Origin of the sequence: Mesorhizobium sp. M8A.F.Ca.ET.207.01.1.1 (assembly GCF_004794715.1) — a bacterium.
Classification (GTDB): Bacteria; Pseudomonadota; Alphaproteobacteria; order Rhizobiales; family Rhizobiaceae; genus Mesorhizobium.
Genome location: NZ_SRUS01000002.1, coordinates 569482 through 684824 on the forward strand (window position 1 = coordinate 569482; position 115343 = coordinate 684824).

Annotated in this window: 103 protein-coding genes, 1 tRNA gene and 1 pseudogene (2 of these 105 only partly in view); 54 read left to right on the forward strand and 51 right to left on the reverse strand. The window is 63.7% G+C overall.

The window, feature by feature from the left end; all coding sequences use genetic code 11:
• The 9 genes from EN850_RS07610 to EN850_RS07650 form a co-directional block, all read left to right on the forward strand.
• Positions 1-668: the 3' portion of an acyl-CoA dehydrogenase gene (locus EN850_RS07610; RefSeq protein WP_127279617.1), read on the forward strand. Its footprint begins 529 nt before the window's first position; 668 of the gene's 1197 nt are visible here — the last part of the coding sequence; the start codon falls outside the window, past its left edge; its stop codon occupies positions 666-668.
• 114 nt (positions 669-782) lie between these two features.
• On the forward strand, positions 783-4142 hold the full coding sequence (locus EN850_RS07615) for a transglutaminase family protein (protein ID WP_135929268.1): 3360 nt from the start codon (positions 783-785) through the stop codon (positions 4140-4142).
• Between the two features lie 6 nt (positions 4143-4148).
• Positions 4149-6560, forward strand: coding sequence for a circularly permuted type 2 ATP-grasp protein (locus EN850_RS07620; protein WP_127869855.1), 2412 nt, complete (start codon positions 4149-4151; stop codon positions 6558-6560).
• 12 nt (positions 6561-6572) lie between these two features.
• Positions 6573-7457, forward strand: coding sequence for a transglutaminase family protein (locus tag EN850_RS07625; protein WP_127275605.1), 885 nt, complete (start codon positions 6573-6575; stop codon positions 7455-7457).
• 245 nt (positions 7458-7702) lie between these two features.
• Entirely contained in the window at positions 7703-8641 is a 939-nt protein-coding gene (locus EN850_RS07630; RefSeq protein WP_136090931.1) for a glycosyltransferase family 2 protein, read from the forward strand.
• Positions 8642-8752: 111 nt separating this feature from the next.
• Complete coding sequence (locus EN850_RS07635; RefSeq protein WP_136090932.1) at positions 8753-9844, forward strand: DNA topoisomerase IB; 1092 nt, start codon at positions 8753-8755, stop codon at positions 9842-9844.
• Positions 9845-9951: 107 nt separating this feature from the next.
• A complete protein-coding gene (locus tag EN850_RS07640) occupies positions 9952-10326 on the forward strand; it encodes a YciI family protein (protein ID WP_127275602.1) in 375 nt (124 codons plus the stop codon).
• On the forward strand, positions 10323-11597 hold the full coding sequence (locus tag EN850_RS07645) for an RNA polymerase sigma factor (RefSeq protein ID WP_127275601.1): 1275 nt from the start codon (positions 10323-10325) through the stop codon (positions 11595-11597). The genes EN850_RS07640 and EN850_RS07645 overlap by 4 nt, the downstream gene beginning before the upstream one ends.
• A 200-nt stretch (positions 11598-11797) precedes the next feature.
• Positions 11798-13312 (forward strand): aldehyde dehydrogenase family protein, encoded by a 1515-nt coding sequence (locus EN850_RS07650; protein ID WP_136090933.1) that lies wholly within the window; start codon positions 11798-11800, stop codon positions 13310-13312.
• A gap of 272 nt (positions 13313-13584) precedes the next feature.
• Here EN850_RS07650 and EN850_RS07655 read toward each other — a convergent pair whose 3' ends face one another.
• The 13 genes from EN850_RS07655 to EN850_RS07715 all read right to left on the reverse strand — a co-directional run bounded on the left by EN850_RS07655 (position 13585) and on the right by EN850_RS07715 (position 28813).
• The gene (locus EN850_RS07655; RefSeq protein WP_127275599.1) at positions 13585-14499 is read right to left on the reverse strand and encodes a hypothetical protein; all 915 of its coding nucleotides are present in this window, start codon (positions 14497-14499) and stop codon (positions 13585-13587) included.
• Between the two features lie 328 nt (positions 14500-14827).
• Entirely contained in the window at positions 14828-17536 is a 2709-nt protein-coding gene (locus EN850_RS07660) for a nitrate reductase (protein WP_136090934.1), read from the reverse strand.
• A 1-nt stretch (position 17537) separates the two neighbouring features.
• The gene (nirD, locus tag EN850_RS07665) at positions 17538-17867 is read right to left on the reverse strand and encodes a nitrite reductase small subunit NirD (RefSeq protein ID WP_127869848.1); all 330 of its coding nucleotides are present in this window, start codon (positions 17865-17867) and stop codon (positions 17538-17540) included.
• Positions 17868-17872: 5 nt separating this feature from the next.
• Positions 17873-20323 carry a nitrite reductase large subunit NirB gene (nirB, locus tag EN850_RS07670; RefSeq protein WP_127869847.1) on the reverse strand — a complete coding sequence of 817 codons (2451 nt, stop codon included), beginning with the start codon at positions 20321-20323 and terminating at the stop codon, positions 17873-17875.
• A 4-nt stretch (positions 20324-20327) separates the two neighbouring features.
• On the reverse strand, positions 20328-21125 hold the full coding sequence (locus tag EN850_RS07675; RefSeq protein WP_127869846.1) for an ABC transporter ATP-binding protein: 798 nt from the start codon (positions 21123-21125) through the stop codon (positions 20328-20330).
• 10 nt (positions 21126-21135) lie between these two features.
• The gene (gene ntrB / locus EN850_RS07680; protein WP_127275594.1) at positions 21136-22026 is read right to left on the reverse strand and encodes a nitrate ABC transporter permease; all 891 of its coding nucleotides are present in this window, start codon (positions 22024-22026) and stop codon (positions 21136-21138) included.
• A gap of 67 nt (positions 22027-22093) precedes the next feature.
• Positions 22094-23410 carry a CmpA/NrtA family ABC transporter substrate-binding protein gene (locus EN850_RS07685; RefSeq protein WP_135881275.1) on the reverse strand — a complete coding sequence of 439 codons (1317 nt, stop codon included), beginning with the start codon at positions 23408-23410 and terminating at the stop codon, positions 22094-22096.
• Between the two features lie 351 nt (positions 23411-23761).
• Positions 23762-25000 (reverse strand): CmpA/NrtA family ABC transporter substrate-binding protein, encoded by a 1239-nt coding sequence (locus EN850_RS07690; RefSeq protein WP_189591022.1) that lies wholly within the window; start codon positions 24998-25000, stop codon positions 23762-23764.
• A 2-nt stretch (positions 25001-25002) separates the two neighbouring features.
• On the reverse strand, positions 25003-25602 hold the full coding sequence (locus tag EN850_RS07695) for an ANTAR domain-containing response regulator (protein ID WP_135915077.1): 600 nt from the start codon (positions 25600-25602) through the stop codon (positions 25003-25005).
• Positions 25603-25745: 143 nt separating this feature from the next.
• Positions 25746-26066, reverse strand: a complete 321-nt coding sequence (locus tag EN850_RS07700; protein WP_127275590.1) for a hypothetical protein — start codon at positions 26064-26066, stop codon at positions 25746-25748.
• Positions 26067-26174: 108 nt separating this feature from the next.
• A complete protein-coding gene (locus tag EN850_RS07705; RefSeq protein WP_127275589.1) occupies positions 26175-26975 on the reverse strand; it encodes an endonuclease/exonuclease/phosphatase family protein in 801 nt (266 codons plus the stop codon).
• Between the two features lie 121 nt (positions 26976-27096).
• Entirely contained in the window at positions 27097-28560 is a 1464-nt protein-coding gene (locus EN850_RS07710) for a phosphatidylserine/phosphatidylglycerophosphate/cardiolipin synthase family protein (RefSeq protein ID WP_135881273.1), read from the reverse strand.
• Positions 28561-28660: 100 nt separating this feature from the next.
• The gene (locus tag EN850_RS07715; protein ID WP_246689160.1) at positions 28661-28813 is read right to left on the reverse strand and encodes a hypothetical protein; all 153 of its coding nucleotides are present in this window, start codon (positions 28811-28813) and stop codon (positions 28661-28663) included.
• A gap of 54 nt (positions 28814-28867) precedes the next feature.
• On the opposite strand from EN850_RS07715, the gene EN850_RS07720 reads away from it, so the two are divergent.
• The 11 genes from EN850_RS07720 to EN850_RS07770 all read left to right on the forward strand — a co-directional run bounded on the left by EN850_RS07720 (position 28868) and on the right by EN850_RS07770 (position 40889).
• Positions 28868-29674 (forward strand): SDR family oxidoreductase, encoded by an 807-nt coding sequence (locus tag EN850_RS07720; RefSeq protein ID WP_135929262.1) that lies wholly within the window; start codon positions 28868-28870, stop codon positions 29672-29674.
• An 11-nt stretch (positions 29675-29685) separates the two neighbouring features.
• Positions 29686-30633 carry a 3-hydroxyacyl-CoA dehydrogenase gene (locus tag EN850_RS07725; protein WP_136090936.1) on the forward strand — a complete coding sequence of 316 codons (948 nt, stop codon included), beginning with the start codon at positions 29686-29688 and terminating at the stop codon, positions 30631-30633.
• On the forward strand, positions 30630-31592 hold the full coding sequence (locus EN850_RS07730) for a 3-keto-5-aminohexanoate cleavage protein (RefSeq protein WP_127869839.1): 963 nt from the start codon (positions 30630-30632) through the stop codon (positions 31590-31592). Before EN850_RS07725 ends, EN850_RS07730 begins: the two co-directional genes overlap by 4 nt.
• A 392-nt stretch (positions 31593-31984) precedes the next feature.
• A complete protein-coding gene (locus tag EN850_RS07735) occupies positions 31985-32179 on the forward strand; it encodes a hypothetical protein (RefSeq protein ID WP_127280931.1) in 195 nt (64 codons plus the stop codon).
• A 345-nt stretch (positions 32180-32524) separates the two neighbouring features.
• Positions 32525-33478, forward strand: a complete 954-nt coding sequence (locus EN850_RS36280; protein WP_189591023.1) for a hypothetical protein — start codon at positions 32525-32527, stop codon at positions 33476-33478.
• On the forward strand, positions 33465-33878 hold the full coding sequence (locus tag EN850_RS07745) for an AraC family transcriptional regulator (RefSeq protein ID WP_246689161.1): 414 nt from the start codon (positions 33465-33467) through the stop codon (positions 33876-33878). The genes EN850_RS36280 and EN850_RS07745 overlap by 14 nt, the downstream gene beginning before the upstream one ends.
• A gap of 210 nt (positions 33879-34088) precedes the next feature.
• On the forward strand, positions 34089-38417 hold the full coding sequence (locus EN850_RS07750) for a YadA-like family protein (protein ID WP_136090938.1): 4329 nt from the start codon (positions 34089-34091) through the stop codon (positions 38415-38417).
• A 91-nt stretch (positions 38418-38508) separates the two neighbouring features.
• On the forward strand, positions 38509-39057 hold the full coding sequence (locus EN850_RS07755) for an invasion associated locus B family protein (RefSeq protein ID WP_127869835.1): 549 nt from the start codon (positions 38509-38511) through the stop codon (positions 39055-39057).
• A 13-nt stretch (positions 39058-39070) separates the two neighbouring features.
• Positions 39071-39763, forward strand: a complete 693-nt coding sequence (locus tag EN850_RS07760) for a hypothetical protein (RefSeq protein WP_136090939.1) — start codon at positions 39071-39073, stop codon at positions 39761-39763.
• 46 nt (positions 39764-39809) lie between these two features.
• A complete protein-coding gene (locus tag EN850_RS07765) occupies positions 39810-40271 on the forward strand; it encodes a DUF4189 domain-containing protein (protein WP_027144313.1) in 462 nt (153 codons plus the stop codon).
• A 69-nt stretch (positions 40272-40340) separates the two neighbouring features.
• On the forward strand, positions 40341-40889 hold the full coding sequence (locus tag EN850_RS07770) for an invasion associated locus B family protein (RefSeq protein WP_136090940.1): 549 nt from the start codon (positions 40341-40343) through the stop codon (positions 40887-40889).
• Positions 40890-40948: 59 nt separating this feature from the next.
• Here the strand turns inward: EN850_RS07770 and EN850_RS07775 are convergent, their stop codons facing one another.
• Positions 40949-42505, reverse strand: a complete 1557-nt coding sequence (locus EN850_RS07775; protein ID WP_136090941.1) for a GMC family oxidoreductase — start codon at positions 42503-42505, stop codon at positions 40949-40951.
• 145 nt (positions 42506-42650) lie between these two features.
• Positions 42651-43427 carry a GntR family transcriptional regulator gene (locus tag EN850_RS07780; RefSeq protein WP_246689162.1) on the reverse strand — a complete coding sequence of 259 codons (777 nt, stop codon included), beginning with the start codon at positions 43425-43427 and terminating at the stop codon, positions 42651-42653.
• 64 nt (positions 43428-43491) lie between these two features.
• On the opposite strand from EN850_RS07780, the gene EN850_RS07785 reads away from it, so the two are divergent.
• From EN850_RS07785 to EN850_RS07830, 10 genes are all read left to right on the forward strand, one after another.
• Entirely contained in the window at positions 43492-44328 is an 837-nt protein-coding gene (locus EN850_RS07785; RefSeq protein WP_136090942.1) for an alpha/beta hydrolase, read from the forward strand.
• 44 nt (positions 44329-44372) lie between these two features.
• A complete protein-coding gene (locus tag EN850_RS07790) occupies positions 44373-45512 on the forward strand; it encodes an NAD(P)/FAD-dependent oxidoreductase (protein WP_136090943.1) in 1140 nt (379 codons plus the stop codon).
• Positions 45513-45580: 68 nt separating this feature from the next.
• Positions 45581-46171 carry an amino acid synthesis family protein gene (locus EN850_RS07795; protein ID WP_136090944.1) on the forward strand — a complete coding sequence of 197 codons (591 nt, stop codon included), beginning with the start codon at positions 45581-45583 and terminating at the stop codon, positions 46169-46171.
• A 30-nt stretch (positions 46172-46201) separates the two neighbouring features.
• Positions 46202-46660, forward strand: a complete 459-nt coding sequence (locus EN850_RS07800) for a YbhB/YbcL family Raf kinase inhibitor-like protein (protein WP_127275690.1) — start codon at positions 46202-46204, stop codon at positions 46658-46660.
• A gap of 36 nt (positions 46661-46696) precedes the next feature.
• Complete coding sequence (locus tag EN850_RS07805; protein WP_246689163.1) at positions 46697-47452, forward strand: class II aldolase/adducin family protein; 756 nt, start codon at positions 46697-46699, stop codon at positions 47450-47452.
• 101 nt (positions 47453-47553) lie between these two features.
• The gene (locus EN850_RS07810; protein WP_136090945.1) at positions 47554-49191 is read left to right on the forward strand and encodes a choline dehydrogenase; all 1638 of its coding nucleotides are present in this window, start codon (positions 47554-47556) and stop codon (positions 49189-49191) included.
• On the forward strand, positions 49191-50120 hold the full coding sequence (gene fhmpcd1 / locus EN850_RS07815; RefSeq protein WP_136091009.1) for a 5-formyl-3-hydroxy-2-methylpyridine 4-carboxylate 5-dehydrogenase: 930 nt from the start codon (positions 49191-49193) through the stop codon (positions 50118-50120). Before EN850_RS07810 ends, fhmpcd1 begins: the two co-directional genes overlap by 1 nt.
• Positions 50121-50181: 61 nt before the next feature.
• Positions 50182-51012, forward strand: coding sequence for an ABC transporter ATP-binding protein (locus EN850_RS07820; RefSeq protein WP_135865500.1), 831 nt, complete (start codon positions 50182-50184; stop codon positions 51010-51012).
• Entirely contained in the window at positions 51009-51824 is an 816-nt protein-coding gene (locus tag EN850_RS07825) for an ABC transporter permease (RefSeq protein WP_135918931.1), read from the forward strand. Before EN850_RS07820 ends, EN850_RS07825 begins: the two co-directional genes overlap by 4 nt.
• A gap of 38 nt (positions 51825-51862) precedes the next feature.
• Positions 51863-52873: an ABC transporter substrate-binding protein gene (locus EN850_RS07830; protein ID WP_136090946.1), complete on the forward strand. Its 1011-nt coding sequence runs from the start codon at positions 51863-51865 to the stop codon at positions 52871-52873.
• Between the two features lie 35 nt (positions 52874-52908).
• Here EN850_RS07830 and EN850_RS07835 read toward each other — a convergent pair whose 3' ends face one another.
• The gene (locus EN850_RS07835; protein WP_135865494.1) at positions 52909-53334 is read right to left on the reverse strand and encodes a hypothetical protein; all 426 of its coding nucleotides are present in this window, start codon (positions 53332-53334) and stop codon (positions 52909-52911) included.
• A gap of 100 nt (positions 53335-53434) precedes the next feature.
• Between EN850_RS07835 and EN850_RS07840 the strand changes: the two genes are divergently transcribed.
• The 7 genes from EN850_RS07840 (at position 53435) to EN850_RS07870 (ending at position 60984) form a co-directional block, all read left to right on the forward strand.
• Entirely contained in the window at positions 53435-54463 is a 1029-nt protein-coding gene (locus tag EN850_RS07840; protein ID WP_127869825.1) for a BMP family protein, read from the forward strand.
• 77 nt (positions 54464-54540) lie between these two features.
• On the forward strand, positions 54541-56109 hold the full coding sequence (locus EN850_RS07845; RefSeq protein ID WP_136090947.1) for an ABC transporter ATP-binding protein: 1569 nt from the start codon (positions 54541-54543) through the stop codon (positions 56107-56109).
• Positions 56106-57203: an ABC transporter permease gene (locus tag EN850_RS07850; protein ID WP_127869823.1), complete on the forward strand. Its 1098-nt coding sequence runs from the start codon at positions 56106-56108 to the stop codon at positions 57201-57203. Before EN850_RS07845 ends, EN850_RS07850 begins: the two co-directional genes overlap by 4 nt.
• 1 nt (position 57204) lies before the next feature.
• On the forward strand, positions 57205-58140 hold the full coding sequence (locus EN850_RS07855; protein WP_127869822.1) for an ABC transporter permease: 936 nt from the start codon (positions 57205-57207) through the stop codon (positions 58138-58140).
• Between the two features lie 48 nt (positions 58141-58188).
• A complete protein-coding gene (locus tag EN850_RS07860; protein ID WP_127275679.1) occupies positions 58189-58995 on the forward strand; it encodes a 4-pyridoxolactonase in 807 nt (268 codons plus the stop codon).
• A gap of 26 nt (positions 58996-59021) precedes the next feature.
• On the forward strand, positions 59022-60200 hold the full coding sequence (locus EN850_RS07865; protein ID WP_136090948.1) for an alanine--glyoxylate aminotransferase family protein: 1179 nt from the start codon (positions 59022-59024) through the stop codon (positions 60198-60200).
• A gap of 37 nt (positions 60201-60237) precedes the next feature.
• Positions 60238-60984: an SDR family NAD(P)-dependent oxidoreductase gene (locus EN850_RS07870; RefSeq protein WP_136090949.1), complete on the forward strand. Its 747-nt coding sequence runs from the start codon at positions 60238-60240 to the stop codon at positions 60982-60984.
• Positions 60985-61187: 203 nt separating this feature from the next.
• Here EN850_RS07870 and EN850_RS07875 read toward each other — a convergent pair whose 3' ends face one another.
• A complete protein-coding gene (locus EN850_RS07875; RefSeq protein ID WP_136090950.1) occupies positions 61188-62498 on the reverse strand; it encodes an Nramp family divalent metal transporter in 1311 nt (436 codons plus the stop codon).
• 652 nt (positions 62499-63150) lie between these two features.
• Here EN850_RS07875 and EN850_RS07885 point away from each other — a divergent pair.
• On the forward strand, positions 63151-65196 hold the full coding sequence (locus tag EN850_RS07885) for a flotillin family protein (protein WP_135865479.1): 2046 nt from the start codon (positions 63151-63153) through the stop codon (positions 65194-65196).
• A 187-nt stretch (positions 65197-65383) separates the two neighbouring features.
• Here EN850_RS07885 and EN850_RS07890 read toward each other — a convergent pair.
• Positions 65384-65460, reverse strand: a tRNA-Met gene (locus tag EN850_RS07890).
• Between the two features lie 239 nt (positions 65461-65699).
• Here EN850_RS07890 and EN850_RS07895 point away from each other — a divergent pair.
• Entirely contained in the window at positions 65700-66659 is a 960-nt protein-coding gene (locus EN850_RS07895) for a Gfo/Idh/MocA family oxidoreductase (protein ID WP_127869816.1), read from the forward strand.
• A gap of 93 nt (positions 66660-66752) precedes the next feature.
• On the opposite strand, the gene mnmA is transcribed toward EN850_RS07895, so the two are convergent.
• Entirely contained in the window at positions 66753-67943 is a 1191-nt protein-coding gene (gene mnmA, locus EN850_RS07900) for a tRNA 2-thiouridine(34) synthase MnmA (RefSeq protein ID WP_136090951.1), read from the reverse strand.
• Between the two features lie 289 nt (positions 67944-68232).
• Between mnmA and EN850_RS07905 the strand changes: the two genes are divergently transcribed.
• Complete coding sequence (locus EN850_RS07905) at positions 68233-68508, forward strand: DUF1153 domain-containing protein (RefSeq protein WP_006203587.1); 276 nt, start codon at positions 68233-68235, stop codon at positions 68506-68508.
• 70 nt (positions 68509-68578) lie between these two features.
• Here the strand turns inward: EN850_RS07905 and EN850_RS07910 are convergent, their stop codons facing one another.
• On the reverse strand, positions 68579-69505 hold the full coding sequence (locus EN850_RS07910; protein ID WP_136090952.1) for an NADP-dependent oxidoreductase: 927 nt from the start codon (positions 69503-69505) through the stop codon (positions 68579-68581).
• A gap of 88 nt (positions 69506-69593) precedes the next feature.
• Here EN850_RS07910 and EN850_RS07915 point away from each other — a divergent pair, with 88 nt between their 5' ends.
• The gene (locus tag EN850_RS07915; protein WP_127870022.1) at positions 69594-69992 is read left to right on the forward strand and encodes a helix-turn-helix domain-containing protein; all 399 of its coding nucleotides are present in this window, start codon (positions 69594-69596) and stop codon (positions 69990-69992) included.
• Between the two features lie 109 nt (positions 69993-70101).
• Here EN850_RS07915 and EN850_RS07920 read toward each other — a convergent pair whose 3' ends face one another.
• Positions 70102-70479 (reverse strand): flagellar export protein FliJ, encoded by a 378-nt coding sequence (locus EN850_RS07920; protein WP_027146385.1) that lies wholly within the window; start codon positions 70477-70479, stop codon positions 70102-70104.
• A 451-nt stretch (positions 70480-70930) separates the two neighbouring features.
• Between EN850_RS07920 and ctrA the strand changes: the two genes are divergently transcribed.
• The gene (gene ctrA, locus EN850_RS07925; RefSeq protein ID WP_006203583.1) at positions 70931-71626 is read left to right on the forward strand and encodes a cell cycle two-component system response regulator CtrA; all 696 of its coding nucleotides are present in this window, start codon (positions 70931-70933) and stop codon (positions 71624-71626) included.
• Positions 71627-71753: 127 nt separating this feature from the next.
• Here ctrA and EN850_RS07930 read toward each other — a convergent pair whose 3' ends face one another.
• Together EN850_RS07930 and EN850_RS07935 are read right to left on the reverse strand one after the other, a co-directional pair.
• Positions 71754-72122, reverse strand: a complete 369-nt coding sequence (locus EN850_RS07930) for a response regulator (RefSeq protein WP_127869813.1) — start codon at positions 72120-72122, stop codon at positions 71754-71756.
• 247 nt (positions 72123-72369) lie between these two features.
• Complete coding sequence (locus EN850_RS07935) at positions 72370-72999, reverse strand: histidine phosphotransferase family protein (RefSeq protein WP_127279334.1); 630 nt, start codon at positions 72997-72999, stop codon at positions 72370-72372.
• Between the two features lie 387 nt (positions 73000-73386).
• On the opposite strand from EN850_RS07935, the gene EN850_RS07940 reads away from it, so the two are divergent.
• Positions 73387-73923 carry an EipA family protein gene (locus tag EN850_RS07940; protein WP_245458768.1) on the forward strand — a complete coding sequence of 179 codons (537 nt, stop codon included), beginning with the start codon at positions 73387-73389 and terminating at the stop codon, positions 73921-73923.
• Between the two features lie 156 nt (positions 73924-74079).
• Positions 74080-75234: a hypothetical protein gene (locus tag EN850_RS07945; protein WP_136090953.1), complete on the forward strand. Its 1155-nt coding sequence runs from the start codon at positions 74080-74082 to the stop codon at positions 75232-75234.
• 50 nt (positions 75235-75284) lie between these two features.
• Here EN850_RS07945 and EN850_RS07950 read toward each other — a convergent pair whose 3' ends face one another.
• The 5 genes from EN850_RS07950 to EN850_RS07970 all read right to left on the reverse strand — a co-directional run bounded on the left by EN850_RS07950 (position 75285) and on the right by EN850_RS07970 (position 78968).
• Positions 75285-76079, reverse strand: a complete 795-nt coding sequence (locus EN850_RS07950) for an RNA methyltransferase (RefSeq protein WP_127280946.1) — start codon at positions 76077-76079, stop codon at positions 75285-75287.
• 101 nt (positions 76080-76180) lie between these two features.
• On the reverse strand, positions 76181-76525 hold the full coding sequence (locus EN850_RS07955; RefSeq protein ID WP_127280947.1) for a metalloregulator ArsR/SmtB family transcription factor: 345 nt from the start codon (positions 76523-76525) through the stop codon (positions 76181-76183).
• A gap of 164 nt (positions 76526-76689) precedes the next feature.
• A complete protein-coding gene (locus EN850_RS07960; RefSeq protein ID WP_136090954.1) occupies positions 76690-77460 on the reverse strand; it encodes a HugZ family protein in 771 nt (256 codons plus the stop codon).
• Between the two features lie 76 nt (positions 77461-77536).
• The gene (locus EN850_RS07965; RefSeq protein ID WP_136090955.1) at positions 77537-78298 is read right to left on the reverse strand and encodes a 3-hydroxyacyl-CoA dehydrogenase; all 762 of its coding nucleotides are present in this window, start codon (positions 78296-78298) and stop codon (positions 77537-77539) included.
• A gap of 145 nt (positions 78299-78443) precedes the next feature.
• Positions 78444-78968 (reverse strand): N-acetyltransferase, encoded by a 525-nt coding sequence (locus EN850_RS07970; protein ID WP_127280713.1) that lies wholly within the window; start codon positions 78966-78968, stop codon positions 78444-78446.
• Positions 78969-79235: 267 nt separating this feature from the next.
• Here EN850_RS07970 and EN850_RS07975 point away from each other — a divergent pair, with 267 nt between their 5' ends.
• Positions 79236-80228 carry a glutathione S-transferase family protein gene (locus EN850_RS07975; RefSeq protein ID WP_136090956.1) on the forward strand — a complete coding sequence of 331 codons (993 nt, stop codon included), beginning with the start codon at positions 79236-79238 and terminating at the stop codon, positions 80226-80228.
• A 1-nt stretch (position 80229) separates the two neighbouring features.
• Here the strand turns inward: EN850_RS07975 and EN850_RS07980 are convergent, their stop codons facing one another.
• Complete coding sequence (locus EN850_RS07980) at positions 80230-80727, reverse strand: NUDIX domain-containing protein (protein ID WP_135865459.1); 498 nt, start codon at positions 80725-80727, stop codon at positions 80230-80232.
• 53 nt (positions 80728-80780) lie between these two features.
• On the opposite strand from EN850_RS07980, the gene EN850_RS07985 reads away from it, so the two are divergent.
• On the forward strand, positions 80781-81710 hold the full coding sequence (locus EN850_RS07985) for a metallophosphoesterase (protein WP_135915263.1): 930 nt from the start codon (positions 80781-80783) through the stop codon (positions 81708-81710).
• Here EN850_RS07985 and EN850_RS07990 read toward each other — a convergent pair.
• The 4 genes from EN850_RS07990 to leuA all read right to left on the reverse strand — a co-directional run bounded on the left by EN850_RS07990 (position 81694) and on the right by leuA (position 87198).
• Positions 81694-82308 carry a hypothetical protein gene (locus EN850_RS07990; RefSeq protein WP_127280843.1) on the reverse strand — a complete coding sequence of 205 codons (615 nt, stop codon included), beginning with the start codon at positions 82306-82308 and terminating at the stop codon, positions 81694-81696. The genes EN850_RS07985 and EN850_RS07990 overlap by 17 nt on opposite strands.
• 119 nt (positions 82309-82427) lie before the next feature.
• Complete coding sequence (locus EN850_RS07995) at positions 82428-83213, reverse strand: alpha/beta fold hydrolase (protein WP_136090957.1); 786 nt, start codon at positions 83211-83213, stop codon at positions 82428-82430.
• 223 nt (positions 83214-83436) lie between these two features.
• Positions 83437-85203 carry a hypothetical protein gene (locus EN850_RS08000; protein WP_136090958.1) on the reverse strand — a complete coding sequence of 589 codons (1767 nt, stop codon included), beginning with the start codon at positions 85201-85203 and terminating at the stop codon, positions 83437-83439.
• Positions 85204-85458: 255 nt separating this feature from the next.
• Complete coding sequence (leuA, locus tag EN850_RS08005; protein ID WP_127869802.1) at positions 85459-87198, reverse strand: 2-isopropylmalate synthase; 1740 nt, start codon at positions 87196-87198, stop codon at positions 85459-85461.
• A 400-nt stretch (positions 87199-87598) separates the two neighbouring features.
• Here leuA and EN850_RS08015 point away from each other — a divergent pair, with 400 nt between their 5' ends.
• Together EN850_RS08015 and EN850_RS08020 are read left to right on the forward strand one after the other, a co-directional pair.
• The gene (locus EN850_RS08015; RefSeq protein ID WP_136090959.1) at positions 87599-88765 is read left to right on the forward strand and encodes an ATP-grasp domain-containing protein; all 1167 of its coding nucleotides are present in this window, start codon (positions 87599-87601) and stop codon (positions 88763-88765) included.
• A gap of 4 nt (positions 88766-88769) precedes the next feature.
• The gene (locus tag EN850_RS08020; RefSeq protein WP_127278818.1) at positions 88770-89546 is read left to right on the forward strand and encodes an alpha/beta hydrolase-fold protein; all 777 of its coding nucleotides are present in this window, start codon (positions 88770-88772) and stop codon (positions 89544-89546) included.
• Positions 89547-89782: 236 nt separating this feature from the next.
• Here the strand turns inward: EN850_RS08020 and EN850_RS08025 are convergent.
• A pseudogene (locus EN850_RS08025) lies at positions 89783-91316 on the reverse strand (MFS transporter).
• 145 nt (positions 91317-91461) lie between these two features.
• Between EN850_RS08025 and EN850_RS08030 the strand changes: the two are divergent.
• Positions 91462-92349 (forward strand): LysR family transcriptional regulator, encoded by an 888-nt coding sequence (locus tag EN850_RS08030; RefSeq protein ID WP_136090960.1) that lies wholly within the window; start codon positions 91462-91464, stop codon positions 92347-92349.
• Positions 92350-92369: 20 nt separating this feature from the next.
• Here EN850_RS08030 and EN850_RS08035 read toward each other — a convergent pair whose 3' ends face one another.
• From EN850_RS08035 to EN850_RS08050, 4 genes are all read right to left on the reverse strand, one after another.
• Positions 92370-93473, reverse strand: a complete 1104-nt coding sequence (locus EN850_RS08035; RefSeq protein ID WP_136090961.1) for an AbrB family transcriptional regulator — start codon at positions 93471-93473, stop codon at positions 92370-92372.
• A gap of 68 nt (positions 93474-93541) precedes the next feature.
• A complete protein-coding gene (locus EN850_RS08040) occupies positions 93542-93850 on the reverse strand; it encodes a putative quinol monooxygenase (RefSeq protein WP_023770344.1) in 309 nt (102 codons plus the stop codon).
• A 58-nt stretch (positions 93851-93908) separates the two neighbouring features.
• Positions 93909-94694 (reverse strand): SDR family oxidoreductase, encoded by a 786-nt coding sequence (locus EN850_RS08045; RefSeq protein ID WP_127869797.1) that lies wholly within the window; start codon positions 94692-94694, stop codon positions 93909-93911.
• Between the two features lie 70 nt (positions 94695-94764).
• The gene (locus EN850_RS08050) at positions 94765-95202 is read right to left on the reverse strand and encodes a DsrE family protein (RefSeq protein ID WP_136090962.1); all 438 of its coding nucleotides are present in this window, start codon (positions 95200-95202) and stop codon (positions 94765-94767) included.
• 105 nt (positions 95203-95307) lie between these two features.
• Here EN850_RS08050 and EN850_RS08055 point away from each other — a divergent pair, with 105 nt between their 5' ends.
• The 3 genes from EN850_RS08055 to EN850_RS08065 all read left to right on the forward strand — a co-directional run bounded on the left by EN850_RS08055 (position 95308) and on the right by EN850_RS08065 (position 97100).
• Positions 95308-96405: a hypothetical protein gene (locus EN850_RS08055; RefSeq protein ID WP_136090963.1), complete on the forward strand. Its 1098-nt coding sequence runs from the start codon at positions 95308-95310 to the stop codon at positions 96403-96405.
• A 66-nt stretch (positions 96406-96471) separates the two neighbouring features.
• Positions 96472-96717, forward strand: coding sequence for a type II toxin-antitoxin system VapB family antitoxin (vapB, locus tag EN850_RS08060; protein ID WP_127278955.1), 246 nt, complete (start codon positions 96472-96474; stop codon positions 96715-96717).
• The gene (locus tag EN850_RS08065; protein WP_127278956.1) at positions 96714-97100 is read left to right on the forward strand and encodes a type II toxin-antitoxin system VapC family toxin; all 387 of its coding nucleotides are present in this window, start codon (positions 96714-96716) and stop codon (positions 97098-97100) included. The genes vapB and EN850_RS08065 overlap by 4 nt, the downstream gene beginning before the upstream one ends.
• Before the next feature lie 6 nt (positions 97101-97106).
• Here EN850_RS08065 and EN850_RS08070 read toward each other — a convergent pair whose 3' ends face one another.
• The 7 genes from EN850_RS08070 to EN850_RS08100 form a co-directional block, all read right to left on the reverse strand.
• Positions 97107-98054: a cation diffusion facilitator family transporter gene (locus EN850_RS08070; RefSeq protein WP_135915170.1), complete on the reverse strand. Its 948-nt coding sequence runs from the start codon at positions 98052-98054 to the stop codon at positions 97107-97109.
• A gap of 5 nt (positions 98055-98059) precedes the next feature.
• Positions 98060-100249 (reverse strand): anthranilate synthase, encoded by a 2190-nt coding sequence (locus EN850_RS08075; protein ID WP_136090964.1) that lies wholly within the window; start codon positions 100247-100249, stop codon positions 98060-98062.
• A 221-nt stretch (positions 100250-100470) separates the two neighbouring features.
• Positions 100471-101526, reverse strand: a complete 1056-nt coding sequence (locus EN850_RS08080; protein WP_135929227.1) for a succinylglutamate desuccinylase/aspartoacylase family protein — start codon at positions 101524-101526, stop codon at positions 100471-100473.
• A gap of 152 nt (positions 101527-101678) precedes the next feature.
• Complete coding sequence (locus EN850_RS08085; protein WP_127280711.1) at positions 101679-102857, reverse strand: MFS transporter; 1179 nt, start codon at positions 102855-102857, stop codon at positions 101679-101681.
• 114 nt (positions 102858-102971) lie between these two features.
• On the reverse strand, positions 102972-104348 hold the full coding sequence (locus EN850_RS08090; protein WP_135865866.1) for an FAD-containing oxidoreductase: 1377 nt from the start codon (positions 104346-104348) through the stop codon (positions 102972-102974).
• 11 nt (positions 104349-104359) lie between these two features.
• Positions 104360-104821 carry a DUF4126 domain-containing protein gene (locus EN850_RS08095; protein WP_135865441.1) on the reverse strand — a complete coding sequence of 154 codons (462 nt, stop codon included), beginning with the start codon at positions 104819-104821 and terminating at the stop codon, positions 104360-104362.
• A 151-nt stretch (positions 104822-104972) separates the two neighbouring features.
• On the reverse strand, positions 104973-105620 hold the full coding sequence (locus EN850_RS08100) for a glutathione S-transferase family protein (protein WP_136090965.1): 648 nt from the start codon (positions 105618-105620) through the stop codon (positions 104973-104975).
• A 272-nt stretch (positions 105621-105892) separates the two neighbouring features.
• On the opposite strand from EN850_RS08100, the gene EN850_RS08105 reads away from it, so the two are divergent.
• Positions 105893-106450 carry a sugar O-acetyltransferase gene (locus tag EN850_RS08105; protein WP_136090966.1) on the forward strand — a complete coding sequence of 186 codons (558 nt, stop codon included), beginning with the start codon at positions 105893-105895 and terminating at the stop codon, positions 106448-106450.
• Between the two features lie 18 nt (positions 106451-106468).
• Here the strand turns inward: EN850_RS08105 and EN850_RS08110 are convergent, their stop codons facing one another.
• On the reverse strand, positions 106469-107458 hold the full coding sequence (locus EN850_RS08110; RefSeq protein WP_136090967.1) for a helix-turn-helix domain-containing protein: 990 nt from the start codon (positions 107456-107458) through the stop codon (positions 106469-106471).
• Positions 107459-107585: 127 nt separating this feature from the next.
• Between EN850_RS08110 and EN850_RS08115 the strand changes: the two genes are divergently transcribed.
• Complete coding sequence (locus EN850_RS08115) at positions 107586-108230, forward strand: cysteine hydrolase family protein (RefSeq protein ID WP_135929222.1); 645 nt, start codon at positions 107586-107588, stop codon at positions 108228-108230.
• Positions 108231-108296: 66 nt separating this feature from the next.
• Here EN850_RS08115 and EN850_RS08120 read toward each other — a convergent pair whose 3' ends face one another.
• The 5 genes from EN850_RS08120 to EN850_RS08140 all read right to left on the reverse strand — a co-directional run.
• Positions 108297-109976, reverse strand: a complete 1680-nt coding sequence (locus EN850_RS08120; RefSeq protein ID WP_127869788.1) for a formate--tetrahydrofolate ligase — start codon at positions 109974-109976, stop codon at positions 108297-108299.
• A 366-nt stretch (positions 109977-110342) separates the two neighbouring features.
• The gene (locus EN850_RS08125) at positions 110343-111467 is read right to left on the reverse strand and encodes a DUF2333 family protein (protein WP_127279963.1); all 1125 of its coding nucleotides are present in this window, start codon (positions 111465-111467) and stop codon (positions 110343-110345) included.
• 102 nt (positions 111468-111569) lie between these two features.
• Positions 111570-112871, reverse strand: a complete 1302-nt coding sequence (locus tag EN850_RS08130; RefSeq protein WP_135929221.1) for a DUF6638 family protein — start codon at positions 112869-112871, stop codon at positions 111570-111572.
• Positions 112872-112980: 109 nt separating this feature from the next.
• On the reverse strand, positions 112981-113397 hold the full coding sequence (locus EN850_RS08135; protein WP_135881460.1) for a DUF559 domain-containing protein: 417 nt from the start codon (positions 113395-113397) through the stop codon (positions 112981-112983).
• A 116-nt stretch (positions 113398-113513) separates the two neighbouring features.
• Positions 113514-115343, reverse strand: the 3' portion of a protein-coding gene (locus EN850_RS08140; protein WP_135867504.1) for an ATP-binding protein. Its footprint extends 81 nt past the window's final position; the window shows 1830 of its 1911 coding nt (coding positions 82-1911); the start codon falls outside the window, past its right edge; the stop codon is at positions 113514-113516.

The window sequence follows — 115343 nt, forward strand, 5'->3', positions numbered from 1 at the left end:
TCGCCGACGTGTTCGTCGTCTGGGCGAAGGTGAAGGGCGAGAACGGCAAGGACGAGATCCGCGGTTTCGTGCTGGAAAAGGGCATGAAGGGGCTTTCGGCCCCCAAGATCGGCGGCAAGCTCTCGCTGCGCGCTTCGATCACCGGCGAAGTGGTGATGGAAGGCGTCGAGGTCGGCGAGGACGCGCTGCTGCCCAATGCCAAGGGCCTCGGCGGACCGTTCGGTTGCCTCAACCGGGCCCGCTTCGGCATTTCCTGGGGCTCGATGGGAGCGGCGGAAGATTGCTGGCATCGCGCTCGCCAGTATGGCCTGGACCGCAAGCAGTTCGGCAAGCCGCTGGCCGGCACCCAGCTTTACCAGAAGAAGCTCGCCGACATGCAAACCGAGATCGCGCTTGGGCTGCAGGCATCCTTGCGCGTCGGGCGGCTGCTCGACGAGGGCAAGATGGCGCCGGAGATGATCTCGATCGTCAAGCGCAACAATTGCGGCAAGGCGCTCGATATCGCCCGCCAGGCCCGCGACATGCATGGCGGCAACGGCATCCAGATCGGCTACCACGTCATGCGCCACGCGCAGAACCTCGAGACCGTCAACACCTATGAGGGCACGCATGACGTGCATGCGCTGATCCTTGGACGGGCGCAGACGGGGATACAGGCGTTCTTTTGAGCGACTTTAAGCCGGCAACGGGTTCTTTAGTTTAGGTGCGCCGCAACATCCGCTTGGAGAATGGCGGCCAGATGTGGCAGGGTTCGGCCAGCTAAACGCCGATCCCGGGGCCCCATGGCAATTCTGGCAGCCGTCTACCACCTGACCCACTACAAATATGACCGGCCGGTGGTGCTCGGCCCTCAAATCATCAGGCTTCAGCCTGCACCGCATTCCCGCACCAAGGTGTTGAGCCATTCGCTGAAGGTCGAACCGGCGAACCATTTCGTCAATCTGCAACAGGATCCCTACGGCAATTTCCTCGCCCGGTTCGTCTTTCCCGAGCCGGTGACGGAGCTGAAGATCGAGGTCGACCTCGTCGCCGACATGACCGTCTACAATCCGTTCGACTTCTTCGTCGAACCGTCGGCAGAGGCGTTCCCGTTCGATTATCCCGAGGAAATCAGGGAGGATCTGGCCATCTACCGGACACCGGAGCCGGCGGGGCCGCTTCTCTCGGCTTTCCTGGAATCCGTCGACCGCAGCGCGCCCAACACGGTCAATTTCCTCGTCGACCTCAATGCAAGGCTGCAGCGCGAGATCGCCTATATCGTGCGCATGGAGACCGGCGTCTTCTCACCGGAGGAAACGCTGGCCGCGGGCAAGGGTTCGTGCCGCGATTCAAGCTGGCTGCTGGTGCAGATCCTGCGCAATCTCGGCATCGCCGCGCGCTTCGTCTCGGGCTACCTGATCCAACTCAAGCCCGACCTTGTCGCGCTGGATGGGCCCGCAGGTACATCGGTCGATTTCACCGACCTGCATGCCTGGTGCGAGGTCTATCTTCCCGGCGCCGGCTGGATCGGCTTCGACCCGACCTCCGGCCTGCTCACCGGCGAGAGCCATGTGCCGCTGGCCGCGACACCGCATTTCCGCAATGCGGCACCGATTTCGGGCATGGCGAGCTTTGCCAATGTCGAGTTCGGCTTCGACATGCGGGTCGATCGCATCGCCGAACATCCGCGCATCACCAAGCCGTTCTCGGATGAAAGCTGGCAGGCGCTGGACGCGCTCGGCAACAAGGTCGATGCCGCGCTCGCGGCCGGGGATGTGCGGCTGACGATGGGCGGCGAGCCGACCTTCGTGTCGATCGACGATTTCGAATCCGCCGAGTGGAACACGGCCGCCGTCGGGCCGACCAAGCGCGAAAAGGCCGACGCGCTGATCCGCCGGCTGCGCGAGCGCTTCGCGCCGGGAGGCTTTCTGCACTACGGCCAGGGCAAATGGTATCCCGGTGAAAGCCTGCCGCGCTGGACGTTTTCGCTCTACTGGCGCGCCGATGGCGAGCCGGTATGGAGCGACCCGTCGCTGATCGCGCGGGAGAAAAGCTCGGCCGATATCGGGCCGAAACAGGCCGAAAGCCTGCTGACGGCGATCGCCGGCGAGCTCGGCATCGACACCTCCATGGTCAGCGAAGCCTATGAGGACCCAGCCGAATGGCTGCTCAAGGAAGGCAAGCTGCCCGAGAATGTCGACCCGTCCAACTCCAAGCTGGAAGACCCGGAAGAGCGCAGCCGCATGGCGAAGGTGTTCGAGCGCGGGCTGACCAAGCCGTCCGGCTATGTGCTGCCGGTTCAGCGCTGGAACAGCCAGGCGTCCGGCCAGCGCTGGCGGTCGGAAAAATGGACGACGCGGCGCGGCCGGTTGTTCCTGGTGCCCGGCGATTCGCCGGTCGGCTATCGTCTGCCATTGGGAACGCTGCCCTATGTGCCGCCGGCGCAATTTCCCTACATCGTGCCTGTCGATCCGTCGCTGCCGCGTGGGCCGCTCCCCGTGCGGGAAGCGATCTTGCCGACGGCCGCTCCGGCCGAACTGGAAGGCGCCGACGAAATGGCCCGCCGCCAGCAGGCGGTATCCTTCACCGCTGTCAGTGGCCAGCAGGACCGCGTCGAGCAGGAGATCACCGAAATCGGCGGGGCGGTGCGCACGGCACTTTCGGTCGAACCGCGTGACGGAAGGCTGTGCGTTTTCATGCCGCCGGTCGAGGCGCTGGAAGACTATCTCGAACTCGTGGCCGCTGCCGAGAACGCTGCAAAGGCGATAGGCCTTCCCGTGCATATCGAGGGCTACGGCCCGCCGCACGATCCGCGCCTCAACGTCATCCGCGTGGCACCCGATCCCGGCGTCATCGAGGTCAACATCCATCCCGCCTCGAACTGGCAGGATTGCGTGGCGACCACGACGGCGATCTACGAGGAGGCGCGGCAGACGCGGCTGGGCGCCGACAAGTTCATGATCGACGGCCGCCACACCGGCACTGGCGGCGGCAACCATGTCGTGGTCGGCGGCGCCACGCCCAACGACAGCCCGTTCCTGCGCCGGCCCGATCTGTTGAAAAGCCTGGTGCTGCAATGGCAGCGGCGTCCCTCGCTGTCCTATCTCTTCTCCGGCCTGTTCATCGGCCCGACCAGCCAGGCGCCGCGCTTCGACGAGGCCCGACACGATTCGCTCTATGAGCTCGAGATCGCGATGGCGCAGGTGCCGCATCCCGACCAGGGTAATCCACCTCTGCCATGGCTGGTCGACCGCCTGTTCCGCAATCTGTTGACCGACGTCACCGGCAATACGCATCGCTCGGAAATCTGTATCGACAAGCTGTTTTCCCCCGATGGCCCAACTGGCCGGCTTGGCCTTGTCGAATTCCGTGGATTCGAGATGCCACCCAATGCGCGCATGTCTCTGGCGCAGCAGTTGCTGGTCAGGGCAATCATCGCACGCGCCTGGAAGAACCCGCTCGACGGGCGCTTCGTGCGCTGGGGCACCTCGCTGCATGACCGCTTCATGCTGCCGCACTATGTCTGGGCGGATTTTCTCGAGGTGCTCGACGACCTCAAGCTCAACGGCTTCGAGTTTCGGCCCGAATGGTTCGACGCCCAGCTCGAATTCCGCTTTCCCTTCTGCGGCGAAGTCCAGCATGCCGGCATCAAGCTGGAGCTCAGGCAGGCGCTGGAGCCGTGGCATGTGATGGGCGAGCAGGGCGCGATCGGCGGCACGGTGCGTTTCGTCGATTCCTCGGTCGAACGGCTGCAGGTCAAGACCGAAGGTCTCAATCCGGAGCGCCACGCGATCGTCTGCAACGGCCGCATCGTGCCGATGAAGGTTACCGACGACAGGGAGGTCGCGGTGGCGGGCGTGCGCTTCAAGGCCTGGCAGCCGGCCTCGGGGCTGCATCCCGCGCTGCCGGTCAACACACCGCTGGTGTTCGACATCTATGATCGCTGGTCCGGCAGGGCGGTTGGCGGCTGCGTCTACCATGTCGCGCATCCCGGTGGGCGCAACTACGACACGTTTCCGGTCAACGGCAACGAGGCGGAGGCACGGCGGCTCGCCCGCTTCGAACCACGCGGCCATACGCCGTCCGGCTATGTGTTGCGCGAGGAACAGCCGGCGGAAGATTTCCCGATGACCCTTGACCTCAGGCGTCCACCAAGACTGTGATCTGACATGGCAAAGGGGAATCACAAAAGGGTACGCGGCAAGCCGCAGGCCCACAGCCTGCTGGAGCACTACCAGCCGATCGATGGCGTCGTCGACGAGATGGTTGACGCTTCGGGCAATCCCCGTCCGGTCTGGAAGCATTTTGTCGAGGCGCTGGACGAACTCGGGGCCGAAAAGCTCGGTCAGCGCTTCGCCCGCGCCGACCAGTATCTGCGTGATGCCGGTGTTTACTACCGCGTCTATGACAAGGCGGGCGCCAACGAGCGCGAATGGCCGCTGGCGCATATTCCCGTGCTCATCGAGGACAGCGAGTGGCAGGCGATCAGCGCCGGCCTGGTGCAGCGCGCCGACCTGTTCGAGGAAATTGTCGCCGATATCCATGGGCAGAACCGGCTGATCGACAAAGGCATCCTGCCGGCAGGGCTGATCGCGGCGAGCCCCGAATATTTGCGACCCGTGGTTGGCACCACGCCGGCGGGGGGGCATTTCCTGCACTTCTGCGCCTTCGAACTCGGCCGGGGCCCTGACGGCCGCTGGTGGGTGCTGGGCGACCGCACCCAGGCGCCTTCAGGCGCCGGTTTCGCGCTGGAGAACCGCGTCGCCACCACGCGCGCCTTGTCCGACATCTATGGCGAGATGCATGTGCACCGGCTCGCCGGCTTCTTCCGTCGCTTCCGCGATGCGCTGATCGGCATGGCAAAGGAGAGCGACGGCCGCGTCGCCATCCTGACGCCGGGCCCCCTCAACGAAACCTACTACGAACACGCCTATATCGCCCGCTACCTCGGCATCATGCTGCTCGAAGGCGAGGATCTGACCGTTTCCGGCGGCAGGCTGATGGTGCGCACCGTGTCCGGCCTGATGCCGATCAGCGTGCTGTGGCGGCGGCTCGACGCCGCCTTCGCCGATCCGCTCGAACTGCGCCCGGATTCGCAGATCGGCACGCCGGGCCTGGTCGAAGCGATCCGGCAAGGCACGGTGTCCACCGTCAATGCGCTTGGCTCTGGCCTGATGGAGACGCGTGCGCTGCTTGCCTTCCTGCCCAAGATCGCGCGCGAATTGTGGGGCGAGGAGCTGCTTTTGCCCAGTGTGGCGACATGGTGGTGCGGGCAGGAGACGGAGCGCGCCCATGTGCTCGCCAATATCGATCGCATGGTGGTCGGCCCGGCGCTGTCGACAAGACTTGCCTTTGAGGATGACGGACAGACAAAGCTCGGCTCGGCGCTGTCGGTCGGGGAACGGGCGGAGCTGGTGGCGCGCATCGAACGCGATGGCGAGGCCTTCGTTGGCCAGGAAGCGGTGACGCTTTCGACGACGCCCGTCTATGTCGGCGGCTGGCTGGAGCCCCGGCCGGCGAGCCTGCGCGTCTATCTGGCGCGCACGCCCGAGGGCTGGACGGTTATGCCGGGCGGTTTCGCCCGTGTCGGCCTGTCGCTCGACCCGACGGCGATCGCCATGCAGCGCGGCGGCCAGGCGGCCGATGTCTGGGTGGTCAGTGACAAACCGGTCGAGCGCGAGACGCTGCTGCCGCAAGAGGGTGACAGCTTCAACCGCACCAAGCCGGGCAGCCTGCCCAGCCGCGCGGCGGAAAACCTGACCTGGCTCGGCCGCTACATCGAACGTTCGGAAGACACCGTGCGCATCCTGCGCGCCTATCATGTGCGGCTCGCCGAAACATCCGATCCCGATATGCCGCTGTTGGCCGACATCAGGGACTATCTCGAACCGTTCGGCATCGATGTCGAGACGGCGATCCCGTCAGGATTGATCGGTACGCTCGACAGCGCCGTCTACAGCGCCGGCCAGATCCGCGATCGTTTCTCGCCGGATGGCTGGCTGGCGCTCAAGGATTTGTCGAAGACCATCCATCAGTTCGCTACCACCGTGGCGCCCGGCGACGACGCGACGCGGGCCATGACCGTCATCCTGCGCAAGCTTGCCGGATTCTCAGGCCTTTTGCATGAGAACATGTACCGTTTCGCGGGCTGGCGCTTCCTCGAGATCGGCCGGCGGCTGGAGCGCGGCATCCAGATCGCCGGCACGCTGGCCCGACTGACCGGCAGCAAGGCGCCGGATGGCGCGCTGGATATGATGCTGGAGATCGGCGACAGCGTCATGACCCATCGCCGGCAATATCCGGTGCAGGCCGGCCGGCGCACGGTGATCGATCTCCTGGCGCTCGATCCGCTCAATCCACGCTCCATCCTGTTCCAGTTGGAAAGGCTGAAGGCCGAGATCGGGCTGTTGCCGACGACAGGCGGCGAGGGGCATATGTCGGCAGCGGCCAAGGAGATCCTGCAGCTCAACACGGCCATCGCCATCAAGGAACCGGCCGACATGACGACGAAGGCGCTGAACGAACTCGCCAGCGAAATCGGCGGCCTCTACAACAGCCTCGCCAGAGCCTATTTCGGCTAGAAAGCAATGGCCATGCTGTACGACATCCGGCTTCTGCTTCATTACGACTACGCCGCCGCTGCCGGCGGCGGCCGGCATCAGGTGCGGGTGCTGCCGCCGACCATCAGCGGCGTGCAACGGGTCATCGCCGCTTCGCTCTCCTTCGAGCCGGCGCCCAATGAACGATCCGACTTCACCGATTTTTTCGGCAACAACGTCACTTCGATCGCGTTTCGCGACGCGCATGAAGCGCTCGACATAAGGATGAGCGCGCGCGTGGCGGTGTCGCGGCCCGAGCCCGGGCTCGACGTGTCGCCCGATATCGGCCGGCTCAGGCGGGAACTGGCCGCCGTGCGGTCGCTGGCGCCCGCCTCGCCGCACCATTTCCTGGCCGCCAGCAGCCATGCGGGTATCGATGCGGCGATCACCGCATTCGCGCAAGACAGCGTCGGAAACTCGGCCGCTGGGACGGCGACGGACCTGTGCAACCGCATCCATCGCGATTTCACCTATGATGGCGAAGCGACCACGGTGCGGACCCGGGCCAGCGATGCCTTCCGGCTGAAGCGCGGGGTCTGCCAGGATTTCTCCCACATCATGATCGCCGGGCTGCGCGGTCTCGGCATTCCGGCCGGCTATGTCAGCGGCTTCCTGCGTACCATTCCGCCCAAGGGCAAGCCCCGGCTGGAAGGTGCGGACGCCATGCATGCCTGGGTCAAGGTCTGGTGCGGGCGTGATGCCGGCTGGCAGGAGTTCGACCCGACCAACGGCATGCGGGCTTCCAACGACCATATCACTGTCGGTTACGGGCGCGACTATTCGGATGTGGCGCCCATCGTCGGTGTGCTGAAGACGACCGGCGGCCAGGTCGGGGAGCAGGCTGTCGACGTCATCCCGGTGGTGCTCGAAAAGGCGTGAAAACGGGCGTGCCAGCTTGCCCGGCGCCGCGAGTGCCCGCGATAGATGGAGTAGACTTCTCAAACATCGATGAGGCCATTGGAGCAGTTCACCGTTTCACGGAAACGGCGAGCCGCTCTAACCCCTTGATTTGGCGCAATTCCGAACGGAAAAACCGTTTCGCACTTTACCTGGAATTGCTTTAGTCTGTATTCGTTCCGAGGGAGAATAGTCTTAAGCGGCTGCGTACAGGTGCGGGTTTGTCATTGAAAACTGTCAGCGTCGTCATACCCGCGCACAATGCGGCGGCAACGATTGCCAAAACGCTGGCGTCGCTCGGCGGAGAGGCCGGGTTTATCGGCGAGATTCTGCTGGTCGACGATCAGTCGACCGATGGCACGGCCGATGCAGCGCGGCAGGCGGCCGCGCGATCCTCCCTGCCGCTGCGTGTGCTGCCGGCCAATTGCCGCGACGCCGGCGGCGCCCGCAACCTGGCGCTCGATGAGGCGATCCATCCATGGGTCTACCTGATCGATGCCGACGACCTGCATCTTCAGGGTGGCTTGCGCTCCTTGCTGTCGCAAGCGGAAAGCCAGCCCAGGGCCGACATGATCGTCGGCGCCTTCCGGCGCAGGGTGAACGGCGAGGACCGGCAGATCAAGGTGCCAAACGGATATACCGCGGCCTGCCTCACCAATGCCTCCGCCTATGTGAAGGGGGATATACGCTCGGTGGCGGTGGGCAGTGTGCTGGCTTCCCGGCGTCTCATCGGCGAGACCCGGTTCCCGGTCGGGCTCGCCTTCGATGAGGACACGCTGTTCTGGGCGCGGCTGATGAGCAAGGCGTCGCTGGCCATGGTTCAGCGTCCCGTCATGATTTACGAAGTTTCAGCGGAGCGCTCCGATGATCGCTTCACGGTCAACCCGGCGCGCCGCTTCCTGGATTGGCGCCGGGAGTTGCGGAAGCTCACCGATTGCGGCATCCCGATTTCGGCACTGAAAGCCAGGGAGGGCCTTGTCGCGCTCAAGATCGCCCGCGTCCACTATGCGCGGGGCGACCTGGAGACCGCGTCGCGCTTCCTGGCGGTGGCCGCGGCCGCACCGAAGCGGCGTTCGGAAGCCTGGCGCTGCCTGCGCTACACGCTCAAGCTCAAGGTGCGGCGCCGGCTGTCCTTTCCGCTGACCCAGATGCAGGGCGCGTTGTAGGCCTCGCGCCGCGCCAGGCGCCGACGCCAGCAGGATCGCCTGCTTTGCAGACGGCGTGTGGAACCAGCAGTCAACCAGCAGCTTATCTACGCGTATTTGCGTGGAGCTTACATGCTGCAGAGATCAGGACTGTCGCTCAGCCCGTCGGCGGAGACAGATGCATCGCCGCGGAACGGGGCGCAAAGCTCAGCCGAGCATGCCGCGCTGACCTATGTCAGCGATGCCGAGCCCGGTATCCGCCGGCTGAAGGCTGGCAAGGGATTTACTTACAGAGGACCGAAGGGGAAAGCGGTGTCCGATGCCGCCAGGGCGCGCATCGCGGCGATCGTCATTCCGCCGGCCTGGACCGATGTCTGGATTTCGCCCGATCCGAACGGGCATATCCAGGCGACCGGGAGGGATCAGCGGGGGCGCAAGCAGTATCGCTATCATCCGCAATGGGCCGAGGAGCGCGACGGCGCCAAATATTCGAGCCTCGTCGCTTTCGCCCAAAGCCTGCCGGACCTTCGGCGCAGGATCGACAGCGACCTGCGCCGTCGCGGCCTGCCGCTCGAACGGGTCGTCGCCGCGGTGGTCTGGCTGCTCGACAACACGATGATCCGTGTCGGCAATGCCGCCTATGCACGCGACAACAAGAGCTTCGGCCTGACGACATTGCGGGACCGGCATGTCGACATCAAGGGATCAAGCCTGCGCTTTGCCTTCAAGGGCAAGTCCGGCAAGGAATGGAGATTGAAGCTGGTCGACCGCCGCATCGCCGGGATCGTTCGGGGCGCGCAGGACCTGCCGGGGCAGAAGCTGTTCCAATATCTCGACGAGGACGGCAACAGGCGCCCTGTGCGCTCCGACGACGTCAACCACTATATACGCGAAGCGGTCGGCGACGCGTTCAGTTCGAAGCATTTCCGCACGTGGGGCGGCACCATCCACGCCGCCTCGCTGTTTGCGCAGACGGAACTGCCCGAAAGCCAGGCGCAGCAAAAGCGGGTGATGAACAGCGTCATCGACAAGGTGGCCGAGCGGCTGGGCAACACGCGTGCGGTCTGCCGCAAATGCTATATCCATCCGCAGGTTTTCGAGGCCTGGTCGCAGGGACGGCTGCTTGCCGAAATGGCGGAAGCCAACAAGCGCAAGCGGTCCATAGACGGTCTCGATGAGGAGGAGGCGCTTGTGCTGAGATGGCTGGAAACACACGAAAGCTAACCCGGCGCGACTGACGAACACCGAATCCGCAGCTGCCGGATTTTTTTATCGACGCCGTGTCGGGATCGGTCCTACTGTTTCGTCCTTTGATACAGAAAGGACCGATCATGCTCTACGCCATCCTGTGCTATGCTTCCGAAGACGTCGTCAGCTCCTGGAGCAAGGCGCAGGACGACGAAGTGATGGCCAATCTCCTCAACGTCCAGGACAAATATGCCAAGGCCGGTCGGCTCGGCCCGGTGGCGCGGCTTTTGCCGACGACAGCGGCGACGACACTGCGGAAGGTCAAGGGCGAATCCGTTGTCATCGACGGGCCGTTCGCCGAGACCAAGGAACAATTCCTTGGCTTCTACACGCTCGAATGCGCCGATCTCGACGAGGCCGTGGAATTCGCCCGCGAGCTCTCCGAGGTCAACCCGAGCGGCGGCTCGTATGAGATCAGGCCGGTGTCCGTCTTCAATCCCACCGGGGTTGCCGTATGACCGAACTTGCCTGGATAAGCTCGGCCATCAGTGCCGCCCGTCCGCAGGCGATGGGCGCGCTGCTGCGCTATTTCCGCGACCTCGATACCGCGGAGGAAGCTTTCCAGGATGCCTGCCTCAGGGCGCTCAAGAACTGGCCGCAGAATGGGCCGCCGCGCGATCCAGCGGCGTGGCTGATCTTTGTCGGCCGCAACAGCGGCATCGACGCGGTGCGCAAGCGCGCCAAGCAGGCGCCGATGCCGGAGGAAGACCAGATCTCCGATCTGGAAGATGCCGAGAGCGACATCGCCGAGCGGCTCGATGGCGCGCATTACCGCGACGACATATTGCGGCTGCTGTTCATCTGCTGTCACCCTGATTTGCCCGCGACGCAGCAGATCGCGGTCGCGCTGCGCATCGTCTCCGGCCTCACCGTCAAGCAGATCGCGCGTGCCTTCCTGGTCGGCGAGAGCGCCATGGAACAGCGCATCACCCGCGCCAAGGCGCGCATTGCCGATGCGGGCGTGCCGTTCGAGACGCCGGGCGCGGCCGAGCGCTCCGAACGGCTCGCTGCGGTCGCCGCCATGGTCTACCTGATCTTCAACGAGGGGTACTCGACCAACAGCGGCGAAGCGCCGGCCCGCGCGCCGCTGTGCGAGGAGGCGATCCGGCTGGCCCGGCTGCTGCTGAGGCTATTCCAGACCGAGCCGGAGATCATGGGGCTGACGGCATTGCTTCTCCTGCAGCACGCGCGCGCACCGGCCCGTTTCGACGGCGACGGCGAGATCGTGCTGCTCGAGGACCAGGATCGGCGCCTGTGGAGCCGCAAGATGATCGAGGAAGGGCTGGCGCTGGTCGACAAGGCCCTGCGCCACCGCAAGCCCGGTCCTTATCAGGTGCAAGCGGCGATCGCCGCACTCCATGCGCGGGCGGCGAAAGCCGAGGACACGGACTGGGTGGAGATCGACCTGCTCTACGGCCTGCTCGAACAGATGCAGCCGTCGCCGGTCATCACACTCAACCGTGCGGTCGCGGTCGCCAAGGTGCGTGGACCGGAAGCGGCGCTGGCGATGATCGAGCCGCTCGAGCCGAGGCTTTCCGGCTATTTCCATTTCTTCGGCCTCAAGGGCGGGCTTCTGATGCAGCTCGACCGGGGCGAGGAGGCACGCATTGCCTTCGACCGCGCCATCGCGCTGGCCAACACGGCGGCGGAAGCAGCCCATATCCGCATGCATATCGACCGCCTGATCAAGGACGGCGCCGTGCGCGCGCCGGCGACAAAGGCAAACTGAGCCCCCTCTGCCCGTTCAGCCCAGGCATCGTCTGGCTCAATCGTGCGGCTTGGGCTTGGACCATGCCAGGGTGGCGATTTTCCCCTGAAACAGGTAATGGCACGCGATGACAGCCCCTTCCAGCCGCGACGGCGCCGGGAAGGCATGGCGCAAGGCGTTGACCCCAGCCATATGAACGGCGGGATCTGAAAGGAACAAAAATGACGATAGCGAAGGAAACGGCCGAGCTTCTGGCGAAACTGGGCGTGGCCAAGGAGACGCTTGACGGCGGCGACCTGATCGTGCGCAGCCCGGTGACAGGTGAGCAGATCGCGGCGCTGAAGACGATCTCGCCGGCCGATGCGGCAAAGACCATCGACGGAGCGCACAAGGCATTCCAGTCCTGGCGGCTGGTGCCAGGTCCCAAGCGCGGCGAACTGGTGCGGCTGCTGGGCGAGGAACTGCGCGCGCACAAGGCTGAGCTTGGCCGGCTGGTGTCGATCGAGGTCGGCAAGATCCCCTCCGAAGGGCTCGGCGAAGTGCAGGAAATGATCGACATCTGCGATTTCGCCGTCGGTCTGTCCCGTCAATTGTACGGGCTGACCATCGCCACCGAGCGTCCCGGCCACCGTATGATGGAAACCTGGCATCCGCTGGGCGTCGTCGGTGTCATCTCGGCTTTCAACTTCCCGGTCGCGGTGTGGTCGTGGAACGCGGCGCTTGCCCTGGTCTGCGGCGATGCCGTGGTATGGAAACCTTCCGAGAAGACGCCGCTGACGGCGCTTGCCTGCGAAGCGATCTTCAAGCGTGCCGTCAAGCGTTTCGGCCCCGACGCACCGCAAGGCCTGGCGCCGGTGCTGATCGGCGACCGTGCGGTCGGCGAGATCCTGGTCGATCATCCCAAGGTGCCGCTGGTTTCGGCCACCGGCTCGACCCGCATGGGCCGGGATGTCGGTCCTCGCCTGGCCAAGCGTTTTGCACGCGCAGTGCTGGAACTGGGCGGCAACAATGCCGGCATCGTCTGCCCGACGGCCGATCTCGACATGGCGCTGCGCGCCATCGCCTTCGGCGCCATGGGCACGGCCGGCCAGCGCTGCACGACGCTGCGCCGCCTGTTCGTCCATGACAGCGTCTACGATGCCTTGGTGCCGCGCCTGAAGAAGGCCTATCAGAGCGTTTCGGTCGGCAATCCGCTGGAGACCTCCTCGCTGGTTGGGCCGTTGATCGACAAGGCCGCGTTCGATGCCATGCAGAAGGCCCTGAGCGAAGCGACCGCCCATGGCGGCAAGGTGACCGGCGGGACGCGTGTCGAGAACGGCCATCCCGATGCCTATTATGTCCATCCGGCGCTGGTCGAAATGCCGAAACAGGTTGCACCGGTGACGGAAGAGACCTTCGCGCCGATCCTCTATGTGATGAAGTATTCCGACTTCGATGCCGTCCTCGACGAGCACAATGCTGTCGGCGCCGGCCTGTCGTCGTCGATCTTCACCCGTGACCTGCAGGAATCCGAGCGTTTCCTCGGTGTGGACGGCTCGGATTGCGGCATCGCCAACGTCAACATCGGCACCTCCGGGGCCGAAATCGGCGGCGCGTTCGGTGGTGAAAAGGAAACTGGGGGCGGCCGCGAGAGCGGCTCCGATGCGTGGAAGGCCTATATGCGCCGCGCCACCAACACGGTGAACTATTCCAAGGCGCTGCCGCTCGCCCAAGGCGTCTCGTTCGACATCGATTGAGAATGCCAGGGGTGCCCCCGTCAGGTCGATCAGCTGCGCGAGCATCAATCGACACAGGTGGAGGGTGTACACGCGGCTGTAACGCTGGACAGCTTCCGACACTTGTCCAGCGTCGGCTTTTTCGTAACTGGGCGCTGGCAGAGCCTGCCGACGCTGCCGAGGTCGTCGGCGTCGCGCAGCCACGCAAACGCGGAACCGGTCAATCCACCTGTTCTGGCACAATTCCGGACGGAAAACGTATCACGGCTGAAATGGCTCTCGTGTGCCGCTGCTCAGCCGTCGCCTTGCGATGGCGGGAAGCAGGCCTTGAAGGCCGTGTCGACGACGGCCAGCTTGGCCGCCTGGACGGTCATGTATTCCTCGTAAAATCGGTGCGACACCCACATCACCGAATGGCCGCGCTGACCAAGCCAGCCAATGCTGCCGAGCTCCTCTGCCGTGCGCAGTTTGCGGCCGAGATGGGTCCGCGACAGCTTGAGCCATTTGGCGAAGTCACCGATCGAAACCACGCTGGTCGGAATCCGCTCCAGGCCGGCGTGGGCGGGGTCGATGCCCGACATCAGCCAGTCCATGACGATGCCGCCATTGTTGAGCCAGATGAACAGGGAAAAGGTCTGGTTGGGTTCGCGCACCGGCTTGGACGCAAGCAGTCCGTCAGCCACCAGGGGCTGCAGCGTGGCAAGCATCTCGGGCCGCTCCAAATATCTGGCCAGCCGGTCGCCGCCATCGATATGGTCAAGCGTGCGCAGATGGGCTGTTACCCAGCCGGTGAATCGCTCGATGGTCGCCGCTGTCGGCTGCAAGGGATGCGTGCGGCCGTCCCCGCCCGCCACATACTCGGCGATGTTGTAGTGCAGCATCTCCTTGATGAAGGCGTCCGCCGTATTGCGGCTGGCCACCGCGTTCTTGTGCACGACCTCGATGAAACGCGATACGGTCAGTTCCTTGCGGCGGTCATTCGGGTCGCGCCTGAAGTGCATGGCAAGGCCGACATGACCCAACAGCCAACGCTGCTGGGTGGCAAAGATGGAAGCCAGCCGCGGGCTTTCCTCGTAGATACGGATCAGGGACTGCGACTGTTCCTGAACGTAGCGGTGCAAGGCCGGATGGCCGGCTATGTCTTCCAGATTCAGCGCTGATCTCCCGATGCTTTGAATCAACTCGGATGGCGAGGTTGCGTTCCCCATTTTCCAGTCTTCACCACGCGTGTCCAGACGTACCAATCGCGGAGGACAGGGCCAGCCGAGCCCCAGGTCCACGGCAGCGGTTAGATGCGCATTTCGCCAACCGCTTGCTATGGCTTGGAAAACGCCTCTCAACTATGGTCAGCCGAACGGTGGAATCCAGCCAAGCGAGCGGCGTGGTGCGACGATTGTCTGCAGGGGCATTTCCAGTTGCTGGCCCATGGCGGCATCTTTCACCCCCATCCCCCGAGCGAAGTCGAATTAACGGTTGGACAGGTTCGATCCCACCTTCCGGCTGGAGGTCAGGCCGGCCCGGCGGGGTCAAGTCGCTTCACTCGGCGGCCTGGACCCGATTGGCCGCGATGATCGCCCGGATCTCGGACCGGCAGGAGCCGCAATTGGTGCCCGCCTTCAGCGTGGCGCCGATGGCGTCGACGCTGGTGCAGCCAGCCGCCACGGCAGCCGTGATCTGGTTGACCCCAACGTTGAAACAGGAGCAGACGGTCGCGCCGGCATCTGGCCGCTCGGCACCGGCGCGGCCGGCGACGATCCTGAAACGCTGCCGCTGGCTGGCGTGGACCTCATCGAGTTGCTCGGCCGCCCAGCCGCGCGACACCGCGACCGGACCGGGCGCGATGAACAAGGCACCCGCCAGATGCTCGCCGTCGAAGGCGGCGATGCGGTGCTGGCCGGCCTCGCGGTCGTGATAGGCAAGCATTTCGCCATCCGCAGCATCGAAGAGCGAACCGGCGAAGGCCGTCCAGTCGACATCGTCGTGGGCAAAGGCGAGCTCGACCCGCCAGCCGCCCCGGCATCTGGCTACCGCCCAATAGTCGGCCATCGCCACGGGCCTTTTGCGTGTCACGGCAAAGCCGAATGCCCGAGCGGTGAATTTCTCGATGCGGGCCGCGACATGCTTCAGCGCCGGCTGGCCCGACACCGGATCGGTAAGCGATGTGGTGAGCGTGTCGAGCCGACCCCTGGCGGCGAATTGATCGGTCCAGTGCATCGGCGCGAACAGGCTGCCCTGACGCTGGCGCGTGGTCACCAGCGCGCGGACCAGCACTTCGCCGCGCGGAGTCGAGACGCGTGCGATGTCAGCATCGCCAACGCCGTGGCGTTGCGCATCCACCGGGTGGATTTCGACGAAGGGCTCGGCGATGTGCTGGGACAGGCGCGGGCTTTTGCCGGTGCGGGTCATGGTATGCCAGTGGTCGCGGATGCGGCCAGTGTTGAGGATGAGCGGGAAGTCGGGGGTGGTGCGGGTTTCGACGGTCGGGCGGATGGCGATGAAGCGCGCCTTGCGGTCGGGCGTGTAGAAGTTGCCGTTGGCGAAGAAGCGAGTGGGCTGGTGCCCGGTCGAGTTGACCGCGTCGGGCGGAGGTTCAGCTTGAGTACTTCCGCCTGGCTGAAGTGCTGGCCACTGAAACGGCGCAAGCGCTTCATACCCATCGGCGTCAACATCAGCATAGGCCCCGATGTCAAAATCCCGCGCGCCGTCATTCTCGAATCCTGACAACGCGGCGTGCTCAGCAAAAATCTCCGCTGGCGTTTCATGCGCAAACGCGTCGTCAAAGCCCATGCGCCGCGCCACCTCGGCAATGATCCACCAGTCGGGCCGCGCCTCGCCGGGGGCCGGCAAGAACGCGCGCTGGCGCGAGATGCAGCGCTCGGAATTGGTGACGGTGCCGTCCTTCTCGCCCCAGGCCGTCGCCGGCAGCCGGACATGGGCATGGCGGACCGTGTCGGTCTCGGCCAGCACGTCCGACACCACGACGAAGGGGCAGGCCTTGATCGCCGCTTCGACGGCGCCTGCATCCGGCATCGAATCGACCGGGTTGGTGGCCATGATCCACAGTGCTTTCACGCGCCCGTCGGCAACCGCCTTGAACATCTCGACCGCCTTGAGGCCGGGCTTGCCTGCAATCTCCGGTGTCTTCCAGAAGCGACGCACGCGTTCGCGATGCTCGAGATTTTCGATCTCCATATGGGCGGCGAGCATGTTGGCCATGCCGCCGACCTCGCGGCCGCCCATGGCATTGGGCTGGCCGGTGACCGAGAACGGTCCGGCGCCGGGCTTTCCGATACGGCCAGTGGCAAGATGGCAGTTGATGATGGCGTTGACCTTGTCGGTGCCCTGGGACGACTGGTTGACGCCCTGGCTGTAGACGGTGACGGTCTTTTCGGTCCTGGCAAACAGGCTGTAGAAACGTCCGATCTCGTCTTCGCTGAGCCCCGTGGCGGCAGCGACGCCGGCAAGGTCGAGCGCCGAGGCGGCGAACAGTGCCTGTCCAAAGCCGGACGTATGCGCCGTGATATAGGCACGGTCGAGCGCATTGTGCTGACCGAGCCATGCCAGCAGGCCGGTGAACAGGGCGACGTCGCCATCCGGCGCGATCGCCAGGTGCATGTCGGCGATATCAGATGTCATGGTGCGGCGCGGGTCGACCAGCACCACCTTCATCTCGGGCCGTTTTTCGCGGGCAGCCGCGATGCGCTGATAAAGCACCGGATGGCACCAGGCGAGGTTGGATCCGACCAGCACGACCAGATCAGCCAGTTCCAGATCCTCGTAGCTTCCCGGCACCGTGTCGGAGCCGAAGGCGCGGCGGTGGCCGGCGACGGACGAAGCCATGCAGAGCCGCGAATTGGTGTCGATGTTGGCCGAGCCGACAAAGCCCTTCATCAGCTTGTTGACGAGGTAGTAATCCTCGGTCAGCAACTGGCCGGAGACGTAGAAGGCGACCGCGTCGGGACCATGGTCGGTAACGACTTGCGAGAAGGTCGAGGCGACGAGGTCGAGCGCCTCGTCCCAAGAGGAGCCCCGGCCGTGGATTTGCGGACGGAGCAACCGGCCGTCGAGGCCGATGGTCTCGGCGAGCGCGGAGCCCTTCGAGCAGAGCCGGCCGAAATTCGCCGGATGATCGGGGTCGCCACGGACGGACACCTGCCCGTCCGTGGCGACCTTTGCCAGCACGCCGCAGCCCACCCCGCAATAGGGGCAGGTGGTCCTCACCTCGCACGCGTCAACGATCTCCATGTCAGGCGGCGCGGCTGGCCAGCGCTTCCAGCGCGATGAACAGGCGCTCGCCTTCCCGCTTCACGGGAATGGTGCGCACGGCGCCTTCGTCGGCGCCAAGCGCCTTGCCCGTCTCCAGCGAGATGACCCAATTGTGCAGAGGGCACGTCACGGCCGCGCCATGGATGATGCCCTGGCTCAGCGGTCCGCCCTTGTGAGGGCAGTGGTCCTCGATGGCGAAGACCGCGTCGTCCGCTGTGCGGAAGACGGCGATCTTGCCTTGTGGTGTGGCGACGCAACGCGCGCCACGGCGCGGGATGTCGGAGAGGGTGCCGATGGCGGTCCAGGTCATGGGGGTCACTCCGCCGCCTGCGCAAACCCGACCGAAGCCATCGGCCGGAACTCGTGCTTGTCCTTGCCGGAGACGCGCTCGGACCACGGATCGACCTGGGCAAACTTCTGCGAAAAGACGAAGCGCTCGTAATAGGCTCGACGCTTCTCGCCATCGTCCATGATCTGGCGCTTGACCTCGGCTATGCCGATGCGCTTGGCCCATTTGTAGATGCGCTCGAGGTATCGGCCTTGCTCGCGATACATCTGCGTCAGCGCCACGATGTGCTCCAGCGCCTCGTCCTCGGTCCTGACCAGGCCGAGCACTTCCGTGCCCTTGATATCGAGACCGGCGGCACCGGCGAAGTGGATCTCGTAGCCGCTGTCGACGCAGATCACGCCGACATCCTTGCACGTCGCCTCGGCGCAGTTGCGCGGACAACCCGACACCGCCATCTTGACCTTGGCGGGGGTCCACGAGCCCCACATGAATTTCTCGATGCGAATGCCGAGACCGGTCGAATCCTGCGTGCCGAAGCGGCACCAGTCCGAGCCGACGCAGGTCTTCACCGTGCGCAGCCCCTTGGCGTAAGCATGGCCGGAAACGAAGCCGGCCTGGCCGAGATCGGCCCACACCGCCGGCAAATCCTCCTTGCGGATGCCGAGCATGTCGATGCGCTGGCCGCCAGTGACCTTGACCATCGGGATCTCGAACTTGTCGACGACGTCGGCGATGGCGCGCAGTTCGGCGGCGTTGGTCACGCCGCCCCACATGCGCGGCACCACCGAATAGGTGCCGTCCTTCTGGATGTTGGCGTGGACGCGCTCGTTGATGAAGCGCGACTGGTAGTCGTCGGCGTAGTCGTCAGGCCAGTCGCAGACGAGGTAGTAGTTGAGCGCCGGCCGGCATTTGGCGCAGCCGCAGGAGGTCTTCCATTCCAGTTCCTGCATGACCGCCGGAATGGTCTTCAGCGCCTTGGCCTTGATCAGCCGACGCACCTCGTCATGGCCGAACGTGGTGCAGGAGCACATGGGCTGTACGGCGGCCGGGTTGTAGGTGTCGCCGAGGGTCAACACCATCAGCTTTTCGACCAGCCCGGTGCAGGAGCCGCAGGAGGCCGACGCCTTGGTGTGGGCGCGCACGTCGTCGAGCGAAGTCAGGCCCTTGCCCGTGATCGCGCCCGTGATCTTGCCCTTGCAAACGCCGTTGCAGCCGCAGATTTCCGCATCATCCGGCAAGGCTGCAACGGCCGCCATAGGGTCCAGCGGGGCACCCCCCTGGTAGGACTGGCCGAAGATCAACGTATCGCGCATTTGCGATATGTCGGTCTGTTTCTTCTTCAGGTCGTTGAACCAGGCGCCGTCCGATGTCTCGCCATAAAGCACCGTGCCGATGATGCGGTCGTCCTTGAGCACCAGGCGTTTGTAGACGCCGGCGGAAGCATCGCGCAGCACGATCTCCTGGCGGTCGTCGCCGTCGGCGAAGTCGCCGAGCGAAAAGAGGTCGATGCCGGTGACCTTGAGCTTGGTCGGCGTGTCCATGTGGACGAAGGCAGCTGTCTCGTCGCCGGCAAGCTGATGAGCGGCAACACGCGCCATCTCGTAGAGCGGCGCCACCAGCCCATAAACCATGCCGCCCACCTCGGCGCATTCGCCGAGCGCGAAGATGTCGGGGTCGTTGCTGCGCATGCCGGCATCGACGACGATGCCTCTGTTGACGGCGACGCCTGCATCCTTGGCCAGCGCGGCGTTTGGCCTGATGCCGACCGCCATCACCACCAGCGTCGCCGGGATGATGGTGCCGTCGGCGAGTTCCACCTGCTCGACCTTGCCATTGCCCGTAATCGCCTGGGTGTTGGCCTTGGTGATGACCTTGATGCCGCGCTCCTCCACCGCGCGCTGCAGGAGATAGCCGGCGGCCGGATCGAGTTGGCGCTCCATCAGCGTCGGCATGACATGCAGCACGGTGACGTCCATGCCTTGCGCGTTGAGGCCGGCCGCCGCCTCCAATCCGAGCAGGCCGCCGCCGATGACCACGGCCTTGGCCCGCGACTGGGCGGCGAGCATCATTGCCTGGACGTCGTCCAGGTCGCGATAGGTCAGTACGCCCGGCAGATTGTGGCCCGGCACCGGGATGATGAACGGCACCGAGCCGGTGGCGATGACGAGCTTGTCGTAGGGCTCGGTGACGCCATGATCGGAGGTGATCGTCTTCGCCGTCCGGTCGATGGCCACGATCTTGTGGCCTTTGTAGAGGGTGATGCCGTGCTTGATGTACCATCCGTCGCCATGGATGATGATTTCCTCATAGGCCTTCTCGCCGGAGAGAACCGGCGACAGCATGATGCGGTCGTAGTTCACGCGCGGCTCGGCGTTGAAGATGGTGACGGCGTAGCGGCCCGGCGCCTGCTCCAGCAGATGCTCCAGCATGCGCCCGGGGGCCATGCCGTTGCCGATGATGACGAGTTTTTCGGTCATGGCGTTACTCCGCGGCTTCGACGAAGCGGTGGCGTTCGTAGAGGAATTTCAGCACCGCCTCGCGGCAGCGCAGGAAGGTGCGGTCGGAAGCAAGTTCGATGCGCCGGCGTGGCCGCGCCAGCGGCACGGGAAGCACTTCGCCGATGGTCGCGGCCGGACCGTTGGTCATCATGACGATGCGGTCGGACAGCAGCACCGCCTCGTCGACGTCATGGGTGATCATGATCGTCGTCGAGCCGAGCCTGGAATGGATATCCATCACGGCGTCCTGCAGATGGGCGCGCGTCAGCGCGTCGAGAGCTCCGAACGGCTCGTCGAGCAGCAGGATCTTGGGCTCCATGGCCAACGCCCGTGCGATGCCGACGCGCTGCTTCATGCCGCCGGAGATTTCGGCCGGGCGCTTGTCGCTTGCATGCGCCATCTGCACGAGGTCGAGATTGCGCATGATCCAGTCATGCCGCTCGGCCTTGCTCTTCGAACGGCCGAAGACTTTCGACACCGCCAGGTTGATGTTTTCGTAGACGGTCAGCCACGGCAACAGCGAATGGTTCTGGAACACCACGGCACGTTCGGGGCCGGGGCTGTCGACTTCCTTGTCTTCCAAAAGCACGGCGCCGGCGGAAACCTTGGTCAAGCCGGCGATCAGGTTGAGCAAGGTCGACTTGCCGCAACCCGAATGACCTATGATGGAGACGAATTCGCCCTTGTGGATGGTCAGCCTGATGTCCCTCAGCACCTCGCTGACCTGGCCGCCACGCGCGAAGGATTTGTCGATGTGGTCGAGTTTGAGATAGGCGGTCATGGCGCTGTCCTCACTTTGCCGTCGTGCCGCGGGTGACAAAGGCGCCGACCGCCGCGACCAGGCGGTCGAGGCAGAAGCCGGTGACGCCGATATAGGCGAGCGCGACGATGATGTCGGGCAGCCGTGACGAGTTCCACGCGTCCCAGATGAAGAAGCCGATGCCGACGCCGCCGGTCAGCATTTCGGCCGCGACGATGGCAAGCCAGGATAGGCCGATGCCGATCCTCAAGCCGGTGAAGATGTAAGGCGCCGCGGCCGGCACCATGATCTTGACGAAGAATTCGAGCTGGTTCAGCCGCAGGATGCGGGCGACGTTGCGGTAGTCCTGCGGGATGTTGCGCACGCCGACGGCGGTGTTGATGATGACCGGCCAGATCGAGGTGATGAAGATCACGAACAGCGCCGATGGATTGGAGTCGCGGAAGGCGGCGAGCGACAGTGGCAGCCAGGCGAGCGGCGGCACGGTGCGCAGGATCTGGAACACCGGATCGAGGCCGCGCATCGCCCAGACCGACTGACCGACCAGCGCGCCGAGCGCGACGCCGACCACCGCCGCCATGCCGAAGCCGATGGCGACGCGCTGCAGCGAGATCAGCACCCGCCAGGCAAGACCGATGTCCTGGGGGCCGTTGTCGAAGAACGGATGCGCGATCAGGTCATAGGCTTCGTTCCATACCTGGCTCGGCGGCGGCAGGCTTGCCGTCGGCGACGAGCAGGCGACCTGCCAGACGACGAGCAGAAGGGCGATGACGATGGCGGGCGGGACGAGGGCGCTGGCGACCTTGCCTGCGATCGATACCAGATCAATGCGCCGCCGCGTCTTGGCGGTGAAGGCGACCACCTCGGCCGGCTTGGCCGGGAATGCTTTTACCTTGGTGTCCTCGATGGCTTGGATGGACATGTCCTGGGAAAACTCCGTGGCGTCTGGTCGAACTGAACGAGAGACGGCGAAATGCCGTTTGGCCTGACTAGGCCGATGCCTTGATCGTCAGGCTGTCGAGATAAGCCGAGGGGTTGGCCGGATCGAAAGTCTTGCCGTCGAAGAAAGTCTCGACGCCGCGCGAAGACGAGGCCGGGATGTCGCTTGCCGCGACACCGAGTTCCTTGGCCGCCTCGCGCCAGATATCCTCGCGGTTGACCTGGTCGACCAGCGCCTTGATGTCGGTGGTCGGCGCGAACTTGCCCCAGCGGATGTTCTCGGCGAGGAACCAGCTGTCGTGGCTCTTGAATGGGTAGGAGACGCCGCCCTTCCAGAATTTCATGTAGAGGTCGGTGGCGGTGGCGACCCGGCCGTTGCCGTAGTTGATGTCGCCCTTGAGGCGGCCGACGATGTCGGCGACAGGCACGTTCATCCATTGCCGCTTGCCGATGATGGCGGCCATCTCGTCCTTGTTCTCCTTGGCGTCGCACCATTGCTGTGCCGCCATCACCGCCATGACGATCGCCTTGGTGGCGTTCGGGTATTTCTCGATGAAGGCGGCGCGCAGGCCGAGCGCCTTTTCCGGATGACCCTTCCAGATCTCGCCGGTCGTGGCGGCGGTGAAGCCGACGCCCTGGTGGACGAGCTGTTCGTTCCACGGTTCGCCGACGCAGAACACGTCCATGTTGCCGACCTTCATGTTGGCCACCATCTGCGGCGGCGGCACGACGATGGTCGAGACGTCCTTGTCGGGGTTGATGCCGCCGGCGGCCAGCCAGTAGCGCAGCCACAGATCATGTGTGCCGCCCGGGAAGGTCATGGCGGCCTTGACCTCCTTGCCTGCCGCCTTCTTGGCGGCGAAGGCGTCCTTCAGCTTGGAGGCATCGAGGCCGACGCCGGTGGCGGCATACTCCTGGGCTACTGAAATGCCCTGGCAATCGTAGTTGAGGCGAGCGACGACTGCCATCGGCAGCGGCTGGTTGTTCTGCGTCACCTTGCCGGTGTGCATGAGATAAGGCATCGGCGTCAGGATGTGGGCGCCGTCGATGCCGTTGGCTTCGCCGCCGAGCATCAGATTGTCTCGCGTCGCCCCCCAGGAGGCCTGCTTGAGCACCTCGACATCAGGCATGCCGAATTTCGCGAACAGGCCCTTCTCCTTGGCGATGATCAGAGGCGCGGCATCGGTCAGCGCGATGAAGCCGAGCTTGGCGCCGGTCACTTCGGGACCTTTGCCTTCGGCATGGGCGCCCGCGGGAAACAATGTCCTTGCGGCAATAAACAGTCCCGCCGTCAGCGCGCTGCTGGCCAGAAAATCACGGCGGGTGAAATCCTTGAGGGATGTGCCAGTTCCGATCCGTTTCGTCATCGTCGTCTCCGGTTGAGCGCCTTGGAAGCGCCGTCGATTGCGTGTTCGGCCAAAAACAAAAAAGCCGCCGTCCAGGCCTTCGCGCATCCCTGGGGATTGCGCAGTGGCCTGAGCGGCAGCTTTGCCTGTGGCGCCCGCCATTGGACGCCTGTTCCGTTGCCCGAGAAGGGCTCGCTCATTTCAATGCAGGAACCGTGCCAGTTTCCTTCTGGAAGAAAACATCAAATGAATTCAGTGGGATCGGAGCATCACGCGGCAACTCGATCCACCGCGATTGGGGTCAAACATTGATCACCTTGCCTACAGGGGCGCATAATTTTTGTGCAATGCACAAGGATGGCGCAGAAATGATCAGGCTTCTCCGAGGGTCGTTTTTTGGCTGTCGACATAGGCGTCGATCTGGTCCGGATCGAAGATCTGGCCGTTGAAGAAGCCGTCCGGGCCGAGCACTAGGCTGGCGCCCGCCGAGCCCACCGGCGTCGCCACCTTCAGCGCACCCTCGACCTTGGCATTGGCGCCCGGCAGCGCGACGCCGAGCGGCTTCAGCGCCGACCGGTAAAGGTCGGGCCGGTAGCAGTCGCGGGCGATGGCGAGATTCTCCGGCGTGTGCGCGACATGACCCCAGCGCACCATCTGGGTGTAGAACCACAGCGCATGGCTCTTCCAGGGGAAATTGGCGGCCTTGTCGAAAGGCACGAAGAAGTCCTCGACGGTCCGCTGTGCGCCGCCGCCGAGCCGCAGATGCCCGGTCAGGATCGGCATCTGAATGGCCGCCTCCTGGCCAAGGAAGCCGGGTTGCGCCATCAGCGCGGCCAGTTCGGCGCGATTTGCAGGGTCCTGGCACCAGCGCGCCGAGTGATGCAATGCGCGCAGCAGTGCAGCCAGGGCCTCGGGATTTTGCTCGGCCCAGGCCTTGCGCGCGCCGATGACCTTTTCCGGGCTGTTGCGCCAGAGCAGCGCCTTCACGGTGACGATATGGCCGGTGCCGGCCGCCACCGCGGCGCTGTTCCAGGGTTCGCCGACGCAATAGCCGTCGATGCGCCCAGTGGCCAGCGCGTCGGCCATGAAGGGCGGCGGCACAATCACGATCTCGATCTGCCGCTCTGGATCGATGCCGCAGGCGGCAAGCCAGTAGCGCAGTTCGTAATTGTGCCCGGAATGCGGGTGCACGACGGCAAAGCGCAGCGCCTCGCGGCCGGCGGCCGCCCGCTCGCGGATGAACGCACCGAGGGCCGCGCCAGCGCGAGCCGGATCGAGATCGGGTACGGCGCCGTGCGCCACCATGCCGGCCCACACGGCGTTGGAGATGGTGACGCAGTTGCCGCCGAGCCCCAGCGAAAAGGGCACGATGGTCTCGGAGGCGAGGGGGGTGAGGCCAAGATTGCAGGCAAGCGGCATCGGTCCCAGCATGTGCGCAAGGTCGAAATGGCCGATGGCGATGCGGTCGCGGATATTGGCCCAGGAGGTCTCGCGGTGCAGCGCCAGATCGATGCCTTCGCGCGCGGCAAAGCCCAGTTCGCCGGCTGCCGCCAGGACGGCGCTATCGAAAAGCGGCATGAAGCCGGCGGTGATCTGGTGCTCGGCGCCCATGTCTATTCGTCCTCCGGTCCGAGAAGCCCGGCGGCAGTCACCAGGCTCTGGGCGATATCGCTGATCTTGCGGTTCTGGTTCATCGCCGTCTTGCGCAGCAGCGTATAGGCGGCCTCTTCGCTCAGGCCGCGCGATTTCATCAGGATGCCCTTGGCGCGGTCGATCACCTTGCGGCTCTCGAGCTCGCTGCGCGCCTCGTCCAGTTCGCGCGCCATGCGCGAGAAAGCGTTGAAGCGGCTCACCGCCATGTCGAGGATCGGCTTGACGCGCTCCTGCCTCAACCCGTCGACGACATAGGCCGAAACGCCGGCATCGACCGCGGCCTCGATCGAGGCCTGGTCGGAGCGGTCGACGAACATGGCGATCGGCCGCTTTACCGCACGTGACAGCTGGAACATGTTTTCCAGCATGTCGCGGTTGGGGTTTTCCAGGTCGATGACGATGACGTCGGGCTCGATCTCGGCGATGCGGCGCGCAATGCCACTGACGTCATGGATGACGGTGACCCGCTGATGGCCCGCCTCGCGCAAGCCAGCCTCGATTATCGAGGCACGGATGCGGTTTTCGTCGATCACCAGGACGGCGAGTGAAGTTCGGATCATGCCCGCATTGTGGGCACGCTCGGAAATTTGTGCAATGCGGCAATGGCGGCGTCGGCGGGAGGCGACGGCTGTCAACGGCTATCCTTGGCGGCAACCCGCCAAGGGTTGGATCAGGAGACGGTTGGATCAGGAGACGGAGCGACTCAGCCGCAGACGCGAACGTCCTCGAACACTCTGTGGTGGTGGCGCCAATGCACAATCGTTTCCGTGTGGCAGCGGTGATGGTGGTGGCGCCAGCGGTAGCCGCCATTGTCGTAGTCATCGTACTGAGCGTTCTGGTCGCCGTCATACTCGTTGTCATAGTGGCGCATATGATGACGGCGAACGACGATTCCGGAATCGTCATCCGAGGAATATTGGCCGCCGTCGTCGGACTGGATAGTCAGGCTGGCGGCTTGGGTTGGCGCCATCGCTGCCGCTGTCGCGGCGAATGCCAGCACCGAGGCCAAAATCAACTTTTTCATTCCATCCTCCTGTATATTCAACACATAAACTCGCTGAAGAACCGGGTGTTCCGCCCGAATCCACACGCTTTGCGACGCCGGCGACATCAAGGTGTTATCGGCCACATGCTACAGGCGAACGAAGGCGGTCAGCGGCAGATGGTCGGAGGCCACGCGCGACAGCGGCGTGTCATGCGCTTCGACGGTCGCGATCATGCCGTGCCGGTTGGCCATGATCCGGTCGAGTGCCAGCAGCGGCAGGTTGGACGGGAAGGTGGGGACTGCTGGCGGCTGCGGGCCGAAGGTTGCGTGCAGCGTGTTCAGCGCGGAGCGGTTTCCGAGCCGCCATTCGTTCAGATCGCCGAGCAGGAGCGTCGGCTTCTCGTCGGGGCTGTTCATGATATCAAGCACGACCTGGGCCTGCTGCGAGCGGGAGCGGCGCAGCAACCCCAGATGGGCCGCGATGATGCGCAAGGACTGGTTCCCGTCGAGATCGATCTCGGCCACCACGGCACCGCGGGGTTCGAGACCTGGAAGCCTGATCTGATGCACGTCGCGAACGACGCCCCTTTTGAACAGCAGGACATTGCCGTGCCAGCCATGGCCTTTGCCCGTTGCGGAAATGGGCACAGGCACGAGGCCGGTTTCCAGTTCAAGACGGTGCAGGTCGAGGAGCCCGTCGCGGTCGCCAAAGCGATTGTCGGCCTCCTGTAGGGCGATGACGTCGGGAGCGATCTCGCGGATGACGCGGCTGGTGCGGTCGGGATCGAACTTGCGGTCGACGCCAATGCATTTGTGGACGTTGTAGGAGGCGACCAGCGTCCCGGTGACGCCGTCCTTCTTCGGCGACAAGGCGTTGGCCTTGCGCATCCGCCTGTCGCGAATGGACAGGAGCATGCTGGCCGGCAGGCTGCGCCCATTCATTCGCATAGCGTGCCCATCATCCCTGCCGTTCTCATCATGCACCCAGAAATAGAGTCATTCGGCCGATGTTCCATGGTTGGCGACACGCTATCGGGCAAACACGTCATTTTGTTAAAGACAGGATTTCTCAGAGATAGGGCGATCCCAGCCAGAGGATGCGGTCAAACAGGCGGATGATGAAGGGCCGCGCGCGCAAGGAGGCCAGCGTCACTGGAACGGCCGTTTCGATCGCCGATCCGATCCGGGTCTCGATCTCGGTGGCAAAACCCGCGTCGAGGACCTCCAGATCGATCTCGAAGTTGAGCCGCAGCGAACGTGCATCGAGGTTGGAGGACCCGACATAAGCCCATACGCCGTCGATCGAAAGCAGCTTGGAATGATCGAAGGGGCCTTCCGTGCGCCATATGCGGCAATAATTCTTCAGGATCTGGTCGAATTGGGCGGTCATGGCGCGGTCGACGAGGAAGAGGTTGTTCACCGCCGGCACCACGACATCGATCTCGACGCCGCGCCTGGCCGCGGTAACCAGGGCGCTGATCAGTTCCCGGTCCGGCAGGAAATAGGGCGACATCAGGCGTATCGACTTGCGCGCGACCGAGAAGGCGCCGATCATCAGTTTGTGGTTGGTTTCGTTGCTGGCGTCCGGCCCGGATGCAACCGCACGCACCAGCATCGGCTGGCCAGCGGGCGGTGAAACCGGTGTGATCCGCCAGGCATCGCCCTTCAGCGCCTCCTTGGTGGCGAAGCGCCAGTCTTCCGCGGCGACCGAGAAGAGATCGGCGACAACGGGTCCGGTGACCTGGAAATGCGTGTCCTTGGCGCTGTTCGACCCGGCGAACTCCGCCGAAAAACCCTTGCGGATGTTCATGCCGCCGGTAAAGGCAACCGTGCCGTCGACCACCAGGATCTTGCGGTGGGTCCGCAGGTTGGCATAGGGCAAGCGCAGGCCCATGACGATGTTGCCGTTGAAGACATCCGCCGTGATGTTGGCGCGGCGCAGATGCCCCAGGATGCTGGGGACGGAGTAGCGGGCGCCGACGGCATCGATCAGCACACGCACGGTGACGCCGCGCTGGACAGCGCCGGCCAGCGCTTCGACGAAAAGCAGGCCGACCGCGTCATTGTCGAAAATATAGGTCTCGAGCAGGACGCTGCGCTCGGCCCCGTCGATCGCCGCGCACATGGCGGGGTAGGCCTCGTCGCCGCTTTCCAGCACGTCGATTGCATTTCCCGGGTTGAGCGCGCGCCGCGCCACCCTGTCGCCCAGCGTTCTGAGGCCGGTGAACCGCTGTCCATAGCGCTCGATGATCAGCGCCTCTTCGGCGGCGACGTCGCGCTCATGCTTGGCCGACACCAGGCCCTCGGCAAGCGGGCGCTGCGCGCTGATCGTGGCGCGGCGGATGCGGTTGATGCCGGCCACGGCATAGATCAGCACGCCGAGAATCGGCGACAGCACCATGATGCCGACCCAGCCGGTGGCGGCGCGGACGTCCTCCTTGGTCATGACTGCATGGGCAATGCCGATGGTCGCCATCACCACCGAGATGATCGCCAGTATTTGGGGCCAGTGAATCGCCAGGGTCTCGAACATTGCCAGGACTATCCAGCGAGCGCCCGCGGAAGGCAATGCAGCCGGCGATTTCCACACTCACCCATTGGGCTCCGCCGGTGAGAGAACGGCCGGCGCACGGTTATTTGAGCAAGCCAACCAGGACATTGAAAGCGGCGTCGATATCGGAGCGCACCGCGGCCCTGACGGCCTCGCCGTCGCGATCACGCAGGGCCGCGAACATCTCCTGATGATATTCGTTGGCGGTCGAATAGTTTCCCGAATCGTGCAGCATGTAGAAATAGGGGCTGATCTGCAGTCACAGGTTCTCGATGGGAAGGACGGAACGATGAGCACAAAGGCACCTGAAACGGCGGCGGAATTTCTGGCCGGCCTCAATGGACAGCGCGTGCTGGTGACAGCGGGCGCCGGCGGCATTGGTTTCGCCATCGCCGACACGCTGTCGCGGCTCGGGGCGCGCATCGTCGTCTGCGACGTGTCCGACGAGGCGCTGGCTGCCGCTCCCGGCAAGATCGATCTGGTGGCCGCGGTCAAGGCCGACGTCTCACACGAAGACGACGTCGACCGGCTGTTCGAGACGGTCGCCGAAAAGCTCGGCGGGCTCGATGCCCTGATCAACAATGCCGGCATTGCCGGCCCGACCGGCGGCGTCGACGAGATCGAGCCGGACGACTGGCGGCGCTGTCTCGATGTCTGCCTGACCGGCCAGTTTCTGTGCGCGCGGCGCGCCGTGCCGATGATCAAGGCGGCGGGAGGCGGCTCGATCGTCTCGATGTCGTCGGCAGCCGGCCGCCACGGCTATGCTTTCCGCACGCCCTACTCGGCCGCCAAGTTCGGCGTGATCGGCTTCACACAGAGCCTTGCCAAGGAGCTCGGGCCGCACGGCATCAGGGTCAATGCCATCCTGCCCGGCATCATCGAGGGTCCCCGCATCGAGGGCGTCATCTCGGCGCGCGCCAGGCAGATCGGCATCAGCCACGAAGAAATGACCGGGCGCTATCTGCAGAACATCTCGCTGCGCCGCATGACCAGCCCTTATGATGTCGCCTCGATGGTCGCCTTCCTGCTTTCGGATGCGGGGATAAACATTTCCGGCCAGTCGCTCGGCGTCGACGGCAATGTCGAAACACTTTGAGGGCAAGATCCATGGCACAGGTTGCGATCGTCGGCAGCGGATTCATCGGGCGGGCCTGGGCGATCAGTTTCGCGCGCGCCGGTCATGACGTCCGCATGTGGGACCAGTCCCGCGCCGCGACCGGCGGCGCGCGCGACTACATAGAAGGTGTGCTCGGCGATCTCGCTGCCAACGACCTGCTGCGGGGACAGTCCGCCGCCACCGTGCTCGATCGCATCACTGTTGCCGCCGAACTCGGCGAGGCGCTGGCCGGCGCGATCCATGTCCAGGAGAACACGCCGGAAAATCTCGAGGTCAAGCGTGAGGTGTTTTCGCTGATCGACTCTGCTGCCGATCCGCGAGCGGTGATCGCCAGTTCCAGCTCGGCGCTGTTGCCGTCGAAATTCACCGACCATTTGCAAGGGCGGCATCGCTGCCTTGTCGTGCATCCGATCAATCCGCCCTACCTCATTCCCGCCGCCGAGGTCGTGCCAGCGCCGTGGACATCGGCCGAGACGCTCGAAAGAACACGCGCCTTCCTCATCGAGGCCGGCCATGCGCCGCTGGTGATGAAGCGCGAACTCGACGGGTTCATCATGAACCGCCTGCAGGGCGCGTTGCTGGAGGAAGCGTTCCGGCTCGTCGCCGACGGCTATGCCAGCGTCGAGGACGTCGATATCGGCATCCGCGACGGGCTGGCGCTGCGCTGGTCCTTCATGGGACCGTTCGAGACCATCGACCTCAACGCGCCCGGCGGCGTGCGCGACTATGTCGAGCGTTACCAGGGCATCTATTCCAACATCTTCCCGCAGATGTTGCGCCGGATCGACTGGGCGGGCGAGGTGATGGAGACGGTCGAGGCCGAGCGCGGCAAACGCCTGCCGAGGGAAAAACTAGGCGAGCGGCAAGTGTGGCGCGATCGCCGGCTGATGGCGCTGGCGGCGCACAAGAAGAAATCGGATCAGGAGTTCGGACAATGAAAGAAACCAGCCGCAAGCCCGGCGCCACGGTGGCCAGGGGCAAGGTCATCATCACCTGCGCGGTGACCGGAGCGATCCACACGCCGACCATGTCGCCCTATCTGCCGATCACGCCGGACCAGATCGCGTCGGAAGCGATCGCGGCGGCCGAGGCGGGAGCGGCAATCCTGCACCTGCATGCCCGCGATCCCGAGACCGGCAGGCCCGACCAGACGCCGGAGGCGTTTGCCCGCTTCCTGCCGCGCGTCAAGCAAGGCACCAATGCCGCCATCAACATCACCACCGGCGGCAGTCCCTACATGAAGGTCGAGGAGCGGGTGAAGCCGGCCGCTCAGTTCAAACCGGAAGTGGCCTCGCTCAACATGGGTTCGATCAATTTCGGGCTCTACCATCTCGCCGACAAATACGAGACCTTCAAATTCGACTGGGAAAAGCCGCATCTGGAAGCGACGCGCGATCTCGTCTTCCGCAATTCGTTCAAGGACATCGAATACATTCTGGCGACTTGCTACGACAACGGCACGCGCTTCGAGTTCGAGTGCTACGACATCGCGCATCTCTACAACCTTTCCCATTTCGCCGATCGCGGGCTGGTGAAGCCGCCCTTCTTCGTGCAGTCGGTGTTCGGCCTGCTTGGGGGCATCGGCACGCATCCGGAGGATGTCGCCCATATGAAGCGCACCGCCGACCGCTTGTTTGGCGACCAGTTTCGCTGGTCGGTGCTCGGCGCCGGCGCCAGCCAGTTGCGCATCGCCGCGCAGTCGGCGGCGCTTGGCGGCAACATCCGCGTCGGGCTGGAGGACAGCCTGTGGGCCGGCAAGGGCAAACTCGCCAAATCGAATGCCGAGCAGGTCGTGCTGGCGCGCAAGATCATCGAAGGGCTTGGCATGGAAGTGGCGACACCGGACGAGGCGCGCGAAATCCTGTCATTGAAGGGCGGCGACCAGGTCGCCTTCTGACGCGGCCCGCTGCCGCGCTTTCCCGGGACGGCGTCCTGCGCGGCAGCCTATTCGCCATCACCGGCCTTGGGCGTCGTCGACCGTCACGAGGCGACGCGCGGCAGCAAGCGCGCCGTCGACCGCGAGAGCCTCCGCCGCGAAGCATTGCTGCCCTGTTGGCGGCGGGCGGTCGTTCGAGCGCTGAGCAGTTGCTCGATCACGCTTCGATGGAGTCCCCTTTGGGAAAGCCCACCCTGACCCAGAGGAAAGCTTAGAGCCGGTGTGATCCGGCATCGTCCTGTGCTGCTTTGGTCCTCCGGGGTTTCCTGTTCTTTGGTGCTACATCTATTGTATATCAGAGGGAATGAAATTACCGATGTAACACTTCGATTGAAGGCGAGGGGGGGCGCCGAATGATGACTTTCAACTTCCGGGGGCCACCCGCGGGCGACGGCGATATGTCGGCCGAATGCCAGGAGCAGTTGCTGCCTCTCATCAATGAGATCGTCCAGGCGGCGGTGGCCGCCGGCTGGAATCGGGACGACGTTCTTCTGGCTTTCGTGGAACTCGCCTGGGATCTGTACGAGAAACGGCGCGGTGATCTGTAGCAGCGGCCGCCGATAACCGGATCCACACCGCAGGCGTCGATCTCGCGGACAGGTTATGATCCGCGCAGGCTGCGCCGAACGCCTCAGTCAGTCGTTGACCAGAATACAGGATCGCATGACCGGTCGTGTCGGGACCGATCGGCGAAACTCCGGATGACGAGGCGTCGCGCCAGGCGAAAATGAACGCTCGTCAACTCCTATTCGCTGGCCATTTTTTTCTTTTCTCGAATAAAGATTTTTCTTCGCGCGTGGGAGTTCTTCCCAAGCCAAGGTGTGTGCGTTACGCTGCGTTCGGGTCGGGAAAAGGGTATTCGAAGTAGCGTCGATACGGCTGAGGCAGCGCGAATGAACAATGCGGACGAGGCTCGGGAAAGCGGCGTTTCCCGAGGCATCGATCGGGAGCGGACAGCTCGATACGTCCTGGACCTCATTCCTGAAAGTGCCGGTCCGCGAAGGGCCACCGCGCAAGGAAGCGTGATCTATTCCGTTCGCGGGCCAGGCTCGCAGGCATTCCCGGCCAAGGAACACTCCGTAGGCATCGTGCTTGCGCCCATACGCAAGTTGAGGGCCTCGCTCGGCAGCGACAAGCTCCAGCAATACGATGTGCCGGTCGGGTGTCTCGTCATCAATCCCGCCGGCGTGGACAGCCATCTTGCCTGGTCCGTGACCAGGGAAAATGCCCCGGTCTCCATCTCTCCCGAAGCACCGTCGGCTTTGGCTGCTCATGAGTTCGACATCGGCGATCCTCGCCGGATTTTCGGATCAAAGTCATTTGGCCTCCACCATGAAGAAGTACAGGGGAAGGACACCAACTGGTTATGCTTCCGCCAGAAACTGAGGCGCTTCTGCGCCTGCAACCGGAAACGATTACGGCCAGGAGTCCAAGAGAAAACCGGACGGCTTCGCCGGGAGAGCCGCGCCGCGCGGTATGGCAAAGCCGCCCCATCAGGTGCCCGGGGCTCGGAGACCGGGATTTCCTGCAAGGAAATCGGTGTTCTGCAAAATACGTCCATCGCGAATGCGCCCATGGTCGGGGCGAGAAATTGGTCGATGCGCCCGGATGCTTCGAGCATTGCCACCGGCATGGACGTCGAGGGGAGTGGGACATCTCTTGCCGGCTCGCCCTCACCACCGTCCGGCCGGCTTATTCGAACAATTCTATCGGCCCGGACAATTCCCCCGGTAATGGCGGTCCAGCCTGGTCCATCACAATTTATTTTTCCGGGAACCGCGTGGACGCCGCCAAGGTTTGGCTTGCGCAGGGACCCCTCAGGAGGCCGAAACGGTGCGGCGCGATGATGACCCCCCAAGATGGATTGCGGATGTGGTGAGACAGCCGCTGGCGAATGTAAAAGGCGGGCTTTCCGCCAGCAGTGCGGGCAAGGTGCGGGACTTCCTGGATGAGAACTTCTCGCGCAAGCTGGCGATTTCCGAGATGGCCGCGGTCTGCGGGCTTTCATCCTATCACTTCGTGCGGGCCTTCTCGCGGACGTTCGGGATGCCGCCGCATCAGTATATTCTCGATCTGCGGCTGGATTTTGCGGAGAGACTGCTTGCCGAGAGCAGCCTGGCGATCGCCGACATTGCCCATCTCAGCGGTTTCTCGAGCCAGAGCCATTTCACCACCATGATGAAGAAATACCGGCATGTAACGCCACTGCGGTCGCGCTCGAACAAGCTTATCTCGAAGACCAGGTGACGGATAAGCTGCGGCATATCTTGGAAATATAGGTGATACCTATTAAAGTTCCAGCTAAAGTAATAAGCCGTTAACCTCTGCCGAGTTGTTCCGCGATTTTTTCTTCCGACACAGCAAGATCGTGAAATACCGCGCACAAGAATCATGTCTTTCTGCCGCTTGGGGGAATGGTCTGACATTTTCATGCCGACTGGCGCGCTGAGAGGGACCATGACCGACAATTGCATCTCACGTCACTCGTTTGTCCAGCATCGCGCGGCGCTTTTCGCCAGTCACTGGATCGCGAATGCCGATCCTCGCTCCCGCTCGGCCCGGCGCCGCCTGATGGCTGTACTGCGCATGGCGTCCCGCGTTCTAGGCATGCGTCGTAAAGATCGGGGTATCGGTGCGATTGGGGCTGTTTTCGGCGCCTTGGGGCTGGTTATTGCGCCTCAGGCATTTGGCCAAGTTATTCCAGGCGGTAACTATACAGCGGGCGCCGGAACGGCGAGTGGTGCCAACGGCATCGCGATCGGTTGCACAGGATATACGGCCACCGTCGGAGCGCCGACGGGAGGCATGGCCATCGGCTGCCGAGCGATTTCCAACGGGAATAATTCAGTTGCGATCGGAGTCGATGCGCAAACCCAAGGCGGCGGGGCTGTCGCCATGGGTCAAGGATCCGCGGCGACCGCGCAGAATTCGACTGCCGTAGGCAACTTCGCTGCTGCGAGCGGGCTGCGCGCGAGCGCTTTCGGCACAAACACCGTTGCGTCCGGATTGGATTCTCTCGCCCAAGGCAGCTTCGCCGCCGCTGGCGCCCAGAACGCAGTGGCTCTCGGCTTCCAGGCACAAGCCACGCAGCTAAATTCGGTCTATCTCGGTTCGCGCACCGTTGCTGGAACAGGAGCGCTGGCACAGAGCGCCATCGGCATCGGCACGGATGTGACGGCATCCCAGGTCGACGCCATCGCGGTCGGACGTTCATCCGTTGCGTCGGCACAATACTCGGTGGCTCTCGGCCTGAGCGCAAAAGCCACCGGCGCCGGCGGCGCGATGGCGCTGGGCCAGGGCACGATCTCGAGTGGCACCAATTCGGTAGCGATCGGCGTTCAGGCCAGTGCCACCTTGGCCGGCGCCAATGCTTTGGGTACCTTCTCAGTCGCTTCGGGAGGTAACTCCACGGCGGTCGGCACCAGTTCCACCGCCAGCGGCGCCAATTCGTTCGCCGGAGGCTGGGGATCTGTCGCCAGCGGTGCCAATTCCACTGCCGTAGGACGTCAGGCCGCCGCGATCGGCACAAGCGCCACGGCGATGGGTGATGCAGCCAAGGCCTGGGGCAACCAGTCCATCGCATTCGGCGTGAACGCGCAGGCAGGCGTTCAGGCCAACACGGCCCTGCCCAACAGCATCGCGATCGGCACCAATTCGCTTGCTTCCGGCGGCTTCGGCGTCGCGCTCGGCCAGGCCACTCAGGCCACTGCCGACTTTAGCACGGCAGTCGGCAATGGGGCCGTTGCCAGCGGCGCAAACGCCTCCTCATTCGGCGTCCTGGCCAGCGCGACGGCAAATAATACCCTCGCCGCCGGCGTCAACGCCGGTGCCAGCGGAGCCGGCAGTACCGCTCTCGGCAGTGGTGCCCGAACCACCGCCGTGAATGCCGTCGCTGTCGGCGCTGGGACGAGCGCGTCCGGGATAAACTCCGTCTATATCGGCCAGACCAGTTTTGCGACGAGCGCCAGCGGACAGAGCGCCATCGCCGTCGGCACGGACGTGACGTCATCCGGGGACGACGCCCTTGCGATGGGGCGTGAAAGCGCGGCGACTGCAACCAACGCCATCGCGGTCGGTCTCCAGTCTTCCGCTGATACCGCCGACTCCGTCGCCATCGGCACCAGGGCGATCGCGACCGGGGGGAAGGCTGTCGCAATCGGCGCAGACAACGTTGCTTACGGCGACGGCGCGGTGGCCATCGGCGATCCTAGCTTCGCCAGCGGCACCGGCGCCTTTACCGGCGGCGCCAACAACATCGCCAACAGCGACGGCACGGCAACCGCCACCGCGGCCAATACGGCCAACGGTGCTGTCGCTATCGGCAACAGCAACAAGGCGATCGGGCAAGGCTCCGTCGCGCTGGGCAACGGCTCCACTGCGGGTGCCGCCGGCCTCGCCGGCAATGTCGCGCTCGGCAACGGTGCGACGGCGGCGGCAAGCTCCGGCGACGTGGCGCTCGGCTCGGGTTCGGTGACCGCCGTAGCGGTCGGCACGCCCAACGCGGTGATCAACGGCACCACCTACGCCTTCCAGGGCACCAACCCGACCTCGACGGTCAGCATCGGCGCGCCCGGCGCGGAACGCACTATCACCAATGTCGCCGCGGGGCGGATCAGCTCGACGTCGACCGATGCCATCAACGGTTCGCAGCTCGCCGCCACCAACCAGGCCGTCGACGCCATCGGCACCACGCTCAGCACCATCGGCAGCGGCGTGACCAATCTCGGCAACACGATCAACAACATCGCCGGTGACACCTCGACCGCCTATACCGACGCCAATGGCGTGGGCATCCGCTATGCCCGCACCAACGAGGCCGGACTGGCGCAAACGGACTCCTTCGCACAGGGCGTCGGCTCCACGGCCGTCGGCTACCAGGCGACCGCGACCGGCGTCAGCGGGCTGGCGCTCGGCCGCGACAGCGCGGCCAGCATCGACGGCAGCGTGGCACTCGGTTCGGGCTCGGTGTCCGATCGCGCGATCGCTCCCGCTTCCGGGCAGATCGCCGCAGGTCCGTCGAACTTCATCCAGTACAACACCACCGACAAAGTGCTGCTCGGCGCCGTTTCGGTCGGTACCGCCACCTCCTACCGGCAGATCACCAACGTCGCCGACGGCACGCAGGACCAGGACGCCGTTACGGTGCGCCAGCTGGCGGGGGCGATCGCGGCGGTCTCTGCCACCTCGACGAAATATTTTCATGCCAATTCGACCGCTGGCGATTCGCTGGCGGTAGGAGCGGAATCGGTCGCGGTCGGTCCGACCACGGTCGTCAACGGCGACAATGGCGTCGGCATCGGCAATGGCGCCATCGTCGACCAGACGGCGCCTGGCGGCACCGCCATTGGCCAGAACGCTCATGTGATGCTGGCCGACGGTATCGCGCTCGGCACCGACTCGACCGCATCGGGCATCCAGTCGGTGGCGCTCGGCGCCGGCGCCCAGAGCACCTTCGCCAACAGCGTCGCACTGGGTGCGTCGTCAACAACCACGGTTGGCGCGCAGGCCGGCTACGCCGCCTTTGGCCTGACCGCTCCGCAGACCTCGGCCGGCGAAGTGTCGATCGGCGCCGCGGGCGCCGAGCGCAAGCTCACCAATGTCGCGGCGGGCTCGGCCGGGACCGATGCCGTCAACGTCTCGCAGCTGCGCGGCGTCTCGCAAAACGTTTCCAACCTGTTCGGCGGCGGCACCACGGTCAATCCCGACGGCTCGATCACCGGCCCGACCTACACCATCCAGGGCAACAATTATTCGACCGTCTTTGATGGTTTCACTGCCGTCGACAATGCGCTGACCAACATCAGCAATGGCGGCGGCATCAAGTATTTCCACGCCAATTCGACGCTGGCCGACTCCACCGCCAGCGGCACCGACAGCGTCGCGATCGGGCCGGCCAGCGTGGCCAGCGGCACCAACAGCCTTGCCGCCGGCAATGGCTCGACAGCCACGGGGCAGGGCGCGGTGGCACTCGGCCAAGGCGCCAAGGCCAACAACGCCAGCGATGTGGCGCTCGGTTCGGGTTCGGTGTCGCAGACCGCCGTCGGCACGTCCAGCACGGTCATCAACGGCAAGACCTACGCCTTCGCCGGCACGACCCCGACCGGGACCGTCAGCGTCGGCGATGCCGGAACCGAGCGGACGATCACCAATGTCGCCGCCGGACGCGTTTCCTCCGGCAGCACCGATGCGATCAACGGGTCGCAGCTCTACGCCACCAACACCGCGATCGAGGACCTGACCAAGACGATCGGCGGCATCGGCGGCACCGTCCAAAACACCGTGCAATACGACACCGTCAACAATCCGGACGGATCGACGACCAAGACCAACAAGATAACGCTGCAGGGCGGCGACCCGAATGCGCCTGTCGTCATCTCCAATGTCGGTCCCGGCGTTGCCGGCACCGACGCGGTCAACGTCAACCAGCTGAACCTGAACCTGGCTCAGAGCAAGACCTATACCGACCAGGTGGCGGTCACGACGTTGCAGCAGGCCAACAATTATACCGACCAGAAGCTCAGCCAGCTGAATTCCGACATCAGCGGCATCAGGGACGAAGCACGGCAGGCGGCGGCAATCGGACTGGCGGCAGCCTCGCTGCGCTATGACGACCGTCCCGGCAAGCTGAGCGTGGCGGCGGGCGGCGGCTTCTGGCGGGATTCGAGCGCCTTTGCCTTCGGCGCCGGCTACACCAGCGAGGACGGCCGCATCCGCGGCAATTTGTCGGGCACGGCGGCGGGCGGCAATGTCGGTGTCGGCGCCGGCCTGAGCTTCACCTTGAACTGAGGCGGACAACAGGGCGGCAATGAAAAGGCGAACCGGCCATGACAGGCTAGACGCAGACTCGGGAAAGCCGTTTGGCTTTCCCGGATTTGCCATGGCATGCCTGACCTGCCTGGCGCTTGCCGGCGGGCTGGCGCCGGCTGCCGGGCAGGTGGCTTCGCCCTACAGGATCAAGCCCTCCGAGGTGGTCGTGCCTCCCGACGTGAAGCTCGGACAATACCAGCGCACCATCCGTCCCTTCGAGAACTGGACGCTGATCTGCGACGAGAACCTCAAGGCGCGCAAGAAAGTCTGCAATGTCTCGCAGGTGATCGAGGACGGCGCCGGCAAGATGGCGTTCAGCTGGTCGCTCGCCGCCACCCAGGACGGCAAGCCCTACATGATCCTGCGCACCGCGCCGAACGCCAGGAGCGATGGGCTGGTGTCGCTGAAGTTCGATGGGCGCGCCGAGCCGATCGACGTGCATCTGAACGGCTGCAACGAAATGGTCTGCGTCGGCATGCTGCCGGTCGGACCCCTGATGCGCCAGGAGATAGCGCAGAAGGCGACGCCGGCGATTTCCTATCCGACCGTCGATGGCCAGACCATTACCGTCACCGCAACGCTCAAGGGGCTGTCCGAGGCCCTTGCGCCAGTCAAATAGCCGAGGCAGCACCGTGAGCCAGCAAGACCCGTTCATCTCCGCGACGCGCAGCAATCCGACCGTCGAGCCGGATCGGCGACGGGTCGTCGAGCCGGACCGCAAGAGAACCGTCGAGACGCCGCGGCGGTGGCCGCGCGTCATTGGATTTTCGCTGTTGGGGCTGGTGATGATGGGCATTGGCTTTGCCGGCGCGAACTATGCCGCGATCGCCGGTCTGGTCGGCAGCCCGACGGCCGCTCAGGCCGAGGCGGCCGCCCCTCCCGCGCTGCCGGACTCGCCCTTCCTCCAGCACGTCAAGCAGGCCGGCGTGCAGGCCTGCTCGACCGTCTTTCCGGTGCTCGGACAGCTTTTGACGACCGGCACGAAGTACAGCGTCAAATCCCTGTGGAACGACCAGGCCGCCGACAAGCACGCCGTCCAGGCCTTTGTCGGCATGGACTATGCCACCGACCGTTACAGCGGGCCGGCCGCCGGCGTGGTCTTCGCGTCACCCACCGCTTCGGGTTGCGAGGGCGCGATGGTGCGGGTGGCGCCGTTCGCAAGTCCGTGCGCCGACATTCCGTCCGTTCTTCCGCAAGGCAGCAAGATCACGGATCATCTCGGACAGGTCGAAGTGTACGAGCTTGGCGGCAACACGGGCGAAGCGCTCCTGCTGCCGACGGGCAACACATGCGTGGTGATTTCCATCGCATCGGCGGCCAAGTGAGGATGTCAGGCGAATGGGCGAGACGCCCTGGAAAGGATTGCGGACCATGAAATCGCGACGTTTGACAGTCTTGTGCATGGCCTTGCTGTGGAGCGGGCAGGTCGTCTCGGCCGATCTGGTGGAGCCGTCCGAGCCGCCACAGGAGGAGAAAGGCATCTGGGCGGCAATCGCCTATTCCCAGACCGACACCAAGTATGGCTTCTTCTGGGGCGCCGACAAGCGGCAGGAAGCGAAGGACATTGCGCAGAAATATTGCGAGAATGCCGGTGGAAAAGCCTGCAATGTCGTTGCCGTGTTCCGCAATCACCGCCATTGGACGGACGACGACGAGACCGGATTTCCCTACAAGCATTGCGGCGCGCTGGCGGTGGCCGACAAGGTGGAGCATCGGTTCACCCCCTGGGGCGTGAACTCCGCCGAAACGCGCCGCGAAGCCGAAGATCTCGCCTTGCAGGCCTGCGAGGCAGGGGGGATCCAATGCAAGATCCGCGAATGGGTCTGTACGTGACCGTTGCCACGGGGCCTCGAAGCCGACACTTTGGGCATTTGCCCGGCACCGAAGAGAAGGCCGCATTCATTGGTTCGTAGATATTTTTCGCTGAAGGCAGCCGCCCTCTGCGCGGCTGCCTTCTCCGCTTCGCTGCCGGCTGCTTTCGCGCAACAGCAGCAGGCGGCGTCGCTTCCGAACGGCGCATCGTCGCTCCAGGAAACCTATCAGGACTGGCAGCTGGCCTGCGGCATGCAGGACAATGCCCGGGTCTGCACGGTCACGCAGGACCAGACGCAGAAAAACGGCCAGAGGCTACTGGCCGTGGAGTTGCGCGTGGGGCAGAAGGGCGGACTGATCGGAACCTTGCTGCTGCCCTTCGGCATCCTGTTCGATCCCGGCGTGGCGGCACAGATCGACGACCAGCCGCCTGTCGGGCCGTTGAAGTTCAGGACCTGCCTGCCGAATGGCTGCGTGGCGCTGTTTCCGATCGACCGGGCGCTGATGCAGAAGCTCAAGGCAGGTACCGAGCTCAAGCTCGACGTCACCACCGCGGCCGAGACCACGCTTAGTTTTCCGGTGTCGCTGAAAGGCCTTGGCGCTGCCCTTGACCGCATGGTCGCGCTCAGCGCGCGTTGAGGAGCATGGCGACAGCGGCCCGAGCCTTGTAGCGAAGGAACGGACGCGCAGCCCTCGGATCAAGACAGCAGGATTTTCCGGCGAGCGAAGGTCTCGGCGATAGCGAGAACCGCGGCGTGTATCGGCCCCGCGGTGAGACTGGGCATGACCGACGCGTCAACGACAAAAAGATTGTCGAGCGCCTTGAGCTTGAGATTCGCATCGACGACGGCGTCCGGGTCCTTGCCCATCCTGCAAGTGCCGCAGGGATGGTGATGCGTGATGACCGACCGCGCGATGAAGTCATCCATTTGAGCCGCACTGTTCAGGGTGCCTGGCAGGAGCTCGCGCTCTCGCCAGCCAGCGAGTTCATCTCGATGTCCGATTGTCCGGGCTGCCTCGAGCGCCTGGCGAAACAGCGCACGGTCCCGACCACTTTGCAGGTATGCGGGGTCGATGATCAATCGATCGTCGAGTTCCGGCCCGCTTATGCGCAGACTGCCGCGGCTCGTCGGATGGGTGATCCCGAACAGCAGCGAATATGCCGTGCCAGCGGCCGGCGCCTGAAAGCGTTCGGACACGATCGGCGCGACGCCGCAACCAACGACAATTTCGGGCTGGCCGGTGCCGGTAAACCCGTCGGCCCGCATATAGGCCATCGACTCCGAGTGCTGGAGGCGCGAGGGGGGAACGGGCTTGCGGGCCGCATAGAGGTTGCCGGCACCAAGCAGGTGGTCCTGAAGGTTTCGGCCGATCTCCGGCATATCGATCACGCAGCTGACGCCCGCGGCGTCGAGTATATCGTGCGGACCGATGCCCGAGCGCATCAGCAAGGCCGGACTTTCCAGCGCGCCGGCGCAAAGCACGATTTGATCCGCAAGGATTTCGACCCGACCCTGCCGCCCCACGACCTCGAGGCCGCGGACCTGATTGCCTTCCAACTTGAGCCGCCGCACCCGCGATCCCGTCAGAATGGTCAGGTTCTTGCGGCTTCGAACCGCCGGCGTGAGCCAGGCGTCAGCCACCGTGACCCGCAGACCGTCTCGAATGTTCAAGGAGTTCGGGGTGACGCCGATCATCTGTCCGCTGTTGTGACCCTCAAGACGCGGCAGGCCGAGCGAAGCGCCGGCTTCGATGAACGCGCGTGCGACCGGACTTACCTCGTCGGTCGGCAAATGGACGGGCATCGGCCCGCCCTTGCCGTAAAGGCCGTTGCCACCGAGCGGGTGATCCTCGATGGCTTGAAACGCGGGCAGCAATCCATTCCAGCTCCACCTGTCATCGCCGGTCGCGTCGACCCATGCCTGGAAGTCGAGGGGATGGCCGCGCATGTAGCCCATCGCATGCAGGCAACTCGAGCCGCCCACCAACCGCCCGCGCGCCCAGTGATGCACCCGGCCCGCAGTCCCGGTTTGCGGCTCCGTGCGATAGTCCCAATCGTAGCCGCGCCCCTGAAGCGCCGGCCAGGCGGCGGGGTTCCAGATGTCGGGGTCCGCCGCCTCTTCGCCCGCCTCGATCAGCAGAACGCGACTGTCCGGCTCTTCACTCAGTCGTGCTGCAAGCAACGCGCCAGCCGACCCGCCGCCGACGATGACGATATCGGCATCCGCTCTGCGCTCGACATTGGCACTGGTCATCATCACTCCATCTGCCGGCTTCGACGGCCGGCATGTCTAACCCCGACGGGGTGAGCCCCGCCTGATTCGCGTTCGGCGGACCCTCGATCCGCAACGTCATGAAGGATTTCGAGTTTTCAGACGGAGCAACCGCCTTCCGAAAAACTCAAATCGCGCTGTCCATGGACATCTTCGCTGCCGCTTTCGCCTTCAACAGGTGATTCTTCGAGGCTTTGCGCGCGGCCTTCTCATCGCCGGCGGCGATGGATTCGAATATCTCCTTCATCTCCGCCAGGCTGCTTTGTGCCCGGCCTTCCAATGACATCGATCGTCCTCGAAAGAAGCTGATCCTGGCCACCAGGCCGCGATGGACTTCCTCAAGAATGGGATTCCCGCAATTCGAGAGTATGATCGAATAGAAGTCCGCGGCGGTCGTGACCTGCGCCAGGCTGTCATTGCTGGATGCCGCCTCTTCGAACGCGGAAAGAGACTTCTCGAGTTCAAGCAACTGCTCCGGGGAAATTCTCGACGCGCATCGTCCCGCCGCCTCGACTTCCAGCAGCTCTCGAACCTCGTAGATGGCGGTTGCCACCTCCCACGAAAGTGACGGTATTGATGGCCCGCGGTTGGGTACAATCTCGATCAGGCGCTCGGCCTCGAGACTGCGCAAAGCTTCCCTCAGCGACGGGCGACTGATGCCGAGCTGTGTGCACAGCTGACTTTCGATGAGGCGGCTTCCCGGCTGGAACACTCCGGAGAAGATAGCGAGCCGTAACTTGTCGACGGTCTCCCGCTGCACCGTCCGTGGCGAAATCCGCAAATTCAAATCTGGAGGCATGGGCAACGTCTCATAGGTTTGAGTCGCAATCTCCGCGGCACCATACGCGACGCGGTAGAAAATAGCCAGATTGTCAAATCTGAAGATTGCAAGAATGTCAGACAATCTTCTTGACGTGCTCCCGGCTGTATGATCCTTTTGAAGGAGACGGGCAGTGATGGTGAGGATCATGAACATGGCGGCAGAGATAGCTTGCGACCCATTTGGCTCGCGACGCATCGACACCGGCAGCATCGCCTTGAACGTGCGCGAGACGGGCAACGGCCCGTTGATGCTGTTTTTCCACGGCATAACCTCCAACTCGGCGGTCTTCACGCCGTTGATGGCTCGGCTCTCGGATCGTTTCACGACCGTAGCTGTCGACCAGAGGGGGCATGGCCTCAGCGACAAGCCGGAAAGCGGCTACGAGGCGAATGACTATGCTGACGACATTGCCGGCCTGATCCGCACGCTCGACCGGGGGCCTGCCATCCTCGTCGGACATTCGCTTGGCGCGAGGAACTCCGTCACCGCCGCCGTGAGATATCCGGATCTGGTGCGCTCGGTCGTCGCAATCGATTTCACGCCATATATCGAGACCGAGGCGCTGGATGCGCTGGAAGCCCGCGTGAATGCGGGAAGCCAGCTTTTCGAGGATATCGATGCCGTCGAAGCCTATCTTGCCGGCCGCTATACCAACATTCCCGCCGCTGCCATCAAGATCCGAGCCGAGAGCGGCTATCATCGGGTCGACGGCGGGCTGCGGCCATTGGCGTCGCCCGAGGCCATGGCCCAGACGGCCAAGGGCCTGCGATCAGACCTGGCGCCCGCCTATCGGGACGTGACGAAGCCCGTCCTCATCGTTCGGGGCGAGGCGAGCAAATTGGTTTCGGCGGCGGCGCTTGCAAAAACAAGCCGGTTGCGGCCGGATCTGCCCGTGGTCGTCGTTCCGGGCGCCGACCATTACGTCAACGAGGTTTCTCCCGAGATCACGCTGAAAGCCATCACGAATTTCATCGACGCCTGACGGCCCAGCACGCCGTCTTCTTGCACGCAGCATCAGGATAGAAAATGGCCAATGTAAACAAAACCCAGGGTAAGGCGCGCCGTGCCGAGGTCGCTGGCGGCGGCTTCGCCGGCCTGACAGCGGCCATCGCTCTGAGGCAAAACGGTTGGGACGTCAGGCTGCACGAAAAGAGCTCGGAGCTCCGGGCCTTCGGCGCGGGTATCTATCTCTGGCACAATGGCCTTCGCGTGCTGGAGGGACTGGGCGCCCTGGATGATGTTCTCCAAGGTTCGCACACGCCTCCCACCTACGAGACCTGGATGCACAACAAGTCGGTTTCCAAGGAGACGTTCAACGGTCTGCCCTGGCGCATCATGACCCGCAGCCATCTGCATGATGCCCTGGTCAACCGCGCCCGTGCGCTGGGCGTCGACATATCGGTCAATTCGGAGGCGGTCGCCGCCGATCCGGAAGGCCGCCTGACGCTTCAGACCGGAGAGGTTCTCGAGGCCGACCTGATCGTCGGCGCCGACGGCGTTGGCTCGAAGGTCAGGGATTCCATCGGCTTCAAGCAGGACCGATGGGTTTCCAAAGACGGTCTCATCCGACTGATCGTTCCTCGCAAAAAGAAGGAACTCGGTCACGGCGAGTGGGACAACACCATTGACATGTGGAACTTCTGGCCACGCGTTCAGCGCATCCTCTACTCGCCCTGCAACGAGAATGAGCTCTATCTCGGCCTCATGGCTCCGGCCGCCGATCCGCGGGGGTCGCAGGTTCCGATCGACCTCGAGGTTTGGGTCGAGATGTTTCCTTTCCTGGAGCCCTGCCTGATCGAGGCGGCGAAGCTGAAAACCGCCAGGTACGACAAGTACGAAACGACCAAGCTGGACAGCTGGACAAGAGGCAAGGTCGCCCTCGTGGGCGATGCCGCGCATGCGATGTGCCCGGCTCTTGCCCAGGGCGCCGGTTGCGCGATGGTCAATGCCTTCAGCCTGTCGCAGGACCTGGAGGCGGGCTCTTCGGTCGAGGACGCGCTCGTCGCGTGGGAAAAGCGCATTCGCCCGATCACCGATCGCTGCCAGGCGCTGTCCGGCGACTACGCGGCGAACCGCTCGCTCTCGAAGGGAAACATGTTCACGCCGGCAGCTCTGGAAGCGGCCCGCTACGACCCGCTGCGCGGCGTCTTCTCATGGCCGCAGTAAGCTCGGACCGGCGGTCAACGAATTAATCGGCGCGTGCGGAAACTGCGCGCACCCTTCAGGAGATAAAGATGAACTATTCCAGTGAAGTCGAACGGGACTATGACGTCAGGGGTTGGTACGCCTCGGTCCAGGAAAGCCGGCATGACGGCGGCCAGCCTGGCGAGACCCTCGTCAAAGTCGCGACTGGCGTCGTCATACGCAATCCGTATGCCGGAAAGTTCGTCGCCGAACTGTCCGAGCTGACGAATCCGAGCGCAGCCATCGGTCATGCGCTCGGTGAGCGGGCCGTGGCGCTGCTCGGCAACAGGCCGGTCGAAAGCTATGGCAAGGGCGGTATCGCGGGCACATCAGGCGAACAGGAGCATGTCGTCGCCTGCATCACCACGGTGTTCGGAGATCCGCTGCGGCAGCAGGTCGGGGGCGGCAAGGCCTGGATTTCGTCGGTCAGCAAGGTCGCCGCCGCCGGCACATCCATCGATATCCCGCTTGCCCACAAGGACGAGCTCTACATCCGTTCCCACTATGATGCGGTCACCTTTTCCGTGCCGGATGGCCCGCGCCCCGATGAGCTTTTGATCTGCGTCGCCGTCGCATCGGGTCCGCGCGTGCATCAGCGCGTCGGAGGCAAAACCGTCGCCGACCTCAAGGTCGGTGTCTAGTTCGATCGAAATTGGCGAAGGACGAATTCCATGCCCCTGAACATCAAGGACCTCAAGATTACATCGGCTGATTTCAAGCCGCTCGGGAAATTGCGCGACGAGCATGCCGGCGACAAAGGCAATGTGTTGCCCAGGCTTACGGTCAGCGGCGTGCCGGCAGGCGCGAAGGAACTCGCGGTCATCTGCCATGATCCCGACGCGCCGTTGCCCAACGGCTTCACGCACTGGGTCGTCTACGGCATCGATCCGTCGACCACCGATCTTTCGGACGCGCAGGAAAAGTTCCGCGTCGGCCCCAACGGCGCCGGCGGCAAGCAGTATTACGGGCCTCAGCCGCCCGCTGGCCATGGCGAACATCACTACTACTTCTGGGTCTATGCCTTGGACACCCACGTCGAAGGGACACCCACCAGGGAGGAGTTCCTGCAGAAATATGCCGGCAACATCATCGAGCAGAATCGGATCGTCGGCATCTACGAAAACAAGTGAAATCCGCGGCGCCGGCGACCGATAACAACAACAAGAATGGTCGCTGTCACCGCAATGGGAGAATTGGAAATGAGAGACAACGGCCCCGTGCACCAGAAGGTCTTCGAAGAGCTGGTCACAGCGACGAAGATCCTTCTGAACGAAGGCATTATGGATACGTTCGGGCACATCAGCGCCCGTGACCCGGAGGATCCCGAAAGCTTCTTCCTGGCCCAGAAGCTTGCTCCGAGCCTGATTACCGTCGACGACATCCAGCGTTTCAATCTCGACGGCGAGACGTCGGATAACAGACCCTCCTATCTTGAGCGCTACATCCACAGCGAGATCTATAAGGCGCGGCCCGACGTTCAGTGTGTGCTCCACACCCATTCTCCGGCTGTCCTGCCGTACTGCTTCGTCGATACGCCGCTTCGGCCGGTCACCCACATGGGAGCATTCATCGGCGAGTCGGTCCCGGTCTACGAGATTCGCGACAAGAATGGCGACGAGACGGATCTCTTCGGCGGCAGCCCCGACGTCTGCGCGGATATCGCCGAAAGTCTCGGCAACCAGACCGTGGTCCTCATGGCGCGGCATGGCGTCGTCAATGTCGGCAACTCAGTGCGGGAGGTCGTCTTCCGCGCCTTCTATCTCGAACAGGAAGCGGCAGCGCTCACGGCCGGCCTGCGGATCGGCAATGTCAAATATCTGTCGCCGGGCGAGATAAAGACCGCAGGAAAACTCGTCGGTGCCCAGATCGATCGAGGATGGAATCACTGGTCGCAGCGTCTCAGGCAAGTGGGCCTTGCCTGATCCTTGAACATGGCCTGGAAGAGCTTGGTCCGAGCCAAGCTCTCCGGTCTCGATCTCGATAATTCTCTGGCGCCCGAGCGTCAGGCGAAAGCAACAAAACCATGCCGCACGCGGAAAGTTACGACTACGTTATCGTTGGGGCCGGATCGGCCGGTTGCGTGCTCGCCAACCGGCTGAGCGCCGACCCCCGATGTTCGGTGCTGTTGCTGGAGGCCGGCGGCTGGGATCGCGACCCCATGATCCACATACCGCTTGGCTGGGGTAAGATCCTGACGGAGCGCCGCCATGACTGGATGTATTTCTGCGAGCCGGAAGACAATGTCGGAGGCCGCAGGGTCGAGTGCGCGCGCGGCAAGGTGATCGGCGGGTCGTCGTCGACCAACGCCATGGCCTATGTGCGGGGCAATCGCGGCGACTACGACCGTTGGGCGGCGAGCGGGCTCGGTGACTGGTCGTACGAGAAGGTCCTGCCGTATTTCCAGAAGCAGGAAAGCTGGGAAGGGGGCGGCAACCGTTTTCGTGGTGACAATGGTCCGGTCAGCACCCAGTTCTGCCGCTACAAGGACCCGCTGATCGACGCCTTTGCTCAGGCCAGCGTGGAGGCCGGTTATCCGCAGACGGACGACTATAATGGCGAGCGGCAGGAAGGGTTCGGCCGCCTCCAGATGACGATTTCGAAAGGCCGGCGCAGCTCGACCGCGTCCGCCTATCTGCGGCCGGCCCTGAAGCGGCCCAATCTGACCGTCCTGACCGGAGCGACGGCGACGAAGATCACCTTGAAAGGCACCCGCGCCACCGGAGTGGTGATAAACCATGGTGGCGGCGAACGGACGGTCGTCGCCCGCAAGGAAGTGCTGCTCTCGGGCGGCGTCATCAACACGCCGCAACTCCTGATGCTGTCCGGCATCGGGGCGCCGGGGGAACTGGCGGCGCATGGTATCCAGACGCGGGTCAACCTGCCGGCGGTGGGCAAGAACCTGCAGGATCACGTCTCGGTCATCCTCATGTACCGACGCCGGGCTCCGGGCGGCCCTTTCCTTCGCAACATGCGCGCCGATCGGATCGGGTTCGATTTCGCCAAGACCTACTTCACGGGTCGGGGTTTCTCGGGCGATGTCCCCGGCGGCGTTGTCGCCTTCCTGAAAAGCGGTCCGGAACGGCCGTTGCCCGATGTGCAACTGCTGTTCACGGCGGCCCCGCTCGCCGCGTGGCCATACCTCAAGCCGTTCAAGGCGCCATTTCCGGACGGTTTCGCCACGCGGATCGTGGCGACGCAGCCTGAAAGCCGGGGGGCGGTGAAACTGGCCTCGGCCGATCCTCTCGCGGCACCGCTGATCCATCAGAATTTCCTCGCTTCGCCGAAAGACTGGGAGTCCCTTCGGGCCGGTTTCCGGGTGGCGAGGGATCTCGCGGCGCAGCCCTCCATGCAGCCCTTCATCGAGGCGGAGTTCTTTCCCGGTCCCAAATGCCAGAGCGACGAGGAGATCGACGAGCATATCCGCAAGACCTCCATCACCGTGCATCATCCGGCCGGGACATGCCGCATGGGGGCCGATACGGCCTCGGTCGTCGACCCGCAATTGCGCCTTCGCGGCGTCGACGGCCTTAGGGTGGTGGACGCGTCCGTCATGCCCGACCTGGTCTGCGGAAACATCAATGCGGCGGTGATCATGATTGCCGAGAAAGCCGCCGACCTCATCGCGGCATCAAAAGCAGCAACGGAAAGCAGGGCAGCGTGATGATCCAACGTATCGCCATCATCGGTCTGGGTACGATGGGGCCAGGCATGGCCGCCCGGCTTGCCAGGGGCGGCCTGCAGGTCGTCGCCTACGATGTTGCCCCGGCGGCGATCGAGCGCGCGGGGGCCATGCTGGGCGTCGCCGAGACCGTTCTGGATTCCCTGGGTATCGCGGTGCCTCCGGCCGGCGCCGGAACGGTCCGCTTCACGGATGATATCGCGGACGCGGTATCGGGCGCCGACCTCGTCATCGAGAACGTTCCTGAAAATATCTCGATCAAGGCCGATGTCTATCGCACGATCGACAGCCTGATCGCGTCGGACACGATCGTCGCGTCCGACACGTCGGGCATCCCGATCACCAAGCTGCAGGCGCATATCTCGCATCCGGAGCGGATGGTGGGCATGCACTGGTCGAACCCGCCGCACATCATTCCGATGATCGAGGTGATCGCAGGCGAGAAGACCGCGCCGCAGACCGTGACTGTTATCCGCGACCTGATCCGCTCGATCGGCCTGTTGCCGGTGGTGGTCAAGAAGGACGTTCCGGGCTTCGTCGAGAACCGCGTGCTCTATGCGCTGCTGCGCGAGGCGGTCGACCTCGTCGAGCGCGGTGTCATCGAGCCGGAAGATCTCGACACCTGCGTGTCCTGGGGCATCGGTTACAAGATCGCCGTGATCGGGCCGATGGCGCTGCTCGATATGGCGGGCCTCGATATCTACAAGTCCGTCTCGTCCTTCCTCAACGCCGATCTCTCCAATCGCGACGATGTCGCGCCGATGGTGCTGGAAAAGACGAATGCATCGAAGCTCGGCATCAAGTCGGGGGAGGGCATGTTCTCCTATACGCCCGAGCAGATCAAGGCGCTGCAAGGCGAGCGGGCGGGCAAACTCGTCGCCGTGCGGCGCATCCTGGAAGGCCGGGAGTAGCCAATGACACATCGTGCTCACAAGGCCGGTTGGATTGGGGCGCCGCATGGAGGACCAAACCATGCGCGTTGAGACCATTCGTGCAGCCGGCGGCCGGCCGGCCCATATCCGTCACGACGACCTGATCTCCGCCAAGGGCGTTTCGGTGGTCATGGCGAGGCAACTGGTTCTGCAGAACATCGATCTTTCGGTGCCGAAGGGATCGTTTGTTTCTCTCATTGGTCCTTCCGGTTGCGGCAAGAGCACCTTGCTCAAGGTTCTGGCCGGGCTGGTAAATCCGACAAGCGGCAGCGTTTCGATCGCCGGGCTTTCGCCAGTCGAGGCGGCGCGCAAGCGCATGATTGGTCTCGTCTTCCAGGACGCCAACCTGCTGCCGTGGAAGAATGCCGTCGACAACGCATCCATGCTGCTCGGCATCGCCGACAAGTCGCTGTCGCGCGCGGAGCTGCGGGCACGCGGACAGGAGATGCTCGAGCTGGTGGGCCTGGGCGATTCCGCCCACAAGCGTCCAAACGAATTGTCGGGTGGCATGCGCCAGCGCGTCGCCATCGCGCGGGCCCTGGCGCTCGATCCGGCGGTGCTGCTGATGGACGAGCCGTTCGGCGCGCTCGACGCTATTACCCGCGATTCGATGGGCCAGTCGCTGCTGGAGATCTGGCAACGCACGGGCAAGACCATCGTTCTCGTCACGCATTCGATCGACGAGGCCATTCATTTGTCCCGCCATGTCCATGTACTTGGGATCAAGCCCGGTCGGATCACCGAGAGCCTCGACATTGGCCTGCCCTATCCACGCGATCTGTCGGTGACGGAAGATCCGGAGTTCGTCAGGCTGGTGGTTCAACTGCGCACCATGCTGCGCGCCAGCCATCAACCGGGAGGCGCGTCATGAGCGATCAACCCATCACCAACCTCTCCGAGACGCGGCCTGCTTCCAGCTGGAGTGCGGCTACGGGCAGCTGGCTCCCGGCGGTCATACTTCTGCTGGCGACGATCGTCGTATGGGAAGCCGTGGTGCGGATCTTCGCCATCTCCGCCTACATCATTCCCGCCCCGTCCGAGATCGCGCAGTCGCTGGTCGCGCAATGGGCAACGCTGATGCAGGCGACCCTGGTGACGGCGGGCGAGATCCTGTTTGGTTTCCTTGTCTCCGTCGTGGTCGGCGTTGCCATTGCGCTGGTCATCGTGCGCTTCGACTGGCTGGGGCGAGCGCTCTACCCGCTGGTGGTGCTGTTCCAGAACGTGCCCAAGGTGGCGCTGGCGCCGATCTTCATCCTCTGGTTCGGCTACGGGCTCGCGCCCAAGATCGGCCTGATCCTGGTCATCGCCTTCTTCCCGGTGACATTGTCGATGCTGGCCGGCATGCAATCGGTCGATCGCTCGCTGCTGTCGCTGATGAATTCGGTCGGCGCCAGCCCGACGCAGATCCTGTTCAGGATCCGCGTCCCGCATTCGCTGCCGAACCTGATGGCGGGAACCAAGATCGCGGCCACGCTAAGCGTGATCGGCGCCATCGTCGGCGAATTCGCCGGCGCCTCGGACGGGTTGGGCTACGTCATCCAGTTCGCCTCGACCCAGCTCGACACCGCGCTGGTCTTCGCGGCGCTGCTGCTCGTCTCCGTGCTCGGCATCGCCTTCTACTACGCGGCCGAAATCCTCGAACGCATCGTGGTGCCCTGGGCACCCAAATTCAGCCAGGCCTAGGCCTCTCGATCAACCACCAACAATAAAAGGGAACAAAAATGCTGAGACGCTCACTTATCAAGGTAGCCACGCTTGCGGCATTTGCCGGGGCGCTTGGCTTCTCGAACGCGGCGCTGGCGGCGGACAAGGTCATTGTCCAGCTCGACTGGGTCGTTCGTGGCAACCACGCCATGTTCTTCGTCGGCAAGGAAAAAGGCTTCTTCGCCAAGAACGACATCGACGTCGCCGAAATCCGCAAGGGTTCGGGTTCGCCGGATGCCATGCGGCTGGTGGGCAACGGGAACGCGGATTTCGGTTTCGGCGATCTTCCCACGCTTGCCGTCGCGCGCTCGCAGAACGTTCCGGTGGTGGCGGTGGCCGCCGTCAACCAGCACTCGCCGCTGGCGATCATGTCGCTCGCCAAGACGGTGAAGCTCACCAAGCCGGCCGATCTCAAGGGCCTGACCATCGGCATCCATCCAGCCGGCTCGACCTACATATTCTTCAAGGGCTTCCTGGCGGCCAATGGCCTGACCGAGAAGGACATGACGCTGAACAGCGTCTCGCCGCCCTATGAGAGCTATCTGCTTCTGGGCCGGGTGCAGACGGTGGTCGGCTATGTCGACGCCGAGGTGCCCGAACTGGAGGCCAAGGCGGGCGGTCCGGGTTCGCTCAGCATCATGATGGGCGCCGACCATGGCTGGAAGGCTTATGGCTCTGGCCTGTTCACCTCGGAGGCGATGATCAAGGACAAGCCCGACGTCGCCGCCCGCTTCGTCAAGGCATACAGAGAAGCCTTCGACTATGTCGTCGCCCATCCGGAAGAAGCCGCCGAGATCACGGCGAAGGCTGCTCCGGGCTATGCGGACAAGAAGGATGTGCTGCTGGCGCAGATCAACGCCGACATCGCCTCGACCTTCACCAGCCCCGACACCAAGGACCATGGCCTCGGCTGGATGACGAAGACGCAGTGGGAGGAAACCCTGAAGACGCTCACCGACCAGGGCGTGCTCAAGACGGCCCTGTCGGCCGACGACGTCTTCACCGACAAGTTCCTGTCGAAGGAATAGGACACGATGTCCCGGGCGGACGCATCAATGAGCGCCTACCGGCACGCCAGGCCGTCCTGCAGCATGCTGCAGGACACCGCGCGCGCGCCCTTGGCGGCGTCGGTCCGGTCGAGCGTGATCTGCGCGCGGGTGGCGTATGCGCGGCCAGACAGGCCGCACCACAGCCGCTCGACCGGCAGGTTCTCGCGCTTGTCGTTGAGAATGGTGAAGGTGCCGGTCTTGGGGTCGAACCAGAGTTCGATGCGAGCGCTCTTGCCCGGCTCGATCGTGGCGATCCCTTCCGAATACCAGTGGGCAAAGTCGGCGTTGCAGGACACGCCTTCCGTGCCCGCATTCGAAATCGTCAACGGCACCATGTCGAGCCCGTCGGTGCCCTTGCGGACAATCACATGGTGCAACTCAACCGCGTTGGCGAGCGATGTGAACGCCAAAATCACGGGAAGGGCATAACGGATTTTCACTTTGCCTGAGCTCCATGGGGTAGTTTTCTCAGGCAGTCTATCTCGCTTCGGCGCAATAACAACAAGAATATTGATTGGAAAATCAAACAGAGAGGGTAATATGTTTAAGATCCTTAAGAGCAGTGTAAGTGCATTTATATTGTGCGGTGTCTTGATGGGCGGCGCGCTTGCCGGCGAAGTCAAGTCGATCGCCATCCTGACGCCCGAAGAGGGCACGGATTATGGCTGGAACCAGCAGGGCATCGATGCCGCCAAGGCAGCTGGCAAGGCCGCCGGTGTCGAGGTGGTGGTGGCCCAGGGCCTCGGCTATGGCGATGTCCGTCCGACGCTGCGCGAGCTCGCGTCCGACGGCGCCAGCCTGCTGATCGCGCATGCCAGCGGCTACAACACCTCGGCGCCCGAGATCGCCAAGGAACTGAAGGTTCCGGTGGCGATCGTCGACACGCCGAACGGCCTGGAGAAGGGCCTCGTCGCCGACTACACGCTGAGCGGTCACCAGGGCGCTTATCTGGCCGGCCGTCTCGCCGCCAAGATGTCGCGCTCGAAGTCGGTCGGCATCGTCGTCTCCGGCGAACCGCCATCGTGGAACTCGCAGTCGGCGGCGTTCGCGCAGGGCGTGAAGGCGGAGAACCCGGACGTCAAGATCACCTATGCGGTGATCGGGCCGGCCGCCTACAGTGACGCCGCAGGCGGCAAGCGCGTCACCGAAAGCGTTATCGCCTCGGGCGCCGACATCATCTTCGGCCAGGGCAACGGCTCCAGCTTCGGCATGCTGCAGGCGGTCGAGACGACCAAGGCCGCCGATGGCGGCAAGGTCTATTTCATCGACGTCATCGGCGACAAGTCGCCGATCGACAAGGGCTTCCTGCTGTCGTCGGTGGTGTGGAACATCGAACCGGTCTACGCGGCGATGATCGCCGACCTGAAGGCCGACACGTTCGGTACCAAGCACTATTCGATCGGCCTCAAGGACGATTCCGTGCAGTTGCTGAAGACCGCCGCCATCCCGGACAAGGTCTGGGGCGAAATCCAGGCGCTGCGCGAGGACGTCATTTCCGGCAAGATCAAGGTCGAGCCGGTCTATGACGCGGCCGCCGTCAGGGCGCTGATGACAAGCGTCGCCCAGTAAGGCGATCAAAGTCGGCTGCCGGAGGGGCGATCGGTTCGCTCCTCCGGACCGTTCCCATTTTCTGGTGCTGGGCTTTCATGAGCAGTCTTTCTTCATCGCCCGTCGATATCAGCGACATCGTCGCGCTTGAAGGCGTGACCAAACGCTTTCCCGGCATTGTCGCCAATGACGGCATCGACCTGTCGATCCGCCCTGGCGAGGTGCATGTGCTGCTCGGCGAGAACGGCGCGGGAAAATCCACCTTGATCGGCATGCTGTCGGGCCTGCAGCAGCCGGACGAGGGGCGCATCCTTGTCGACGGCAAACCGACGCCGATCACATCGCCGCGCCATGCGCTGGCGCTCGGCATCGGAACGGTGTTCCAGCACATGATGCTGGTACCCACCCTGACGGTCGCCGAGAACCTGCTTCTTGGCGGGCCGTGGTGGCAGCGTCCCAGGACCGAGGAGCTCGAGGCCCGCGTGGCCGAGATCACCCGCAGCCTCGGCATTACGGTGAAATTGCATGCCAGGGTTTCGGAACTCTCGCTCGGCGAGCAGCAGCAGGTCGAGATCCTGCGCGCCATGGTGCGCAACAGCCGCCTGCTGATCCTCGACGAATCCACCTCGATGCTGACACCGAAGGGCATCGAGGAACTTGGCGCACTGATGCGCCGCCTCGTCGAGCAAGGATTGGCGATCGTCTTCATCACCCACAAGCTCAAGGAAGCGGCCGCCTTTGGCGACCGCATCTCGGTGTTGAAGCTCGGCCGCAAGGTCGGCGAAATACCACCCGAACGGTTTCGCGCGCTGGGCGAACAGGAGATCATTTCCGAGATCGTGGAGTTGATGTTCGGCAAGCAGAAGGATGATCCCGAAGCGATCGAACGCCCGGCCCGCGCGGTCGATGCGCAAGCCGCGCCGCTGCTTCAGGTCGCGGATCTCACGGTCGCGCCGACCGACAATGCGCCCGGCCTGTCGTCGATCTCCTTCGACATCCGTCCGGGCGAGATACTCGGCATTGCCGGCATCGACGGCAACGGCCAGAAGCAACTGGCGGAGGCCTTGGGCGGCCAGCGCGTGGCGACCGGTGGTTCGGTCCGGCTGGAGGGCACCGCCATCGAGGGCCTGAGTGTCGGCGAACGCCGACAGCGCGGTCTTCGCTACCTGACCGACGACCGGCTGGGCGAGGGCACTGTCGGCACGTTCCCGGTCTCCATCAATTTCTTCCTCAAGCAGGTCGGCGCGGCGCCCTTCTGGCGCGGCGGCGTCGAGCAGCGCGCCGAGATCGACAAGCGCGCCGCCGAGCTCGTGCGCGAATACGATGTGCGCACGCCAAGCCTGAAGACGCCGGTCGCGCGGCTTTCGGGGGGCAACATCCAGAAGGTGCTACTGGCGCGCGAACTGGCCGAAGGCGCCAAGGTGGTGATCTTCAACAAGCCGACCTACGGGCTCGATCTCGCCAACACGCTGGCCTCGCGACAGCGCATCCGTGACACGGCGGCACGCGGCCTCGCCGTGCTCCTGATCTCCACCGACCTCGAGGAACTGCTCAGCATGTGCGACCGCATCGCGGTGATCGCCAATGGCGCGCTGGTCGGCACCGTCGCCAATGCCGACGACGCCCGCACCAGGGTCGGCCGCCTGATGATCGGACTTGCCGCATGAGCATCGACACCGCACCCGCCGCCAGCGCCACCGCACTCGATGCCACGAGCGGGGCGGCCACGCGCCGTGACATTCTGCATCGGCTGCTGATGACGATTGGGCCGATCCTTGCCGCTCTCGTCATCGCCGGCTGCATCCTGCTTGCCGTGGGCGTCGACCCGCTCGCCTACTATGGCTATGTGCTGGAAAAGGGCCTGTTCTCGCCGCTCGGCATCCAGCAGACGCTGACGCGCATGGCGCCGCTGCTGTTTCTCGCCGCCGGCCTGATCGTGGCCTTTCGCGCCGGCATGTGGAATCTGGGCGGCGACGGCCAGTTCCTGCTCGGCGCGGTCACCGCGGCCGCAAGCGCTCCGGTGCTGGTGCAGATATTGCCCGCCTGGCTGGCGCTCTTCTGTTCGTTCCTGATCGCCATGCTGGTGGCCATGATCTGGTCGCTGGTGCCGGCGCTGCTGCGCGCCTATCAGGGCGTCAACGAGATCATCACCACGCTGATGATGACGTTCCTCGGCACGTCGCTCGCCAATGTGCTGGTCAAGCTGGTGTTTCGCGATCCAGGCACGACCGTGCCACAGACCCGCACGCTGCCGGTGGAAGACCGGCTGCCGCGCCTGTTTGAAACCACGATCACCAGTGGCCTGCTGCTCGGCCTGGCGGCAATCATCATCGTGCATCTGGTGATGACGCGCACGGCATTCGGGCTGAAATTGCGGATCGTCGGCGCCAATCCGCGCGCCGCGGTTCATGCGGGGCTGGGCGTGCCCGGGCTGACCATCGCGGTCTTTGCCATTTCGGCCGGACTCGCGGGTCTTGCCGGCGCTGTCGACATCATCGGCGTGCAGGGCAATGTCCGCGCCGACTGGAACCCCGCCTATGGGCTGGCGGTCATTCCGGCCGTGTTTCTCGCCCGCATGAACGGCTTTGCCGCGATAGGCTTCGTGTTCCTGCTTTCGGTGCTGTCGATCGGCGGCGAGAGCGCGGCGCGGCGACTTGGCGTGCCCAATCATTTCACGCTGGTGCTGGTCTCCATCGTGCTGATCGTGCTCGCTCTCGCCGAGTATGTCGACCACCGCTATCACCAGTCGAGAAAGGCCTGACATGACCGGGCTGTTCAGCGAAGTCTTTCTCAGCGCGTTGCTGTTTGGCGCCGTCACGGCGGCCATCCCGTTGTTGCTTGCCGGCCTCGGCGAACAGATGTCGGAAAAGGCCGGCGTGCTCAACATCGGCATCGAAGGCATGATGCTGGCCGGCGCCTATCTCGGCTTCGTCGGCGCCTTCTATTCGGGATCGCTGTGGCTGGGCTTCCTCACGGGTGCGGCCGGCGGCATTGCGGTGGCGCTGATCATGGCGCTGCTTTGCGTGCGCATCGGGCTGAACCAGATCGTCATCGGCATCGCGCTGACGCTTGGTCTCGAAGGTCTGACGGCGCTGCTTCACCATTTCCAGTTCTCGCGCAGTTATCCCCGCCTGCCGGCGGCGGACGCAACCGTCATTCCGCTGCTGTCGGACATTCCGATCATCGGCCCGGCCTTCTTCAAGCATCATCTGATCGTCTATCTGGCGGTCGCCCTTGTGTTCGGCATGGGCTACCTCTACCGGCGCACGCAGCTCGGCCTCAATCTGCAGGCCGCCGGCGACAAGCCGGCCGCGCTCGACGTTGCCGGCATCGACGTCATCAGGACCCGAACCATCGCCGTGCTGACGACCGGCGCGCTGGCCGGGCTCGGCGGCGCCTATCTCGCCAATGTCGGGGCGGGCCTGTTCATTCCGTTCATCACCAATGGCGCCGGCTTTCTCGGCATCGTGCTGGCCATGCTGGCGCGCGGGCGTCCGGTCTGGGTGCTCTTCGGGGCGCTTTTGTTCGGCGTCTGCCTGTCGCTGACCACGGCCATGCAGGTGGCGGGCATCAACATCCCGACCGACGTCATCCAGATGCTGCCGTTCCTGGCGGTGATGATCATGCTGGTGCTGTTCGGGCGGCGGGCCAGCCTGCCGGCGGCGCTCGGCATTCCATACGAGCGCGGCGCGCGCTGACAGAAACCAGATGCGCGGATGGGACCCGCGCCGGAAACGGAGGCAACAATGTCGGATACCAAGGTCTACCTGCTCGACGGCGGCTCGCTCGTCCTCGACGGCTATCATGTCTTCTGGAACCGCGGCCCGGGCGGCGAAGTGCGCTTCCCCGTCTACTCGATCCTGATCGAGCATGCCGAGGGCCGCTTCCTCATCGACACCGGCTACGACTATGACCACGTCATGAAGGTGCTGCCCTTCGAGAAGCCGATCCAGGAAAAGCACCAGACCATTCCCGGCGCGCTGGCGCTGCTCGGGCTGGAGCCCAGGGATATCGACGTCGTCGTCAACTCGCATTTCCATTTCGACCATTGCGGCGGCAACAAGTATTTTCCGCACGCCAAGAAGATCTGCCATCGCACGGAGGTCCCGCAGGCCTGCAATCCGCAGCCCTTCGAACATCTCGGCTATTCCGACTTGAGCTTCTCGGCCGAGGCGGCCGAAGCGCGTGGCGCGACCGCCCAGTTGCTGGAGGGCACGACGCGCGCCAACTCGACCTTCGAGGGCATTGACGGTGACGTCGACCTCGCCAAGGGCGTCAAGCTGATCTCGACCCCCGGGCACTCGATCGGTCATTACAGCCTCCTGGTCGAGTTTCCCAAGCGCAAGCCGATCATGTTCACGATCGACGCCGCCTATACGCAGAAGAGCCTGGAAACGCTTTGCCAGGCAGCCTTCCATATCGACCCGGTCGCGGGCGTCAATTCGATGCGCAAGGTGAAGAAACTTGCCGAGGATCACGGCGCCGAGCTGATGTACTCGCACGACATGGACAACTTCAAAACCTACAAAACCGGCACGCAGTTCTACGGCTGACCGCCGCCAATCCGGAGACCAAGACCATGCGCTATCTCGAACACGCCGATCCGGTCATCACCCTGACCGCTGGACCGGTGAACGCTTATGCCGAGGTGCTGCGGGGCCTCGGCCGCACCGTGCTTTACGATTACGACCCGGCCTTCCAGCTCTTCTACGAGAAGGTCGTCGACAAGGCGCAGAAGGCGATGCGGCTTTCCAACAAGCCTGTCATCCTGCATGGCGAGCCGGTGCTGGGCCTGGAAGCGGCGGCAGCGTCGCTGATCACGCCCGGCGACGTGGTGCTCAACCTTGCCTCGGGTGTCTACGGCAAGGGGTTCGGCTACTGGGCGAAACGCTATTCGCCGCATCTGCTCGAGATCGAGGTGCCCTACAATGAGGCGATCGACCCGCAGGCGGTTGCCGACATGCTGAAGGCGCATCCGGAAATCACGGTCGTCTCCGTCTGCCATCACGACACCCCGTCGGGCACGATCAATCCGATCGATGCCATCGGCGCGCTGGTATCGGCGCATGGCGGCTACCTGATCGTCGATGCCGTCTCGTCGTTCGGGGGCATGAAGACGCATCCGGAGGACTGCAAGGCCGACATCTACGTCACCGGGCCGAACAAGTGCCTCGGCGCACCTCCCGGCCTGACCATGATGGGCGTCAGCGAGCGGGCCTGGGCCAAGATGAAGGCCAATCCGCTGGCGCCGCGCGCATCGATGCTGAGCATCGTCGATTGGGAAAATGCCTGGTCGAGGGAAAAGCCGTTTCCGTTCACGCCATCGGTCTCGGAAATCAACGGGCTCGATGTCGCGCTCGACCTCTATCTCAACGAGGGGCCGGAAGCGGTGTGGGCGCGCCATGCCCTGACCGCCAAGGCCATGCGTGCGGGCGCCACCGCGATGGGCCTGTCGATCTGGGCCGCCAGCGACACGATCGCCTCGCCGACGACGACCGCTGTCCGCACGCCGGATGGTGTCGACGAGAAAGCACTTCGCCAGGCAGCGCGCGCCCGCTACGGCGTGGTATTTTCGTCGGGCCGCGGCGAGACATTGGGCAAGCTGACGCGCATTGGCCATATGGGCCCGACGGCGCAGCCGATCTACGCCGTCGCGGCACTGACGGCGCTTGGCGGCGCCATGAATGCGGAAGGCCGGAAGCTTGCGGTCGGCAAGGGCATCGACGCGGCGCTGGCCGTGATCGACGCCGACGCCTGAACAGACATCACCAGATTGCGCATTGAGGAGAAATTTCATGACTGAACGGCTTGCGGGAAAGACGGCGCTGGTGACGGGCGCCGCACAGGGCATCGGCAAGGCGATAGCGGCGCGGCTGGCGGCCGACGGCGCGACCGTCATCGTCAGCGACATCAATGCCGAGGGTGCGAAGGCCGCGGCCACCGCGATCGGCGGCAAGGCGAAGGCTGTCGCCGCCGACATTGCCGATCCGGCCTCGGTCAAGGCGCTGTTCGGCGAGATCCACGCGCTGACCGGCGGCGTCGACATCCTGGTCAACAATGCCAGCATCGTGCCGTTCGTCGCCTGGGACGATGTCGACCTCGACCATTGGCGCAAGATCATCGACGTCAACCTGACAGGGACGTTCATCGTCACCCGGGCGGCGACCGACCAGATGCGGGCGGCGGGCAAGGCCGGACGCGTGATCAGCATCGCCTCCAATACCTTCTTCGCTGGCACACCCAACATGGCGGCCTATGTCGCGGCCAAGGGCGGCGTCATCGGTTTCACCCGGGCGCTGGCTGCCGAGCTTGGCAAGTACAACATCACCGCAAATGCGGTGACGCCCGGTCTGATCGAGAGCGATGGCGTCAGGGCCAGCCCGCATAACGAGGCGTTCGGCTTCGTCGAGATGCTGCAGGCGATGAAGGGCAAGGGCCAGCCCGAACACATCGCCGATGTCGTGGCATTTCTCGCATCCGATGACGCGCGCTGGATCACCGGCCAGACGCTCAACGTCGATGCGGGCATGATCCGGCATTAGAGGCCATCGACACATCGACGGCCACGGCCGGCAGGTTGCGGGCGACAGGGACCCGCCTGAGGCTATGTGGATCGACTCGACGAAAGCCGGGCTTTCCGTCCTTGTTCGCAGGCCAAGTGGGGCTAGATCGGCCGAACGGCCTTACACACGCCCTGATGACGGTGTTGCGGTAGGCTTCCCCAACCCGATCGGGGTCGCGGCATTCAAAAGACCCACTGCAGCGCGAGGCCGACCACGGACAGTCCCATTGTGACTGTCGCAAGCCATCCGAGAAAGCGAAGCCAACCCTCAACGGGGAATTCGCCCATGATGTCGGAACGCCCGGTCATAAGCATCATGACGACCATTACAGGGACGGCGCATATGCCGTTGATGACAGCGCTCCAGTAAAGCGCCTTTATGGGATCGATCGGCGTGAACATGATCCCCATGCCCAGCGCCACAGCAGCGGCCAAGGTTGCATAAAATGCCATCGCTTCCTTCGGCTTGCGCTCCAGTCCCACTGGCCAACGGCGCGCCTCACCCACGGCGAAGGCGGCCGAGCCCGCCAGAACCGGAACCGCGAGAAGGCCGGTGCCGATAATCCCCATTGCAAAGATCGCAAATGCGAATTTGCCTGCGACCGGCTCCAGCGCCTTGGCCGCATCGGTGGAGGAATTGATGTCGGTCACTCCGGCCTTGTGCAAGGTGGCGGCGGTCGTGACGATGATTGCAATGGCTATCAGGTTCGAAAAAGCCATGCCCACCAAGGTGTCGGCGCGAATGCGCTGGAAGGCGCCCGACGCCTGCCACGGTGCCCATCTCAGCGGCTTGGCCTTCGGGTCGATCTTCTCCTCTTCGACCTCTTGCGACGCCTGCCAGAAGAACAGGTAGGGAGAAATCGTGGTGCCGAGTATGGCCAGAAGCGTCGTGAAAAACGCTCGGTTCCATTCCATGTTCGGGAGAACGACCCCCTTGAGGGCCTCCCCCCATGGGATATCAGCCAGAAACGCAGCCACCACATAGGCAAAGAGGCTCAGCGTTGTCCATTTCAGGACCGTGACGTATCGGCTGTAGTCGAGAAAGACGATCGCCAGAACGCATGCCACGCCGAACGCAAGGACGTAAAGCGAGCTTGGGCCGCCCACGAGCAATCGCAGCGCATCAGCCATCGCGCTCAGATCCGCCCCGATGTTGATCACGTTGGCGGCGAACAAAAGCAGGGCCACAAAATACATCAGGGGAGACGGGTAGTATCGGGAGAGATTGCCGGAAATACCTCGACCTGTCGTCCGCCCTATCCGCGCGGCTATCTCTTGGATCGCGACCATGAGCGGAAAAGTGAATACCATGGTCCAACCGACATTGAACCCCAACTGGGCGCCCGCTTGGCTGTACGTGCCGATGCCCGAAGGGTCGTCGTCCGAAGCGCCTGTGATGAAGCCAGGTCCGATTGTGCGCAGGAATCGCTGGACTGGCCCTTTTGCCCGAATGTTGCTCTGTTTCCCAGAGACTTCGACGCTCGTGTTGCTCATGCAGGTGCTCCAGAAACGCGGATCCTTCGAGATCCGCTTGAAGCAAAATTCGGCGATCGCCGTTCGGTTCCTTTAGCCATTGCTGAAACGCCCGGCAGTAGCCCCTCAGCGCGCGAGAAATATCATGTCGCCAGCAAAGGAGGCACACTCCAAGCGACAAGATACCAACGGCCGCTTGGGAGAAGCTTTTTTGGCGGGGGGGCAACCGCGGTTTGCGTTCGAGTACCGCCGCCCTTCGCGAGCGTGGACATTTGAGCCGCGCAGTTCGGCGCAACCATCGCGTAATCCGGCTTCAAACCCCACTTCTAGCGATATTCATCTAGAGTTAGTCCGTAGTAGTGTAAGCGAGATGCTGTTTCAGCGATTTATACGATTTTCGCGCGGAATATCTTTAAACCTGTAGGCGCGATCCCTACGTCATTCTCTGTTATGTCTATCAAGGCAACACCGATGTAACATCGCTCACGGCCACGCCTGCCCTCACTGGGGACTCGGGATGCGCGGTCATTTTCCCATACAATGAGCAGCCCAAACGTTCGACACGCCCTTAGCGCGTCGAGCGTGTCGGCGCGCAGTCTCCCCGCGTCATAGATCAACACCAACCGGGTGACCGTCGGGTGAACGAACTCGCGCGCCCCATAGGAGAGAAAAGATGGAAGCCCTACAATATCTCGGCCCGATGGAATGGGTGGCTATCGAGGTGGCCGTGCTCGTCATCGTGCTGGCGATCCTGTTCTGGTGGAGCGGCGTGGTCCGCTACATCCCGAACGACAGGCTCGGCATCTTGGAAAAACTATGGAGTTTTCGCGGCTCGGTCAGCAATGGCTTCATCGCGCTCAACCGTGAGGCAGGCTATCAGCCGGAAGTCGTGCGCGGCGGCCTGCATTTCTTCATGCCGTTCCAATATTCGATGCATCGCGCCAATCTTGTCACCATCCCGCAGGGTCAGATCGGCTACGTCTTTGCCCGTGATGGCAAGCCGCTGCCTCCGACGCAGACACTTGCTTCCAACACCGATGCCGATGATTTCCAGGATGTGCGCGGCTTTCTCGAAAAAGGTGGACAGAAGGGACCGCAACGCAAGATCTTGCGTGAAGGCACCTATGCCATCAATCTCGCACAGTTCATCGTGCTCACCGCCCAGTCAATCCATTCCGTTAATCTGAGCTCGTCGGAACAAAACCTTTTTGCCAATATGTCCAGCATGATCTCGGAGCGGGGCGGCTTTGAGCCAGTCGTCATCCACAATGCCGAGGACATGATCGGTATCGTCACCATCCATGACGGTCCGGCCTTGCCGGACGGCGAGATCATCGCACCGACCGTCGCCAACGATCCGAACGACCCGAACTTCCACAACAATTTCCAGGACCCGGAGAAGTTTCTCGATGCCGGTGGTTACCGTGGCCGCCAGTTGCAGGTGCTGGCCGACGGCAGCTACTTCCTCAATCGCATTTTCGCGACTGTCGAACTGGTCGAGAAGACGATCATTGACGTCGGCACGGTGGGTGTCGTCGTCTCCTATAACGGCCGCCACGGCACGGATATTTCCGGGCAGGCATACCGTCACGGCGAGCTGGTCGAAATCGGCGCACGCGGTGTCTGGTCGACGCCGCTGCTGCCAGGTAAGTATGCGTTCAATACCTATGCCGGCAATATCATCACCGTGCCGACCACCAACTTCGTGCTCAAATGGACGAAGGAGCAGTTTGGCGAACACAGGCTGGACGAGAACCTGTCCGAGGTGTCGTTGATCACCAAGGATGCGTTCGAGCCTGTGCTGCCGCTGTCCGTCGTCGTGCATATCGACTATATGAAGGCGCCACTCGTGGTGCAGCGTTTCGGTGACATCAAGCGACTGGTCGAACAAACGCTCGATCCGATGGTTTCTGCTTATTTCAAGAATATCGCCCAGACCAAGACGCTGATCCAGCTTTTGCAGGAGCGTAGCGATATCCAGCGTAAATCGGGCGAGGAGATGCGGGAGAAATTCAATTCCTACAGCCTCGAGCTGCAGGAAGTGTTGATTGGTACGCCACGTGCCGGCAATGGCCAGAACAGCATAGAGCAAATCCTGATTCAGCTGCGCGAGCGCCAGATTGCGGTCGAAAAGGTCGAGACTTATAAATTGCAGGAGAAGGCGGCCATCCAGGAACGCACGTTGCGTGAGAAGGAGGCGCTCGCCGAACAGCAAGCCAAGATCACGACTTCGGCACTTACCATCGAGATCAGCGAGAACGAGGGCAAGGCGCAACTCGCCCGCACCCGCCAGCAGGCGGAAACCATTCAGGTCACTGCCAAGGCAGAGGCCGAGAAGGTGCGCCTCGGCGGCCAGGGCGAGGCCGACATGATCAAGGCTATCGCGCTTGCCGATGCCGAACGCATCAAGGCGACCGGTTTTGCGGATGCCGAGAGGGTTCGCGCCGTCGGCCTGGCGGAGGCCGAAGCCACCGAGAAGAAGGTCGCGGCCTTCGGCGGCCCGGACTATCAGCTCAACTCGCAGGTTCTCATGCGCTTCGCCGAGGCGATCGAAAATGGCAGGCTACCGCTCGTGCCGCAGATCCAGATCGGCGCTACCGGTGGCGAGAAGGGGGCCGCCAACGGCCTTGTCGAGATGATGCTTTCGATGCTCGTTGCCGACCGGGTTGGACCGCAAATCCTACCGGATGAGGTCCCGGCACCCGTTGAGGAGGAGTGATCGAGGATGGGCCGGTTGGACCGGCCCATTTTGCGCTCTGCCGAAACATGCCGGGATGGGGGCGGCGCCTGCAATCTTGGGCCGCCCTCGACCGTGGCTCTCCACCCAGCGAACCCGCATGCCGAAAAGCGGGCCGCATCAATCGGCCGCCGCAATACAAACATTGCGTGCGATAGTGGGTTTGAAGTGGTAGCGGGAGAGGGACTTGAACCCCCGACCCCAGGATTATGATTCCCGTGCTCTAACCAACTGAGCTACCCCGCCAGGGCGGCGAAAGGCCCGAAATCCGCCTTAAATCGCAAGGCATTTCGAGGCGTTCGCCAAGGTCGGGCGGATATAAGGTTGGGAGGGCGAGCCTGTCAAGCTTCGATGCATTCGATAGAGGCGCATATTCTCGATGGCGAAAAGCTTTGCCGCGCGAACACCTGGATGCGGCCGCCGGGGTTGAGTTCGACGGGGCACGTCGCTATGTCTCGGCCACGAGTTTTTAGAGTTTGAAACAGATGAAGCCGCGCATTGCAGTCCTCGGTTGCGGATACTGGGGCTCAAACCACATCCGCACCCTCAAGGCGCTCGGCGCGTTGCACGCGGTTTCCGACACCAATCGTGCCCGCGCCGAAGGTTTCGCCAGCGAACAGGACTGCCTGGCGATCGAGCCGGACCAGCTGTTCGTGCGCGATGACATCGACGCCATCATCATGGCCTTGCCGCCGCAGTTCCATGCCGACCTCGCCGTGCGCGCCGTCGAGAACGGCAAGGACGTGCTGGTGGAAAAGCCGATCGCGCTGACGGTGGCCGATGCCGAGCGCTCGGTGCAGGCGGCCAAGGACAATAAGCGTGTGTTCATGGTCGGCCATGTCCTGCGCTTCCATCCCGCCTTCGAGACGCTGAAAGGGCTGATCGACAAGGGCGAGCTCGGCGAGGTCCGTTACATCCATTCGCACCGGCTGGGGCTCGGCAAGTTCCATACCGAGAACGATGCGCTATGGGACCTGGCGCCGCACGATCTGTCGATGATCCTGGCCATCACCGGCACCGAGCCGATCGAGGTGCGCGGCGAGGGGGCGGCACTCCTCGACAATCTCAGCGATTTCGCGCACCTGCATATGCGCTTTCCCAACGGGCTGCGCAGCCATCTCTTCACGTCGCGGCTCAACCCCTATCGCGAGCGCCGGCTGACCGTGGTCGGCACCAAGGCGATGGCTGTGTTCGACGATGTCGAGCCATGGGAGCGTAAGCTTGCGGTCTACCGCCACGCGGTGTGGCAGGACAGCGGCCAGTGGGCGTTCACCACCAACGAGCCGTCCTATGTCGCGGTTGCCCAGGGCATGCCGCTGACGCGCGAGCTGGAGCATTTCATCCAGTGCATCGAGACGCGCGCCGAACCGCGCACCAGCGGCGAGGAAGCGATCAGGGTGCTGCGCATCCTGACCGCTGGCACCGTCACTCACACCAAATCCTGAGACTGTTCGGAAATTCTACTGTTTGGAAATTCTACTGGGGCGGCCATCTGATGGCTGCCTAAAGTGGATTTCGAAACGGTCTTTGAGAGGGTGTTATTCGGCGGGCACCCGCGCCGGCTTGGCGGCGAGCCGGTTCAGCATCGCCTCGGCCTCGGCGCCGCGCTCGGAACGCTCGATGAAGCCGCCGCCGAAGACGCGGGCCTCGTTGCCGTCGTCGGAATAGAGCACGCAGGCCTGTCCGGGCGCGATGCCCGATTCACCATCGGCCAGTTCGACCGAGGTCACGCCTGCCTCGTGGCGCAGAACCGCCGGCCGTGGCGGCCTGGTCGAGCGCACCTTGGCGAACAACTCGATGCCGCCGGCGGGAACATCGGCGAGTGCGCCGTCTCCCAGCCAGTTCATGTTGCGCAGATAGATCTTGTGCGTCTCCAGCGCCTCGCGCGGGCCGACGACGACGCGGGCGCGCTCGGCATCGAGATGGACGACATAGAGCGGCTCGCCCGACGCGATGCCGATGCCACGGCGCTGGCCGATCGTGTAGCGCAATATGCCCTCGTGGCGGCCAAGCACGCGGCCGTCGATATGGACGATGTCGCCCGGATTGGCGGCGGCCGGCTTCAGCTTGGCGATGATGTCGGAATATTTGCCCTGCGGCACGAAGCAAATGTCCTGGCTGTCCTGCTTGGCGGCGACCGTCAGCCCCATCTCCTCGGCGACGGCGCGAACCTGTGGCTTCGACAGGCCGCCAAGCGGAAAGCGCAGATAGTCGATCTGCGCCTGCGTGGTGGCGAACAGGAAATAGCTCTGGTCGCGGTCGGCGTCGACCGGCCGGTAGAGGGCGCGGTGGCCACCATTGGCGCCGGAGCGGATGTAGTGGCCGGTGGCGAGCGCATCGGCGCCGAGATCCTTGGCCGTGGCCAGGAGATCGGCGAACTTGACCGTCTGGTTGCAGGAAACGCAAGGAATGGGCGTTTCGCCGGCGACATAGCTCTCGGCGAAGGGGTCGATGACCGCCTTGCGGAACCGCTCCTCATAATCGAGCACATAGTGGGGAATGCCCAGCGTCTCGGAGACGCGGCGGGCATCGTCGATATCCTGGCCGGCGCAGCATGATCCGGCCCGATGCGTTGCCGCACCATGATCATAGAGCTGCAAGGTGACGCCGACGACATCGTAGCCCTCGCGCTTCAGCAGGCCGGCGACCACGGATGAATCGACGCCGCCCGACATGGCGACGACGATGCGGGTGTTTTCTGGGCGTCCGGGAAGATCGAGGCTGTTCATGGTGCTTTCATTCTAACGCGGCGTCTGAATGCCAATGTCGAGAATATAGGTCAAGCTTTCCTGCTGCGCCAGCTTGCAGGGCGACCGGCGGCGCGTCGCGAGCGCTGCGAATGGATACATTTCTCCCGGCCAAAACAGGGCTTCCAGCCGCATATTTCAAATGCCCGCTAAAAGACTAACGCGGCGTTCACGATCCTTACCTAGTCATTAGGGTCTGCTTAGGCAATTTTTAAAGCTGTGGCGGTAACGTGGCGGGGATTGGGTCTTTGAGTTTTTTGTAGAGAGTACGATGACCGATCTGGTTAGACCTAGAGTCAAATATGTTATCGGGCCTGACGGCAGCCCGCTTACGATTGCCGATCTGCCGCCGACGAACACGCGTCGCTGGGTCATCCGGCGTAAGGCGGAAGTGGTTGCAGCGGTGCGCGGCGGACTTTTGAGCCTTGAAGAGGCATGCCAGCGCTACAAGCTGACCACGGAGGAATTCCTGTCCTGGCAAGCGTCGATCGACGAATACGGCCTTGCCGGGCTGCGCACCACGCGTATCCAGCAATACCGGCACTAGGCCGGCCTCACCACGATCAAAGGGCGCGGCATGCCGCGCCCTTTTTCTTTCGGAGCGACGGTGTCGCCGCTCAGATCGTCAGTGCCACCTTGCCGATCGGCCTGGTGGCGAGAAAGGCGTGGGCGGCTCCCGCCTGGTCGAGCGGAAAAGTCCTGGCCACGTGGACGGCAAGCTTTTGCGCGTCGATCAACCCAGCGAGCTCGAGCAGGCCCTCGCGGTCGGGCACCACCGACATGCGCTCGACCCTGATATCGCGCGAACTGGCGTCGGCGCGCGTGGCGTCGTTGACATTGAGCAATGACACCAGCACGCCGCCGGGCTTCAGCACCTTCAGGGAGCGATCGGCATGGTCGCCGCCCAGCGGCTCCAGCACCAGGTCGATGTCGCTGATCTGGCTGGTGAAATCACCCTTGGTGTAGTCGATCACCTCATCGGCGCCCAGCTTGCGCACGAAGTCGAGCTTGCCCGGGCTGGTTGTGGCAACGACGTAAGCACCACGCGCCTTGGCGATCTGCACGGCCAGATGGCCAACGCCGCCAGCTCCGGCGTGCACCAGCACGCGTTGGCCTGATTGCAGTGCGCCATGGCGGACAAGGCCTTGCCAGGCGGTGAGACCGGCCAGCGGCAATGCGCCGGCCCGGATGTGGTCCGCGCCTTTCGGCTTCGGCGCGATCTCATCGGCCGGCACGACCGCCAGTTCGGCGTAGGCCGCGGCCTGCTTGGGGAAGCGCGGCATGCCGAACACGTCGTCGCCGACCTTGACGCTGGTGACGCCGGCGCCCAGAGCCTCGACCGTCCCCGAAATATCCCAGCCAAGGATGAAAGGTGGCTCGCCGAGCAGCGGATAGTTGCCGGCGCGCACCGCGCCATCGACGGGATTGATGCCGGCCGCCTTGACGCGGACCAGCACCTCGCCGGCCTTCGGCGTGGGATCGGGCAATTCGGCGATGACAAGAACGTCGGGTCCGCCGACGGCATTCTGGGTAACGGCACGCATGAAATCTCTCCTGTTGATCGATGCCACTATCATTTGGAGAGTAAAGACCTATTGTCTAGTATGTACCTCTCTGATATATAGGTACCTTATGGATAGTGATTGCGACTCCCCCTTTGGCTATGACGCGTTCCGGCGGACATGTCCGTCGCACACCGTTTTGGAAATGCTGGCCAGCAAATGGGTCTATCTGGTTGTCTGCGCGCTGCGCAAAGGCCGGATGCGCAATGGTGCGCTTGCCCGCAAGCTCGAAGGCATCACGCCCAAGATGCTGACCCAGACCTTGCGAGTGCTGGAACGTGACGGCCTGGTGCGGCGAGAGGTCTATCCGGTCATTCCGCCACACGTGGAATATGAACTGACCGAGCTCGGCCAGAACCTGGCGGAACTGCTTACCCAGATCAGATCGTGGGCGGAGCAGCATGCGCCCGATATCAAGGATGCCCGGGCAAGGGCGACCAACGGAAATGAGGCGGACTGGGCGGCCTAGGTCTTGTGCGCCAGCAGCACTTCGCGGCGCCAGCCGGCGCTGGTTCAGGCTGCCGTCCCGACAGCGGGCGCGCTTGTGCGCGTGTCGAATAGCGCCGATGTCGGCTGGTTCAGCCGATCATGGCGCTACGGCCACCGGTTTCGGCCTCGCGAATCTTAGTATCGCGCGATTCCAGCATCTCAGCCTTGGAAAGCTCCGCTTCAGCTTCGCCGAGTAATGATTCGGCGGCGCTTCGCTGCTGGGCGAGGTCGCCTTGCGAGTTCCTGAGATTGTCGCGGCGCAGGCGCGCCGCCTTGGCAAAGGTCGGATAGGCGAAATGGTTGATATCTGTGATGCCGGCTTTCTTTTCCTCGGCGGTGATCTGAAGCTCCAGTTCGACGGCCATGCGCTCGAACTCGGCGATCATCATGTCGAGCTGCAGCATCTGCCGCCGCTTCTCATTCACCTGAAACTGCTTCAGCCGAACGAGGTTTTCACGTGACTTCATGATTCGGTACTCCCGGAAACGCACACCCGCACATATCGTCCAAACCACTTGGAAAGGCCCAAGCACTGCCCGTATCCACCGGCTTTCTCCGCACTATGGGAAACAAAACCCTAAAGTTTTTTGCCGGCGGTAACCATTCGTTTACGGGCATTGTTAATCATACGGGTCAGGGCTTAAGGCCGGGTAAAAATTCCGGCCGCCGAAGCGAAGCCGCGTCGATGAGTCCCTGGAGTCACTTAGTCCAGGTTATTAATGTGTCGCATTAGGAATTTTGGTCTGTGATTCGTTATTAGATTCAAGAGGGTGTAGAAAGGGGTTAAAAAATCTGATACCGTAATGAACGGGAAATTAGGTTTTGTTAACCATTCGATGGCAGCCTCTCTACAAGGCAACCACTGCTCCGGGGCAGGACGGGTCGTGAAATGGTCCGGCGGCAGAAAAGGGGAATGAAATGCGTGTTCTGCTGATAGAAGATGACAGTGCAACCGCACAAAGCATCGAGTTGATGCTGAAATCGGAAAGTTTCAATGTCTATACGACGGACCTCGGCGAAGAGGGTGTCGATCTGGGCAAGCTCTACGACTACGACATCATCCTTCTCGACCTCAACCTGCCCGACATGTCCGGCTACGAGGTCTTGAGAACGCTTCGCCTCTCCAAGGTAAAGACGCCCATCCTCATCCTCTCCGGCATGGCTGGCATCGAGGACAAGGTACGCGGCCTCGGCTTCGGCGCGGACGACTACATGACCAAGCCGTTCCACAAGGACGAGCTGGTGGCGCGCATTCATGCCATCGTGCGCCGCTCCAAGGGTCACGCCCAGTCGGTCATCACCACGGGCGATCTGGTGGTCAACCTTGACGCCAAGACCGTCGAGGTCGGTGGCCAGCGCGTGCACCTGACCGGCAAGGAATACCAGATGCTGGAGCTGCTCTCGCTGCGCAAGGGCACCACGCTCACCAAGGAAATGTTCCTCAATCACCTCTATGGCGGCATGGACGAGCCGGAACTGAAGATCATCGACGTCTTCATCTGCAAGCTGCGCAAGAAGCTCGACGCCGCTTCCGGTGGCCAGAACTACATCGAGACCGTCTGGGGCCGCGGCTATGTGCTGCGCGAACCGGAAGACATCCGCGTCAGCGCCTGAGCGCAGCCGGCAGAGCTTTCTAAAAAACCCGGCCATGGCCGGGTTTTTGCATTGTAGGCCGATGATCATTTGTTTTTGCGCACTGCCGGACAGACGGCAGGCCGCCGCGGTTCTCCTGGAACAGCGTTCAGGCAGCGATCTTCAAGGCGCGAAAGCGCTCGAGCAGTTGCGGGCGATTGAAGGGCTTCAACAGATAGCCCTGGGCGCCGGCGCGCTTGGCGCGCATGATCGACGCGATATCGAGTTCGACCAGCGAGATCAGGATCTGCGGCTTGATCGGGCTTTCCATGGCGCGCACGCGCCGGATGAGGTCGATCGCCTGCATGTCCGGCAGGGCGCCGTCGACGACGATGATGTCGGGCATGTCGGCCGCGCACATCTCCAGTGCGTCAAGCCCGCTGGCTGCCTCGATGACCATCATGTCGGAACCGCCCAGGATGCGTTTTGCGACCTTCCTGATGACGCTTGAATCGTCGACGAACATGCAGCGTTTCATTTTCCGGGTCCTCTTTGCCCTTTGGCAATCCGGTCGTGCGGGGCATCTGCGGCGTAGCCTAGACCGATCTGGTAAAGAAGCCAAAAAGCCGTTAGGTAAAATTTTTGCAAAGATACCGTTCGACGCGCTTTTCCTTGCGGATGCTTCGGCGTTGCCGGGCAGGCAAAGTTCATCGCACCCCGATTGGGGTGTCAATGAAATATTTCAGATTGAAATACTTTGTTCGATCGCGCTGCCAGCGCCGATTTCAGGCCGCCGAAAGGACGATTTCTTCAGCCGTCGCATGGATCGAAATCGTCATGTTGGCCTCGCGGGCCAGCAGCAGCGTGTAATAGGGCTGCACCGAATGCGCGTCGATCGGCTCCTCCGGCTTGTGACCGGAATGCAGTTCGAGGAATTTCGGCGGCACACGCAGCATCGGCCCGCTTGCCGAAAGCGAAAAACGCGGCTCGGTTTCGAGATTTTCGAGCGTCACCACCAGCTTGCCGCCGCGCGGAATGGCGGCATTGGCAACCAGGAGCAGGTTGAGCAGCAGCTTGACCTTGTTCTTGGGCAGCAGCGCGCGGATGCCGTTCCAGACCAATTCCGGCTTTTCGTTCTTGAGGAAGGCGATGGCGACGGCCTCGGCATCTCCGGTGTCAATCATCATGCCGGCCGAGCCGGCGGCGCCGAAGGCGATCCGGGCGAACTGCAAACGGGCGGAGGCGTTCTTTGCGCTCTGGCGGATCAGCCGCATGGCGTCTTCGTCGGCACCACCTTCGTCGAGCAGTTCAAGCCCGTTGTTGATCGCGCCGACCGGCGAGATGATGTCGTGGCAGACGCGGCTGCACAAGAGCGCCGCCAGATCGGGGGCGGTGAGGGTGAACAGATCGGCCATCGGTGAAAATCCCTGCAAATTCCACTAGTCGTGACCGGGCGACCTGCTATCGCGCTACCCACACGAATCACGTTCCAACCCGAGGCTTTCTGAATACACAGCACTCGTTCGTACAGCAACAAATCCAAGATTGTCGTCGGGGCAAATGGCGTGTTCGCCCAGGCTGCCGGCCCCGCGCGCTCCCCAAACAGCCTTCGAACCGCCATCTTCATGTGGGAATTTAATGGTTGAAAAAGGATTACGGCATAGTTTGCCCCTAACAGTCATCCTTAACGGCCGCCTAAAAAGAGCCGTACGGATGCGAGGCGTCGGCGAAAGTGCTTCATGACGGAGATTGGAAGCATGTTTTCCCGATTCTATGACCGGAGTTTTCTCCGCGTCCTCTCAATGGCGATCACGCTCATGGGCGTTCTCGTCTTCACGACATCGCCCTTGCGGGCCCAGGAGTACACCGCTCAGGAAATTATCGATTCCGGCCACAAGTTCTTCGGCGCGACGTCGGGCGGGTTGGCCACCGTCGTGGAGAAGATTTTCGCCTCCTACGGTCTGCCCAATGGCTATCTGCTCGGCGAGGAGGGATCCGGTGCGCTGATCGGCGGCCTGACCTATGGCGAAGGCACGCTCTACACCAAGAATGCCGGCGATCACAAAGTGTTCTGGCAAGGCCCGTCGCTGGGCTGGGATTTCGGCGGCGAGGGGTCACGCGTGATGATGCTGGTCTACAATCTCGACGATGTCGGCAACCTCTACAATCGCTATGGCGGCGTCGCCGGTTCGGCCTATGTGGTGGCGGGTGTCGGCTTCAACGTGCTGAAGAACAACAATGTGCTGCTGGTGCCGATCCGTACCGGCGTCGGCGCCCGGCTCGGCGTCAATCTCGGCTATCTGAAACTGACCGAGCGGGCGACCTGGAACCCGTTCTGATCTGTCCAACATGATCGAATCGCGGACAGTTTGACCGGATTCCCGAGCCCACGCCCCGAATGAGCCGCGGCAAGCCCTTGCCGCGGTGCCGGATTTCCGCCATGCCAAGATGGCACAGTCCAGCCTTCCAAGTTGTCGTCGATAACGGGTAGTCCTTTGGTTCAGTCGGTCCTGTTCTTTACCCTCGGCTTTCTCTGTGCCGGCTTTCTGGCGCTGATGGTGGCTCCGGCCGTCTGGCGGCGCGCCGTCGCCCTGACCCGCAGGCGCATCGAGGCCTCCATCCCGCTGACGCAAGCCGAGATCCAGGCCGACAAGGACCGGGTCCGGGCCGAGTACGCCATGACGACGCGGCGGCTCGAAATCAACGTCAAGACGCTGCGCGAAAAGGTGGCCGAACAGCTCGTCGAGATCAACCGGGGCCGCGAGGCGCTGAAGGGGCTCGCGGTCGAGCGCGCGGAAAAGGACCACGCGCTCGCCGAACTCGGCGCCAAGAGCGAAGCGTTGCTGCGGCGCGAAGAGGAACTGCATCAGCTTTCGGAGCGGCTCAAGGAAACCGAACGAAAGCTGGAAAGGCGGGCGCTCGAACTCGAGAAGCTGGAGCGCATGTATGACGACGCCAGTTTTGCCTCCAGCAGCCGCCAGATCGAACTCGTGGCCCGCGAATCCGAATTGCAGAAGCTCGCCAGCGACATCTCGCTGCTGCGTGGCCAGCGCAAGGAAGCGGATCGGCGCGGCCAGGAGATCGCGGCCGAAAGCAAGGCCGCGCGCGATGCCTTGAAGGCCGAAAAGAAAAGGGCCGCCGAACTCGACAAGAAGGTCGAGCGGCTGCTGGCAACGCTCGCCGACCGTGAGGACAAGCTTGATCGGCGCGAAAAGGAGTTGGCGCGGTTGCGGGAAAAAACGAAAGCCGAGGACGGCGCCCCAGCCTTGCGGCTGGTTGGCAAGCCCGATGAGTCGGACCGGCATGACGAGGCAGGCGAGCGCGACGACATGGACCGCGCGATTGCCAAGCTCGACAGCGACCGCGAGCGGCTGGAGGCCAGGCTGACGGCGCTGGCGCGGGAGAACAAGCGGCTTAAGGCGGATCTCGGCGCTGTGGCATCGTCGGGTTTGACGAATGGCAATGGCGCCGCGCTGCGTGAGCAGATGAACGAACTGGCGGCGGAGGTCGTCCACCTGACAGCCAAGCTCGAAGGACCGGATTCACCGATCGCCAAGGCGCTGGCGGCACCGCAGGACAACCGCTCCGCCAGCCACGACCGCAGTCTCGCCGACCGCGTGCGCGCCTTGCAGAAGGCGGAAGCCAACTGACGCGGTGCGGGCTGGCGGCCTGCCGGCGTCTTGGCCTCAGACGGCGCCCGTCAGCGCGAGAAATGATGCAGGGCGATGGCCGAGGCGGCAGCGACGTTCAAGCTGTCGAAGCCATTCGACATGGTGATCCGCACGGTTTGCAAGCGGGCAAGCAGGCTTTCGGGCAGGCCTTCGCCCTCGGTGCCGAGATAGAGCGCCAGGCGCTCGCCGCGCCGTGCATCGCGTATGTCGATCCGGCCGCGCGGCGACAGCGCGAACTGGTCGTAACCCCGCCGATCGAGATCCGCCGTGAAGTCCGCCGTGTCGGCGAAGGACGCGAAAGGGATCTTGAGCGCGGCGCCGACCGAAACCCGGATCGCCTTGCGGTACAGCGGATCGCAGCATGTCGCGTCCATCAACACCGCATCGGCGCCGAAAGCGGCGGCGTTGCGGAAGATCGAGCCCATATTGTCATGGTTGGCGATGCCGACAAGCACCACGACCAGGGCTTGAGCGGGCAAGGCATCCAGCAATGACCCAGACGGCAGGGGTGTCTCCTTGCGGCCGATGGCCAGGATGCCGCGATGCATGTGGAATCCGGCGATCGCGTCCATCACCGCGCCGGCGACGACATAGACCGGCAGGTCCGTTCGTGTCTTGCGCAGTATGTCCTCCAGGCCGCCAAGCCGGTTTTCCAAGACCAGGATGGATTCGGCGCTGAAGCGGCTCGACGACAAAAGCAGGTCGAGCACCACCTTGCCTTCTGCGACGAAGCGGCCTTGCCGGCCGGCCAGGTCGCGCTCGCGGATATCAAGATAGGCCGCGACACGTGGGTCGCGTGGATCGTCGATGCGAATTGGGTCCATGTCCCGCTCAACAATAAAGAGCGTGGCTCGTGTGCCGCGAAAGACACATGAGCCAGGCTCCGGAAATCGTCAGCGAGGTAAACGGCCGCGGCAGCGTCCGGTCAAGTCCCGGCGCGGCGCAATCTCTGCGCCATCTGGGACAGATCTTCCTTGCTGCTGCCGAAGATGCCGTCCAGCACGGCGAGCAGTTCGCGCACCGCATCGGATTTGCAGGAATAGTAGATCATCTGACGATCGCGGCGGGTGTCCACGAGGTCGAGCGCCCGCAACTTGGCCAGGTGCTGCGAGAGGGCGGATTGGCTGAGCATCACCTTTTCGGCGATGGCGCCGACCGACATTTCACCGTCGATCAGATAGCTCATGATCAACAGCCGTTTTTCGTTGCCCATCAGCATCAGAAATTCGGCAGCCGATTCGGCGTTCGCGATTAGTTTTGTCGAGACCATTGATGCCCCATGCTGTTTGCTCATCGAGGCGCCATGGGGGCAATGGTGCCTGAATCCATAAATTCACTTGTGAAGGTGCCGACGAGTCAGCACCACAGCTAAGCCTAGAACATTTCTTTCAAATCTCAAGGGTTGCTTTTGATCAAATGCAATTTAGTTTCGTCTTATGCCTCCGATGCGGCCCTGCCGATCCTGGCCATTTCGACCAGGGCGGGACGTAATTCCGAAGCCTTTACCAGCGGTTGCGGGAAGAATACCCGGCAGACATTGTCCCCCGACACCAAATCCATGCCATCGGCGTCCAAACCGGCGATCGTCCAGCCATCACCAGGTGCCTTGGCGAAATGACGGGCATAGATGGCGATCGCGTCGAGATGGTCGGCATTCATGTGCTCGACGGCCGATTGTTCGCTTCCGGCAAGTTCCTCGATGATGGGCCCATTGGTGAGGAGGTCGGCCCGTTCGAGCAGATAGGCCTTGCCGAACCCGCCGTTGAGGCTGGCGCGTTGCGGCTCCAGGCGAAAGATCGAAAAGTCGCCGAGCCCGGCATAGAGGCTCGCCTTGGGATTGCGGTTGAGATAGCGGCGCTCGGTACGGGCATGCGCCTGCGAGCCGCGCTCCAGCCGCGATGCCTGACAGACCAGCGTCAGCCGCGGATGCGCCAGCGGATCACCTTTGCCGGGTTCGCCAAGCAGCAGGGAACAGCGCGGATCGGCAAGCAGGGCCGACGTATGCGCCGCGAGCATCGACACCAGAATGAGCGGCGCGCCGTCGATGTCGGTCGCGACGCCGACCCGGCTCGCCAGCGGCGCCCCGGTCCGTGGTTCCAGCACCGCCAGGGCGCCGAAGCGGGCACTGCGCAGAAGCGTTTTCGCCAACCGGATCGCCTCGGCGTCGGTCTCTCGGATCACATCCCTATCTTGATTTCGCTGCATCGAAGCGCTCGCCACAATTTGTCTCGCTTGTCGGTGTTGCCGGCCGGATTCGGTCTTCCGCCAACTTCGGCTCGCACTATTTCGGCGCCATGCGGATGGCGCCGTCGAGGCGGATGGTTTCGCCGTTCAGCATCTGATTTTCGATGATGTGCAGGGCAAGTGCGGCATATTCGGAAGGTTCGCCGAGGCGTGAGGGGAAGGGCACCGCGGCGCCCAGCGAATCCTGCACGTCCTGCGGCATGCCGGCCATCATCGGCGTCTTGAAGATGCCGGGCGCGATGGTGCAGACCCTGATGCCGGAACGGGCGAGATCACGCGCCACCGGCAACGTCATGCCGACCACGCCGCCCTTGGAGGCGGAATAGGCCGCCTGGCCGATCTGGCCGTCATAGGCGGCGACCGAGGCGGTGTTGACGATGACGCCGCGCTCGCCGCCCTGCAGCGGCTCGAGCTTGGCGGCGCGGTCGGCAACCAGGCGGATCATGTTGAAGGTGCCGATCAGATTGACCTCGATCACCTTGCGGTACTGGTCGAGCGGATGCGGGCCGTCCTTGCCGATCGTCTTCACGCCAATGGCGATGCCGGCGCAATTGACCAGGATGCGGGGCTCGCCCAGCTTGGCGGCGACATCGGCGAGGGCGGCGGCACCACTGTCGGCACTCGCGACGTCGCACCGGACGGCGATGCCGCCGATCTCGGCCGCGACCTTGGCCGCGCGCTCGATGCCGACATCGAGGATGGCGACACGGGCCCCCTTGGCGGCAAGCGCGCGAGCGGTTGCCTCGCCAAGGCCGGAGCCGCCGCCGGTCACGATCGCGATCTGGCCGTTGGGATTCATGGCGTCATCCTTCCTGTGAGAACGGGCTTTCTATGAGAACGGGGACGGATCAGGCCCGGATCGACCGACGAGGTCAAGATGGAGCAGTTCGCCGTCTTGCAGAAACGGCGAACGCAGCCCCGTTCATACCCTTCGCGAAGCTGCTTCAGGCGTGCTCGACGATCCTGGCCTGGCTGGCGTGGCCGACCTCGCCCGAAAGCCTGGCCACCGCGCCTGGCGTGATCTCATGCGACAGCAGCCGGTCGAGGTCGACAGGCCGCGGCATCGAAATCTGGCCGCGCGGTATGCGCTTGAAGCCGAGCGGCCCGTAATAGGGCTCGTCGCCGACCAGGATCACGGCGGGTGCACCGGCCTTGGCGGCGGCCTCCAGTGCGATCGCCACCAGCCGGCGGCCGATGCCGAGATTCTTGAAGGCGGGCCGTACCGCGAGCGGCCCAAGCATCAGCGCCCGGCCGGCACCGGCCGCTATGCGCGTCATGCGCACCGAGGCGACGACGAGGTCGCCGTCGACCGCGACAAAGGACAGAGCACGCTCATGCCCACCGGCCTCGCGGATCTTGTAGGCGGCCAGCACGAAACGGCCGGGCCCGAAGGCCTCGTCATTGATTGCTTCGATTTCAGGATCGTGCGCCGGGGTTTCCGGCAGGTACTTCACGTCGGCAAGGCTCATGGTCTTTGCGTTCCGGTAGAGGAGGAAAGGTTGCTGCAAACGGCAGCATTCGCCAGTCAGCGCTTCATCAAGCGCGGGCGCCCTTTCGTCGTCGGTCAAACCGGATCAAAGCAAAATCGAACATGCAAAGTGTCCGCTAGCATCAATTTTGCGCCGCCGCAATCGACCCGTCCGCTGGCCCTATCGATTGACGATCTGTTCAGTCCTGACTAATTCCGTCTTGCCGCATCGCGCTCTACATGAGGTGGAAACGCGAAAGGATATTCCATGGGATTGTTGGTCGACGGTAAATGGCAAGACCGCTGGTATGACACCAAGGACAGCGGTGGCAGGTTCGTGCGGCCGCAATCGCAGTGGCGAGATTGGATCACGCGCGACGGTGCACCGGCAGAAGGCCGCGGCCGAGGCTTCAAGGCGGAGCCCGGCCGCTATCACCTTTATGTTTCGCTCGCTTGTCCCTGGGCGCACCGGACGCTGATCTTTCGCGCGTTGAAGAGGCTCGAAGGCATCATCTCCGTCTCGATCGTGCATCATTTCCTCGGCGCCAATGGCTGGACGTTTGTAGCCGAGGACGGCGCCACCGGCGACACTCTCTATAGCCTCGACTTCCTGCACCAGATCTACACCAGGGCGGATTCCTCCTATTCGGGCCGGGTGACGGTGCCGGTGCTGTGGGACAAAAAGGAACAGACCATCGTCTCCAACGAATCCTCCGAAATCATCCGGATGCTCAACTCAGCCTTCGATCAATGGGGCGATGCCGGCCTCGATTTCTATCCCCAGGCACTGCGCGGCGAGATCGACGCGATCAACGCGCTGGTCTATCCCTCCGTCAACAACGGCGTCTACCGCGCCGGCTTTGCCACCACGCAGGCGGCCTATGAAGAAGCGTTCGGCGAGCTGTTTTCGACGCTCGATGGGCTGGAGGACCGCCTGTCCAGGCAACGCTATCTGGTGGGTGACCGCATCACCGAGGCCGACTGGCGGCTGTTTACCACTCTGGTGCGCTTCGACCCGGTCTATGTCGGCCATTTCAAGTGCAACCTGCGCCGCATCGCCGATTATCCGAACCTGTCGAACTATCTGCGCGACCTCTATCAGGTGCCCGGTGTGGCGGGGACGGTGAACCTGCATCACATCAAGGCGCATTATTACGGCAGCCACGAAACGATCAATCCGACGCGCATCGTGCCGGTAGGACCGGAGCTTGACTATGGCGCGCCGCATGATCGGACGAAGTTCGCGAGGGCGGCGGCCTGATCTACCAATAGGGCGATGCTGGCACGCCGCGGAAAACCTCGGCGATCCGCCGCAGCGTCGCCGGTGTGGTGCCTTCCGGCAAGCGATCGAGTGGAAAAAAGCCGGCCTCGGCGATTTCATGGTCGGGCCGTTTCGGCGCGGTCTGGCTGAAATTTTCGACGAGATAGAAGCCGACATGATCGCGCCGGCTGGCGCGGCGGTTGAAGTGCATCGACTTCAGCACCGGCGTGGCGGCCATCGCGATGTTGCCCTCTTCGGCGAGTTCGCGGGCCAGCGCCTCGGCCAGCGTCTCGCCAACCTCGACGCCACCGCCGGGAAGCTGCCAGCCGGGCACATAGGTGTGGCGAATGAGGAAGACGGAATTGGTGGCGGCATCGTGGATCAGGCCGCGCACACCGAGCGTCATCGGCCGCCGCAGCACGAAATAGAGATGGAACAGCCGGGCCCTCAACCCCGCCCAGCCGGTCTGGCGGAACGCGGCTTCGTCGTCGGTCGGCATCAGTAGCGAAACCGTGGGTGGAAAGCGGCGTGCACGTCGCCTATGAAGGAGGAATGTTCAGGCTCGCGCATATTTCCGATGTCCATCTGGGGCCGCTCCCCGATGTATCCTATCGCGATCTCGCCTCCAAGCGCGTGCTCGGCTACGTCAACTGGCAGCGCAACCGCCGCCGCCACATGCACGATGCCGTCATCGACGCCATCGTCGCCGACATCAAGGCGCAAAGCCCGGACCATCTCGCTGTCACCGGCGACCTCGTCAACCTGGCGCTCGACGGCGAGATCGAGATGGCCAAACACTGGCTCGAGACGCTGGGGTCGGCGCATGACGTTTCGGTCGTGCCGGGAAACCATGACGCCTATGTGCCCGGTGCCTTCGACAAGATCTGCCGGTCATGGGCGGCGTGGATGAGCGGCGACGGTGTCAACACGCCGGTCGATCGCAATGCATTTCCCTATCTGCGCGTGCGCGGCAATGTCGCGCTGATCGGCGTCTCGACGGCGCGCGCCACGGCGCCCTTCATGGCCAATGGCTTCTTCATGGAGGGGCAGGCGGCTCGCCTCGGCAAGATCCTCGAGAGCGCGGCGAAGCAAGGGCTGTTCCGTGCGATCATGATCCACCACCCGCCGGTGCGGGGCGCCGTCTCCCAGCACAAGCGGCTGTTCGGCATCGCCCGCTTCCACAAGATCATCCGCCGCCATGGCGCGGAGCTCGTGCTGCACGGCCATTCGCACCTGCCGTCGCTGTTCCAGATCGGGCCTCGCGATGCAAAGGTCCCGGTCGTCGGGGTCGCCGCCGCCGGCCAGGCGCCGGGCGGCAATCACCCGGCAGCACAGTACAATCTGTTCGACATCGACGGCGAAAAGGGAAACTGGCGCATCCGCCTGACGCGACGCGGCCTGACCGGACCGTCCATACCGCCTTCCGATCTGCAGACCGTGGAACTCGGTGTCGAGCCCGACGCGGCTATGGTCGCCAGTTGAGAACCATGGCCGAGACGCGGTCCCACAACAGCGCCGCCGACACCGCGAGACCAACAAGTCCGCCGGCGGCGACCAGCCCAAGGCCCGACAGGAAGGCCGACCAGCCCTTGCCTTGCGTCGAGGCTCGCAGCGGCGGCTCGGCTTCCGTGACCTCGGCGCGTCTCATGCCGGCGACCGCCGGCTCGACGCCACCCTCCATCATTCTCCGGCGTTCGACGATGCGCTCGGCGACATAACGCGTCACGGAATCGGCGACCGGCTTCATCTCGGTCGATTCGGCAAGCACGACACGGCCAATGCGAGTGTCCTTGAGGAAGCGGTAGGTGCGGCGGTCGCGCCCCATCGCGACATGGCTGACGGCGTCGATCCACAGGCGCGGCTGTAGGCCCGAGGAGACGACAAAGTCGAAATTATCCATGTCGGCCGGAACATCGGCAAAGACGGGCGCGAGGTCCGCGGCCAGGAGGTCGAGGCGCATGCGGTGCGCCTCGCGCATGTCGACGACGACATCGTCGCGGTCAGCGAAGGCGTTCTTCACGTCACGGATGGCATCGGACAGTTTGCTTGACGGATCGATCTTCTCGCCTGCGTCCTTCATCGGCGTCTGCCTCGCGGGGTTGGTTAACACGCAGTTAACACAGCCGCCGGCAAAATGCACTGGCGCGATCAAGACGGCGAGGCGCCCGGGTGGTGTCGCGCTGGCCCAGCCGGTCTCGGCTAATTCGGGCGCAAGGGCCTGGCACGGCGGTTCATGTTGCGCCGGATGATCGTGGCGATCAGCTCTGGCGCCTCCTCGATCAGCATATGGCCAGCCCCCGGGACGTGGTGCACATGAAATTGCACGGGCAGATTGTCGGTGTGGGCAACGGGTAGCATCGGGTCATCGCTTCCCCATACCACCATCACCGGCATGGTCAGTGTTTCCAAGCGGTCGCGCGGGATGACGCCCTGCCGGTCTTGGCTGGTCATGGCGGCAGCGATCTCTATGAGTCTCTCGACTTGGCCGGGTCGCCCGCGCATGTCCCCAAGGGCGTCCAAGGTGTGATCGATAGGCCGCGTCAGTGGTCCCGACATCGCCAAGAGGCACGCCTGGATGTCGGATGGGTCCCTTGCGGCGGCAAAGCGGCGCAACAGCGGACCGTTGATCTCGGCGCCGAAGCCGCCAGGCGCCAGAAGTGTCAGCGACGCCACCTTGTCGGGCTCGGCCAGCGCCATCAGCGCCGCAACCGCGCCGCCCATCGAGTGGCCGATCAGATGAAAGCGCTTTACCGATCGCGCGGTGAGATCGGCCAGGACGGCCCTTGCCGCCAGCTTGGCCGGGCCGGCACCGGGGAAATCGAGCGACAGCCCGTGCCCCGGCAAATCATAAGCGAGTGTGCGCACCGCAGGCGACAGCGCCGGGATCACGTCGTGCCAAATATCGTGGCAGCCGCCGAAGCCATGCAGCAAGACGATGGCCTTCGAGCCAACACCCTTTTCGGCGGCGTGAAGCGATGCGATCATGAAATCTTAGAGCTTTATTGCGGAACGGCAAGGTGGGAAATGCGGGTGGTTTGCTCCTTGTCCAGAACGATGGCCAGTAAAATCTTCACGACGACTGGCGCTTGCGACCTCTCGATCTCGCGGGTTCGCGCGACAAAGCCGGCAAACCAGTCATATCGGGGCTTTGCCACCTGCTTCGGCGGCCAACAATTCGGTTGGTCCAAACAGTCCTGTCCGCGGGACGTCAGCTCGCGTTGCCGAGGCCTGCCGCGCGCAGGGCCCCAACCAGCCGCTCGGTCAGGTCGGGCGGATATTTCCGGTCGATGAAGGTCGCGCGCGGGTCGGCGGCGAATTTCGGAAATTTGGCGGTCAACTCGTCGACCAGCTTGCGCGCCAGATTGTCCTGACCGGCGATCTTGGCGCCGATCAGCCGGGCGGCAAGATAGTGTGACTTCGTTGCGGTTGTTCTCAGAGAGGAACTGGCGATCGCGGCCTTGTTGGTGTCGCCAAGCATGAGTTCGCCGGCGAAAAGTCCAAAATCCCACCATGTCGGATGACCGCTGGAGGCGTCCACCGCCTGGGCCAGGATCGGCGTCCCCTCGGCATAGCGGCCGGCGAAAATCAGCCCGTAGCCATAAGCGGCGGCCATGGCGAGATCGTAGGGATTGAGGTCATAGGCCTTGCGCATCCAGCGCAGCGCCTCGTCGGCGTTGCCAAGACGGGAATTGATGTAGCCGTAGGAACGATGCGCGTAGGGACTGGTCGGCCCCATCTGCACGGCGCGATGGGCGAATGTCATCGCCTTCTCGATCGTGGCATCCGGCGGATAGGCGTAGTGGTCGTTCACGGCCTCCAGGTGGAGCGAGGCGATTTCCGAATAGACCAACGGTGATTTGGCGCCGTTTTCGGCGAGGGTTTCGAGGCAGCGATAGGCGGCCTCGTGGGTCCTGGCGTTCTGGTCGAGATAATATTTGTCGTTGAGCGTCAGGCATTGCGTGAGGGCGGTTTGTATGCCGCTCTGTTCGAGATAGCCGTAGATCGTGCCGGAAGCGGGAAGAGCGGACGTCAAGATGTCGGCTATACGGCTCTCGACGGTGGTCGGCGCGCTGTCGGAGGCGGTCAGGTTGCGCGACAAAAGCACCCGTCCGGTGGCCACGCTCTGCAGTTCGATCGTGATGTCACCCGTATCCGGCCCAGGCAGGATATCGAAGATGAAGCTCGTCGCGCTAGCGACCGGATCGGCCTTGTTGACGATGTCGCGACCGATGAAGTCGATCGTATCGAAGCCGCTCAGTCCGGCACGCAGCGTTGCGGCGACACGGCTGGCATCCGTGCCACTGGCCTTGACGGCGATGTAGACCAGCGGCAAAGCCTCGCTGGCGGCGGACGGCGCGATGCTGCCGGTCAGGGTCGCGGTCTCGAGCGTTGCCGCAGGGTCGCCGCCTGCCAGCAGCGCACCGCTGCCCTGACGCAATATCAGAACGCCGAGCATGGCTATGACCACGGCGATCGCCATCCAGAAGAACCGGAGATGGCGTGCCACCGAGGGCTCCGGCGCCGCCGCCGGTGCCAGCAATGCAGCGGCTGCAATGGCATCACCGGGGGGCTCGGATGGTGCCGCTACGGCTTCGATCTGCTCGGCGGGTTTCGCAGGTTCCGGCAAGCGGATCGCGTTGAGCTCATAGGCCGGGACATAGCTGCCGCGCGGTATCGCTATGCGAAACGGCTCCGCGACGCCTTCATTGGCGAAATATTGCTGCAGCAGCTCGCGTAGCCTGCCCGCCTGCACGCGTACCACCGCGTCGGTCGAAGGATCGAAATCGCCATCCTTGCCGAAGACATCCATGGCAATGGAAAAGCCCTTGAGCCGGTCGGCTTCGCCTGCCTGTTCGCGCTCGACAAGATAACGCAACAGCTTGCGTGCACGCTCGGATCGTCCGAACGTTTCGCTGGCAAGCAGTCGCTCTAGTGTCTCGCGCACTGCGGGGGCGGCAGGCGTGGCATGCTGCAAGTGTCGATCCTCTCGAAGTCGGCACAGGTTGAGGCGCGATCATATAGTTCCCGCACCGGCACACAAGTCTGCACCCATTATGCGATCGCGTACCTCACCGGAGAATACTCTGGTGGTTAACGGCCCTGCCGGTATAAGCCACGGCATGGTCGTGAGAGTCGGCATCGGCCAGTCGAGGCCAGAGCCTTTTGCGGGCTTGAAAAAGTGGCGGCGCGGAGAGCTGTTCCTGCCTCCGGCGCCGCCGACCGGCCGATGCTACCGCGCCTTGCGACCGACGATACGATTGGCCGCCGACGTCACCGCTTCCAGCGAGGCGGCGACGATGTTGGTGTTGATGCCGGCGCCGAACAGCTTGCCCCCGGGATATTCCATCTCGACATAGGAGATGGCCGACGCGTTCGAGCCGCGCTGCAACGAGTGCTCGGAATAATCGAGCACCGACATGTCGACGCCGACATGGCGCGACAGCGCATCGACGAAGCCGTCGATCGGGCCCGTGCCGGTGCCTGATATCGTCACTTCCTTGCCATTGTCGAGGATGACCGCCTCGATCACCCGCCGGCCCTTGACCTCGGTATCGGGATAGGTGTGGTGGTCGAGGAATTTCAGCCGCGCGCCCGGCTGGTCGACATAGGTCTCCAGGAAGCGCTCGTAAATGCGCTTGGCCGGAACCTCCTTGCCTTCGGCATCGGTGATCGCCTGGATCGCCTGGCTGAACTCGATCTGCAGGTTGCGCGGCAGATTGAGGCCGTAATCGGCCTGCAGCACATAGGCGATGCCGCCCTTGCCCGATTGCGAGTTGATGCGGATGATCGCCTCGTAGCTGCGGCCGACATCGGCCGGGTCGATCGGCAGATAGGGCACTTCCCAGTGCGGCGTGTTGGCCTTCTTCAGCGCCTTCATGCCCTTGTTGATGGCGTCCTGGTGCGAGCCGGAAAAGGCCGTGTAGACGAGTTCGCCGACATAGGGATGGCGCTCGGGAATCTTCAGCTGGTTCGAATATTCATAGACGTCCTTCATCCGGTTGATGTCGGAGCAGTCGATGCCCGGATCGACGCCTTGCGTGTACATGTTGAGCGCCAGGGTGACGATGTCGACATTGCCGGTGCGCTCGCCATTGCCGAACAGCGTGCCTTCGACGCGGTCGGCACCAGCCATCAGACCGAGTTCGGTGGTGGCGATGCCGGTGCCGCGGTCATTGTGCGGATGCAGGGAGATGATCAGGTTTTCCCTGGCGTCGAGGTTGCGGCACATCCACTCGATGCGGTCGGCATAGATGTTGGGCGTCGACATCTCGACGGTCGACGGCAGGTTGATGATCAGCTTGTTGTCAGGCGTCGGCCTGACGATCTCGGTGACGGCGTTGCAAATCTCCAGCGCGACCTCGAGTTCGGTGCCGGTGAAGCTCTCCGGCGAATATTCGAAACGGTAGCCGCCGCCCGCCTTGGCCGCCATGTCGGTGATCATCTTGGCGGCGTCGGTGGCGATGCGCTTGATGCCGCCGACATCCTTCTCGAAGACGACGCGGCGCTGCAATTCGCTGGTCGAGTTGTAGAAATGCACGATCGGGTTGGTGGCGCCGTTGAGCGCCTCGAAGGTGCGGCTGATCAGTTCGGGCCGGCACTGGACCAGCACCTGCAATGACACATCGGCCGGCACATTGCCTTCCTCGATGCACCAGCGGGCGAAGTCGAAGTCAGTTTGCGAAGCCGACGGGAAGCCGATCTCGATCTCCTCGAAACCCATGTCGAGCAGCAGCGCGAACATGCGCGCCTTGCGCTCGTGGCCCATCGGATCGATCAGTGCCTGGTTGCCGTCGCGCAGGTCGACCGAGCACCAGATCGGGGCCTTGTCGATCACCTTCGAGGGCCAGGTCCGGTCGGTGAGACCGACCGTAGGATAAGGTTGGTATTTTCGGGCTGCGTCCGGCATGCCCCGGCCGACCTGCTTGCCGGTCGCGGCCTCGCTGGCGCGGATGTCTTCTCGTGCGTTCATCGTCGTTTCTCCCGGCGGCTGGCGGTCCACCTTTCAGGCGGATGTGGTGCCAAGCGGCGCCTTTACCAGATTTTCGTTCGCTTGATATGATTTGCCAAGGAGCATGCGCTTGCGCGGCGGTTCGACCGCCGGGCGCTCCTTCAGCGAACCCGGCGATCGCCGATAAGGCCGAGAAGAAGCAGGGTCGAGGCAAGCGCGCGAACGGTCTCGCCGGCAAAGCCGGTCTGACGGGAAGCGGTGGTGGCGCGCGTGTTCATGGCCGCTCTCATACAGGAGCGGCCTGTTGGAGGCAAGCGGGGCCGGCCCGTCGAATTTTATCCCTAACGCGGATGCTCTTCCCCGCGCGCTGCAAATGCGCCAGACTTGAACGGTGGCGGGGTGCCGCCGGCAGGGGTCATCCATGAATTTCGTGTTCTTCTCGCCGCATTTTCCCGCCAACGGCGCCGATTTCTGCGACCGGCTGAAGAAGGCCGGCGCGACCGTGCTCGGGATTGGCGACGCACCCTTTGACGCTCTGGACGGCAAGCTGAAGGCAGCGCTTTCGGAACATTACCGTATCGCCGACATGGAAGACTACGATGCGGTGTTCCGGGCGATCGGACATTTCATCCACAAATGGGGCCGCATCGACCGGTTCGAATCGCTCAACGAGCATTGGCTGGAACTGGAAGCCAACATCCGCACCGACTTCAACATCTACGGCACCAAGCTCGATTTCGTGAAGAATCTAAAGCGCAAGAGCCGCATGCGCGCCTTCTTCCGCAAGAGCGGCGTCGAGACCATCGCGCAGCGCAAATGCTCCGACCGGGCCGGCGCCATGACCTTCATCCGCCGCGTCGGCTATCCCGTGGTGGTAAAACCGGATTCTGGCTCCGGCGCTTCGAACACGTTCAAGATCTCGAATGCGAAAGAGCTCGACCAGTTCTTCCGGGACAAGCCGGAGGATGTGACCTTCGTCATGGAGCAGTTCATCGAGGGGCTGGTGGTGACGTATGACGGGCTGGTCAACCGCGACGGCGAGGTGGTGCTGGCGGCCAGCCATCGCTACGACCAGAGCGTCATGGAGGTGGTCAACAAGGACCGCCACATGAGTTACACCTGCTTTCCTCGGATCAGGCCTGTCGTCGAGGAGGCCGGCCGCAAGATCCTGAAAGCATTCGACGTGCGCGAACGCTTTTTCCACATCGAACTGTTCGAGACCAGGGACGACCGCATCATCGCGCTGGAGGTCAACATGCGCCCACCGGGCGCCTGGATGACCGACGCCATCAACTACACGTTCGACATCGACGTCTATGCGGCCTGGGCAGACATGGTCGTGAAGGACGCAGCCGGCGGCCCCTATGAAGGCAAGTATTTCACCGCCTATGCCAGCCGCAAGCGCCACCTCGACTATTTGCATAGCCATGCGGACGTGCTAGCCGCGCACCGCGACAAGATCGTCCACCATCAGGCCATCGAGAAGGTTTTCAGCCGCGCCATGGGAGATTACGCCTACCAGATGCGCTCGAAGGATCAGGCGGAGCTGCGCGAGGCGGTTGCCTATATCCACGCGGAAAAGGCTTGAGGACATGGACATTTCCTATCACAAGGCTTTCGCCCGCAATCTCGGCCGCGACATGGAGTACAAGCGCTATGGCCATGCCGGCCGGCCCGTCGTGGTGTTCCCGACCTCGCAGGGCCGGTTCTACCAGTTCGAGGATTCCGGCGGGGTGGGCGCGCTCGCCGAATTCATCGACACCGGCCGCATCCAGTTGTTCACGGTGGACGGCATCGATTCGGAATCCTTCTTCGACAAGCGTGCCGACCCCGCGCACCGCATCGCCCGCCACGAGGCCTATTTCCGCTATGTGCGAGAGGAGGCGCTGCCGGAATTCCTGGAAACCGCCGCGCAGGCCAATGGCGGACGGCGGCTGAAGCCCTTGTTCTCAGGCTGTTCGATGGGCGGCTACCATTCCTCGAACTTCGTCTTCCGATTTCCCGAACTCGCCAGCGGCGTCATCTCGCTGTCGGGTGTCTATTCGGCCCGCGATTTCTTCGGCAAGGCGCTCGACGGCGACATCTTCTACAACTCGCCGCTCGATTATCTGCCCGGCATCGTCGACCCGAAATTACTGGCGCGGCTGAAGGCGCTGAGGCTTATCTTCTGCTGCGGGCAGGGCGCCTGGGAAGAGCGCATGCTGGTCGAGACGCGCCAGCTGGAACAGATCCTGCGCGACAAGTCCATTCCCGCCTGGGTCGACTATTGGGGCGGCGACGTCAGCCATGACTGGCCGTGGTGGCACAAGCAACTGGTCTATTTCTTCGGCCGCTGGCTGGATGATGATCTGATGCACAGGCTGGATTGAGGTGCATTGATATTCAGGTGAGGCTGGCCTGCAAATGGCGGCTTCCTGCGCTTCCCCGCTCTATTGCGTCGCAATAGAGCTATGCTCACGTACTTTAAGTACGCTCCGCTCCGGTTCTCGGAAGCCACCATTTTCGACTCAGCCTGACCTGAATCTCACTGCACCTGCGCGCGCATGAATGACCACACCAGAGCCCATCCGCCGCTTGCCTTGTCATCAGCCGACATCAGCCGCACCTACCCTTCCTGGCAGGCCGGCACCGGTACGGTTTCGTGTTCGGGCGCGGATCCTCGGCGCAGGCCGAGGAACACGACAAGGGCGGTGACGATGGTGATTGCCGCCAGCACGATCAGCAGCCTGTCGAACGCCGTTTCGTAGGCCTCGACCAGAACGGCGGCGCCGGCCGCCGGCAAATGTTGCGCGGTTCCGCCGACATTACCGGTCACCAGCAATTGCGCCGCGGCAGCCGCGTCGCTGGACGGCGCAGCGCCTCGAGCGGCGAGCTGCCCTGCGGTGAAGCCTGACAGCGTCGCCATGACGATGGCCAGCGCCACACCCTCGCAAGCGACACGCGTGGTGTTGAAGATGCCGACCGCCATGCCGGCGCGCTCCGTTGGCACGACGCTGACGGCCAGCCCATCCATCAATCCCCAGGGCAAGGCGATGCCGACGCCGATCAGGATCAGCGGCGAGACCAGCGCGACGTCGATCGACGGCGTCAGGCTCAGCCAGACCAGCCCAGCCGCCGCGACGAGCAGGCCAACGCCGCAAATGGTGGCCGGAGCGATCCAGCGCGCGAGCTGGCCGGCGAGCAAGGGCAGGACCAGCAACGGCCCCGAGAGGCAGATCATCAATTGCCCGGCCTTGATCGCTCATCCCCTCGATGCCGATGAAGCGGATCGGCAAAAGCACAAGCAGGACCACGAAGCCATAGGCGGGCGCCGCCGCGAGAAACTGGACGCCGACGAAGCGAGGAAAGCGAAACAGGGTGAGATCGAGCATCGGCCGGCGCGCGCGCCGCTCGACAACGACGAACAGCACAAAGCAAAGGACGGCAACGCCGAGAAGCGTAACCACAAGAGGATCGGCCCAACCGCTCTGCGGCGCCTGCAACACGCCATAGGTGAGCGAGGCCAGCGCCACCGTGAAGGTGCCGGCGCCCGCCCAGTCGAGGCCGGTCGCATCCGGGTCACGCGATTCCCTGATGGTGCGCAGCCCGAGGATCGCCGAGGCAACCGCGAGTGCCACGACCAGAACAAAGATCGACCGCCAGCCGAATGCGGCGATGAGCAGGCCGGAAGCGATCGGGCCAAAGGCTAGCCCGATGCCGAAACTGGTGCCGAGGAAGGAGAAGGCGCGCAGTCGCAATGGTCCCTCGAATTCCTGGGCAAGTGCGGAGGCGCCGCCGGCGAAGGCCAAGGCACTGCCCAGCCCTTGCGCGGCCCTGAAGACGTCGAACCAGGCGATGTCGGGCGCCAGCATCGCGCCGAGCGAAGCGAGGATGTAGAGGGAGAGACCGACGAGGAAGATCCGCTTGCGGCCATGATTGTCGGCCAGGGCGCCCGCCGCCATCAGGGTGGCGCCGAAGGTCAGCATGAACGCGTTGGTCACCCAGTTGAGCGCGATCGGGCTGCCGCCGAGATCGGCCGCGATGCGGGAGAGCGCGACGGCCGGGCCGGTGAAGGTCAGGGGCATCGTCATGGCGGCAAGGCATACGGACAAGAGCACGAGCCATCTCCCGGCCGGGCCGATTGTGATCTTCAAGGTCATGGATTTTCCTATCTGAGCAGTCTGCGCCGGCATGCCGCAATCGCGACGCCCGGTCATGCGACCAAGATAGGTCGGCGACGGGTCTGGAAAAATGGTATTAAATATCTCGACATAACGGACTGAAACGCTCGAATGGAGGAGTTTGATGGATCGCCTCAGCGGCCTTCTGGCTTTCGCCCGCACCGCCGAATTCGGCAGCTTCGTCGCCGCCGGCCGGGCGCTCGGCATCTCGGCTTCCGCGGTCGGCAAAAGTGTCGCGCGGCTCGAACAGGAACTCGGCGTGCGGCTGCTGCAGCGCTCCACGCGGCGGATAGGCCTGACGGAAGAGGGCAAGCTGTTCAACGAGCGCGTGCGGCGTATCCTCGACGACATCGACGATGCCGAGGCGATGCTATCACGGACACGGGAGACGCCGCGCGGGCGGCTGCGCGTCTCGACCCCGATCGTCACCTATCATCTCTTGCTGCCGGTGCTGTCGGAGTTCATGGCGCGCTATCCCGAGATCGAGCTCGATATCGATTTCAACGACCGGATCGTCGACGTCATCGAAGAGGGCATCGACGTCGCGATCCGCAGCGGCGAGCTGCCCGATTCACGATTGGTGTCGAAACCCATTGCGCCCTTTCGCATGCTGCTATGCGCGGCGCCTTCCTACCTCGAGCGCCATGGCATACCCGGCGTGCCGGCGGACCTCATCGGGCACTTCGGCATAAACTTCCGCTATCTCAACAGCGGCAGGTTGCTGGACTGGCCGTTCATCACCGGGAGCGCGCAACCGCTGATCCGTTCGATGCTGACCTGCAACAACATGGAAGCCTTGAAAGGCGCCACGATCGCCGGTCTTGGTATCGCCTGCATGCCCGATTTCCTGGTGCGCGAGGCGCTGCGCGAAGGAAAATTGCGTACCGTACTGGACGACCATGTCGACGGCCGCGGCCAATTCCGGATGCTGTGGCCCTCCAATCGCCATCTGTCGCCAAAGGTGCGCGTCTTCGTCGATTTCCTTCCCGAACGGCTCGCGGCGGCGCGGTAACATCGCCCGGTGCCGGGCTTTCACTCCCTGATGCTTCTGGCCACCACCCGCGCAATGCTCGGGCCGACGAGCAGCACGATCAGGAAACGCGCCGACTGCAGCGCCATGACGAAGGAGATGTCGACGTTGTGCGCGGCGGCGGCGATGATGGCGACGCTGTCCATGCCGCCGGGGCTGGTCGCCAGATAGGCGGTCAGCGGGTCGATGCCGGCGAGATGGCTGATGAGGCAGGCAAGGCCGCCGCAAAAAGCGATCAGTGCGATGATCGAAGCGATGATCTGCGGCAGGGCGCGTGCCGCATGGCGCAGGATCGGCCTGGTGAAGTTCAGGCCGATCGACCAGCCGACCATCGCGTAACTGACCGCCAGCAGCCATTGCGGCAATTGCATCGGCACGCCGAGGCCAAGATGGATGACCGTGCCCAAGATGAAGCTGCCGAGGAAGAAGGGCGACGGCAGCCGGCAAAGCCTGCCCGCCAGGCCGCCGACTATTGCCATGCCGATCGTGGCGGCGAAGGGTTGGGGGTCGATCGCCGGGAACCAGACGATGGGCGGCACCTCGATGCCCGAGGTGTCGACCCACATCTTGGCGACGAGGGCTGCCGTCATCGACACGAAGATGACACGCAGATACTGCATGAAGGCGACCAGGCGCTGGTCGGCGCCGAAGGCGCCGGCCATCAGCACCATGGCCGTAGCGGCCCCCGGCGACGAGCCCCAGACGGCGGTGGTGCCGGGCAGGATGCGCCAGCGGCTGATCAGCCACCCAAGCAGGCTGGAGGCCGCGACGGTGGCGATCACCACGCCGAGGAACAGCGGCCATTCCTTGTAAAAGACCGGAAAGATATCGGCCGAGATCGAAGCCGCGACGAGGCAGCCGACGATAGCCTGGGCGGAGCCGAACACAAGGCGCGGCACACGCACCGTGGCGCCATTGGTGCCGGCGACGATGGCCGCCAGCATCGGTCCGATCAGGAGCGCCGCCGGCAAGGCGGCGAGTTCCAGCGCACCGGCAAACAGCGCGGAGATAACCAGCAGGATCAGCCATTGCCAAGGCTTGCCCAGCCGCGTCATGCGCTCGACGGCGGGCTGGTCGGGAGGTGGCTGCTCGGCCGCGGAATCCATGCTCTGGTCTTAGACCGGGATGCGAAAAATGCGAACCCCGGCGTACCGGAAAAGCAGGTCCCGGCGCCTCAGCCGGTTTTGGCCTCAGCCAACCCAAAGCCGCCGACGGGATGCGTCTCCACCTGGAACTCGAAGCCGCCGATGAAGGGCCGTGCCTTGGCGATGGCCGCCTGGACTTCCGGAAGCTGCAGCGAGGCCTTGTGGCTTGCCTGATCGGTCCACACTTCGGTCACCCAGATCGCGTCGGCGTCGGCCGGGTCGGTGGCGATGATGTAGCTCAGGCAGCCGGGCAGAGCGCCGGTGCTCTCGCGCAGCACAGTCATGACAGCGTCGCGTTGGCCGCGCGCCGCCCGCATCTTGCCGATCAGTCCGTACATGTCGTCGTCTCCCCCAGGGTTGGCGCGAAAGGAGTGTGTCCAGTATGCCGGTCGCTGGTCAAGGCATCAACTGGCCGCCATTGACCTCGATCACCTGGCCCGTGATGTAACCGCTCAACAGGTCCGATGAGAGGAACAGATAGGCGCCGACGCAATCTTGCGCCGTGCCGGCGCGGCCCTGCGGAATGGTGGCGACCATGCCCTTCATCTGCTCGTCGGTCGAATAGCGTTCGTGGAAGGGAGTGAGGATGGTGCCCGGCGCCACGGCGTTGACGCGAATGCCGAAGCCGATCAGTTCCTTGGCCATGCCGCGCGTGACGTTGGAGACGAAAGCCTTGGCCGAGCCGTAAAGGCCGGCGCCGCCGCCGGCGCCATTGCGCGCGGCGATCGACGAGGTGTTGACGATGAAGCCGCCCTGTTTCTTCAGCCATGGCATCGCCTTGCGCGAGGCGGTCAGCACCGAGCGGGCGTTGAGGTCCATCACCGCGTCGTAATGCGCCTCGGTCTGCTCGGCATAGGGGATGCGGCCAAGCATGCCGCCGGCATTGTTGACCAGCCCGTCGAGGCGGCCGAAATGTCGCGCGCTGTCCTCGACGACGCGTTCGACATCGGCGGGCAGAGAAAAATCGCCCTGGACAAGAAAGACCTCGCCGCCGCCGTCGCGAATGGTCTGGCCGAGGTTCTCGGCGGCGTCGCGGCTGGAATTGTAGTGCAGCGCCACCTTGCATTTCTGCTCGGCATAGGCGAGCGCGAGCGCCGCGCCGATGCCGGTCGACGCGCCGGTGACCAGCACCGCCTTGCCGGCGAGATCGGGGATGACAAGACCAGGGGCTGTCTGGGGCACTGCTGTTCCTCCGGGGATTTCCGAGATTCTTGGCGGGTCTTGCCACCCTTGCATTCAAGGCAGTGCCGCTTCAAGGCCTGAGATAGACATAGCCCTGGCTTTGCAGTTCGGCGAGCTTGACGACGCCGCCCTGGTCGGCGGCATGGAAGCCGTCGAGCAGATCGGCGAGCGTAATATCCATGCCGCGCATGGTGTTGCCGCAGGCATGCGGGTCGAGCCCTTGCTGGACAAGACCGGTAAAGCGCCCCGAAATCGCCGCCGATATGCCCTTCGACTTGAAGCCGGCAAGGGCTGGACCATGCACGACCAGCGCGATCTCGACGTTGCCGCCGGTGCCCTCATAATGGTTCTTGATGTTGCCGAGCACGAAATTGACCTTGTCGAGGTCGCTGAGGTGATAGGCGACCTTCAGCCTGGCAGGCTCGGTGGTTGCCGCCCGGACCGCCCGCAGGCCGAGAAGCGTTCCGGGTCCGGCGAGAGCCGCCCGGAACATGTCGCGTCGGCGCATGGCGTCCCCTCCCTGGCTTGCCGGCGCAGCGCGATTTGCGTGGCCGCTGCCGCAATACTAGCATAAATTGACCTTACGTCCTGTCGATGCGGAGGAGGGGGGTACATGGCGTTCAGGGAATGGAAGACGTTCGCCAGCGCCGGACTTGGCGCCATACTGCTTGCCGGACTTGTGGGTTCTGCTTTTGCCGAGGATGCGCTCAAGCTCACCGAACTCAGCCCCAGCGGGTCGGACGCCTGTTTCGGTCGGGTCTATGACGCGGCGCACCTCAAGGCGCATCCGAAGCAGAAAGTGGCGCGGATCTTCTTCTACTACGGCCATGATCCGGTCAGCCGTCCGAATGAGGAACCGAACGCGAATTCCGATACGTCCTACAATGGTTTCCTCACCACCACGGTGCGCGGCGCCAAGGCGCCGGAATGGGCTAGCGGCTGGTGCAATCACGAGTCCGAGGACGACAAATCGGGCCCGATCCGCTGCGGCATGGATTGCGACCGTACGCTGGCTTCGCTGAAGCTCGACGACAAGGGGCGGCTGATCCTGTCCGACCTGTCGTCCGACATCTACCTCGATCCGGACTCCGAGGAGCAGCTTGGCAAGGCGGAATACGTCAGGCAGGCGCTCGGCTCGGAGGACGACAATTTTCGCCTCGATCCGATGCCGGTCGCCACCTGCAAGGCGGAGTTCGCGCGGATCGATCCGATCGACCCGGCGCTCGGGCCGCCGTTGCGCGAGCGGTTCAAACCCGATCAGGCCTTCTGCTACGGGCGCGACTATGATGCAGCGCATATGAGTTCGCATCCCGATCAACTGACGCAGTCGATCCGGGTGTTCCGCGGGTCCGTGGAACTCGCTTCCTACGCCTCGGGCGGTGATGTCGCGAACTGGCCCGACGGCGCCGACATCGCCGTCTCGGTCACGACACGGCGGAAGGGGGCCAAGGTCACGCAGACCTATTCCTGCCAGGGCGAGGCCGACCAGTGGCGTTGCGCCGCGAGTTCGAAGATGAGCGATTTTTCGTGCGACATCGCGCAAAAGGAAATCTTCCTCAAGCGCGGCGCCAACGGCACTATCATGCTGGCCAATCCCAACAGCAGCATTGCAATCGTCGACCTGTGCTCGAAAGCCGCCGACGGCAAAACCAAGTCCGATGACAAGGTCTATCGGCTGGAGGCGATGCCGCAATCGGCGTGTGCGCCGTAAGCACGGGCTTGTCTACAATGCCGCGAAGGGATATATCTTTGCTATATCTCATTTGAGGATGGCATGATGGACAAGGCAAAGGTGTTCTGGTCGGGCCGGTCACAAGCTGTGCGTCTGCCCAAAGAGTTTCGTTTCGAAACGGACGAGGTTTCGATCCGTCGCCATGGGCATACTGTCATACTTGAGCCACTCGTGCAGGATTGGGCGTGGCTTGACCAGGTGATCGGACCAGTCGACGAGGATTTTGTCGAAGCGGCGCTGGAACGGCAGGAGGGGCAGGATAGACCTGCCTTGGACGACATCTTCAAGTGATCTATCTGCTTGATACCAACGCCGTTATTGCCGTCATCAAAGGTGACGCGAGTCTACTCGCGCTTCTGAAACAGCACACGCCGCAGGATTTTGCGCTTTCGGCGATCGTGGCACATGAACTGTACTATGGTGCCGAAAGGAGCCAGAGAAGAGCTGAAAATCTGGCGCGCATCGAAGCTTTGCAATTCCCGGTGCTTGAATTCGATCGAGAGGACGCGAGGCATGCCGGAGAGATTCGGGCAACGCTTGCAGCGTTGGGGACGCCAATTGGCCCCTATGATGCGCTCATTGGCGGGCAGGCGCGCGCTAGAAGCCTCATTCTGATCACCCGCAACGTCCGGGAATTCGAGCGCATCAACGGCCTCTCAATCGAGACTTGGTGAACCGCCTCAGGCGAACGGCACCGCCGTCGTACCCTTGGGCAGTTTTGCCTCATCATCCGGCTCGACATGGATGGTCACCCGCACCGAAGGGAGTTCGGCCTTCAGCGCGTCCTCGATGCGATCGCAGATGACGTGGCTGGCACCGACCGACATGTCGGCGTCGACGACCAGATGGAATTCGATGAAGGTGGCGCGGCCGGCGATGCGGGTCTTGAGGTCGTGCACCTCCATCGCGCCTTTGCAATTGGCCGAGATGATGTCGCGGATGCGCATGTGCTCCGCCGTGCCGACGGCTCGGTCCATCAGGCCGTTCATCGACGAGCCGATGACATGCCAGCCCTGCCACAGAATGTTGAGCGCGACGATGACGGCCAGTGCCGGGTCGAGGATTTGCCAGCCAGTCAGGATTGCTCCGACCAAGCCGCCGAAGACGCCGATCGAGGTTACAACATCGGTCATGATGTGATTGCCGTCGGCGACCAGCGCCGGTGACTTTTCGGCTCGGCCCACGCGGATCAGCGTCCAGGCCCAGAAGGCATTGATGACGGTGGCGACGCCGTTGACGGCAAGGCCTTTCCAAGGCTGTTCGAGCGGAGCCGGCGTCTGCCAGGAGCGCCAGACTTCGTTCAGGATCAAAAGCGCGGCGAGCACGATCAGCACGCCTTCGAGCACGGCCGAGAAATACTCGGCCTTGTGGTGGCCGAAGGGGTGATCCTGGTCGGCGGGCTTGTAGCTGACCTGGATTGCCCAGAAGGCGGCCATCGAGGCAATGACGTTGACGATCGATTCCAGCGCGTCCGAATAGAGCGCCACGGATCCGGTTATGTACCAGGCGGCGGCTTTCAGCGCGAGCACGACAAAGGCGATCACGATCGACCAGAAGGCAAGGTTGGCGACCTTGCGCTTCGCGGCGGCTTTCGCCGCGATCGCCATGGTGTTCTCGGCTTCGGCCATTACCGTCAGGCTGCCTTTTCCTTGGCCTTGCGCGGCAAATGCGCAACGATGTTCTCGATGATGCGCATGCCGGCATTGTGGCCGAGCGTCATGATCGATTCCGGGTGGAATTGCACCGCTGCGATCGGCTCCTTGCGGTGCTCGAAGGCCATGATGACGCCGTCCTCGGTCTCGGCGGTCACCATGAAATCATCCGGCAGGCGCACCGGATCGGCGAAGATCGAGTGGTAACGGCCGACGGTGACTTCCTTCGGCAGGCCTGAGAAGATGATACCCGGCTTCGAGACGCGGATGCGCGACGGCTTGCCGTGCATGGGAATGTGCAACTGCCTGAGTTCGCCGCCATAGGCCTCGGCCAGTGCCTGCAGGCCAAGGCAGACGCCGAAGATCGGCAGGTCGCGGGCGCGCGCTCGTCTGATGGTCGCCGCGCAGTCGAAATCCTTGGGCGTACCGGGTCCGGGCGACAGCACGACGAGGTCGGGCTTCAGCCGGTCGAAGACTTCCTCCGGCACCGGCGTGCGCACGGTCGAGACATTGGCGCCAGTCTGGCGGAAGTAGTTGGCCAGCGTGTGGACGAAGGAGTCCTCGTGGTCGACCAAAAGGATGTTGACACCGTCGCCGACGCGCGCGGATGCGCGCTCGGTGCTGGTCGAATTGCCCGTCTTGGCGTCACGGATGGCGGAGAGCATGGCGGATGCCTTCAGTTCGGTTTCGGCTTCTTCTTCCTCGGGAATGCTGTCGAAGAGCAATGTAGCGCCCGCGCGCACCTCGGCGATGCCGTCCTTGATGCGGATGGTGCGCAAGGTCAGGCCGGTGTTCATGTCGCCGTTGAAGTTGACCATGCCGATGGCGCCGCCATACCAGGCGCGCGGGCTCTTCTCGTTCTGCTCGATGAAGCGCATGGCCCACAGTTTCGGCGCGCCGGTGACGGTGACCGCCCAGGCGTGCGAGAGAAACGCATCGAAAGCGTCCATGCCCTCGCGCAGCCGCCCCTCGATATGATCGACCGTATGGATCAGGCGCGAATACATCTCGATCTGGCGGCGGCCGATGACGCGCACCGAGCCTGGATCGCAGACCCGCGACTTGTCGTTGCGGTCGACGTCCGAGCACATGGTGAGCTCGGATTCGTCCTTCTTGGAGTTGAGCAGCTTGATGATCTGCTCGGAGTCCGAAATGGCGTCGTCGCCGCGCTTGATGGTGCCGGAGATCGGGCAGGTCTCGACGCGGCGGCCGTTGACGCGCACGAACATCTCAGGCGACGCGCCGATCAGGTATTCGTTCTCGCCCAGATTGATGAAGAAGGAATAGGGCGACGGGTTGATGGACTTCAGCTTGCGCGAAATCTCGGATGGCTGCGTCTCGCAGCGCTCGTAGAACATCTGGCCGGGGACGACCTCGAACAGGTCGCCGCGCTTGAAAGAGTCCATCGCCCGGCGCACCAGATTGGCGTATTCGCCGGGCTCATGATCGCCGCGCGGCGGGATGCGATCGGCGGTCTTGAACGGCTCGGCGAGCTGGTCGCGCGGCAGGCCTTCGGTCGAAAAGCCCTCGCCCGCATAGTCGTAGCGGTCGGTCCAGGCCTTGGCCGAATAGTGGTCGACGACCAGGATCTCGTCGGGCAGGAACAGCACCAGGTCGCGCTGGCTTTCCTTGCGAACCAGCGTGTGGTCGACCGGGTCGAACTGGAAGGCGAGGTCGTAGCCGAAGGCGCCGTAGAGGCCGAGATTGGCATCTTCGGCCGTCTTGAACAGAGCGGTGATGGCGCGCAGCACGGTGAAGACCGAGGGAACGCGGCTGCGTTCCTCTTCGGTGAAGACACGGCCGGGCTTGGCGACGTCGAGGCGGATCAGCTTTTTCGAAGTCTCGGCGATCGTGACCTCGGAGAGACCGCCGAGCGTCCTGCCGATGACCGGCAACAGTGCCTCGCCACGGCCGTTCAACGCCTCGATGCGCATGGCACGGCCGCGCGCGGAGATGACCAGCGGCGGATCGATGATGGCCGTATCCCAGCGCGTATAGCGGCCGGGATATTCGTAATTGGAGGAAAACACCGCGCCCCGACGGGAATTCAGCCCATCGACATAAGTGTCGATCGCCCCTTCATAGGGCCGGTCGTGGCGCACGCGGGTGATGGTGATGCCACCCGCCGTCACGAAGCTTTCAGCGCCGTTTTCCAGAACCTTCAACGTCATTGCCGTCTCCATCAGCTACTTGGGCAACGGACCCGGGAATGGCTTGAAAAAAACAAATGGCCGCCCGGACATTCCGTTGCGGCCACCTCTCTTTTCACGCGCACGCGTTCGAACAGGCCGCTGTCAGCAGGCCCACCACCAAATGGTCTTGGTCGAACGCATGTTCATGGCGATTCCCTTAGCGGCGATTGGGCGGCGGCGCAACTGGATTCGACGGAGGCTCAGTCTTCCAGCGTGCCCGACCTGGCGTCGCCGCTCTTCCTGTCGCCGACCAGTTTCAACAGGTCCTCGCCGGCGCGGATGATGCGGCGCGAGCGCCGCGTCAGGATGATGCCGTCCTGCGGCGCGAACACTTCGGTGCGGCCATCGGCTTCGCCCGGTGCGTGGACGATGGTGGCGAGGCGCGCGCCCTTGGCGACGCGGTCGCCGGGCTTCACGTCATAGAGGACGGCACCGGCACGGGGTGCGGGCATCATGTCGATGTTTTCCAGCGGCGCCGCGACCCCCGTGAACGGGCCGGGTGCGGGGAGGGTGGTGTCGGATATCACGCCGCGCATCGCCAGCAGCCGGTAGAGGCCTGCCGCGTCGGCCGAGGCGAGCGCGCCATCGACATCGAGGATGCCCCGATATTCGACGGTGGTGGCGACGCGCCTGTCAAGCTTCGCCACATCGGCTGATGCGTTCTGGTAGGGCATGATCGAGGCGCCCTCGAAAGTGCCGTCGGTGTCCTCGCTCCACAGCACGACGGCATCGACGCCCATGGCGGCGGCGCAATCGGCCATGGCTGGCCAGAGGCTGGAGTGGACATAGAGATAGGCAAGGCCCTCGTCGTCGCAGTGCAGGTCGAGCACGATGTCGTGGCCGAGCGAAAGCTGCACTAGGCGCGACTTCAGCCGCTGGTCGGCGCCGCCAAAGGTGGCGTCTGGCAAGAGCCTGGCGTCGGGCGCGGCCAGCAGCGGAAAGCCGCGGTTGAAGTTGGTGCGGGTGCCCAGATGAAAGCGGCCCTGGTGCTCGCCGAAATGATATTGCGCGCGGCCGATCGGGTTGGCCCAGGGCACGATGGTGATGTTGCCCTTGATACGACCTTCGGCCTCGGCCTTGCTCAACATCGGTATCAACGCATCGATGGCGACGACGCCCGGCAATTCGCCGGCATGGAGTGCGGCCTGCAGGTAGGCCGACGGGGCCGCCTTGTCGGCGCCGGTGAGACGGAACACCGGGAATTCGTAGGAAACGCCGTCGCTGTCGCCGGCGATGCGTTCAATCGATTTCTGCATGACGTTCTCCATCAAAAGCGAGAAGACATGCCCATTTGAAGGTGCCGATGTCGATTGGTCCAGCCCGCCGCGCTATGGGCGCAAGAGTAGTCTTTTGCCTTGCCGCATGTCGTTGTCCCAAAACCGCTGCGCACTTTTGGGAGGACAGGCAGTTATTCGGCGGCAGGCTGGAGGGCGGCGACCGGCGCGCGCCTGTCCAGCGCCTGCGACAGCACCGCCACGCCAACCGCCAGCAGGGCGAGCACCGCGCCGACCAGCGGCAAATCGGCATAGGAAACGCCCGCCGACAGCGCCACGCCGCCGATCCAGGCGCCGCCGGCATTGCCGACATTGAAGGCGCCCTGGTTCAGCGTGGCGGCAAGGTTCGGTCCTTCCGACGCCGCCTCGACGACACGGATCTGCAGCGGCGGCACGACGACGAAGATGAGCACGCCCCACAGGAAGACGATGCCGATGGCGACGCTGGCGATGGCGCCGAACTGGATGAAGCCGAGGAACAGCAGGGCCATCAGCAGCAGTGTGCCGATCACCGTCGGCATCAGTTTCCAGTCGGCCAGCCTGCCGCCGATGATGTTGCCGATGGTCATGCCGGCGCCGAACAGCAGAAGCACCCAGGTGACCGCCGCTGTCGACAGGCCCGACACGTCGGTGAGGTAGGGTTTGATATAGGTGAAGACGGCGAACAGGCTGGCCGAGGTCAGCGCCGCGATCAGCATCGCCAGCCACACCTGCAGCTTGCCAAGCACGCGGACTTCGGCACGCAGACCGCCGCCGCTCGGTTCCGTGACGTCCGACGGCACCAGCCAGGCGATGGCCGCGACCGAGATCAGGCCGATGCCGACCACGGCCAGGAAGGTGGCCCGCCAGCCAAAGGCTTCGCCGAGCGCGGTGCCGGCCGGAACGCCGAGGATGTTGGCGAGCGTCAGGCCGGCGAACATCAGCGCGATGGCGCTGGCGCGTTTGTTGCGCGGCACCAGGCTTGCCGCGACGACCGAGCCGATGCCGAAGAAGGCGCCGTGGCCGAAAGCGGTGAAGACGCGTGCGGCCATCAGCAGCCAGTAATTGGGCGCGATGGCGCAGAAGAGATTGCCGACGACGAACAAAGCGGCGAGCCCCACCAGCACGGGCTTGCGCGGCAAATGCGCGGTGGCCACGGCGACGATGGGCGCGCCGAAGACGACGCCCAGCGCATAGCCCGTGACCAGCAGTCCGGCGGCCGGGATCGTCACGCCGAGATCGGCGGCGACCTCCGGCAGCAGGCCCATGATGACGAATTCGGTGGTGCCGATGCAGAAGGACGCAATGGCAAGCGCAAGGATCGGCAAAGGCATGGGAGGTCCAGGCTGAATCGGTTCAATTTCAGACTGCGCGAGGATCCCTGCCGGGCACAACGTCTATTGCCGCAATGCAGCAATGCAGAAAGTCGGGAGCTTGACGAGAGTGGCTCAGGCCAGCGGCTTCAGCTCCTGGGCGATGGTAGGCAGCAGTTCCGAGACATTCGGGTGGATGTGCATCGCGCGCGCCAGCGTGTCGACCGGCGCCTTGGCGTACATCAGGTCGAGCACGCAATGCACCGCCTCGTCGCCGCCCGGGCCGAGCACCGAGCAGCCGAGGATCTCCCTGGTGTCGGCGTCGACCAGGATCTTCATGAAGCCTTGCGTCTCGCCCTTCTCGACGGCGCGGCCGACGCGGGTCATCGGCCGCTGGCCAACAAGCGCGCGGCGTCCGGATTTCCTCACCGCCGTCTCGGTCATGCCGCAGCGGCCGAGCGGCGGATCGATGTAGAGCGCATAGGCCTCGATCCGGTCGCTGATCCTCCGTGGATCATGGTCGAGCAGATTGGCGGCGACGATCTCGTAGTCGTTGTAGGAGGTGTGGGTGAAGGCGCCCCTGCCGTTGCAGTCGCCCATCGCCCAGATGCCGGGCACGCTGGTGCGCAACTGGTCGTCAACGGTGACGAAGCCGCGCTTGTCGACCTCGACTCCGGCCCTGTCGAGGCCGAGATCATCGGTGTTGGGAGTGCGTCCCAGCGCCAGCAGCACATGCGACCCTATCGCCGGCGGCTGGCCGGCCGAGAAGGTCACGGCAATGTCCTCGCCCTGTCTGGCGAAGCCGATATCGTCTGCGCCGACGTGTACCGCAATGCCTTCGTTTTCGAGGATCGACAGGATGGCGGCCGAGACGTCCTCGTCCTCGCGGCCGGTCAGGCGCGGGCTCTTTTCGATGACGGTGACTTCCGAGCCGAAGCGGCGGAACATCTGCGCGAATTCGAGCGAGATATAGCTGCCGCCGACGACGATCAGGTGGCGCGGCAAAACGTCGAGATCCATCATCGAGGAGTTGGTCAGATAGTCGATGTCGTGGATGCCGGGCAGGTCCGGCACCGAGGCGCGGCCACCCGTATTGAGGAAGATCTTTTCGGCGGTCAAAAGGTCGTCGCCGACACGCACCGTGTTGGCCGATTCGAAGCGGGCATGGCCGCGATAGAGCGTGCAGCCCTTCATGCCGGCGATCCATGTCTCCAAATTGCCACGGGCGTCGTTGGTGACCTTGTCCTTGCGCGCCTTGATCTTTTGATAGTCGACGCCGACAGGACCGCCGAGCGTCACGCCATAGTCGGCGGCGCGGCGGGCGAGATGCGCGGCATAGGCGCTTGCCACCATGGTCTTGGTCGGCATGCAACCGGTGTTGACGCAGGTGCCGCCGACCAGCTTGCGCTCGATCAGCGCCACCGTCATGCCGGCGGCCGTCAGGCGGCCCGCCAATGGCGACCCTGCCTGTCCGGCGCCGACGATGATGGCGTCGAAGGTCTTTGTGTTCAAGGTCTGGGCCGTCATGCCACCGCCGCCACGATAAGCAGGCCGCCGATGATCGCCACCGCATCCTCGATGAAGGCGGCGGGCGGATCCTTGCCGAAAGCGGCCGCCAGCCGGCCGCGCGCTTCGGCGCCACCCAGCGTGCCGATGACCGCGCCGATGACGCCAGCGATCAGGCACACGATGGTGGCGCCGCCGGCCGCGCCGATCACCGCGCCAGAGAAGGCGCCGAGCAGGATGCGGGCGCCGAACTGCTGCGGCACCTTGCGGCTTGGCGTCGACGGCAGCTGGTCGGTGACCAGTTCGACGATGGCCAGGATGGTGAAGATGACGACAGCCGCCCAATGGCTCATGAAGCTCGCCCAGGTGCCGGCAACCGGCAGCCAGCCGAGATAGGCGCCCCAGGCGACGGCGGCAGGTGCCGTCATGGCGCGCAGGCCGGCAATGACGCCGATCAGGAGTGCAAGAATGTAGAGCATGGTCGATCCCCCTCGATCCCGGGCCGGGACGGCCCTGAGACGGCAGGCTACCATAGGCCGGATATTTGGCTAGGCCGCAGACTCATGAGCGCGCAAACGTGGTCGAGATGGAAGCGCCGAGCGAACATGCTCGGCTCCATGAGCCAATGTTTCAGTTGGCTGATGGAGCATTGACCGCAAATTGCGCGGCGAAAGCCCTGAGATAAGCTGGCCGCGCTTCCCCGCGCGCCACATAAGCAGCCAGGTTTTGGTATTCATCCAGAATGCCTGACATTCTCAGTCGCAGCAGCACCGACACCATCAATAGATCGCCGGCGCTGAACGCATCATCGAGCCAGTCGGCGACGCCCAGATGAGCCGAGAGCCTGTCCAGCCGGGCGCGAACACGGTCCTGTACCAGCGGCAGGCGCTCCTCGCTCCAGGGCTTGTCAGCTTCGAAAATCCTTGCCGTGGTCAATTCGAGGACCGGCGGCTCGATGGTGTTCAATGCGGCAAACATCCACGTGATCGCACGTGCGCGCTCCTTGCGATCCTTCGGCAGCAGGCCCGCATGCTGCTCGGCAAGATGAAAGACGATCGAGCCGGTCTCGAACAGCGAGAGAGAACCGTCCTCATAGGTGGGAATCTGGCCGAAGGGATGGATGGCCAGGTGCTCAGGCGCCTTCATCCCCGCGAAGGAAACAAAACGAACCTCATAGGGCTGTCCCACTTCTTCCAGCGCCCAGCGAACGCGGGTATCGCGCGCCAGTCCCTTGCCGCCATCGGGCGATCGTTCAAAAGCCGTGATCGTGATTGTCATCGCATCCGTTTCCTTGCTTGGGCGAATTTCCTCGGCTTCCTATCGAAGGACGAATGAGGTACCCGGAAATCGACAGCGGTCTTGAACTATTTTCATCGCCGGAACAGGCCGCGAATGGCCGCTTGCGATCAAAGGTCATGATCTTACGGTGACCGCAAGGCGCGCAAATTTCGGCCAATCCGGATTATAGGCTTACGGCTTGGTCCTTGCCTCGGCGCTTTTCTGTTCGGGTCAACTGTGCTTTGGCAGTGATCTCAAACGGAGGCACTGCCATGGCTGTGAGCGAACGTGCGAAAATGGCGGCCGGCGAATGGTATACGTGCCTGGATGACGATCTTGGCGCGTTGCGCGCCGTGGCCGCGGATGCCGTGTTCGCACACAATACGCTGCCGCCCCGTCGCCGCGGGAACCTCGGGCCAGCCCTGCGGACACTGCTGGGCGGCGTGGGCGAGGGCGCCCGCATCGAGGCGCCTTTCCATTGCGCCTACGGCTTCAACATCTGTCTCGGCGACGGCGCCTTCCTCAATGCCGGCTGTACCATCCTCGATACCGCTTCGGTGCGCATCGGCAAAGGGACGCTGCTTGGCCCCAATGTGCAGATCTATTGTGCCGAGCACCACAAGGAGCCGGCAGGTCGGCAGGCGGGACTGGAGATCGCCAGGCCGGTCACGATCGGCGACAATGCCTGGATCGGCGGCAGCGCCGTCATCCTTGGCGGCGTCAGCATCGGCGAGGGCGCCATAGTGGGAGCCGGGGCGGTGGTGACGCGCGACGTGGCGGCGAACACGACCGTGGTCGGCAATCCGGCGCGGGTGATCAAACGCGGTTGAGGGTGCTTTCGTCGGCAATCAATGCGACAGGGCGCGCGCCTCGTCCCGCTCGCTCCGCCTGGAAAATTCACGCCGGTACTGCGCCGGTGACGTCCTGAGCCGCGCGGAAAAGTGCTGGCGCAGCGATGTGGCACTGCCGAAGCCGGCCTCGAAGGCGACGATGTCCATCGATTTCTCCGTCGCTTCCAGCAAGCGCTGCGCCAGTTCGACCCGCTGGCTGGTCAGCCAGTCGCCAAAACTGGTGCCGATCGATTTCTGGAAGCGCCGGGTGAAGGTGCGCCGCGTCAGGCCGGCGGCTTCGGCGACGCTGTCGAGGCTGTGCGTTTCGCCAAGCGTCGCGCGAACCGCGTCCAGCGCCCCGGTGAAGCGGTCGGCCTTGGCGCTTTTTGCCACGGGGCGTTCGATGAACTGCGCCTGTCCACCCTGCCGGTGCGGCGAAAGCACGACGTGCCGCGCGAGCCGCAGTGCCGCCTCCGCGCCATAGCGGGCACGCACGATGTGCAGGCAGCAGTCGAGCCCGGCGGCGACGCCGGCGGAGGTGACGATGTCGCCGTCATCGACATAGAGCACGTCGGCATCGACCGAAATGTCTGGGTGGAGAGCCCGCAACTGCTCCGTATAGGCCCAATGGGTGGTGGCTTTTCGGCCCGAAAGCAGGCCGGCGGCGGCGATGGCAAAGGTGCCGAGACACAGGCCCACGATCAGCGCGCCGCGCCGGTGGGCGCGGCCGAGCGCGTCCTCGAGCGGTTTGGCCAGAGGCGCCTCGAGATCCTTCCAGCTCGGGATGATGACCATATCGGCGTCCTCGAGCGCGGCAAGCCCGTGCGGGACCAGGATGCTCAGCCCGGCATCGGTCCGGATCAGCCCTTCCTCGATCCCGCAGACACGGAAGTCGAAGCGCGGCAGGCCAAGGCCGGTGCGGTCCGCGCCAAACACCAGGCAAGGCACGGAGAGATGGAACGGGCTGATGCCGTCGAAGGCGAGGACGGCGATGATCGGAGCGGTCATGAGGCGATTTTCCAGTGTGAATGCGGATTGTCCCAATTCTTTCGAATGATGTCAATCGGGCCACTTTTGACTGCCCGCCAACCATCCTATTTTCGGTCCGTCGCATTCAAGCCGGAAGGAAAACACCATGTCTGACCTAGCCAACACCGCGCCGCGCCGGGCGCTCGTCGTCATCGACGTCCAGAACGACTATGACGGCGGCAACCTGGCCATCCAGCATCCGCCGTTCCGCGACAGCGTCGTCAACGTGACACGCGCCATGGATGCCGCCGCCGCTGCCGGCATCAAGGTGGTGGTCGTCAAGCAGATGGCGCCCGAGACGTCGCCGATCTTCGCCAAGGACAGCCATGGCGGCGAACTGCATCCCGAGATCGCCAAGCGTCGTCGCGACCACTATGTCGAGAAGAATTTGCCGAGTGCCTTTACCGGCACCGATCTCGAGGCCTGGCTGCGCGCCAACGCCGTCGATACGATCGCGGTCATCGGTTACATGACGCACAATTGCGACCTGTCGACCATCATCCACGCCGTGCATATGGGCTTCGCGGTCGAGTTCCTGTCCGACGCAACCGGTTCGGTGCCCTACGCCAACAGCGCCGGCTATGCCTCGGCCGAGGAAATCCATCGCGTGGTGAGCATCATCCTGCAGTCCCGTTTCGCTGCCGTGCTCAAGACCGCCGAATGGATCGACTGCCTGAAGACCGGCACGCTGCCAGAACGCGACACCATCTACGTGTCCAACCAGCGGGCACTGGCGCGCAGCGCCGCGTAGCACGATCCGCAAACAAAAAGGGCGCCGCGGCGATGCGGCGCCCTTTTCAATTGTCGGGACAAAGGATCAGAACAGGCCTTCGATCTGGCCGGCCTCGTTGAGGAAGATCTTCTCCGACGACGGCTTGCTTGGCAGGCCAGGCATGGTCATGACCTCGCCGCAGATGATGACGACGAAGCCCGCGCCGGCCGAAAGCCTGACCTCGCGCACCGGCACGGTGTGGCCGGTCGGCGCACCGCGCAGGTTTGGATCCGTCGAGAAGGAGTACTGGGTTTTGGCCATGCACACCGGCAGATTGCCGTAGCCGGCCTGCTCCCAGGCGTGCAACTGGTCGCGCACCGACTTGTCGGCGATCGCCTCCGAGCCGCGATAGATTCGCTGCACGATGGTGTTGATCTTCTCGAACAACGGCATGGCATCGGGATAGAGCGGCGCGAACTGCGAGGCGCCGGATTCGGCCAGCGCCACCACCTTGTTGGCGAGGTCCTCGATGCCGGCAGAGCCCTTGGCCCAGTGCTTGCACAGGATAGCCTCTTCGCCCATCGAGGCGACATAGTCCTTCATCGCCTGAATCTCGGCGTCGGTGTCGGAATAGAAGTGGTTGATGGCAACCACCGCCGGCACGCCGAACTGGCGGATGTTCTCGATGTGGCGGCCGAGATTGGCGCAGCCCTTCTTCACCGCCTCGATGTTTTCCTTGCCGAGGTCTTCCTTCTTGACGCCGCCATTCATCTTCATGGCGCGCACGGTGGCGACGATGACGGCTGCCGCCGGCTTCAGGCCCGCCTTGCGGCACTTGATGTCGAAGAATTTCTCGGCGCCAAGATCGGCGCCGAAGCCGGCTTCGGTGACGACGTAGTCGGCGAGCTTCAGCGCCGTGGTGGTGGCGACGACCGAGTTGCAGCCATGCGCGATATTGGCGAACGGGCCGCCATGGACGAAAGCCGGGTTGTTCTCCAGCGTCTGTACCAGGTTCGGCTGCATGGCGTCCTTGAGCAGCACGGCCATGGCGCCGTCGGCCTTGAGGTCGCGGGCGAAAACCGGCGTCTTGTCGCGGCGATAGGCGACGATGATGTCGCCGAGGCGCTTTTCCAGATCCTTCAGGTCGGTAGCGAGGCACAGGATCGCCATGACTTCGGAGGCGACGGTGATGTCGAAGCCGGCTTCGCGCGGGAAACCGTTGGCGACGCCGCCGAGCGAGGCGATGATCTCGCGCAGCGCGCGGTCGTTCATGTCCATGACGCGGCGCCACACCACGCGGCGGGTGTCGATGCCGAGTTCATTGCCCCAGTAGATGTGGTTGTCGATCAGCGCCGACAGAAGGTTGTGCGCCGTGGTGATGGCGTGGAAGTCGCCGGTGAAGTGGAGGTTCATGTCCTCCATCGGGACCACCTGCGCGTAGCCGCCGCCGGCGGCACCGCCCTTGACGCCGAAATTCGGGCCGAGCGAGGCTTCGCGAATGCAGACGATCGCCTTCTTGCCGATGCGGTTCAGGCCGTCGCCGAGGCCCACGGTGGTGGTGGTCTTGCCTTCGCCGGCAGGCGTCGGGTTGATGGCGGTGACGAGGATCAGCTTGCCGTCCTTGTTGCCCTTTACCGACTTGATGAATTCGGCTGAGATCTTGGCCTTGTCGTGGCCGTAGGGCAGCAGATGCTCGGTCGGGATGCCGATCTTCTGGCCGATCTCCTGGATCTGCTTTTTCTTGGCGCCACGCGCGATCTCGATGTCGGACTTCACTTCGGCCATGACGGCTTTCCTCTGGATTGGACGGTGGAGGGACGGGGTTGATGTCTCTTGCAAGAAGGCTGGAACCGGACGCGCGGGCATCTAACCCTGTCGCTGCGGTTGCGTCAACTTTCATGCAACTATGTTTCCTATAGAGAAAATTCCTCTGCGGCGGGCCGACCTATCCCCGGTTCTTTATGGCTCCGCTTGCCGCGCCGTATAGAAGCCAGAGCAGGGACGCTTCCGCCGTCTCAAAACAGCCGCACAATGCACGGAATGCGACAGACGCGACGGCGCAAATTCGCCATCTCTGATGCATGTCGTTCTCCCAAAACCGGGATCACTTTTGGGCGACATGCATTGGGCCGTCGCTGCCCGCCAATGCCGTTACTGCGTCAGTACGTTACTGATTTCGACCATGTTGGAGCGCACCCGCAGGATGTAGAAGCCCATCGTCGTCAGATGCGTCGGCAGCAGCCAGCCGTCCTCGCGACCGTTGGCGATGATGAAGGGCTGGATACGCAGGGCCGACACGAACTGCGCGTCCATCGTATCCCAGAGGCTCTGCAGGTGCTTTTCCTTGAGGACGTCCTCAAAATCGGCCTGGGCGCCCTTCATAAGGCCGTAATAGGCATAGAGCTGGCCATAGGCGAACCAGTAGCGGTCGTCGGCGCGGGTGTCGAACCAGCCATTGTTGTGGTTCTCGGCGCGCTCCTTGAGGATGGCGGAAGTCGAGCCGATGTCACTGGCGATGCGGTCGATATACTGCTTCAGATTGTCGGCGCGGGCATCGAAAGTGGCCTGACAGGTGGCGAGCCGGGCATTGAACGAACGCAGCTTGCGCACCGCGTCGCGATAGTAGCTCGGTGTCGGCGTCTTCGGCCCGAACGGGCTCACGCCGAAATACCAGGTGTATTCGTCGAACTGCAGATTGCCGCGCGCGTCCTGCAGGTCGGCGTCGATCTGCGAGGTGGTGCGGACGCGGCCGAGATTGTCGGCAAGCTCGGTCGCCGTGCGCCGCACCGCCTGGTTGATGCCGCGCTGGAAAGAGGCCTTGTTGTCCATCCACGGGGTGTTGTCCCAGTCGATGCCGAACAGGCCGAGCTTGTAGAGGATCATCGACGAAATCCAGGCATTCTGGTTGACGTTGAAGTCCGTCAGGTCCGCCGCTACTTGGGCGATGCCGGAGTTGCCGCAAGTCTTGGCCGTGTCCGTGCCGGTCCCGGCGGCCACCTGCTCACCGGCCGAAACATTGCGCTTCTCGAACGTATAGGTGTCCGGGTAGTTCGGGTTGAAATTGTTCCACCACTGGGTGGCGTAGAAGAAGTTGGCGTAGAGGCCGATCAGTACCAAAAGGGCCAGGCCGACTATCGCCTTCAGGATCCAGCCGCGCTGACCGTACCAGCGCCCGGCCCACATGAACGGCCACAGGATCACGCCGATCAAAAGGCCGATGCCGCGGCCGATCCACTGGAAAATCCCGGTGAAGAAGTTCACGATCGGATCGAGCATGGCGATGTCACCCCCCAACATGATGCCAAAAAGTTGCAGACTTTTTGGATAACATCATGCACCAAAACAACAAGTTAGAACGGAATGACGGTTCATTTCGTTCTAGTCGGTCAGGCCGTAGAGGCGTGTGCGAAACGCCACCTTGTCCTTCAAATATGTGGTTTTCAGAACGTCCACAACATGCGATCGCCAGGCGTCGCTGAAGCCGTCATAGTCCTTGTAGAAGCCGTCCTTGTTGAAGATGTAGCGCGAGACGAAGTCCGACGGCACGAAATCCGAGATCAGCCGGTTGGTCAGCCAGGCGTCGGGGTGGTCCGGTTTGGCGCGGACCACCAGGAAGCGCTGCTGGGGGAAGACATCCTCGATCTTGAGGTGGCCGAGCTGCGCGATCTCGCGCTTGGCGGCGTTGAGAAAGGGAAAATTGCCGTCCTTGGTGATCAGGTCGGCGTGGCTCTGGATCCAGGTCTGCAGCCAGACCTTGTCGACATCGGTCAAATTGCGGTCCGGCTCGGCGTCGCGGATCAGCGCGCGCACCACCATTTCGGCGCGATGCTCGAGGTAGCCCGAGGCCTCGATCCAGGAGGCGCGCGGCAGTTCGATACGGCCGGTGGCTGCCAGGAATTTGAACACCTTGTCGGCATCCTTGATCGAGAGATAGCTCACCTGCCAGGGCCGCGAGCGGCGGAAGCCAGGAGCGGCCGGATCGCTGATCACCGTCGTCATGTCGGGATCGACGAACACGTAGAGCCCGCCGAAATGGCTGGTCCAGTAGGCGTTGTGGCGGAAGATCACCTGGTCCGGCACCAGCGCGTTCTCGCGGATGTCGCCGCAGACCTTGGCGAGTTCGACCATGCGGGTCAGCATGGCATTGTCGCGCCAGGCGTCGGGCTCCTGCTTCAGCCGGTCGACGAGCTTGCCGAGTTCCGCGGCCTTGCCCAGCACGTCTTCCGCCGACAGCACCTTGAACTCGACCTGGTTGATCGACAGCAGATCCTCGATGTCGTTGACCTTGGGAACGGAATCCTCGATCTCGCCGTAGATGACGTCCTTGATGGTCAGCGCGTCGATGGCGCGCTGGTTCCTGGACATGAACTCGAACATCAGCTGCGAGGTGTTGGAGAAGGCGGTGTGCACCACCGGCAGGTCGATCTGCGACGGCGTCAGGATGATGAAGCGGCGGTTGACCTCGTTGGGGTCGAGATAGTCGTAGTCGCCACACTCCTCGGCCACTTCGGGAGAAAAGCCGGTGCGGTCGATCTGGAAGCTCTTCAGCTTGGTGGGCTTGAGGCCGAAAGCGGCCAGCGCCTTGTTGTAGCGCTGGATGAGATGGGCTTCGTCGACGGGGAGCAGACGCCCGTAGATGAGCTCGTTGTCGCGAAGGAGGTCGGGTTTTTTGGTGGTCATCTCGAGAAGTCCGAGAAATTTTGCCTCACAAGATGAAGCGCCAACGCCGACGTCCCCCTCTCCCCGTTCTTCACGGGGAGAGGGTAAGGGTGAGGGGCGGCGCCGACAGTCAAGGATATGTCTCCCCATAGCTTCTTGCAGCGATGAATCGAAGCTCACTCGTCTCGATATGACGATCGAGGCGCTGTTCGATAGCTGCCAATATCGTCTCAAGCACCGCGTCTCGCTCCTTTAATACGTCGACGTTCCAAAAGCGGAGTACAGACCAATCATTTGAAACCATGAAGCGATCTCTCGTCTGATCGTACTTGCTGTCGACATGCTGTCTGCCGTCGACCTCGACGACCAACTGGCTGTCCCTGCAAGCAAAATCAGCAAAGTAGTTGCCTATCGGAAACTGTCGCACAAATTTGTGGCCGTTCAGCCTGCGTCCGCGCAACTCCATCCAAAGCGCGTTCTCGGCGTCGTTGTCCGACTGGCGTAGACGTCTCGCCCGCCCTGTTGTTTCGATTTCTGGTCCACGCATGCGCTGCCCCTGACCCTTACCCTCTCCCCGTGAAGAACGGGGAGAGGGGGGCGTCAGCGCTGGCTCCTTGTCCTTCAACGGCGCGAAGGACTGTCCATTGGCGTGACGACCGAACATTACGCATTCCACAGACCCTTCTTCTTCATCTCCTCCATCTCACGCGCGGCGCGTTCGCGCAGCCTTGCGTCACGCAGCAGCTTTTCCACCGCGGCATCGTCGGATTTGTCGGAATACCGGAACTCGCTGTCGGCGTAGCGGTTGATCTCCTGCATGACCATGTCCATCGAGAACGGACCGCGCAGGTCCTCGATCATCGCTTTCTTGTCGTCGTAGCTCTTGTGCATGAAGGCTTCCGGCTTCTCGAACCAGTCGTCGGGAAGCTCTATGTCCATGGCGCGCATCTTGATGGCGTCGGTGACGTTCTTGATGGCGCGGCCGGTGAAGCGCGGTTCGGCATCCTTGATCAGATGCAGGTAGGTGCCGATGTCGGCCATGGTCCTGGGCGCGCCGTTTTCCTTCATGTAGCGCTCATAGACCCGCATCAGCCCTTCCTCCTGCGGCTTTTCATGCTCCTCATAGGCCTCGGTCACGGCGCGCTGGATTTCCTGCGCCGCGTATAGCTCGTGCTTGCCCAGAGGGATCTCGTGGTTCTTGCCGGCGAGTAGCACGAAGATGTCGATATAGTCGTCCCGCGTCTGCGGCCCGTCGACCAGCCAGCGGGCGCCGGCGCGCTGGCGCAGCGCGTCGTCGACGTTTTCCGGGTAGTTGGAGAACATGCCGAACGAGCAATTGCCGCGCACCACGGTGGCGGCACCGGCGAAGGCATCCATCAGCACGCCGGTGATCTCCTGCTGGCCGGCCGAGGCGCGGTCGTCGGAGCGTCTGGCGGCCACCTGGTCGATGTCGTCGATGGTGCCGAAGCCGATGACGCGCGGGTTCAAGACATTGTTGATGAACTGGCGGCAGTTCTGGCCCGACTTGCCCTGGTAGGACGAAATCTGGTCGACGCCGAAATTCTCATAGGCGAAGGGATAGCCGGCAACCTGGCAATAGCCGTTGACGAGGCCGGCGATCATCTGGATCAGCGTCGTCTTGCCGGTGCCGGGCGCGCCGTCGCCGATGAAGGTGAACAGGAAGCCGCCGAGTTCCACGAAAGGGTTCAGCTCGCGCTCGAAATCATAGGCCATCAGCATCTTGGCGAGCTTGACCGACTGGTATTTGGCGATGTGGTTGCCGACGACCTCTTCCGGCGTCTTGAAGGTCATCACCAGCGGCTTCGAGCGTTTGCCCGGCGCGACATCGAAGCCGTCGAGGGTGAAGTCGTCGGCGTCGATGCGGATATGGGCGTTCTCGAACGGGCCGATGCCGTCGAAGCGGCCCTTGCGCGCCAAAAGCCCGTCGATGGCGACGCGGGCAAAGGCACGCGCCCTGGTCATCAGGTCGGTGTCGTCGGACGAGCCCGCTATTGCCTTGTCGAGGCCTGCCAGGATCGACTTCACCGCATCCTGCGGCGTGTCGAACAGGAAGTCGGGTTCCGGAATGTCGTTTGGCGCCTCGCCGTCGCTGTCGATCAGCTGGAACAGATAGGACGACAGGCTGAAGGCCGAGATATAGGCCGAAGCCGACAGCAGTTTCTTGAAGGCGGACGCCTCGTCGCCTTCGAGCGGGGCGCGGGTGTTCCTGGCCTGCAGGCTCTCGAGATCGGAGCCTTCGGCGAACACGTCCGATACCGCAAGCGCGATCGCCGTGCCGCGCCGGGCGCGATAGAGCAGCGTGTGCTGCGGGATGGTCAGCAACTGGTCGTCGGGATGGACGGCGCCGACGGTCTTCGACAGCTCGACCTCGCGCGTGCGGCGCACCGAGCCGACCGAAACGGTGGAGACGAAGCGCCGGTTGGTGCCGGCGAGTGCGGTGCCGGATTCGCGCGAGGGATCCTCCAGCACCAC

Bases quoted from the DNA above. Each gene is read 5' to 3' on its own strand.
- EN850_RS07615 (WP_135929268.1), top strand. From the start codon at position 783: ATGGCAATTCTGGCAGCCGTCTACCACCTGACCCACTACAAATATGAC.
- EN850_RS07620 (WP_127869855.1), top strand. From the start codon at position 4,149: ATGGCAAAGGGGAATCACAAAAGGGTACGCGGCAAGCCGCAGGCCCAC.
- EN850_RS07625 (WP_127275605.1), top strand. From the start codon at position 6,573: ATGCTGTACGACATCCGGCTTCTGCTTCATTACGACTACGCCGCCGCT.
- EN850_RS07635 (WP_136090932.1), top strand. From the start codon at position 8,753: ATGCTGCAGAGATCAGGACTGTCGCTCAGCCCGTCGGCGGAGACAGAT.
- EN850_RS07640 (WP_127275602.1), top strand. From the start codon at position 9,952: ATGCTCTACGCCATCCTGTGCTATGCTTCCGAAGACGTCGTCAGCTCC.
- EN850_RS07645 (WP_127275601.1), top strand. From the start codon at position 10,323: ATGACCGAACTTGCCTGGATAAGCTCGGCCATCAGTGCCGCCCGTCCG.
- EN850_RS07650 (WP_136090933.1), top strand. From the start codon at position 11,798: ATGACGATAGCGAAGGAAACGGCCGAGCTTCTGGCGAAACTGGGCGTG.
- EN850_RS07655 (WP_127275599.1), bottom strand. From the start codon at position 14,499: ATGGGGAACGCAACCTCGCCATCCGAGTTGATTCAAAGCATCGGGAGA.
- EN850_RS07660 (WP_136090934.1), bottom strand. From the start codon at position 17,536: ATGGAGATCGTTGACGCGTGCGAGGTGAGGACCACCTGCCCCTATTGC.
- nirD (WP_127869848.1), bottom strand. From the start codon at position 17,867: ATGACCTGGACCGCCATCGGCACCCTCTCCGACATCCCGCGCCGTGGC.
- nirB (WP_127869847.1), bottom strand. From the start codon at position 20,323: ATGACCGAAAAACTCGTCATCATCGGCAACGGCATGGCCCCCGGGCGC.
- EN850_RS07675 (WP_127869846.1), bottom strand. From the start codon at position 21,125: ATGACCGCCTATCTCAAACTCGACCACATCGACAAATCCTTCGCGCGT.
- ntrB (WP_127275594.1), bottom strand. From the start codon at position 22,026: ATGTCCATCCAAGCCATCGAGGACACCAAGGTAAAAGCATTCCCGGCC.
- EN850_RS07685 (WP_135881275.1), bottom strand. From the start codon at position 23,410: ATGACGAAACGGATCGGAACTGGCACATCCCTCAAGGATTTCACCCGC.
- EN850_RS07690 (WP_189591022.1), bottom strand. From the start codon at position 25,000: ATGGGCGCCGAGCACCAGATCACCGCCGGCTTCATGCCGCTTTTCGAT.
- EN850_RS07695 (WP_135915077.1), bottom strand. From the start codon at position 25,602: ATGATCCGAACTTCACTCGCCGTCCTGGTGATCGACGAAAACCGCATC.
- EN850_RS07700 (WP_127275590.1), bottom strand. From the start codon at position 26,066: ATGAAAAAGTTGATTTTGGCCTCGGTGCTGGCATTCGCCGCGACAGCG.
- EN850_RS07705 (WP_127275589.1), bottom strand. From the start codon at position 26,975: ATGCGAATGAATGGGCGCAGCCTGCCGGCCAGCATGCTCCTGTCCATT.
- EN850_RS07710 (WP_135881273.1), bottom strand. From the start codon at position 28,560: ATGTTCGAGACCCTGGCGATTCACTGGCCCCAAATACTGGCGATCATC.
- EN850_RS07715 (WP_246689160.1), bottom strand. From the start codon at position 28,813: ATGCTGCACGATTCGGGAAACTATTCGACCGCCAACGAATATCATCAG.
- EN850_RS07720 (WP_135929262.1), top strand. From the start codon at position 28,868: ATGAGCACAAAGGCACCTGAAACGGCGGCGGAATTTCTGGCCGGCCTC.
- EN850_RS07725 (WP_136090936.1), top strand. From the start codon at position 29,686: ATGGCACAGGTTGCGATCGTCGGCAGCGGATTCATCGGGCGGGCCTGG.
- EN850_RS07730 (WP_127869839.1), top strand. From the start codon at position 30,630: ATGAAAGAAACCAGCCGCAAGCCCGGCGCCACGGTGGCCAGGGGCAAG.
- EN850_RS07735 (WP_127280931.1), top strand. From the start codon at position 31,985: ATGATGACTTTCAACTTCCGGGGGCCACCCGCGGGCGACGGCGATATG.
- EN850_RS36280 (WP_189591023.1), top strand. From the start codon at position 32,525: ATGAACAATGCGGACGAGGCTCGGGAAAGCGGCGTTTCCCGAGGCATC.
- EN850_RS07750 (WP_136090938.1), top strand. From the start codon at position 34,089: ATGACCGACAATTGCATCTCACGTCACTCGTTTGTCCAGCATCGCGCG.
- EN850_RS07755 (WP_127869835.1), top strand. From the start codon at position 38,509: ATGGCATGCCTGACCTGCCTGGCGCTTGCCGGCGGGCTGGCGCCGGCT.
- EN850_RS07765 (WP_027144313.1), top strand. From the start codon at position 39,810: ATGAAATCGCGACGTTTGACAGTCTTGTGCATGGCCTTGCTGTGGAGC.
- EN850_RS07775 (WP_136090941.1), bottom strand. From the start codon at position 42,505: ATGACCAGTGCCAATGTCGAGCGCAGAGCGGATGCCGATATCGTCATC.
- EN850_RS07785 (WP_136090942.1), top strand. From the start codon at position 43,492: ATGAACATGGCGGCAGAGATAGCTTGCGACCCATTTGGCTCGCGACGC.
- EN850_RS07790 (WP_136090943.1), top strand. From the start codon at position 44,373: ATGGCCAATGTAAACAAAACCCAGGGTAAGGCGCGCCGTGCCGAGGTC.
- EN850_RS07795 (WP_136090944.1), top strand. From the start codon at position 45,581: ATGAACTATTCCAGTGAAGTCGAACGGGACTATGACGTCAGGGGTTGG.
- EN850_RS07800 (WP_127275690.1), top strand. From the start codon at position 46,202: ATGCCCCTGAACATCAAGGACCTCAAGATTACATCGGCTGATTTCAAG.
- EN850_RS07805 (WP_246689163.1), top strand. From the start codon at position 46,697: ATGGTCGCTGTCACCGCAATGGGAGAATTGGAAATGAGAGACAACGGC.
- EN850_RS07810 (WP_136090945.1), top strand. From the start codon at position 47,554: ATGCCGCACGCGGAAAGTTACGACTACGTTATCGTTGGGGCCGGATCG.
- fhmpcd1 (WP_136091009.1), top strand. From the start codon at position 49,191: ATGATCCAACGTATCGCCATCATCGGTCTGGGTACGATGGGGCCAGGC.
- EN850_RS07820 (WP_135865500.1), top strand. From the start codon at position 50,182: ATGCGCGTTGAGACCATTCGTGCAGCCGGCGGCCGGCCGGCCCATATC.
- EN850_RS07825 (WP_135918931.1), top strand. From the start codon at position 51,009: ATGAGCGATCAACCCATCACCAACCTCTCCGAGACGCGGCCTGCTTCC.
- EN850_RS07830 (WP_136090946.1), top strand. From the start codon at position 51,863: ATGCTGAGACGCTCACTTATCAAGGTAGCCACGCTTGCGGCATTTGCC.
- EN850_RS07840 (WP_127869825.1), top strand. From the start codon at position 53,435: ATGTTTAAGATCCTTAAGAGCAGTGTAAGTGCATTTATATTGTGCGGT.
- EN850_RS07845 (WP_136090947.1), top strand. From the start codon at position 54,541: ATGAGCAGTCTTTCTTCATCGCCCGTCGATATCAGCGACATCGTCGCG.
- EN850_RS07850 (WP_127869823.1), top strand. From the start codon at position 56,106: ATGAGCATCGACACCGCACCCGCCGCCAGCGCCACCGCACTCGATGCC.
- EN850_RS07855 (WP_127869822.1), top strand. From the start codon at position 57,205: ATGACCGGGCTGTTCAGCGAAGTCTTTCTCAGCGCGTTGCTGTTTGGC.
- EN850_RS07860 (WP_127275679.1), top strand. From the start codon at position 58,189: ATGTCGGATACCAAGGTCTACCTGCTCGACGGCGGCTCGCTCGTCCTC.
- EN850_RS07865 (WP_136090948.1), top strand. From the start codon at position 59,022: ATGCGCTATCTCGAACACGCCGATCCGGTCATCACCCTGACCGCTGGA.
- EN850_RS07870 (WP_136090949.1), top strand. From the start codon at position 60,238: ATGACTGAACGGCTTGCGGGAAAGACGGCGCTGGTGACGGGCGCCGCA.
- EN850_RS07875 (WP_136090950.1), bottom strand. From the start codon at position 62,498: ATGAGCAACACGAGCGTCGAAGTCTCTGGGAAACAGAGCAACATTCGG.
- EN850_RS07885 (WP_135865479.1), top strand. From the start codon at position 63,151: ATGGAAGCCCTACAATATCTCGGCCCGATGGAATGGGTGGCTATCGAG.
- EN850_RS07895 (WP_127869816.1), top strand. From the start codon at position 65,700: ATGAAGCCGCGCATTGCAGTCCTCGGTTGCGGATACTGGGGCTCAAAC.
- mnmA (WP_136090951.1), bottom strand. From the start codon at position 67,943: ATGAACAGCCTCGATCTTCCCGGACGCCCAGAAAACACCCGCATCGTC.
- EN850_RS07905 (WP_006203587.1), top strand. From the start codon at position 68,233: ATGACCGATCTGGTTAGACCTAGAGTCAAATATGTTATCGGGCCTGAC.
- EN850_RS07910 (WP_136090952.1), bottom strand. From the start codon at position 69,505: ATGCGTGCCGTTACCCAGAATGCCGTCGGCGGACCCGACGTTCTTGTC.
- EN850_RS07915 (WP_127870022.1), top strand. From the start codon at position 69,594: ATGGATAGTGATTGCGACTCCCCCTTTGGCTATGACGCGTTCCGGCGG.
- EN850_RS07920 (WP_027146385.1), bottom strand. From the start codon at position 70,479: ATGAAGTCACGTGAAAACCTCGTTCGGCTGAAGCAGTTTCAGGTGAAT.
- ctrA (WP_006203583.1), top strand. From the start codon at position 70,931: ATGCGTGTTCTGCTGATAGAAGATGACAGTGCAACCGCACAAAGCATC.
- EN850_RS07930 (WP_127869813.1), bottom strand. From the start codon at position 72,122: ATGAAACGCTGCATGTTCGTCGACGATTCAAGCGTCATCAGGAAGGTC.
- EN850_RS07935 (WP_127279334.1), bottom strand. From the start codon at position 72,999: ATGGCCGATCTGTTCACCCTCACCGCCCCCGATCTGGCGGCGCTCTTG.
- EN850_RS07940 (WP_245458768.1), top strand. From the start codon at position 73,387: ATGGCGATCACGCTCATGGGCGTTCTCGTCTTCACGACATCGCCCTTG.
- EN850_RS07950 (WP_127280946.1), bottom strand. From the start codon at position 76,079: ATGGACCCAATTCGCATCGACGATCCACGCGACCCACGTGTCGCGGCC.
- EN850_RS07955 (WP_127280947.1), bottom strand. From the start codon at position 76,525: ATGGTCTCGACAAAACTAATCGCGAACGCCGAATCGGCTGCCGAATTT.
- EN850_RS07960 (WP_136090954.1), bottom strand. From the start codon at position 77,460: ATGCAGCGAAATCAAGATAGGGATGTGATCCGAGAGACCGACGCCGAG.
- EN850_RS07965 (WP_136090955.1), bottom strand. From the start codon at position 78,298: ATGAATCCCAACGGCCAGATCGCGATCGTGACCGGCGGCGGCTCCGGC.
- EN850_RS07970 (WP_127280713.1), bottom strand. From the start codon at position 78,968: ATGAGCCTTGCCGACGTGAAGTACCTGCCGGAAACCCCGGCGCACGAT.
- EN850_RS07975 (WP_136090956.1), top strand. From the start codon at position 79,236: ATGGGATTGTTGGTCGACGGTAAATGGCAAGACCGCTGGTATGACACC.
- EN850_RS07980 (WP_135865459.1), bottom strand. From the start codon at position 80,727: ATGCCGACCGACGACGAAGCCGCGTTCCGCCAGACCGGCTGGGCGGGG.
- EN850_RS07985 (WP_135915263.1), top strand. From the start codon at position 80,781: ATGTTCAGGCTCGCGCATATTTCCGATGTCCATCTGGGGCCGCTCCCC.
- EN850_RS07990 (WP_127280843.1), bottom strand. From the start codon at position 82,308: ATGAAGGACGCAGGCGAGAAGATCGATCCGTCAAGCAAACTGTCCGAT.
- EN850_RS07995 (WP_136090957.1), bottom strand. From the start codon at position 83,213: ATGATCGCATCGCTTCACGCCGCCGAAAAGGGTGTTGGCTCGAAGGCC.
- leuA (WP_127869802.1), bottom strand. From the start codon at position 87,198: ATGAACGCACGAGAAGACATCCGCGCCAGCGAGGCCGCGACCGGCAAG.
- EN850_RS08015 (WP_136090959.1), top strand. From the start codon at position 87,599: ATGAATTTCGTGTTCTTCTCGCCGCATTTTCCCGCCAACGGCGCCGAT.
- EN850_RS08020 (WP_127278818.1), top strand. From the start codon at position 88,770: ATGGACATTTCCTATCACAAGGCTTTCGCCCGCAATCTCGGCCGCGAC.
- EN850_RS08030 (WP_136090960.1), top strand. From the start codon at position 91,462: ATGGATCGCCTCAGCGGCCTTCTGGCTTTCGCCCGCACCGCCGAATTC.
- EN850_RS08035 (WP_136090961.1), bottom strand. From the start codon at position 93,473: ATGGATTCCGCGGCCGAGCAGCCACCTCCCGACCAGCCCGCCGTCGAG.
- EN850_RS08040 (WP_023770344.1), bottom strand. From the start codon at position 93,850: ATGTACGGACTGATCGGCAAGATGCGGGCGGCGCGCGGCCAACGCGAC.
- EN850_RS08050 (WP_136090962.1), bottom strand. From the start codon at position 95,202: ATGCGCCGACGCGACATGTTCCGGGCGGCTCTCGCCGGACCCGGAACG.
- EN850_RS08055 (WP_136090963.1), top strand. From the start codon at position 95,308: ATGGCGTTCAGGGAATGGAAGACGTTCGCCAGCGCCGGACTTGGCGCC.
- vapB (WP_127278955.1), top strand. From the start codon at position 96,472: ATGGACAAGGCAAAGGTGTTCTGGTCGGGCCGGTCACAAGCTGTGCGT.
- EN850_RS08070 (WP_135915170.1), bottom strand. From the start codon at position 98,054: ATGGCCGAAGCCGAGAACACCATGGCGATCGCGGCGAAAGCCGCCGCG.
- EN850_RS08075 (WP_136090964.1), bottom strand. From the start codon at position 100,249: ATGACGTTGAAGGTTCTGGAAAACGGCGCTGAAAGCTTCGTGACGGCG.
- EN850_RS08080 (WP_135929227.1), bottom strand. From the start codon at position 101,526: ATGCAGAAATCGATTGAACGCATCGCCGGCGACAGCGACGGCGTTTCC.
- EN850_RS08085 (WP_127280711.1), bottom strand. From the start codon at position 102,857: ATGCCTTTGCCGATCCTTGCGCTTGCCATTGCGTCCTTCTGCATCGGC.
- EN850_RS08095 (WP_135865441.1), bottom strand. From the start codon at position 104,821: ATGCTCTACATTCTTGCACTCCTGATCGGCGTCATTGCCGGCCTGCGC.
- EN850_RS08100 (WP_136090965.1), bottom strand. From the start codon at position 105,620: ATGACAATCACGATCACGGCTTTTGAACGATCGCCCGATGGCGGCAAG.
- EN850_RS08105 (WP_136090966.1), top strand. From the start codon at position 105,893: ATGGCTGTGAGCGAACGTGCGAAAATGGCGGCCGGCGAATGGTATACG.
- EN850_RS08110 (WP_136090967.1), bottom strand. From the start codon at position 107,458: ATGACCGCTCCGATCATCGCCGTCCTCGCCTTCGACGGCATCAGCCCG.
- EN850_RS08115 (WP_135929222.1), top strand. From the start codon at position 107,586: ATGTCTGACCTAGCCAACACCGCGCCGCGCCGGGCGCTCGTCGTCATC.
- EN850_RS08120 (WP_127869788.1), bottom strand. From the start codon at position 109,976: ATGGCCGAAGTGAAGTCCGACATCGAGATCGCGCGTGGCGCCAAGAAA.
- EN850_RS08125 (WP_127279963.1), bottom strand. From the start codon at position 111,467: ATGCTCGATCCGATCGTGAACTTCTTCACCGGGATTTTCCAGTGGATC.
- EN850_RS08130 (WP_135929221.1), bottom strand. From the start codon at position 112,871: ATGACCACCAAAAAACCCGACCTCCTTCGCGACAACGAGCTCATCTAC.
- EN850_RS08135 (WP_135881460.1), bottom strand. From the start codon at position 113,397: ATGCGTGGACCAGAAATCGAAACAACAGGGCGGGCGAGACGTCTACGC.